At 65.8% G+C, this 93238-nt stretch carries 84 protein-coding genes and 5 tRNA genes (1 of these 89 running past the window's edge); 59 read left to right on the top strand and 30 right to left on the bottom strand.

Translation table 11 applies throughout. The features are described from left to right. Nucleotides 1–741, bottom strand: partial view of a Bug family tripartite tricarboxylate transporter substrate binding protein gene (locus tag CEY09_RS24530; protein ID WP_006224969.1) — the 5' portion only. It extends 249 nt beyond the left edge of the window; 741 of the gene's 990 nt are visible here — the first part of the coding sequence; its start codon is at nucleotides 739–741; its stop codon lies off the left edge, out of view. A 258-nt stretch (nucleotides 742–999) separates the two neighbouring features. Between CEY09_RS24530 and CEY09_RS24535 the strand changes: the two genes are divergently transcribed. From CEY09_RS24535 to CEY09_RS24545, 3 genes are all read left to right on the top strand, one after another. Next, on the top strand, nucleotides 1000–1926 hold the full coding sequence (locus CEY09_RS24535) for a LysR substrate-binding domain-containing protein (protein ID WP_035213183.1): 927 nt from the start codon (nucleotides 1000–1002) through the stop codon (nucleotides 1924–1926). 7 nt (nucleotides 1927–1933) lie between these two features. Then, nucleotides 1934–3052 carry a tRNA 2-thiouridine(34) synthase MnmA gene (gene mnmA, locus CEY09_RS24540; protein WP_088590606.1) on the top strand — a complete coding sequence of 373 codons (1119 nt, stop codon included), beginning with the start codon at nucleotides 1934–1936 and terminating at the stop codon, nucleotides 3050–3052. A gap of 110 nt (nucleotides 3053–3162) precedes the next feature. Further along, on the top strand, nucleotides 3163–3984 hold the full coding sequence (locus CEY09_RS24545) for a sulfite exporter TauE/SafE family protein (RefSeq protein ID WP_088590607.1): 822 nt from the start codon (nucleotides 3163–3165) through the stop codon (nucleotides 3982–3984). A 118-nt stretch (nucleotides 3985–4102) separates the two neighbouring features. On the opposite strand, the gene CEY09_RS24550 is transcribed toward CEY09_RS24545, so the two are convergent. Continuing rightward, entirely contained in the window at nucleotides 4103–4714 is a 612-nt protein-coding gene (locus tag CEY09_RS24550; RefSeq protein WP_006224965.1) for a glutathione S-transferase, read from the bottom strand. A 161-nt stretch (nucleotides 4715–4875) separates the two neighbouring features. Between CEY09_RS24550 and purB the strand changes: the two genes are divergently transcribed. Both purB and CEY09_RS24560 read left to right on the top strand, forming a co-directional pair. Beyond that, on the top strand, nucleotides 4876–6252 hold the full coding sequence (purB, locus tag CEY09_RS24555) for an adenylosuccinate lyase (RefSeq protein WP_088590608.1): 1377 nt from the start codon (nucleotides 4876–4878) through the stop codon (nucleotides 6250–6252). A 58-nt stretch (nucleotides 6253–6310) separates the two neighbouring features. After that, nucleotides 6311–6769 carry a c-type cytochrome gene (locus CEY09_RS24560; protein WP_006224963.1) on the top strand — a complete coding sequence of 153 codons (459 nt, stop codon included), beginning with the start codon at nucleotides 6311–6313 and terminating at the stop codon, nucleotides 6767–6769. A 96-nt stretch (nucleotides 6770–6865) separates the two neighbouring features. Here CEY09_RS24560 and CEY09_RS24565 read toward each other — a convergent pair whose 3' ends face one another. From CEY09_RS24565 to CEY09_RS24575, 3 genes are all read right to left on the bottom strand, one after another. Continuing rightward, on the bottom strand, nucleotides 6866–7558 hold the full coding sequence (locus CEY09_RS24565; protein ID WP_088590609.1) for a cytochrome b/b6 domain-containing protein: 693 nt from the start codon (nucleotides 7556–7558) through the stop codon (nucleotides 6866–6868). An 87-nt stretch (nucleotides 7559–7645) separates the two neighbouring features. Next, nucleotides 7646–7927 (bottom strand): hypothetical protein, encoded by a 282-nt coding sequence (locus CEY09_RS24570; protein ID WP_006224961.1) that lies wholly within the window; start codon nucleotides 7925–7927, stop codon nucleotides 7646–7648. Between the two features lie 816 nt (nucleotides 7928–8743). Further along, nucleotides 8744–9103: a hypothetical protein gene (locus CEY09_RS24575; RefSeq protein WP_006224960.1), complete on the bottom strand. Its 360-nt coding sequence runs from the start codon at nucleotides 9101–9103 to the stop codon at nucleotides 8744–8746. A 115-nt stretch (nucleotides 9104–9218) separates the two neighbouring features. On the opposite strand from CEY09_RS24575, the gene CEY09_RS24580 reads away from it, so the two are divergent. The 4 genes from CEY09_RS24580 to CEY09_RS24595 all read left to right on the top strand — a co-directional run bounded on the left by CEY09_RS24580 (nucleotide 9219) and on the right by CEY09_RS24595 (nucleotide 12135). Then, nucleotides 9219–9725: a GNAT family N-acetyltransferase gene (locus CEY09_RS24580; RefSeq protein WP_088590610.1), complete on the top strand. Its 507-nt coding sequence runs from the start codon at nucleotides 9219–9221 to the stop codon at nucleotides 9723–9725. A gap of 194 nt (nucleotides 9726–9919) precedes the next feature. Further along, nucleotides 9920–10624 (top strand): DUF3053 family protein, encoded by a 705-nt coding sequence (locus CEY09_RS24585; RefSeq protein WP_088590611.1) that lies wholly within the window; start codon nucleotides 9920–9922, stop codon nucleotides 10622–10624. Nucleotides 10625–10691: 67 nt separating this feature from the next. Next, on the top strand, nucleotides 10692–11783 hold the full coding sequence (locus CEY09_RS24590; RefSeq protein ID WP_088590612.1) for an AI-2E family transporter: 1092 nt from the start codon (nucleotides 10692–10694) through the stop codon (nucleotides 11781–11783). Between the two features lie 130 nt (nucleotides 11784–11913). Further along, complete coding sequence (locus CEY09_RS24595; RefSeq protein WP_006224956.1) at nucleotides 11914–12135, top strand: hypothetical protein; 222 nt, start codon at nucleotides 11914–11916, stop codon at nucleotides 12133–12135. 1 nt (nucleotide 12136) lies between these two features. Here the strand turns inward: CEY09_RS24595 and CEY09_RS24600 are convergent, their stop codons facing one another. Beyond that, nucleotides 12137–13981: a DUF4153 domain-containing protein gene (locus CEY09_RS24600; RefSeq protein ID WP_234818391.1), complete on the bottom strand. Its 1845-nt coding sequence runs from the start codon at nucleotides 13979–13981 to the stop codon at nucleotides 12137–12139. Nucleotides 13982–14168: 187 nt separating this feature from the next. Here CEY09_RS24600 and CEY09_RS24605 point away from each other — a divergent pair, with 187 nt between their 5' ends. Next, a complete protein-coding gene (locus CEY09_RS24605; protein WP_088590614.1) occupies nucleotides 14169–15743 on the top strand; it encodes a sensor domain-containing diguanylate cyclase in 1575 nt (524 codons plus the stop codon). Between the two features lie 17 nt (nucleotides 15744–15760). Here the strand turns inward: CEY09_RS24605 and CEY09_RS24610 are convergent, their stop codons facing one another. Next, the gene (locus CEY09_RS24610) at nucleotides 15761–16009 is read right to left on the bottom strand and encodes a 6-phosphofructokinase (protein ID WP_088590615.1); all 249 of its coding nucleotides are present in this window, start codon (nucleotides 16007–16009) and stop codon (nucleotides 15761–15763) included. A 174-nt stretch (nucleotides 16010–16183) separates the two neighbouring features. On the opposite strand from CEY09_RS24610, the gene yddG reads away from it, so the two are divergent. Continuing rightward, the gene (gene yddG, locus CEY09_RS24615) at nucleotides 16184–17092 is read left to right on the top strand and encodes an aromatic amino acid DMT transporter YddG (RefSeq protein WP_088590616.1); all 909 of its coding nucleotides are present in this window, start codon (nucleotides 16184–16186) and stop codon (nucleotides 17090–17092) included. A 30-nt stretch (nucleotides 17093–17122) separates the two neighbouring features. Here yddG and CEY09_RS24620 read toward each other — a convergent pair whose 3' ends face one another. Beyond that, a complete protein-coding gene (locus tag CEY09_RS24620; protein WP_006224951.1) occupies nucleotides 17123–17314 on the bottom strand; it encodes a hypothetical protein in 192 nt (63 codons plus the stop codon). Nucleotides 17315–17628: 314 nt separating this feature from the next. Between CEY09_RS24620 and CEY09_RS24625 the strand changes: the two genes are divergently transcribed. The 3 genes from CEY09_RS24625 (at nucleotide 17629) to CEY09_RS24635 (ending at nucleotide 19261) form a co-directional block, all read left to right on the top strand. Continuing rightward, the gene (locus tag CEY09_RS24625; RefSeq protein ID WP_234818392.1) at nucleotides 17629–17826 is read left to right on the top strand and encodes a hypothetical protein; all 198 of its coding nucleotides are present in this window, start codon (nucleotides 17629–17631) and stop codon (nucleotides 17824–17826) included. 133 nt (nucleotides 17827–17959) lie between these two features. Beyond that, nucleotides 17960–18151, top strand: coding sequence for a hypothetical protein (locus tag CEY09_RS24630; RefSeq protein WP_081534216.1), 192 nt, complete (start codon nucleotides 17960–17962; stop codon nucleotides 18149–18151). A gap of 198 nt (nucleotides 18152–18349) precedes the next feature. Beyond that, entirely contained in the window at nucleotides 18350–19261 is a 912-nt protein-coding gene (locus CEY09_RS24635; protein ID WP_088590618.1) for a hypothetical protein, read from the top strand. Between the two features lie 159 nt (nucleotides 19262–19420). On the opposite strand, the gene CEY09_RS24640 is transcribed toward CEY09_RS24635, so the two are convergent. From CEY09_RS24640 to egtD, 3 genes are all read right to left on the bottom strand, one after another. Next, nucleotides 19421–19497 (bottom strand) — tRNA-Met (locus CEY09_RS24640). Between the two features lie 150 nt (nucleotides 19498–19647). Beyond that, on the bottom strand, nucleotides 19648–20964 hold the full coding sequence (gene egtB, locus CEY09_RS24645) for an ergothioneine biosynthesis protein EgtB (RefSeq protein WP_088590619.1): 1317 nt from the start codon (nucleotides 20962–20964) through the stop codon (nucleotides 19648–19650). A gap of 36 nt (nucleotides 20965–21000) precedes the next feature. Continuing rightward, nucleotides 21001–21978: an L-histidine N(alpha)-methyltransferase gene (gene egtD, locus CEY09_RS24650; protein WP_088590620.1), complete on the bottom strand. Its 978-nt coding sequence runs from the start codon at nucleotides 21976–21978 to the stop codon at nucleotides 21001–21003. Between the two features lie 336 nt (nucleotides 21979–22314). Here egtD and CEY09_RS24655 point away from each other — a divergent pair, with 336 nt between their 5' ends. Next, entirely contained in the window at nucleotides 22315–22647 is a 333-nt protein-coding gene (locus CEY09_RS24655) for an ElaB/YgaM/YqjD family protein (RefSeq protein ID WP_088590621.1), read from the top strand. A gap of 12 nt (nucleotides 22648–22659) precedes the next feature. Next, on the top strand, nucleotides 22660–24162 hold the full coding sequence (locus tag CEY09_RS24660) for a phospholipase D-like domain-containing protein (protein ID WP_377785520.1): 1503 nt from the start codon (nucleotides 22660–22662) through the stop codon (nucleotides 24160–24162). Nucleotides 24163–24189: 27 nt separating this feature from the next. Here the strand turns inward: CEY09_RS24660 and CEY09_RS24665 are convergent, their stop codons facing one another. From CEY09_RS24665 to CEY09_RS24680, 4 genes are all read right to left on the bottom strand, one after another. Next, nucleotides 24190–25830 carry an FMN-binding glutamate synthase family protein gene (locus CEY09_RS24665; protein ID WP_088590623.1) on the bottom strand — a complete coding sequence of 547 codons (1641 nt, stop codon included), beginning with the start codon at nucleotides 25828–25830 and terminating at the stop codon, nucleotides 24190–24192. A gap of 115 nt (nucleotides 25831–25945) precedes the next feature. Next, a complete protein-coding gene (locus CEY09_RS24670) occupies nucleotides 25946–27169 on the bottom strand; it encodes a YeeE/YedE family protein (RefSeq protein ID WP_167390153.1) in 1224 nt (407 codons plus the stop codon). 175 nt (nucleotides 27170–27344) lie between these two features. Continuing rightward, entirely contained in the window at nucleotides 27345–28289 is a 945-nt protein-coding gene (locus CEY09_RS24675) for an AEC family transporter (protein WP_088590624.1), read from the bottom strand. Between the two features lie 38 nt (nucleotides 28290–28327). Continuing rightward, a complete protein-coding gene (locus tag CEY09_RS24680; protein ID WP_088590625.1) occupies nucleotides 28328–29224 on the bottom strand; it encodes a DMT family transporter in 897 nt (298 codons plus the stop codon). A gap of 112 nt (nucleotides 29225–29336) precedes the next feature. On the opposite strand from CEY09_RS24680, the gene CEY09_RS24685 reads away from it, so the two are divergent. Next, on the top strand, nucleotides 29337–29786 hold the full coding sequence (locus CEY09_RS24685) for a GNAT family N-acetyltransferase (protein WP_006224940.1): 450 nt from the start codon (nucleotides 29337–29339) through the stop codon (nucleotides 29784–29786). 126 nt (nucleotides 29787–29912) lie between these two features. On the opposite strand, the gene CEY09_RS24690 is transcribed toward CEY09_RS24685, so the two are convergent. Next, a tRNA-Leu gene (locus tag CEY09_RS24690) sits at nucleotides 29913–29997 on the bottom strand. A gap of 161 nt (nucleotides 29998–30158) precedes the next feature. Here CEY09_RS24690 and CEY09_RS24695 point away from each other — a divergent pair. Beyond that, on the top strand, nucleotides 30159–30770 hold the full coding sequence (locus CEY09_RS24695; protein WP_006224939.1) for a tRNA-uridine aminocarboxypropyltransferase: 612 nt from the start codon (nucleotides 30159–30161) through the stop codon (nucleotides 30768–30770). A gap of 208 nt (nucleotides 30771–30978) precedes the next feature. Here CEY09_RS24695 and CEY09_RS24700 read toward each other — a convergent pair. Beyond that, nucleotides 30979–31063, bottom strand: a tRNA-Leu gene (locus tag CEY09_RS24700). Nucleotides 31064–31166: 103 nt separating this feature from the next. Continuing rightward, a tRNA-Leu gene (locus tag CEY09_RS24705) sits at nucleotides 31167–31251 on the bottom strand. Between the two features lie 222 nt (nucleotides 31252–31473). Between CEY09_RS24705 and rnr the strand changes: the two genes are divergently transcribed. From rnr to CEY09_RS24765, 12 genes are all read left to right on the top strand, one after another. Next, complete coding sequence (rnr, locus tag CEY09_RS24710; RefSeq protein WP_035213170.1) at nucleotides 31474–33939, top strand: ribonuclease R; 2466 nt, start codon at nucleotides 31474–31476, stop codon at nucleotides 33937–33939. Between the two features lie 142 nt (nucleotides 33940–34081). After that, nucleotides 34082–34819: a 23S rRNA (guanosine(2251)-2'-O)-methyltransferase RlmB gene (rlmB, locus tag CEY09_RS24715; RefSeq protein WP_006224937.1), complete on the top strand. Its 738-nt coding sequence runs from the start codon at nucleotides 34082–34084 to the stop codon at nucleotides 34817–34819. Nucleotides 34820–34870: 51 nt separating this feature from the next. Next, entirely contained in the window at nucleotides 34871–36115 is a 1245-nt protein-coding gene (locus CEY09_RS24720; protein ID WP_088590626.1) for a cystathionine gamma-synthase family protein, read from the top strand. Between the two features lie 58 nt (nucleotides 36116–36173). Continuing rightward, a complete protein-coding gene (locus CEY09_RS24725) occupies nucleotides 36174–36854 on the top strand; it encodes a Fe2+-dependent dioxygenase (RefSeq protein WP_088590627.1) in 681 nt (226 codons plus the stop codon). A 359-nt stretch (nucleotides 36855–37213) separates the two neighbouring features. Then, on the top strand, nucleotides 37214–37486 hold the full coding sequence (locus tag CEY09_RS24730) for an HU family DNA-binding protein (RefSeq protein ID WP_003812968.1): 273 nt from the start codon (nucleotides 37214–37216) through the stop codon (nucleotides 37484–37486). Nucleotides 37487–37655: 169 nt separating this feature from the next. After that, a tRNA-Val gene (locus CEY09_RS24735) sits at nucleotides 37656–37731 on the top strand. 347 nt (nucleotides 37732–38078) lie between these two features. Then, on the top strand, nucleotides 38079–38888 hold the full coding sequence (locus CEY09_RS24740) for an energy transducer TonB (RefSeq protein ID WP_088590628.1): 810 nt from the start codon (nucleotides 38079–38081) through the stop codon (nucleotides 38886–38888). A gap of 1 nt (nucleotide 38889) precedes the next feature. Next, nucleotides 38890–39834, top strand: a complete 945-nt coding sequence (locus tag CEY09_RS24745) for a MotA/TolQ/ExbB proton channel family protein (protein ID WP_088590629.1) — start codon at nucleotides 38890–38892, stop codon at nucleotides 39832–39834. Continuing rightward, complete coding sequence (locus CEY09_RS24750; RefSeq protein WP_088590630.1) at nucleotides 39834–40340, top strand: ExbD/TolR family protein; 507 nt, start codon at nucleotides 39834–39836, stop codon at nucleotides 40338–40340. Before CEY09_RS24745 ends, CEY09_RS24750 begins: the two co-directional genes overlap by 1 nt. A 66-nt stretch (nucleotides 40341–40406) precedes the next feature. Then, nucleotides 40407–41078 (top strand): response regulator transcription factor, encoded by a 672-nt coding sequence (locus CEY09_RS24755; RefSeq protein ID WP_006218435.1) that lies wholly within the window; start codon nucleotides 40407–40409, stop codon nucleotides 41076–41078. A 111-nt stretch (nucleotides 41079–41189) separates the two neighbouring features. Then, nucleotides 41190–42260 (top strand): sensor histidine kinase, encoded by a 1071-nt coding sequence (locus tag CEY09_RS24760; RefSeq protein ID WP_377785521.1) that lies wholly within the window; start codon nucleotides 41190–41192, stop codon nucleotides 42258–42260. Continuing rightward, the gene (locus tag CEY09_RS24765; RefSeq protein ID WP_088590631.1) at nucleotides 42257–44185 is read left to right on the top strand and encodes a potassium transporter Kup; all 1929 of its coding nucleotides are present in this window, start codon (nucleotides 42257–42259) and stop codon (nucleotides 44183–44185) included. Before CEY09_RS24760 ends, CEY09_RS24765 begins: the two co-directional genes overlap by 4 nt. Before the next feature lie 568 nt (nucleotides 44186–44753). On the opposite strand, the gene argG is transcribed toward CEY09_RS24765, so the two are convergent. Next, the gene (argG, locus tag CEY09_RS24770) at nucleotides 44754–46094 is read right to left on the bottom strand and encodes an argininosuccinate synthase (RefSeq protein ID WP_006224929.1); all 1341 of its coding nucleotides are present in this window, start codon (nucleotides 46092–46094) and stop codon (nucleotides 44754–44756) included. A gap of 101 nt (nucleotides 46095–46195) precedes the next feature. Further along, nucleotides 46196–47104 (bottom strand): LysR family transcriptional regulator, encoded by a 909-nt coding sequence (locus CEY09_RS24775; protein ID WP_088590632.1) that lies wholly within the window; start codon nucleotides 47102–47104, stop codon nucleotides 46196–46198. Nucleotides 47105–47200: 96 nt separating this feature from the next. Between CEY09_RS24775 and CEY09_RS24780 the strand changes: the two genes are divergently transcribed. The 5 genes from CEY09_RS24780 to CEY09_RS24800 are packed head-to-tail and all read left to right on the top strand — an operon-like array spanning nucleotide 47201 to nucleotide 51069. Then, nucleotides 47201–48067, top strand: a complete 867-nt coding sequence (locus CEY09_RS24780; RefSeq protein WP_175216786.1) for an amidohydrolase family protein — start codon at nucleotides 47201–47203, stop codon at nucleotides 48065–48067. Nucleotides 48068–48121: 54 nt separating this feature from the next. Next, on the top strand, nucleotides 48122–49075 hold the full coding sequence (locus tag CEY09_RS24785) for a Bug family tripartite tricarboxylate transporter substrate binding protein (protein WP_088590634.1): 954 nt from the start codon (nucleotides 48122–48124) through the stop codon (nucleotides 49073–49075). Between the two features lie 2 nt (nucleotides 49076–49077). Next, the gene (locus CEY09_RS24790) at nucleotides 49078–49608 is read left to right on the top strand and encodes a carboxymuconolactone decarboxylase family protein (protein ID WP_006224920.1); all 531 of its coding nucleotides are present in this window, start codon (nucleotides 49078–49080) and stop codon (nucleotides 49606–49608) included. A gap of 12 nt (nucleotides 49609–49620) precedes the next feature. Beyond that, nucleotides 49621–50184: a DUF4286 family protein gene (locus tag CEY09_RS24795; RefSeq protein ID WP_088590635.1), complete on the top strand. Its 564-nt coding sequence runs from the start codon at nucleotides 49621–49623 to the stop codon at nucleotides 50182–50184. Nucleotides 50185–50217: 33 nt separating this feature from the next. Further along, nucleotides 50218–51069, top strand: coding sequence for an alpha/beta fold hydrolase (locus CEY09_RS24800; RefSeq protein WP_088590636.1), 852 nt, complete (start codon nucleotides 50218–50220; stop codon nucleotides 51067–51069). 73 nt (nucleotides 51070–51142) lie between these two features. On the opposite strand, the gene argF is transcribed toward CEY09_RS24800, so the two are convergent. Then, entirely contained in the window at nucleotides 51143–52084 is a 942-nt protein-coding gene (argF, locus tag CEY09_RS24805; protein ID WP_006224917.1) for an ornithine carbamoyltransferase, read from the bottom strand. 14 nt (nucleotides 52085–52098) lie between these two features. Further along, the gene (locus tag CEY09_RS24810) at nucleotides 52099–53322 is read right to left on the bottom strand and encodes an aspartate aminotransferase family protein (RefSeq protein ID WP_088590637.1); all 1224 of its coding nucleotides are present in this window, start codon (nucleotides 53320–53322) and stop codon (nucleotides 52099–52101) included. Between the two features lie 260 nt (nucleotides 53323–53582). On the opposite strand from CEY09_RS24810, the gene CEY09_RS24815 reads away from it, so the two are divergent. Further along, nucleotides 53583–53873 (top strand): DUF3579 domain-containing protein, encoded by a 291-nt coding sequence (locus tag CEY09_RS24815; RefSeq protein WP_006224915.1) that lies wholly within the window; start codon nucleotides 53583–53585, stop codon nucleotides 53871–53873. Nucleotides 53874–53993: 120 nt separating this feature from the next. Here the strand turns inward: CEY09_RS24815 and CEY09_RS24820 are convergent, their stop codons facing one another. After that, nucleotides 53994–54713, bottom strand: coding sequence for a GntR family transcriptional regulator (locus CEY09_RS24820; RefSeq protein ID WP_088590638.1), 720 nt, complete (start codon nucleotides 54711–54713; stop codon nucleotides 53994–53996). Nucleotides 54714–54961: 248 nt separating this feature from the next. On the opposite strand from CEY09_RS24820, the gene CEY09_RS24825 reads away from it, so the two are divergent. The 8 genes from CEY09_RS24825 to CEY09_RS24860 all read left to right on the top strand — a co-directional run bounded on the left by CEY09_RS24825 (nucleotide 54962) and on the right by CEY09_RS24860 (nucleotide 64106). Beyond that, a complete protein-coding gene (locus CEY09_RS24825; RefSeq protein WP_088590639.1) occupies nucleotides 54962–55699 on the top strand; it encodes an aspartate/glutamate racemase family protein in 738 nt (245 codons plus the stop codon). Nucleotides 55700–55801: 102 nt separating this feature from the next. Then, nucleotides 55802–57379: an ABC transporter substrate-binding protein gene (locus CEY09_RS24830; protein WP_006224912.1), complete on the top strand. Its 1578-nt coding sequence runs from the start codon at nucleotides 55802–55804 to the stop codon at nucleotides 57377–57379. An 81-nt stretch (nucleotides 57380–57460) separates the two neighbouring features. Next, entirely contained in the window at nucleotides 57461–58453 is a 993-nt protein-coding gene (locus CEY09_RS24835) for an ABC transporter permease (RefSeq protein WP_006224911.1), read from the top strand. After that, on the top strand, nucleotides 58443–59384 hold the full coding sequence (locus CEY09_RS24840; RefSeq protein WP_088590640.1) for an ABC transporter permease: 942 nt from the start codon (nucleotides 58443–58445) through the stop codon (nucleotides 59382–59384). Before CEY09_RS24835 ends, CEY09_RS24840 begins: the two co-directional genes overlap by 11 nt. Nucleotides 59385–59412: 28 nt before the next feature. Continuing rightward, entirely contained in the window at nucleotides 59413–60606 is a 1194-nt protein-coding gene (locus tag CEY09_RS24845) for an amidohydrolase family protein (RefSeq protein ID WP_088590641.1), read from the top strand. After that, nucleotides 60606–62093, top strand: a complete 1488-nt coding sequence (locus CEY09_RS24850; protein WP_088590642.1) for an amidohydrolase family protein — start codon at nucleotides 60606–60608, stop codon at nucleotides 62091–62093. Before CEY09_RS24845 ends, CEY09_RS24850 begins: the two co-directional genes overlap by 1 nt. Then, the gene (locus CEY09_RS24855) at nucleotides 62090–63130 is read left to right on the top strand and encodes an ABC transporter ATP-binding protein (RefSeq protein WP_088590643.1); all 1041 of its coding nucleotides are present in this window, start codon (nucleotides 62090–62092) and stop codon (nucleotides 63128–63130) included. Before CEY09_RS24850 ends, CEY09_RS24855 begins: the two co-directional genes overlap by 4 nt. Continuing rightward, on the top strand, nucleotides 63120–64106 hold the full coding sequence (locus CEY09_RS24860) for an ABC transporter ATP-binding protein (RefSeq protein WP_088590644.1): 987 nt from the start codon (nucleotides 63120–63122) through the stop codon (nucleotides 64104–64106). The genes CEY09_RS24855 and CEY09_RS24860 overlap by 11 nt, the downstream gene beginning before the upstream one ends. A gap of 1093 nt (nucleotides 64107–65199) precedes the next feature. On the opposite strand, the gene CEY09_RS24870 is transcribed toward CEY09_RS24860, so the two are convergent. From CEY09_RS24870 to CEY09_RS24880, 3 genes are all read right to left on the bottom strand, one after another. Further along, the gene (locus CEY09_RS24870) at nucleotides 65200–66477 is read right to left on the bottom strand and encodes a TRAP transporter large permease (RefSeq protein ID WP_088590646.1); all 1278 of its coding nucleotides are present in this window, start codon (nucleotides 66475–66477) and stop codon (nucleotides 65200–65202) included. Between the two features lie 36 nt (nucleotides 66478–66513). Further along, nucleotides 66514–67014 (bottom strand): TRAP transporter small permease, encoded by a 501-nt coding sequence (locus CEY09_RS24875; protein WP_088590647.1) that lies wholly within the window; start codon nucleotides 67012–67014, stop codon nucleotides 66514–66516. Nucleotides 67015–67111: 97 nt separating this feature from the next. After that, complete coding sequence (locus tag CEY09_RS24880) at nucleotides 67112–68086, bottom strand: TRAP transporter substrate-binding protein (protein ID WP_006224903.1); 975 nt, start codon at nucleotides 68084–68086, stop codon at nucleotides 67112–67114. Nucleotides 68087–68188: 102 nt separating this feature from the next. Here CEY09_RS24880 and CEY09_RS24885 point away from each other — a divergent pair, with 102 nt between their 5' ends. The 9 genes from CEY09_RS24885 (at nucleotide 68189) to CEY09_RS24925 (ending at nucleotide 77081) form a co-directional block, all read left to right on the top strand. After that, nucleotides 68189–70720, top strand: coding sequence for an ABC transporter permease (locus CEY09_RS24885; RefSeq protein WP_088590648.1), 2532 nt, complete (start codon nucleotides 68189–68191; stop codon nucleotides 70718–70720). Then, complete coding sequence (locus CEY09_RS24890; protein ID WP_167390155.1) at nucleotides 70720–71142, top strand: group II truncated hemoglobin; 423 nt, start codon at nucleotides 70720–70722, stop codon at nucleotides 71140–71142. Before CEY09_RS24885 ends, CEY09_RS24890 begins: the two co-directional genes overlap by 1 nt. Beyond that, the gene (locus tag CEY09_RS24895) at nucleotides 71132–71866 is read left to right on the top strand and encodes a 3-deoxy-D-manno-octulosonic acid kinase (RefSeq protein WP_006224900.1); all 735 of its coding nucleotides are present in this window, start codon (nucleotides 71132–71134) and stop codon (nucleotides 71864–71866) included. Before CEY09_RS24890 ends, CEY09_RS24895 begins: the two co-directional genes overlap by 11 nt. A 144-nt stretch (nucleotides 71867–72010) precedes the next feature. Further along, nucleotides 72011–73114, top strand: coding sequence for a polyamine ABC transporter substrate-binding protein (locus CEY09_RS24900; RefSeq protein WP_088590650.1), 1104 nt, complete (start codon nucleotides 72011–72013; stop codon nucleotides 73112–73114). A gap of 6 nt (nucleotides 73115–73120) precedes the next feature. After that, nucleotides 73121–74248: an ABC transporter ATP-binding protein gene (locus CEY09_RS24905; protein ID WP_006224898.1), complete on the top strand. Its 1128-nt coding sequence runs from the start codon at nucleotides 73121–73123 to the stop codon at nucleotides 74246–74248. Then, nucleotides 74245–75165, top strand: coding sequence for an ABC transporter permease subunit (locus tag CEY09_RS24910; RefSeq protein ID WP_035213161.1), 921 nt, complete (start codon nucleotides 74245–74247; stop codon nucleotides 75163–75165). The genes CEY09_RS24905 and CEY09_RS24910 overlap by 4 nt, the downstream gene beginning before the upstream one ends. Further along, the gene (locus CEY09_RS24915; RefSeq protein WP_006224896.1) at nucleotides 75162–75971 is read left to right on the top strand and encodes an ABC transporter permease subunit; all 810 of its coding nucleotides are present in this window, start codon (nucleotides 75162–75164) and stop codon (nucleotides 75969–75971) included. The genes CEY09_RS24910 and CEY09_RS24915 overlap by 4 nt, the downstream gene beginning before the upstream one ends. Then, nucleotides 75968–76327 (top strand): Spx/MgsR family RNA polymerase-binding regulatory protein, encoded by a 360-nt coding sequence (locus CEY09_RS24920; RefSeq protein WP_088590651.1) that lies wholly within the window; start codon nucleotides 75968–75970, stop codon nucleotides 76325–76327. Before CEY09_RS24915 ends, CEY09_RS24920 begins: the two co-directional genes overlap by 4 nt. 16 nt (nucleotides 76328–76343) lie before the next feature. Then, nucleotides 76344–77081, top strand: coding sequence for a DNA-3-methyladenine glycosylase (locus tag CEY09_RS24925; RefSeq protein ID WP_088590652.1), 738 nt, complete (start codon nucleotides 76344–76346; stop codon nucleotides 77079–77081). Here CEY09_RS24925 and CEY09_RS24930 read toward each other — a convergent pair. Next, nucleotides 77078–77779, bottom strand: a complete 702-nt coding sequence (locus CEY09_RS24930) for a PhoP regulatory network YrbL family protein (protein ID WP_167390156.1) — start codon at nucleotides 77777–77779, stop codon at nucleotides 77078–77080. The two genes, CEY09_RS24925 and CEY09_RS24930, sit on opposite strands and share 4 nt — an antisense overlap. A 106-nt stretch (nucleotides 77780–77885) precedes the next feature. Here CEY09_RS24930 and CEY09_RS24935 point away from each other — a divergent pair, with 106 nt between their 5' ends. The 5 genes from CEY09_RS24935 to phoU all read left to right on the top strand — a co-directional run bounded on the left by CEY09_RS24935 (nucleotide 77886) and on the right by phoU (nucleotide 84304). Beyond that, a complete protein-coding gene (locus CEY09_RS24935; RefSeq protein ID WP_377785522.1) occupies nucleotides 77886–79322 on the top strand; it encodes a DNA recombination protein RmuC in 1437 nt (478 codons plus the stop codon). A gap of 129 nt (nucleotides 79323–79451) precedes the next feature. Beyond that, complete coding sequence (locus tag CEY09_RS24940) at nucleotides 79452–80981, top strand: amidase (protein ID WP_088590655.1); 1530 nt, start codon at nucleotides 79452–79454, stop codon at nucleotides 80979–80981. A gap of 21 nt (nucleotides 80982–81002) precedes the next feature. Beyond that, entirely contained in the window at nucleotides 81003–82664 is a 1662-nt protein-coding gene (locus CEY09_RS24945) for an isovaleryl-CoA dehydrogenase (protein WP_088590656.1), read from the top strand. A gap of 40 nt (nucleotides 82665–82704) precedes the next feature. Then, nucleotides 82705–83385 (top strand): ribose-5-phosphate isomerase RpiA, encoded by a 681-nt coding sequence (gene rpiA / locus CEY09_RS24950; RefSeq protein WP_088590657.1) that lies wholly within the window; start codon nucleotides 82705–82707, stop codon nucleotides 83383–83385. A gap of 184 nt (nucleotides 83386–83569) precedes the next feature. After that, nucleotides 83570–84304: a phosphate signaling complex protein PhoU gene (gene phoU, locus CEY09_RS24955; RefSeq protein ID WP_088590658.1), complete on the top strand. Its 735-nt coding sequence runs from the start codon at nucleotides 83570–83572 to the stop codon at nucleotides 84302–84304. A gap of 94 nt (nucleotides 84305–84398) precedes the next feature. Here the strand turns inward: phoU and CEY09_RS24960 are convergent, their stop codons facing one another. The 3 genes from CEY09_RS24960 to argA all read right to left on the bottom strand — a co-directional run bounded on the left by CEY09_RS24960 (nucleotide 84399) and on the right by argA (nucleotide 88242). After that, nucleotides 84399–86351 (bottom strand): phosphocholine-specific phospholipase C, encoded by a 1953-nt coding sequence (locus CEY09_RS24960; RefSeq protein WP_088590659.1) that lies wholly within the window; start codon nucleotides 86349–86351, stop codon nucleotides 84399–84401. Between the two features lie 158 nt (nucleotides 86352–86509). Then, entirely contained in the window at nucleotides 86510–86782 is a 273-nt protein-coding gene (locus tag CEY09_RS24965; RefSeq protein WP_006218476.1) for an oxidative damage protection protein, read from the bottom strand. 101 nt (nucleotides 86783–86883) lie between these two features. Further along, nucleotides 86884–88242, bottom strand: a complete 1359-nt coding sequence (gene argA / locus CEY09_RS24970; RefSeq protein ID WP_006224886.1) for an amino-acid N-acetyltransferase — start codon at nucleotides 88240–88242, stop codon at nucleotides 86884–86886. 217 nt (nucleotides 88243–88459) lie between these two features. Between argA and hrpA the strand changes: the two genes are divergently transcribed. Beyond that, nucleotides 88460–92404, top strand: coding sequence for an ATP-dependent RNA helicase HrpA (hrpA, locus tag CEY09_RS24975; RefSeq protein WP_088590660.1), 3945 nt, complete (start codon nucleotides 88460–88462; stop codon nucleotides 92402–92404). Nucleotides 92405–93238 lie beyond the last annotated feature (834 nt).

Raw genomic sequence — 93238 nt, forward strand, 5'->3', positions numbered from 1 at the left:
GACTTCGGCGAACGTGGGCACGTCGGGCAGGCTGGCGACCCGCTTGGGCGCGGCAACCGCCATGGCGATCAGGCGGCCGGATTGCACGTGCGGCAGGGTCGAGGGCAGGTTGTCATACATGACGTCGACCTGGCCGGCCAGCGCGTCGTTCAGCGCCGGGCCCACGCCACGGTAAGGCACGTGCATCAGGTCGGTGCCCGAGGCCATCTTGAACAGTTCGCCCATCATGTGCGAGACCGAACCGTTGCCGGCGGACGCGTACGTCAGCTTGCCCGGCTGGCTCTTGGCCAGCTTGATGAAGTCGGCCATGTTCTTGGCCTGGACCTTCGGGTTGATCGTCATGATGTTCGGCACGGCGGCCAGGTTCGAGATGGGGGTGAAGTCCTTCTCGCCATCGAACGGCAGGTTCGGGTAGATGGCCGGGTTGATGCCGTGCGTGCTGACGGTGGCGATGCCCAGGACATAGCCGTCCGGCGCGCTGCTGGCGACGAAGGCGCTGCCGATCGAGCCGCCGGCGCCGCCGCGGTTTTCCACCACGACGGTCTGGCCCAGTTCCTTGCCCAGCTTGTCCGCGAACAGGCGGCCGACGATGTCGGTGGTGCCGCCGGGCGGGAAGGGGACGATCAGGCGGATGGGCTTGCTCGGATACGCGTCTTCCGCGTGTGCGATACCCGAGGTCAGCGGCATGGCCAGGGTCGCGGCGGCGACACACAGGCCCAGTACTACGTTACGGCGTTGCATGAATTCCCCTAATAAATGGAAAGCGGATGCGCAAAGGCAGACGCAAACGCAACGATTCTTTCCTGGCGAGGCGGTTTGCGCAAACGAAAGTTTCTCCGTAAGCTATGACTTTTTTTCATGCCTCTCTTGGGCCAGCATCGTTGGGACGTTACTTTTGTGTAACTTTCTTGTTGCTTTTCAATGGGCCGGAGGCAGCGGGGATCATCCCCCGATCAAGCCCCGCTGGGGCAGGAGCCCCACGCTTAGTGGGGGCTACACATGCGACGTTTCTGTCCCTCATTAACGGATCTTCAGGCATTCGAGGTCGCGGCGCGCCACAGCAGCTTCACGCGCGCGGCGCAGGAATTGTGCGTGACGCAGGGCGCCGTCAGTAAACAGGTGAAACATCTGGAAGAGTTCGTCGGCGTCGAACTATTCCTGCGGATCAGGCAAGGCCTGGTCCTGACCGAGGCCGGCCGCAGTTATCTGACCAAGATCCAGGCGGGCCTGGGCCAGATCGAGGCCGCCACCGTGGAGCTGATCGCGCACCAGGGGCAGGGCGGCACGCTCAACCTGACCTGTATGCCGACCTTCGGCGCGCGCTGGCTGATCCCGCGCCTGACGGCGTTCATGCGCCTGCGCCCGGACATCCACGTGGAGTTCCTGCCGCACCGCCAGGGCTACGACTTTTCAACGCCCGAACTGGATGCCGCCGTGCGCTTCGGCGAAGGCTTGTGGCCCGGCAGCGGCTCGGACTACATCGTCGGCCGCGAAATCGTGCCCGTCTGCAGCCCGCGCCTGATCCCGGGTGGCTGTCCGTCGCCCGAGGCCTTGCTGGCATATCCGCTGCTGCACCACACGTCGGCGCTGGAGGGTTGGCGCGACTGGTTCGAGCAGGCCGGCTGCGACACGCGGCGCAGCCTGGAAGGGGCGCGTTTCGATCAATACGCGCTGCTGTCCCAGGCGGCGGCCGCCGGCTTCGGCGTGGCGCTGATCCCGCGTTGCCTGATCGAAGATGAATTGCGCGACGGCAAGCTGGCCGTCGCCATCCAACTGCCCATCCGCGCGCGCATGGGCTATTACCTGTGCTATCCCGAGCAAAAGGCCAACCTGCCCACCTTGCAGGCTTTCCGGGCCTGGCTGATGGAAGTGTCGCGGGCGGCGGAGCCGCAGCCGCGGGAAGACGCGCTGTCCGAACTAAAATGATCGCATCATGAGTCAAATATCTAGCAAGAAAGGCCGCGTTGTCGTCGGCATGTCGGGCGGGGTCGATTCGTCAGTCACGGCCTGGCTGTTGAAGCAGCAAGGCTATGACGTCGTCGGCCTGTTCATGAAGAACTGGGAAGACGACGACGATTCCGAATACTGTTCGACCCGCCAGGATCTGCTGGACGCGGCCAGCGTGGCTGATCTGGTCGGCGTCGACTTCGAGTTCGTCAACTTCGCCGCCGAATACAAGGACCGCGTGTTCGCGGAGTTCCTGCGCGAGTATTCCGCCGGCCGCACGCCCAACCCCGACGTCCTGTGCAATGCCGAGATCAAGTTCAAGGCCTTCCTGGACCACGCAATGGCGCTCGGCGCCGAACATATCGCCACCGGCCACTACGCGCGGGTGCGCGAGGTGCCGGCCGAGGGCGGCGGCACGCAGTTCCAGTTGCTCAAGGCGCTGGATGCGTCCAAGGACCAGAGCTACTTCCTGCACCGGCTGAACCAGGCGCAACTGTCGCGCACCCTGTTCCCGCTGGGCGAGATCCACAAGACCGAGGTGCGGCGTATCGCGCACGAGATCGGCCTGCACAACGCCGCCAAGAAGGATTCCACGGGGATCTGCTTCATCGGCGAACGGCCGTTCCGCGAATTCCTGAACCGCTACCTGCCGACCGAACCGGGGCCTATCCTGACGCCCGAAGGGCAGAAGGTCGGGCGCCACGAAGGCTTGTCCTTCTACACGCTGGGCCAGCGCAAGGGCCTGGGCGTGGGTGGCGTGAAGGGACGCCAGCGCGAAGACGGCACGGCCGAAGCCTGGTACGTGGCGCGCAAGGACCTCGAACGCAACATCCTGTACGTGGTGCAGGGGCACGACCATCCCTGGCTGCTGTCTGGCCAGTTGCAGGCGCAGGACGCCAGCTGGGTGGCGGGGCATCCGCCGGCCATCGCCGGTTACGGCGCCAAGACGCGCTATCGCCAGGCCGATGCGGCCTGCCGTTTGGACCAGGCCGAAGGCGCCACCTTCGCGCTGGATTTCGCCGAGCCGCAATGGGCTGTCACGCCCGGCCAGTCGGCCGTGCTTTACGATGGCGAGGTTTGCCTGGGCGGCGGGATCATCCTGTAATGCACGCGGGTCCGTCCTGATCGGACCCTGACAAGGCCCCGCAGGCGCGATGCCGGCGGGGCCTTCGCTCATGACAAGCAAGAAACCGAACAATAAAAGAGGAGACGGTTGTGGATGTGACGATGTTGATTTGCCTGCTGGTGCTGGGGGCGGTGGTGGGTTTTGCGGCGGGTCTGCTGGGCATTGGCGGCGGGATGGTGCTGGTGCCTTTCCTGACGATGCTGTTCGCGTGGCAAGGCATGCCGCCTGAACTGGTCGTGCACGCGGCGATCGCGACGTCCATGACGTCCATCCTCTTCACCTCCGTGTCCAGCGTCAGGGCGCATCAACAGAAGGGCACGATCAAGTGGCCGATCGTGTGGGCGATGGCGCCAGGCATCATCGTGGGCGGGCTGCTGTCGGGCGGGGCGGTCTTCGCCGCGCTCAGCACGCTGTGGCTGTCGCTGTTCTTCTCGCTGTTCGTGGGCTATTCCGGCTGGAGCATGCTGCGCAACAAGAAGCCCAAGCCGGCGCGACAGATGCCTGGCGTGGTCGGCACCAGCGCGGCGGGCGCCGGTATCGGCTTCCTGTCGGGGCTGGTCGGCGCGGGCGGCGGGTTCCTGTCCGTGCCTTTCATGGTCTGGTGCAACGTGGCCTTGCACAACGCCGTGTCCACGTCAGCCGCGCTGGGCTTTCCCATCGCGCTGGCCAACAGCGTGGGTTATGTGGTGTCGGGCCTGAACGAAGGGACTTCGCGTCCGGGCATGCTGGGCTACATCTATTGGCCGGCGCTGGTGGCGCTGGTGTGCACCAGCGTGCTGACGGCGCCGCTGGGTGCGCGCATGGCGCACCGCCTGCCGGTGCAGACCTTGAAGCGGGTATTCGCCTGCCTGCTGTTCGCGCTGGCCGCCTACATGCTGTTCAAGGCCTGGCAGACCTTCGCGGCGCAATAGGACGGAATTTCGGGGCGCAGAAATGCAAACCGGCCGCATTGCGCGGCCGGTATTCAGGTGCCCTGCGGGGCTGCCTGCGTGGAGCGGCCCGTGCGGAACGGGCTGTCCGGGACCGCCCTCAGGCGGTCTTGGGGATGGTGTCGATGAACGATTGCCGCTGCGACAGCTTGTCGTACAGGCGGGCAAGGTTCGAATGGTTGACGCGCCAGTCGAGCGAGGCGAAGCGCAGGTCCAGGTAGCCCAGCGCGCAGCCCACGGCGATGTCCGCCAGGCTGTAGTTGATGCCCATACAGTGGGCGTTGTCGCCCAGGCTCTTGTTCATGGCATCCAGGCTGGCGTGGATCTTGCTGTACTGGCGCTCGATCCATTCGGGGCTGCGTTGCGCCTCGGGACGCTGGTTTTCCTTCACGATGGCCACGCAAGCGTCCAGGAGGCCATCGGCGATGGCTTCCCAGCATTTCACGGCGGCACGGTCGCGGCCCGGCTGCGGAATCAGGCGGGCGACGGGGGACAGGGTGTCCACGTATTCGACGATGACGCGCGAATCGAACAGCGCGCCGCCGTCTTCCATGACGAGGCAGGGCACTTTGCCCAAGGGGTTGTACGTTTGGATCTGCGTGTCGGCGGACCAGACGTTTTCGAGTTCAAGCCGGTAGTCCAGCTTTTTCTCGGCCATGACGATACGCACCTTGCGTACGTATGGACTGGTAAGCGAGCCGATCAGTTTCATGGAGTCACAAGCGGAGTCGAAAAGCGGCCGAAGTATAGCAGGCCGGCTGAACGTCGAACCGTCCGCTGGCCGGAATCTTCGCCAGTTTGCCACAATGTTGCATTCCCCCGGATGATAAAATCGTCGGGTTTTCCCATCCGTAGCCATTTCTTCTTCAGACCATGCAAATCGCCGATCAATTGAGCCAACTTAATGCCCTTTCGCCATTGGATGGCCGTTACGCTTCCCGGGGCGACGCGCTGCGCGGTCTGCTGTCCGAGGCCGGCTTCATGGCGCACCGCGTCGAAGTCGAGGTGGCGTGGCTGGTCGCCCTGTCCGACGCCGGCCTGCCCGAGCTGCCCGCTTTCTCCGCGGCCGCCCGTCAGCGCCTGCAGCAGCTGGTGCAGGATTTCTCGGAATCCGACGCCGCCCGCATCAAGGACATCGAGCGCGTCACCAACCATGACGTGAAGGCTGTCGAGTACTGGCTGAAGGAAAAAGTGGCCGATGACGTCGAGCTGGCCCGCGCCGCCGAATTCATCCACTTCGCCTGCACCTCCGAAGACATCAACAACACCTCGCACGCGCTGATGCTGTCGCGTGCGCGTGACCAGGTCGTGGTGCCGCGCCTGCGCGAGCTGGCCGCCAAGCTGAACGACATGGCCGTGGCCCAGGCCGACCAGCCAATGCTGTCGCGCACCCACGGCCAGCCGGCCAGCCCGACGACGCTTGGCAAGGAATTCGCCAACGTGGCGGCGCGCCTGAATCGCGCCATCGCCGCCGTCGAAGCAGTCGAGCCCCTGGCCAAGCTCAACGGCGCCACCGGCAACTACAACGCCCACCTGTCGGCCTATCCGGAAATCGACTGGCCCGCGTTCAGCCAGCGCGTCCTGGCCGGCCTGGGCCTGACCCAGAACCGCCACACCATCCAGATCGAACCGCATGACTGGATGTCGGCCCTGTTCGACGCCATCACGCGCGCCAACATCATCGTGCTGGACCTGGACCGCGACGTCTGGGGCTACGTGGCGCTGGGCTACTTCAAGCAGCGCCTGAAAGACGGCGAGGTCGGTTCGTCGACCATGCCGCACAAGGTCAACCCGATCGACTTCGAAAACTCCGAAGGCAACCTGGGCCTGGCCAACGCCGTGCTGCGCCATCTGGCCGACAAGCTGCCGATCTCCCGTTGGCAGCGCGACCTGACCGACTCCACCGTCCTGCGCAACCTGGGCGTGGGCCTGGGCTATTGCCTGGTGGCGTGGGATGCGTGCATGCGCGGCCTGGGCAAGCTGGAAGTCAACACGGCCGCCATTGATGCCGACATCGACGCGTGCTGGGAAGTGCTGGCCGAGCCGGTGCAGACCGTCATGCGCCGCTACGGCCTGCCGCAGCCGTACGAACAGCTCAAGGCCTTGACGCGGGGCAAGGGCATTACCGAGGAAGCTCTGCGAGAATTCATCCAGGGCCTGGCGCTGCCGGACGAGCCGAAGGCCCGTTTGCTGGCGATGACCCCGCGTTCGTACATCGGACTGGCTGCAGAGCTGGCCCGGGCGGTATAGTCGCCATGCCGCGCGCGCAAGGCGCGCGGCATTGTTGTTGTCCTTACGGGAGATTGCAATGAAGAAGTTGTCCACGCTTGTCGCGTTGGCCTGTATGACGGTGGGGCCGTTGTTGGCGACCAGCGCCTCGGCGCAGTTCGCCAAGCCGGAAGACGCGGTCAAGTACCGCCAGTCGGCATTGACGCTGATGGCTTCGCACTTCGGTCGCATGACGCCGGTGGTCAAGGGTCAGGCGCCCTATGACGCCGCGCAGATCAAAGCCAACGTTGAAGTGCTGAAGACGTTGGCCGCATTGCCGTGGGCAGCTTTCGGTCCGGGTACGGAAGGCGGCGACGCCCGCCCCGAGATCTGGAGTGACGCGGCCGGCTTCAAGCAGAAGCAGCAAGCGTTCCAGGACAATATCGTGAAGCTGTCGGCCGCGGCCGACGCGGGCGATCTGGACAAGCTGCGCGCGGCCTTCGGCGACGTGGGTGCAAGCTGCAAGGCCTGCCACGACGCCTACCGCAAGAAGAAGTAAGCCACGCGCGGGCAGCCTTAGGGCGGCCTGTCAGCGCTGAACGAAAAAAGCCCCTCGTTTTTTCGAGGGGCTTTTTGTTGCGAGTTCGCGGGCGGTTCAGGAAAAAGACATGTCCGCGACCACTTCCAGGGACCGTATCCACAGCACCAGGCCCGTCACGCAGGCGCCCAGCAGCAGCGCGCGCACCCAGACTGCGATGCCGTCCTGGGCGGGCGGCGTGCCGGCCGGCAAGTCCTTGGCATCGACGTCGCCGGTGATGATGGCGCGCACCAGGCGCTTGCGGCGCACCACGGCATACCAGACGACGGCCAGCAGATGCAGCGCGATCAGGCCGATGATGACCCATTCGTTGAGCTTGTGCCAGGACGTCAGCAGCCCCGAGGTGGCTTCGCTGACGTGTCCGAACAGCGGCCCTTGCGTCATGATGTCGTCGGTGGTGAACAGGCCGCTTGCGGCCTGGAAGCCGATGACCAGCAGCAGGGCCAGCACCGATAGTGCGCCCAGCGGGTTATGGCCGGCCGGCGCGGCGGCGCCCTTCAGGTACCGGGCCACCGCGGCGGGGCCGCGCACGAACTGGCTGAAACGGGCGTAGCGCGGGCCGACAATGCCCCAAAGCAAGCGGAAGATGATCAGGCCCAGCGCCGTACAGCCGAAGCGCACGTGCCAGTCCATGTACAGGCCGCCCAGTTTCACGCTGACGAACGCGCCGACGATGCAGACGACAAGCGCCCAGTGAAAGAGACGGGTGGGAAGGTCCCAGATGCGGATCGCGAGTCGGTTGTTCTGCATGGTTGAGCTGCGTGGACGGATTGCCTGCGAATTTATCACGGGCAAAAAGCAATCGCCGCGCATGAAGCGCGGCGATTTTGGCATGGATCAATGCGTGGTGCGGCGCACGGGTTCGATGCGGTGCACGTGCTCGTGGCGGAAGCGGATGCGCTGGCCAGGCACCTTCTGCGTGGACGAGCCGCAAGGCACGACTTCAGTGGTGTAGGTCGTCGTGCCGTCGATCGGCGCGTTGAAAATGACCGTCGCACGGATGGCGGGGCCGTTGGTCGGCTGCAGGTAGACGATGTCGCCGATATGGATCGGGGTGTTGTCCAGCGTCGTATGGGCCGGGCGTCGGATCAGGTCCGAGGTAGTGAAACGAGTATTCATGGTGTTTGTTCTCTTAGGTTCTAGTTATTAGAAAGCTGCGTGGTGTGCATGCCGCGCAAGATGTGGGCGTAACAAAAGCGCCTCGCATCTGGTCGTTCGCCATGTCCGGCCGGGTTGATTCGGACAGGCATGCATGACACTAACGCATAAGTATTGCCGTCCCTTTGCGCATTCTCATATTTTTGCGTGCGCGGGTAACGGTTTAATGCCGCTGTTTGATGCCGACCGTCAGTCCAAGACGGCATCGGTTCGGGCCAGGTGGCGGGCATGTTCGGTGCATGCGCTCTTTAGGCCTGAGGGGCCGCGCAGAGTGGGTTGGCTCTGGCGGTTGCTGTGCGGCTGTCGTCGTTGGGTCGACTTGGGCCGCAGCGTAATCCTGTTGCTTCTGGCCAAGCCGGACTGGCGGTTTGGCGAAGGTGCTGTGGGCGGCTTCGAGGCTGCTTGCGTCGGATTCCGCCATTCAGGTTCAGTGCCTGGGCGTTGATCGATTCAGCACGCTGGCCATCATGGCCGTCGCTGCATTCGGAGCTGCTTTGATTGTGGAAGTTGCGCGGGTAGTGCGCGACTTTCGTGTCGGAGCCGGGATTTGCGTTTTGGCGTTGTGGGTTTTCGCAAATCGGATCGGAATCCGAGTGGCTCATCGGCAGTCAATAACGTTCAGTCATTGGCGGTGAATCAAGCCGGGTAGTTCTTGTGTGTTGTGTTTCTTGAGTGTTTCTACAGATTCGTGTAGAAAGACCTCAACCATCGATATTATCGCAGGTCGATGGGTTTTGCAAGTCTTTTTTGAAAGGGGGCGCATAGCCCCCTTGGTCGTCAGTGCGCGGCAGGGCGGGCCTGGCGCTGGGCCTCGATGATCAGGCCTTCCAGGCGCGGCGACATCCTCAGCGCCACCTGCGCGCCCATCGTGCCGTCCGGCTGGCGCTCGGTTTCCAGCGCCAGGCCGATGCGTTCGTCGTTGAACGCGTCGGGGGCCGCCTCGATCTCGACGTAGCGGGCAAGCAGCGCGTCGACGGCCTTCTGGGCATCCGCCAGGGCTTCGTCCGACAATTGGCCATGCCCCAGGTACTGGTTCACGACGCGCGCCAGATCGTCCATGAAGAACAGCAGGGCGGCTGCGCCGCGGCAATCAGGCTGGGTGAACCCCCAGGAGGCGGAAGTAGCGTTTTGGGTCATCGTTGAAGCAAAGCCAGTGTTGCGGGCGGCCGATAGCACGGCCGGATCGGGCATTTTAAGGGATCAGGCAAGGGGAGGCGGCCGTGCGCCTGCATGGTGCATACTTCCACCCCTCATGATCCGATCCGCCCGACTCTCCGACCTGGCCTGCCTGGCCGATATCGAGCGCTCCGCCGCCGAGCGCTTCCGCGGTACCGCCCTGGCCTGGGCTGCCGATGGCGACACGCTGCCGTCACAAGAATTGGCCGCGGCCCAGGCTGCCGGCCTGCTGTGGGTCGCGCAGCCCGATGGCGAGGTGCGCGGATTCGCGTTGGCGCGGCCGATGGGTGGCGACTTGTTCCTGGCCGAAATGTCGGTGGCCTTGCCTTGGCAAGGGCGTGGTCTGGGCCGGGCGCTGTTGCAGGCGGTATTGGCGCATGCGCGGGCCGCGGGCGTTTACGGGGCGGTGGTGCTGACCACGGACTGGGAGCTGCCCTGGAATGCGCCGTTCTACCGGCGGCAGGGGTTTGCCGAGCTTTCGGCGCCGCTTGCGCCGCTGTTGCAGGCCCGGCTGCAAGCGGAGTCGGACGCGGGCTTCGATGCTGCGCGGCGATGCGCGATGGCCTACCCGTTGAACGCATGAGGGCCCGGACGGATCCCGGCCCGGCGCGTCCTGTGTCAACTCGCTTCGATCGCAACAAAATCCGCCCACCGATGGCTGCCGAAGGACGCTTCGGGATAATCTGCCCACGGGTGTCAGCCGTCGCCGCGGGGGTGGCTGCGGCCCTCGGGGCGTCAATCCCGCCACCTCAACCCCCTCATGCAAGGAGGACACGCATGTCACCATGGCGAGCCTGCCTGACGGGCCTGGCAATGGCTTCGATGCTGTTCATGACGGCCTGCGTCAATAAAGAGCCCCAGGAGCGGGTCGCGTTCATCCAGTTGCTGCAAGCGCGGGTAAGCAGCGACGCGTTGTTGCCCATCGGTGCGCTGACCAACGCCGAGAAGGACGCGATAGGCGACTACGCCGACGCGTATGAGGTCATTACCGATTTCCAGAAGGCGATGGCCGAGGCCGCTGCCCCGTTGCGCGAGGTGTTGGCGGTCGAGACGATCCGGTCGGTGGGCGACATTGTCGAGCGCAAGGCTGGCTTCGAGGCCGCCCGCAAGACTCTGGCAGATAGCGCGGGCAAGCTGCAGGATGCCCGCGCCAAGGCCGATCGCGCGCGCGCCGCGATGACGCTGCCGCCCGACCTGGCGCCCGTCTATGGCGGCGCGTATGACGAAGCCGTGACCGCGCCCGCCGCGGATCTGATGCAAGCCGCCACCCGGATGGACTCCGTGGCGCGCGACGCCGTGGGCGTGGCGGATTTCGTGGCCGCCCATGCCGCGGACATCCAGTTGGTGGACGGCCAGGCCCGCGTAGCCACGCTGACGCTCCAGCAGGAACTGAACCTGCGCCTGCAGGGGCTGAACGCGCAGTCCGACGGTTTGGCGCAAGCGCGTGAAACCGTCTTGCTCGCCGTGGCGCTGGGGGCCTGAACCCGCCGCAAGGCGGACGCTTTGTACAATGCGGGTCTCGCGGCGTTCGCCGTGCCTGGAACGGAATATGAGCCAATCAACCAGCTTGCACTACAGAACCTTTCTGCTCCTGCTCGTGGTGGTCACCATCGCGTTCGGCTGGCTCCTGTGGCCTTTCTACGGCGCCGTTTTCTGGGGCGCCATCCTTGCCATCATCTTTGCGCCCCTGCAGCGCAGGCTGGTCGCGCGTATCGGCGGACGCCGCAATCTTGGCGCATTCATCACCTTGCTGCTGGTCCTGCTGCTGGTCATCCTGCCGCTGGTCGCCATCAGCGGTTCGCTGGTGAGCGAAGGCGCAAACCTGTACCAGAGCATCAAGTCGGGCGAGTTGAACTTCGGCGCCTATTTCCAGCAAGCGATGGCTGCGTTGCCGCCGTCGGTGCATGACCTGCTGGCGCGCTTCGATCTGGCCGACATTCCCAGCCTGCAGGAAAAACTCAGCGCAGGCGCGATGCAGGCCAGCCAGTTCCTGGCGACCCAGGCCCTGAACATCGGACAGGACACGTTCCAGTTCGTGATCAGCTTCGGCATCATGCTGTATCTGCTGTTCTTCCTGTTGCGCGACGGTCCGCAACTGACGGCGCGCCTGAAGCGCGCCATGCCGCTGAGCGACGCGCACAAGCAGCACCTGTTCCGCAAGTTCACCACCGTCGTGCGCGCCACTGTCAAAGGCAACATCGCAGTGGCCGCGGCGCAGGGCGCGCTGGGCGGGATCATCTTCTGGATCCTGTCTATCCAGGGCGCGCTGCTGTGGGGCGTGATCATGGGCTTCCTGTCCCTCTTGCCCGCAATCGGCGCGGGCCTGATCTGGGCGCCTGTCGCGATTTACTTCCTGTTGACGGGCGCCATGGTCAAGGGCGCGGTGCTGATCGCGTTCGGCGTGCTGGTCATCGGCATGGTGGACAACGTGCTGCGTCCGATCCTGGTGGGCAAGGACACCAAGATGCCGGACTACGTGGTGTTGATCTCCACGCTGGGCGGCATGGCTTTGTTCGGCCTGAACGGCTTTGTGATCGGCCCGTTGATCGCCGCCTTGTTCATGGCTTGCTGGGACCTGTTCTCGCCCGCTTCGGAAGAGTTGCTGGGCAAGGCGGAAACGGCGCCGCCTCCCGCAGAGTAAGACACGTGGCGTGGCGCCTGCGGTGGCGGCGAGTCATCCGCAGGCACCGCGCCGGGTGTATGGTGTAGCAGCGTCGGCCTTTTCCGGCCGGCCTTTCGTGTCGACGTCGCCACTCAGGAGCGTGTTGCATATGGAATGGAAACTGCATCGATCGGGCTGGATCGAAGAGCGCAATTTTGATATCGAATTCGCCGAAACCCCCGAAGGCTTTCACACCCGCGTCCGCATCTTCGGATTCCCGGTGCTTGAAGACACCAAGCACGTCTACCCCAACGAGGCATTGGCGGAGAAGGGGGCGCTGACCTTGCTGAAAAGCCAGTTCACAGGCACCCCCGATCTGGAGGAGCAATAGCTCAGCGCAGCCGCAGCAGGTTGTCGCCGATCATCAGGTCGCGGTCCGGCCGCGGCTGGGTGCGCACCAGCCCTTGTTCCAGCGCCTGGCCGATGTCTTGTACGCCGGTCGCGTCATCCATGGCTTGCTCAAAGCTCTCTGCCCGCAGCCAGCCCAATTGGTGCCAGGATTGCGGCGCCTCCCAAACGTAGGCGATGAACTGTTCGCCGGTGCCGGGCTCGGCGTCGCGTGGCGGGATGTACAGGATGATCTCGTCCACGCCGTCGCCCGTCAGGTCGGCGAAGATCAGCCGGCAAGGCTGCGTTGCCGCCGTGTTCTGCGTGGCCGGGGGCGAGCACAGTTTCGCCCGGCCGGGTGAGTCGTCGCGCAGTGCGTTCCACCATGCGTCGGGTATCGCGCGGCCTGCCGGCGTGGTGGCGAACGCCGGTACGTCTGCCGGCGCGGGATCGGCCGCCGGCTGGCCGTTAGCCCGTTTCACGTCGTCCCAGCTGTAGTAGCTGCCTTTCAGGGCCTGCGCGGCCGCCAGCGCAATCTGCGGGTCCCGTGCATTGGCTGCGCCGTCGGCCAACTGTTGCAAGGCATCGCGGCCCCAATGGCCGTAGTCTTTGCCCATCGCGTGAAAACTGAACCGCTCCGGATCCAGGCGTCCGTCGACGATCCGCCGCAACTGGCTTTCCGCGGTCAGGCGCAGGGGATTGGCGAGCGGCGTGTTGATGGCCAGCAGCAGCCCCAGCGTGGCGAAGGCCGCGATCAGGTTGGTGGCGCCCAGGACGGCGTAGTAGCGCGTGGGCCGCAGCGCTGCCCAGGCGTAGCCCGCGCCGTACAGGACCAGCATCGTGCCGCCGGCGAGTCCCCACACACGTAGGACGGTCCAACCGTATTGCTCCACGCGGACGATGGCGCCGTAGAGGGCGACCGCGGCCAGCGGCAGCAGGCACACCATCGCCGCACGTAGCAGCCCCCGCAGGCGCGGCCCAAAGGGGGCGGCCTCGGGGCTGTCCTGCCAGGCGGCGTTGATGAGCTTGATCCAGGCCAGCGAGAATGCGATCAGCGCGCCGGCGGAAAGCTGGACGGCCTCCAGGCCCAGCGCCATGCGGGCAGCCAGCGCCAGCGTGAACGCCAGCCCCACGACGGTGACCAGCGGCAGCAGCCACGCATTCAACGTCAGCCAGGAACGTTGCAGCGTCTCGGTCAACGACGGGCGGCGGCGCACGCCCACCAGGCAGGCGGCCAGGATCATCGGCCAGGCGGCGAGCCGGAAGTGCGCGTCGTCGACGATGGCGCGGACGGCCTGGATGCCGATCATGGTGAACATGGCGCCCGCCGCGGTCAGCAGCAGGCATACCGCCATGGCTAGGCAAGCGGCCAGCGTCAGATGGACCGCCATGCGCCAGGTGGCGCGAAAGACGGCGGGGTAGTTCCAGTGCGGCTTGCCGGCGTCCAGGGCCTGGATCAACGGCAGCAGGATAAAGCCCGCGACGCCGGTCAGCAGCAGCGCCAGCGCCAGGTCATTGCCCTGCGGCCACCCGCCCAGTTCCTGCGGCAAAGAACCGCTCGCGGACGTCAGGCCGTAGGCCGTCAGGGCGGGCAGGATCAGCCCGTACGCCGCCAGCGCTGCCAGCCAGCGTCGACCGCTGCGCATCCCCGCGAGCAAGGCGCCCGCCAGCGGCGCCAGCGCGATCCACTGCAGCAGGAAGGCCAGGGCAAACGGGTGGTTCCAGGGCCATGCGCGCAGCGTCATGAGTTGGTGGAGGACGAGGCCGGACAGGGCGGCGAGGGCGCCGTAGATCAGCACGGTCTTGTCGGACGCGTCCAGCTTTTCGGAGGCGGATGATTCAGGGGACATATTGGTCATGGCGGCGATAGTAGCAACCTGTCGCCAACGAAGATGACCAAGCGTATCCGTCTGTCAGGAAGTCGTCGCATCGCCGAAAATTTCGGAGTAAATTGGGGACGCGGAGCGGGACGCCATCAGGCGGAACATCGCTTCGGAATACATAGCGGGAGGCGCATGCGACCAAGGGGGATAGGCGATGGCTGACGGCGAAAGCCTGGCTGGCGCGAAAGCTCGTCCGATGCATCGGTATTCCATGCGGACCGGTCTGCTGGCACTCGTTTTCACCTGTATTTCCCCCGCGCTGGTGGTGGCGTCGGTGGCTGTGTACGAAAGCTATGTCATCCAGAAAGAGCGCATCTTTCGCGACACCATCTTCCTGGCCCGCAACCTCACCGCCATTCTCGACCGCGAGTTGACCGGCGTCGAAGCCGGCGTGCAGATGCTGGCGACCTCGCCCGACCTGATCGGCGGGGACCTCGCAAGCTTCCATCAGCGTGCACGGGAATCGGTACGGTTCCAGATCGTGGACAGCTACGTCCTGACCGACCGCGACGGCAGGCAGATCCTCAACACGCTGGTGCCCTATGGCGCGCCCTTGCCCATGAGCGGCGCGCCGCAGGATTTGAGCCGGGTGTTCGAGACGCGCGCGCCGGTACTCAGCCGCTTGTTCACGGGCGGAGTGAGCCAACAGCCGACGATCGCACTGGGCGTACCGGTGGTGCGCGGCGATGCGGTCGTCTACAGCCTGAATGTGGGCCTGTCGCCCAGCCGTATCGGCAACGCATTGGGCCGCCGGGCGCTTCCGGACGGGTGGGTGGCGGCGGTGCTGGACAGCTCCGGGACGATCGTCGCCCGCACTCGAGACGCCGCGCGGTTCGTCGGGCAGAAGGCGGTTCCCACCTTGGCTCAGGCCGTGCAGCAGGAAAGTGAGGGGGCGCTTGAGACCACCACCAAGGAAGGCACCCCGGTCTACACCGCGTTCAGCCGGTCGGCGCTCTCGGGGTGGACTGTCGCGGCCGGCGCGCCCATGACCCTGTTGACGACGGATCTATACCGCTCGATTGCGTGGCTGGCCCTGGGCACGTTGTTCGCGTTCGGCTTGGGGCTGTGGTTGGCCTTGCGCCTGGCAAACCGTCTGACTTCTGCGGTGCAGGGGCTGGTCGGCCCGGCGCTTGCGTTGGGCGAAGGCCGCACCGTCGAGTTGCCGACCACCCCGGTGAAAGAGGCTCAGGAGGTCGGCACGGCGCTATTGCAGGCCTCGCGCATGTTGGCGCATGCTCAGCATCTGGCGCACTACGATCCGCTGACGGGGTTGTGCAACCGAGTGCTGTTCGGTGAATTGATCCTGCGTGAATTGGCGGTGGCGCAGCGCAGCGGCGAATCCTTCGCGATCCTTGCGATCGACCTGGACGGCTTCAAGGCCGTCAACGACCTGCACGGCCACGCCGCTGGCGATACGGTGTTGAAGGAAGCCGCGGACCGCATGGCGCGCGCGATTCGGGTGTCCGACGTGGCGGCCCGTCTGGGGGGCGACGAATTCGCCGTCTTGCTGATGGGCGTTGGCCAGGAAAACGCCCAGATCGTCGCTGAGGCGCTGGTCGAGGGCCTGTCGCTGCCTTATCCGGGTATCCGCGTGGCGGTGTCGGCCAGCGTGGGCATCGCCGTCTATCCGCATTCCGGCATCACGATGCTGCAACTGCTGGAGCGTGCCGACGTGGCGCTGTACAAGGCCAAGGGGCAGGGCAAGCGGCGGGTCGCGTCGGATCTGTGATGCCGGACACCGCCCCATCAACTGGGGGGAGGCGCTTGCTGCGGCGCCAGGGCGGTCAGCACTTCACCGGATTTCAGGCGATAGCGCTTGTCGCCCAGGGCGATGACGCGTTCGCCTTCCGATGTCCTGAGGATATAGCGCGTGGCCGCCGGCGGCGAGTCCACGGTCCCCGGATCATCCGCCTGCAAGAAAACCTCTATCCGATAAAGCCTGCCCGACTCCGTGCTGGCGAGCACATCGCTCAATCTGCGTATGGAAATGGCCATGCGGATGCTTCTCCCTCTTCATCGTTGTTTCAGTGGGTATAGCGCTTATCGGCATGGGTTTCCCCATGCCGGCAGGTCACGACTTCAACGCCTGGTATTCGTTACACTGCCCGCCTGACGCCGTGCCTGGTCTGCAGGCAATGCGGCGTGCAGCAACGAGCATGCGGAACGGTAATGCAAATTTCCCCTGGCCGGAATACGGCCACCTTCCTAGGTTTGCTGGCGATCGTGCTGTGGGGCACGGTCGTCGGGCTTATTCGTAGCGTCAGCGAAAGCTTCGGCGCCATCGGGGGCGCCGCGCTCATCTACACGGTGGGGTCGGTTTTTCTGGTGTGCTTGTTGGGCTTTCCGACGTTGCGCAGTTTTCCCCGGCGCTATCTCATCGTCGGCAGCCTGCTGTTCGTCGCCTACGAGATCTGCCTGTCTTTGTCGCTGGGTTTCGCACTTGATCGCGGGCAGGCCATCGAGCTTGGCATCGTCAACTATCTCTGGCCCTGCATGACGGTGGTGCTGGCGATGGTCATCAACGGCCAGCGCGCCAACGCATGGGTGGTGCCCGGGATTGTGCTGTCGGTCTGCGGCATCGTCTGGGTTGTGGGCGGATCGGGCGGACTGTCGTGGGAACGCACCTTGGCCAACGTATCGAGCAACCCCCTCAGTTATGGATTGGCATTCAGTGGCGCCATTATCTGGGCCGTTTACTGCAACGTGACCACGCGCTTTGCCGACGGCAAGAATGGCGTCGCGCTGTTCTTCATGCTGACTGCGGCGGCATTGTGGATCAAGTATGGCTTCAGCGCCGAGCCGGCGCTGGCGTTTACCGGACCCGCCACGCTCGAACTGTGCGTGACCGGCGGCGCGATGGCGGCCGGTTATGCGCTGTGGAACGTGGGAATACTCAAAGGCAACCTGACCTTGCTGGCCACGGCGTCCTACTTCACACCCGTGCTTTCCACCTTCTTCGCAGCCGTATGGCTGTCGACCCGCCTTGCTCCGCCGTTCTGGCAGGGCGTGGCGATGGTTACCGCCGGTTCGTTGTTGTGTTGGGCGGCGACGCGCGGCAAGCCCGCCCGGGGCGGATAGCCCTGGCGGGTTGCCCCGTGGAAGGAGGCGTCAGTCGATCAGCATGGTCTGGGCAACCGCGTAGCCCAGCGGGATCAACAACAGCGAAGCAAAGGTTGAACTGACAATCGCCGCCGAAATCTTCAGCCAGGGCTCGGGCCCCGCGCTTTGAATCGTTTGAATCACCAACGCGACGATACCCATAACCATAAAACAGCTGATAACCACTGCTACGTAAGTCATGTTGTCTCCGTCCTCGCCTGATTAAAGGGATGCGGCGCCGCTTGTGCGGTCTCTATGTTTGTACTGATTGTGCGCCTGTATTCGCGGCGTGGACCCTAGGGTTTTCCTGGCGGAAACCGTGGGGTGTGGCGTTTTTGCCTCGGGGTGTGCAGCATGGATTCATGTGCTTGCGCAGCATTTCGAACGGCGTTCGGCGCAGTGCTGTGGCTGGGCGGCTTTGCGCTACGATGGGGGCATCCCATTACTGAAAAGGCTGCCAGATGCCGCACAGATTGCGCCCCGGCACGCGTGCCACGCTACAGGTCAGGCAATTAATGCCCGGCGAGTTCGCGTGGATCATCACCTTGCTCGATCCCGAATCCGGTAATGTGCACAGCACCAATTATTCGGAAAGGCGCTATGCAAGCCAGGACGAAGCCTCTGCCGCCGGCAAGGCGGCCGTGATGGCATTTCTGGGCAGCGATGGCATAAATGGCCTGGATCTGCAAAAGGACGACAAGGCCAAGCCTTGATGCCGTCTTGCTCGACACCACGGGAAAGCCCTCGAAAGAGGGCTTTTTTGCGTCTGGCGCAATGATCACGCGGGTCCGGGAACGCTAATTGCTGTAAGGCGGGCGGCGCGTTTGACGCCGGAGGAGCTACACCATGACCCCATCCCCGCATCGAGAGCCCGGCCTGCCCGACGACCTGCCGCCGGACGATCCCTCGCTACCCGGCAACCTGCCGCCCGACGATCCGCTGCCGGATCCGAATCAGCCGCCTGATGATCCGCCGGCTCACGATCCCACACCCCCCGCCCCAGACCCGCGCCTGCCGGGCGCAATTGACCTGGCCTGAGCGCCAGCGTCGCAATGCAATGACAACCATGAGGAGTCCGTTATGCGTTCCATCTTGCTGTGGCTGATAGGCGTGCCTATTCCCATCATCATCCTGCTGGCGCTTTTCTGGCACTGACGTGCCGTCCGTTTCCCGCGCCGGAGCCGGCCCGACCAGGGCCCGCCAGCGGCGCGACAAAACAATCAACAAGGAATCACCATGGAAAACGCATCTTCATTGAGCCAGCCCTACGGCGGCGGCGTGCCTCCGCACGAATCGGCCGTCTCGGCGGTGTCCTGGGCCGCAGTGATCGCGGGCGCGGTGATCGCCGCCGCGCTGTCACTGGCGCTGTTCGCCGGCGGCACCGGCCTGGGCTTCCTGTCCGTGTCGCCGTGGGCGGATGAGGGCATGTCGGCCCCCGCGGTCGGCATCAGCATCATTGCGTGGATGCTGTTCACGCAGATCGTGGCCTACGGCATCGGTGGTTATGTGGCCGGCCGCCTGCGCACGAAGTGGGTGGATGTGCATTCGGACGAGGTCTATTTCCGCGATACGGCGCATGGCTTCCTGGTATGGGCGCTGAGTGCAGTGGTCAGCGCCGCGCTGCTGGGTTCGGCGATCGCTACCGTAGCCTCCGGTGCCGCCAAGACGGGTGCGACCGTGGCGGCAGGGGCGGGCGCAGCAGTCACGGCGACGGCCGCGGCCGGCGCAAGCGGTGGCGGCATGGACCGTGCGACCGACTACTTCACGGACACGCTGCTGCGTTCTGATCGCCCCGATGCGGGCGGCGATCGCAATACCGCGAGGGCCGAAGTGGGCCGCATCGTGGCAATGAGCCTGGCGCGTGGCGATATCGCGCCGGAAGACCGTGACTATGTGGTGAAGGTGGTGGCTGCACAAACCGGCGTCGAACCCGCCGTGGCGCAGCGCCGTGTCGAGCAGGCGGTCGCCAGTGCCAAGAAGGCGGCGGAAGACGCCAAGCAAAAGGCCAAGGAAGCCGCCGACAAGGCGCGCAAGGCCGCAGCCGCATTTGCGCTGTGGGGCTTTGCCTCCATGTTGATCGGCGCCTTTGTGGCGAGCCTCGCGGCAACCTGGGGCGGCAAGCGCCGCGACGCGTTGCGTCGCATTTGATGCTCGCCCTGCGTTACGTGTGATGGCGCGTGTGATGTCTGCTGTCATCGGCCACTGTGGTTTGCAGTGGTCGATGATGATTGGCCGGAGTTTGAACTGATCAAAGTCGTCGCCGCAAAGCAAAAGGCCCTCACCGAAGTGAGGGCCTTTTTGAATTCTTGGTGGCGCATCCCTGATTCGAACAGGGGACCTGCGGATTATGATTCCGTCGCTCTAACCGGCTGAGCTAATGCGCCATCTGGGTCTTGCTTTTCTCTTGCTTTTACTTTGCTTCTTTCTCGCCAATCAGTGCTTGTTTTGTAGCGCTGAGCAACGAAGAACGAAATTCTAGCACGAAACTTTTTTGCCATGCAAGCGGGGGAAAGGCAAAAATTTAAAGGCGTGTTTCAGGCGTCCCGGGCAAGCCGGATGCCCGAGAATTGCCAGCGCGCTTCCGGCGGGAAAAAATTGCGGTAGCTGGCGCGGATGTGATCGCGCGGCGTGGCGCAGGAGCCGCCCCGCAACACGTACTGGTTGCACATGAATTTGCCGTTGTATTCGCCGACTGCACCCGCGTCGGGTTTGTAGCCGGGGTAGCCGTCATAGGCGCTGGCCGTCCATTCCCAGGCGTCGCCGAACAACTGCACGGGGCCACCCGAGCCGTTGCGGGCCGGCGCGGGGCGCGGGTCCAGATGGCCGTTTTCCAGCATGTTCGCGCGGCCGGGAAACGCGGGGTCGGCCAGTTGCCGGGCGGCGTGTTCCCATTCCGCCTCGCGCGGCAGGCGCACGCGGGCCCAGCGCGCATACGCGTCAGCCTCGTAGTAGCTGACGTGGGTGACGGGCGCCTGCAATTCCAGGTCCTGCATGCCGCGCAGCGTGAACACGCGCCACTCGTCGCGCTGGCCCTCCCAGTACAGCGGGGCGCGCCAGCCTTCCGCACAGACGCGGTCCCAGCCGGCCGACAGCCACAGTTCGGGGCGCTTGTAGCCGCCGTCGCGGATGAAGGCCAGAAATTCGTGCTGCGTGACGAGGCGGTCGGCCAGATGGAAGGGGGCCAGCAGCACCTCGTGAGCGGGGCCCTCGTTGTCGAAGCCGAAGCCGCGGCCATCGTGGCCGATACGGCTGATGCCGCCGCCGTAGCGCGTCCAGCCCGCCGGGGTACCGGGGGGAAGGGCGGGCGATCCGGTGGCCACATACGCCGGTTTCAGCGGGTTGGCCGACAGCATATGCTTCACGTCGGTCAGGATCAGTTCCTGATGCTGTTGCTCGTGGTTCAGGCCCAATTCCAGCAGCGCGTCGAAGTCCGGGTCATTGCCGCCCAGGCGCGAGATCAAATCGTGCATGGCGCGGTCGACGTGTTGGCGGTACTGCAGCACGTCGGCCAGCGAGGGCCGCGAGAGCAGGCCGCGTTGCGGACGCGGATGCTTGGCGCCGATCGCGTTGTAGTAGGAGTTGAACAGCATCCGATACTGCGGGTGGAACATCGTGTACGGCGGATGGAATTGCGTCAGCAGGAAGGTCTCGAAGAACCAGGTGGTGTGCGCAAGATGCCACTTGACGGGGCTGCAATCGGGCATCGATTGCACCTGGCAGTCTTCGGGGCTGAGCGGCGCGGCAAGCGCCGTGCTGGTGGTTCGCACCGCGTCGAAGCGGTCGTGCTGGCCGGCCTGTCCGCTGGCATACGGTCCGGTGGCGGGGTGAGTCAGCAGGCAGGCAGGTTCCATGGCGATCCTCCAGTGGGCGTTGATGGGGTGTCCGCGTCAGGCGCGGGCGCTGAAAACTGAAAACCAGCCGCGCGAATCCGACCAGTGGGCAACGTCGCGATACCCGGCGCTTTGCAGCAGGTCGGAAAAGGCCTGTGGGGTGAACTTGTAGGAATTCTCGGTGTGGATGCGTTCGCCGGCGCTGAAGTCCCGTGTGCCGCCGGGCCAGGCCACGCGCAGCGCGCGTTGGGCTTCCAGATGCATTTCGATGCGCGAGCGCGCGGCGTTGAACAACGCGACGTGGCGCCAGTCGTCCACGTTGAAGTCGGCGTCCAGCACCTGGTTCACATGACGCAGCAGGTTCAGGTTGAAGGCGGCAGTCAGGTGCAGCGCGTCGTCGTAAGCGGGTTCCAGCACCTGCCTGGGCTTGACGCGGTCCACGCCCACCAGCAGGCCGCCGCCATCGCATTGCGCGCGTATGCGCTGCAGCATGGCGTGCGCGTCGTCGGGGCTGAGGTTGCCGATGCTGGATCCCGGGTAGAAGAACAGCCGCTGTTCCGCGGGAATTTCGGCGGGCAAGGCCAGCGCTTGCGAGAAGTCTTGCCCGATGGCGGTCACGCGCAAGTCGGGATAAGAGAGCCGCAGGCGCCGCACGGCGGTCTCTAGATAGTCGGCGGAGATATCGATGGGCACGTAGTGGCGCGGACGCAGGCTGGCGAACAGCCGCTCCGCCTTGACGCAATCGCCTGCGCCCAGATCGATCATGGACTGCACCGGGCCGATATGGCGCGCGATGTCCTGGCCGTGTCGCTCGAAGATTTCGGCTTCGCAGCGGGTGGGGTAGTACTCGGGCAACTGGGTGATGGCGGTGAACAGCGATGAACCCAGCGCGTCGTACAGGAATTTGGGATCGATGTGGGCGGGGTGATCCAGCAAGCCGTCGCGCAGTTCGACCTGCTCGGCGCTCAAGGCCAGGGATGGGCGCGCCTGATATTCCTGCGCGGTGTGGGCCAGCACTGCTGAAGGGGAAACCATGCGTTCACTTCCTTTTTTGAGGTGGGGTAAGCGCATTGCAAAGGGCTATTGTCGCGGCGGGTGGGGTTCCGCTGTCAAGCGCTAAGCTGCTGAATGCAATGGACTTTTACGAAATCGGGTCCGTCGGGGCGCAAGGGCCGCGCGGCGGTCCCAGGCAATCGCCCAGCAAGTTTCGCTCCGCTGAAATATCGGATTACGGCTGGTTGCCAAAGCTCGGGCGGCGGTGCCGAATGATCGGCACAATGGGGACATGGTCAACCGGATGGCCCCGCGGACGCACAATCGCGTCGGAACGGCGGCACAACGGCAGGCCCAATACCTTCACAAGGAGCGACTATGAATCGAAAGCACCAACGCGCCGAGATGGCTTTGCATCGCGACCGGGTCAACGACAGCTTCCATGAGCTGCTTGCCGGCACGGAAGACCTCTTGCGTTCGACGGCTTCCTATACCGGCTCCGAAATCGAATCGGCCCGCGCTCGCCTGAAGCAGCAGTTGGCCGACGCCCGCGACCAGGCGGGTGACTGGGAAGGCGCCGCGCGCGAACGCGCCCGCCGCGCCACGGCGTACGCCGACGAGTACGTGCATGAACATGCCTGGAAGTCCGTCGGCGTGGCCGCTCTGGTCGGCGCGCTGCTGGGCTGCCTGGTGGCAAGCGGCAGGCGCTAAGCCGGTCTCGCCATGAGGCCGCCAGTGCTGCCTCCGCCGCCGGCCGCGCGCCGGCGCGGAGGGCGCTCGAGGATAGCCTCATGGCTGCCCGGCGCGCGCCGCTGGGTAGAAGCGCTGTTCGTGGCATGCGCTGTCGCCATGCTGGCCGCTTGCGCCAGTGTGCCCAGCGCGCAGGAGCGAGATGCGCGCAAGGCGCAAGCAGGCTTGTCCGCCGAGGCGGCCCGCGACAGCTACCGCCGCGGGCAAGGCATTGCGGCGGATCTAAAAACTCCCAAAGACGATTTCCTGGCGCGCCATCTGGCCGTCGAGCAGGCCGTCAGCGGCACGCCGCTGTCGGCAGGCAACCGTGTCCGGCTCCTGGCCGACGGCCCCAGCACCTACCAGGCCATGCTGCAGTCCATCGGGCAGGCACGCCGGTACGTGCACATGGAAACCTATATCTTCGACGACGACGCGGAAGGCGCGCGCTTTGCCGAGGCCTTGATCGCGGCGCGCAACCGCGGGGCGGATGTGGCCTTGATGGTGGACGCGGTGGGCACGCTCAAGACCCCGGATGCGCTGTTCCAGCGCCTGCGGGACGCGGGCGTGCAGGTGGCGGTGTTCAATCCCGTCAATCCGGCCAGTGCGCGGGCAGGCTGGTCGCCGAACCAGCGCAACCACCGCAAGGTGCTGGTGGTGGACGGCAAGGTCGGCTATCTGGGCGGCATCAACGTCAGCAGCGTGTACGAGTCTTCGCCCGGGGGCGGGTCGGGATCGGGCGCGGGATCCAGTCCGGGGCGCGGCGCGGGCAAGGGCGACGGCAAGGGCGGAGGCGATGCGAAAACGGCGCCGTGGCGCGATACCCACCTGCGTATCGAAGGGCCCGCGGTCGCGCAACTTGAGCAGGTCATCCAGGCCGGCTGGGCATCGCAGTCCGACGAGCCGCTTGCCGCGGGCGGCGCACCGATCGCGCCGGCCGTGGGCGACACCCGCGTGCGCATCCTGGCCAATCAGCCCGATCGCAGCGATGGCTATACGGTCTACCTGACGCTGATGTCCGCGTTTGAAAGCGCGCAGAAGTCCATCCACATCACCATGGCGTACTTCGTGCCCGATCCGGCGTTCATCGACGTACTGTCTGGCGCTGCGCGCCGCGGTGTGGATGTGGTGCTGGTGTTGCCGGGCTTTTCCGATTCGTCGCTGGTGTTCAACGCGGGGCGTTCGCACTATACGGAATTGCTGAAAGCTGGCGTGAAGCTCTACGAGCGGCGCGATGCCCTGCTGCACGCCAAGACGGCGGTCGTGGACGGCGTGTGGTCCACCGTGGGCTCCAGCAATATGGACTGGCGCAGTTTTGCGCTGAACTACGAAATCAATGCGGTGGTGCTGGGCCCCGAGTTCGCCAGCGAAATGGAGGCCCTGTTCCAGCGCGATGTGGCCGACTCGGTGCAGATCACGCCCGAAGATTGGCGCAACCGTGGCGCCGACGATCGCTTCATGGAGTTCTTTTCGCGGATGTTCGAACGCTGGCTGTAGCGTCCGGACATCCGCTTTCGCTTGTGGCTAGACGTGCTGTTCGGCCAGCGCCGTGGTGATGTCGCGCGTCGGCTGGAACGACTGCGCCTGCGCCATCGCCCAGCCCACGCGGAACACCTGGTGGCGGAATTCGCCGCGCAGCAGTTCGCCGGGCGCCAATTCCGGAAACAGCGCCGACAGCAGCCGGATTTCACTGGAAGAGATGCGGCGCGCGATGTGGTGCGGACGCAGCTGATTGGGGTGTGTCAGGCCCGCGGCGGCCAGCAGTTCCGCCAGGGCGTGCAGCGTGTTGCTGTGGAAGTAAGCCACGCGCTGCGCCTTGTCGGGCACGACGAGTGCGCGTTGGCGCATGGGGTCCTGGGTGGTGACGCCCGTGGGGCATTTGCCGGTATGGCACGCCTGCGCCTGGATGCAGCCGATGGCGAACATGAAGCCGCGCGCGGCGTTGCACCAGTCGGCGCCCATGGCCATGACGCGCGCCATGTCGAACGCGGTGATGATCTTGCCTGACGCGCCCAGCTTGATGCGGTCGCGCAGGTTCACGCCGATCAGCGTGTTGTGCACCAGGCGCAGCGCTTCGCGCAGCGGCGTGCCGACGTGGTCAACGAACTCCACGGGCGCGGCACCAGTGCCGCCTTCCGCGCCATCCACCACGATGAAGTCCGGCGTGATGCCGGTCTCCAGCATGGCCTTGACGATGGCGAACCATTCCCACGGGTGGCCTACGCAGAACTTGAAGCCCACCGGCTTGCCGCCGGACAACTCGCGCAAGCGTGCCACGAATTTCATCAGCCCGATGGGCGTGTCGAAGGCCGAATGGCTGGCTGGCGAATTGCAATCCTGCCAGGCGACCACGCCGCGCGCTTCCGCGATTTCGGGCGTGACCTTGCCCGCGGGCAGGATGCCGCCGTGCCCCGGCTTGGCGCCTTGGGACAGCTTGATTTCGATCATCTTCACCTGCGGCGTACAGGCGTTCTTGACGAAGGCTTCTTCCGAGAACGCGCCGTGCTCGTCGCGGCAACCGAAGTAGCCCGAACCGATGTTCCATACCAGGCTGCCGCCGGGCTGGCGGTGGTAGCGGCTGATGCCGCCTTCGCCCGTGTCGTGCGCGAAATTGCCCTGGCGCGCGCCTTCGTTCAGCGCCAGGATGGCGTTGGCCGACAGCGCGCCGAAGCTCATGGCCGACACATTGAACGCCGACATGGAGTAGGGCTGCTTGCAGTCGGGCCCCCCCACGGTGACGCGGAAGTCCGTGTCGTTGATGTGCGAGGGCGACATGGAATGGTTGATCCATTCGTAGCGGTCGCCGTAGACGTCTTCTTGCGTGCCGAAGGGGCGTTTGTCGATCTCGCGCTTGGCGCGCTGGTACACGATGGAGCGCTGCGCGCGCGAGAACGGCGCGGCCTGCGTGTCGTCTTCCAGGAAGTACTGGCGGATTTCGGGGCGGATGAATTCGAACAGGAAGCGCAGGTTGCCCAGGACCGGGTAGTTGCGCCGGATGGCATGGCGGGTCTGGATCAGGTCATAGACGCCAAGCGCGCCCAGCATCGCCAGCGGAACGGCGGCCCACAGCCACCAGAGCGAACTCGTGAACGCCAGCACGGCGGTGACGGCTGCGCCCGCCAGGGTCAAGATAAAGGCCGTGTAGCGGCCGACGATCCAGCTCATAGTCCTCTCCGTATTGCGGAATGCAGCAACCATACACCAGCTGAACCACCGAAAAAAAAGAAAGCCCCCTGAAATAGGGGGCTGTTCTGGAACACTGTTTTCCGGCAGAGGGATGTCAGCAGCTGGAGGGCGGCGGTGTCTTTTCCACCGCCAGTCCGAAGGCGGGGCGCAGGCGCACACCCAACGCGCTGCCCGCGAATGCGGCCGGCAGCCACAGCCAGGCGTGCAGGCTGCCCGACAGGATGCCGCTGAAGTAGGCGCCGATGTTGCAGCCGAAGGCCAGTCGGGCGCCGTAGCCCAGCAGCAGGCCGCCGATGACGGCGCCGGCCAGCGAACGGGCCGGCACCTTCCAGACGGGGGCGAACTTGCCGGCGGCGCTGGCGGCGGCAAGCGCACCCAGCATCAGGCCGATGTCCATGACGGTCGTGACGTCCTGGCGCAGGGGCGCCGCCAACGCGGGCTGCTTGCTCCAGTAGGTCCAGGTCGCCACGTCGCCGGCAACGGCGTTCCAGGCCTTCGCGCCCCACAGCGCAAACGCCGAGGTGATGCCCCAGGGGCGGCCAGCCAGCGCCAGCGTCGCGAAGTTCAACACCACCAGCGCCACGCCGCCCCAGATCAGCGGCCAGGGGCCCTGCAGCAGCGAGACGGGCCGCGCGGTGCGCGACGCGAACGAGATCACATGGCCGTGGCGGCGCTTCTCAAGCGCGGTGGCGCCCCAGGCGATCAGCGCGAACACCGCCAGGTTGGCGATGAGCGCGGGCGCCAGGCCCCAGGTCTTGATGAGCGAGGTGGGCGCCAGCGCCGGCAGCGTGGACCACCAGCCGAAATTGGCGGTGGCGATCACCGAACCCACGATGAAGAACAGCAGCGTGACCAGCATGCGAGTGTTGCCGCCGCCGACTGCGAACAGCGTGCCCGACGCGCAGCCGCCGCCCAGTTGCATGCCGATGCCGAACAGGAACGCGCCCAGTACGACCGACACCCCCGGCGGCGAAACCAGCCCCGTGACGGGCTGGCCGAAGAGCGAACCCGAAGCGAGGAAGGGGAAGAACAGCAGCACCCCGACGCCCAGCATGAACATCTGTGCGCGCAGGCCGGCGCCGCGGCGGTCGGACACGAAGACGCGCCAGGCTTGCGTGAAGCCGAACGAGGCGTGATAGAGCGTGACGCCCAGCAGCGCGCCAACCACCCACAGCGCGCCTTGGCGCCAACTGACGGTCTGGTTCAAATACAGCGCGCCGGCCAGCACCAGCAGCAGCGCAATCCAGAGCGGCGCGCGGTTGATCTGGATGGGCGGCAGGGCCGAGGGCAAGGGCAGGGTAGAGGCGTTGGAGCTCATGGGGCGTCCCGGTGGGATCTGGATCGTCAATGCAAACGGGCGCGTAAAGGGCGCCCGTCGGAATATCGAAAGTGTAAGGCCGGGCCTTAACGCCTTCAAACTATTGATTACTGCTTCAATAATAACCAATAGTTATATAGGACATGCCGCCCTGCGGGGTCCCGATGAAGAGCGATCAGGAAATGGGGTGCGTGTTGATCCAGGCGACCAGCAGGCTGACGGTCAGCACTGACGCCACGGTCGAGACGAGGATGGCGCGCGACGTTACCCGCGCGTCGCGGCCATACATCTTGGCCAGCATGAAGGGACCCGTGCCGATCGGCAGCGCGCTCATCAGCACGGCGGTCCAGGCCCAGAGCGGGGGCATGGAAAAAACGTAGAAGGCCAGCACCGCCGTGACGGCGGGTTGCAGCAGCAGCTTGCCCGTCACCAGACGCAGGACGCCGGGGCCCGCCGTAGCGGTTTCCGTCTGCGCCAGGAACAGGCCGATCGTGACCAGCGCGCACGGGCTGGCCGATGCGCCCAGCAGCGACACGTAGCGGTCGACGCCTTCCGGCAGCGCCACGCCGGTCGATGCCCAAGCCAGGCCCAGCACCGGCGCGGCCAGCAGCGGGTTGCGCATCAGCGCGCGCCCGACCTTGATGAGCGTGGCGGCCACGTTGGGCGTCTGCTGGCGGTCGAACTCGATCATCGCGATGGCGAAGCCGAACAGGACGCTGGCGGTCAGAAGCGTGGTGAAGGCGGCGGGCGCCAGGCTTTCGGCGCCAAACAGCGCCAGGCACAAGGGGATCCCCATGTAGCCGGCATTGGCGTAGGACGCGGCCAGGCCTTCAATGCTGCGGTCGGTCAGCGCGCGCCGGCCGCCGCGTCCCGGCAGGAACGACACCAGGAACGTGACCGCGATGCCGCCTGCGAATGCGCCGACAAAACCCCAGTGTGCCATGTGCGCAAGATCCACCTGCGTCATCGCGCGAAACAGCAGCGCGGGCAAGGACAGGTAGACCACGTAGCGGTTCAGCGCGTCGGTGGCGCCGGGCCCCAGCAGTTGGAGCCGGGCGGCCAGCCAGCCAGTCAGGATCAGCGCAAAGACGGGCAGGGCGGCGGTAACGACGGCATTCATGGTCGACGGTGTGGCGGGCCAGGGGCGCGGGAAGGCGCCTATTCTACTTGCGGCGCCCGCGCGCTGCGGGTGACTAGCAGGATGCCGACGGCTGCCAGCGCCATGCCGGGCCAAGCCAGCAGCGGAATGGGCTCGCCCAGCGCCATCAGGGCGAAGACCGCCGTGCAGGGCGGCACCAGGAAGAACAGCGCCGACACGCGCGAGGCCTCGCCGTGCCGGATCATCGTCAGCAGCAAGGTGATGGCAACCAGCGAATTGCCCACGACCAGATAGGCCAGCGACGCGAGCAACGGGCCGGTCCATTCGATGCGCATCGGTTCCAGCCAGAAGGCCAGCGGTGCCGATACGGCCAGCCCGACGGCGTACTGCACCAGGTTGGACGTGACGGGGTGCGTCTGCGCGCCATAGCGCTTTTCATAGAGGGTGCCGCCCGTGATGCAAAGCAGCGCGCCCACGGCGAACAGCAGTCCCAGCGGCGCCAGCACGTCGATGGACGCCTTGGCGACGATGACGAGCGCGGCGCCCGCCACCCCTAGGCCCAGGCCGGCCCAACGCCGGGCATCCACGCGTTCATGCGCGATCAGGGGCGCCAACAGCCCGATCAGGATCGGCTGCAGCGAGGCGATCAGCGCCATGCCGCCCGCGGACATGCCCAGCTTCAGCGAGAGATAGGTGCAACAGAAGTAGCCGGCCTGCAATAGCAGCCCGACCATCGCCAGATGGCCCCAGGCGCGGGCGCCCGGCGGCAGCGGCGGACGCAGGACCACCATGAAAGGCAGCAGGATGAGGACGACGCAGGCGTATCGCACGGCCAGGAACGTCATCGGGTCTGCATAGGCCAGCCCGATCTTGAGCACGACGAAACCGCTGGACCACAACACCAGGAAAAGCGCGGGGGCGGCTTTCAGCCAAGCCGGTGGGGCGGAGGGCGTCATGTCGTGCCTAGGCAACGTGGGCAAGCCGCGATCGTACCCCTTTTCGCCTGGATGTCATCCCTGCGAGAATGCGGCGTAGGATATTTATTATTGACAAGCTGCACGCGAGGGAATGGAGATGTCGACCAACAAGCAATCATCGGTGCGTATCGCGTTGGGTACGTGGGACCGGCTGCGCGAAGATGCCTACTCGGTTCGCTACGAGGTGTTCGTCGTCGAACAGCGAGTGCCTCCTGAGGTCGAGCTGGATGACGACGATGCCGTGTCAGTGCATGCCGTGGCGTACGGGCCTGACGGCACGCCGATGGGCACGGGACGATTGCTGCCCGACGGCCATATCGGCCGCATGGCTGTGCATAAGAAGGCGCGCGGCATGGGGGTGGGCGGCCAATTGCTGGATGCGTTGATCGGGCAAGGCCACGGCGACGGCCACCGCATGCTGGTGCTGCACGCGCAGACCCATGCCGCCGGGTTCTACGAAGCGCACGGCTTTACCGTGGAAGGCGAGGAATTCGTCGAAGCCGGGATTCCGCACGTGGTGATGACCCGCGTGCTGAAGTAAGGCGGCCAGGAGCCCCGGCGCTGCCGGGGCTGAAAAGACCGGGACGGAAAAGAAAAAAACCCCGGTCGTTTTCACGAACGGGGTTCTTCTTGGCGCATCACGACAGGTACCTCGTGATGTAATAATTGGTGCCCAGGAGAGGACTCGAACCTCCACACCTTGCGGCACACGGACCTGAACCGTGCGCGTCTACCAATTCCGCCACCTGGGCGCTGGTGCTTCACTTGTTGCGTCGCTTTCGCTTCGTTTCTTGGTCAGCAGCAGTGGAACGAGATTATGCATACTTTTTTTAAGGTGTGCAAGTAATGGCGACTATTTTTCCTCTTTTTTGCATTTTTTTCGAGCGGCCAGCTTTCGATATAGTGTCGCCCCATGTCCCGTACCCTTTGCACGCGTTGCCTGCGTCCTGAATCGCACTGCCTGTGCGCGCTAATTCCTTCCTTGTCATGCCGCACGCGCGTCGTGGTCTTGCAGCATCCCAGCGAGGCGCGCCATGCGCTGAACACGGCCAGGTTGGCCGTCCTGGGGTTGGCGGGCGCGCGGCGCGTCGTAGGCGAATATTTCTCGCCGGCCGATTGGGCGGAGCCCGGTTACGCGCCCCGTCTGCTGTTTCCCGGTCCGGCGGCCGACATTTTGCATCCCGGATATGGGCAGGATCAGGACCTGCCGATCCAATTGATCGTGCCGGACGGCACCTGGGGGCACGCGCGCAAGCTGCTGCACATTAATCCTGAGTTGGCGGCGCTGCCGCGCGTGATGTTGCCGGCGGGGCTGACGACGCGGTATCGCGTGCGCCATGCGGACATTCCGGGCGCCTTATCCACGATCGAAGCCGTGACGCATGCCTTGAATGCGCTGGAGGCGCCGATGAACGCCGATGCGTTGTTGCGGCCTTTCGAAGCCTTGATCGATGGCCAGATCGAAGGCATGGGCGAAGACCTGTATGCGCGCCATCATCTGCAGCGCAAGGTGCCGTGGCGCTGATGCCAGCGGTGGGGCGCCCCTGGCCTGGAAAATAACGGCAGGGCGCTCAACGATCAACGCGGGAAGAAGATGCGTTTAAAGGGCGGGGGATAAGGATCGGGACAAGGATAAGCGCGGAAAAAGCAAAAGCCCCGAACATCTTTCGATTTTCGGGGCTTTCAGCCTTGCTATCAAAACCAGCATGCTGCTGATTCGACCTATATGCGGGTGGTGCCCAGGAGAGGACTCGAACCTCCACACCTTGCGGCACACGGACCTGAACCGTGCGCGTCTACCAATTCCGCCACCTGGGCACTGGGAAATACTTGCGTACTTCGCGTCTTGCTATTTTTACTGCTCTTTAATTTACTGCTTTCTTATCAAGCCAGCCCGAAAGCTGATTCGATTTAAATTCCGTGGTGCCCAGGAGAGGACTCGAACCTCCACACCTTGCGGCACACGGACCTGAACCGTGCGCGTCTACCAATTCCGCCACCTGGGCACTGAAAGATACTGTCAGAACTATGTGATACGCTGCCGCTCTAGTTGCTTTGTTTTTATTAAGGCCTGTACGTTGTTTCCAGCGTACTTACTTAACTAAAACATGCGTCCCGAGCGCAGTTGGTTTTACAATGGGTCTTTCGACCCCTCTGACCATTTCTGCTTCAGTGTTCAGCCTTGGGCGAACCACAGAAGCTGCGCATTATATACGGAAATTTCAGCTTTGGCAAAACGATCGAATAACGAATCGAAAAACAACAGATCAACACCCTTGCCCGAAGCGCCGCCGGACTTCGATCCTGATGTCCCGTCCCGTGAAGCCATTCTGACCGCGCTGCGTGCCGCGGGTTCGCCGTTGTCTCCGGTGGAATTGGCCGAGCGCATGGGCGTAGAGCGTGCCGCGACGATGGTCGGGTTCGAGCGCCGGCTTGGCGCCATGGAACGCGACGGGCAACTGATGCCCAACCGCAAGGGCGTGTTGCTGCTCGCGACCAAATTGGATTTTGTCGCCGGCAAGGTGCTGGGCCACCGCGACGGTTTCGGCTTCCTGCTGCGTGATGACGGCGGCCCGGACCTGTTCCTGTCGCCGCGCGAAATGCTCAAGGTGCTGCATGGCGACCGCGTGCTGGTCAAGCCGTCGGGCGAATACCGCGGCAAGCCGGAAGGCACCATCGTCGAAGTCATCGAACGCCGCACCAACAAGCTGGTGGGCCGTTTCCTGCACGAGCATGGCCTGTCCATCGTCGTGCCCGAAGACCAGCGCATCAAGCACGACATCCTGATTCCGCCCAGCGACACCAACGGCGCCCAGCACGGGCAAGTGGTCGCGGTCGAGATCATGGAACAGCCCACGCGCCACACGCAGCCGCTGGGCCGCGTGGCCGAGGTGCTGGGCGAAATCGATGACCCCGGCATGGAAATCGAGATCGCGGTGCGCAAGTTCGACGTTCCCGTCGAATTCTCGGAAGCCGCCCGCAAGCAGGCCGCGCGCTTGCCGGACGTGGTGCGCAAGAGCGACCTGAAAGACCGCGTGGACTTGCGCGATGTGCCGCTGATCACCATCGATGGCGAAGACGCGCGCGACTTCGACGATGCCGTCTATTGCGAACCCGTCGAACTGGGCACGGGCCAGCGCAAGCGCCCGGGTTGGCGTTTGCTGGTGGCCATTGCCGACGTCAGCCACTATGTGCGTCCGGGCGACGCCTTGGACGATGACGCGATCGAACGCGGCACCAGCGTCTACTTCCCGCGCCGCGTCATTCCGATGCTGCCCGAGACGCTGTCCAATGGCTTGTGTTCGCTGAACCCCGACGTGGACCGCCTGGTGCTGGTCTGCGACATGGTGATTCCGGCTACCGGCGCCAAGGCCGGCACGGTAACGGCCTACCAGTTCTACAACGCGGTGATGCACTCGCATGCCCGCACCACCTACACGAACATCTGGGCGGCCTTGCAGCAGCCCGGCGGCCCGGCTGCCGCGGCGATGCGCGCCGTCATGCCGCAGGTCCAGCACCTGTACGAGCTGTTCCAGTTACTGGTGCAGGGCCGCAAGAAGCGCGGCGCCATTGATTTCGACACGGTCGAGACCAAGATCGTCTGCAACGAACTGGGCCGGATCGAACAGATCGTCCCGTCGGTGCGCAACGACGCCCACAAGCTGATCGAAGAATGCATGTTGGCCGCCAACACTTGCGCGGCCGACTTCATGACGCGCAGCAAGCATCCTGGCCTGTACCGCATCCACGAAGGTCCCACCCCGGAACGCCTGCAGTCGCTGCGCGAATTCCTGCGTACGATGGGCCTGTCGATGGGCGGCGGCGAAACGCCTACCGCCAAGGATTACGGCGATTTCCTGGATACCGTGCGCGGCCGTCCCGATTACCAGCTGCTGCAGACCATGTGCCTGCGTTCCATGCAGCAGGCCGTCTACAGCCCGGACAACATGGGTCACTTCGGCCTGTCTTACCCGGGCTACAGCCACTTCACGTCGCCCATCCGCCGCTATCCCGACCTGCTGACGCATCGGGTGATCAAGGCCTTGCTGGCCGGGCAGCGCTATGTGCCGAGCCTGGACGACCAGGCGGTCGTCATCGGCCGCACGCAGAAGGAACACGAGCACGCCATCTGGGAAAAAATGGGCCTGGTGCTGTCGGCCAGCGAACGCCGCGCCGATGAGGCATCGCGCGACGTCGAGGCCTGGCTCAAGTGCTGGTTCGTCAAGGAGCGCGTGGGCGAAGACTTCAGCGGCACCGTCACTGGCGTGGCCAGCTTCGGCATCTTTGTCACGCTGGATACGCTGCACGTCGAAGGGCTGGTGCACGTCTCCGAATTGGGCGGCGAGTACTTCCAGTTCAACGACGCCCTGCACGAACTGCGCGGTGAGCGCACCGGCATGCGGTATCGCCTGACCGACAAGGTGCAGGTGCAAGTGGCGCGCGTGGATCTGGAAGCGCGCCGCATCGAATTCCGTCTGGTGCAAGGCACGAGTTTCGACGCGCTGCGCAAGGCGGCGGCCCGCGGGCCGGAAGAGCCGATGCGCCGCGTGAAGAAGGCGGCGGCTCCCAAGCCGGCGGCCCTGAAGGGACAGACCGCCAAGGAGCGGCGCGCGGACGCCAAGAAGGCGGGCAAGCCGCCCAGGGCAGCCAAACGCGCCGCGCCGGCCAAGAAGGCGACGCACAAGCGGCACTGATCTGCCCTGAATGCGCCCCGTTATGGCCAGTCCGTCTTAGGGCGGCGCGGCCATAAGGGGTAACATTGCGCTGATGGCCGGCTTGGTCCGGTGGCCCGCCCCCTTTGGGGCGGGTATTCGTTTATCTAAAGGTATTGCATTTATGGCGTCGACCCAAGTTCTGGCCGGGTTTCACGCGGTTGTCGCGCGGCTGCGCCACGCGCCCGAGTCGATCAAGGAAATCTATGTAGAGGCGTCGCGCCGCGACAAGCGGATGCAGACGTTCATCGAGCAAGCCGAAAAGGCGGGCTGCCGCCTGCATCCGGTGCCGATGGAGCGCCTGGACGGCCTGTCGCGCGGCACCCGGCATCAAGGCGTGGTGGCCCTGGCCGACGAACGCCAGCTGGCGGTGGACGTGGATGAGGTGCTCGACGTGATCGAGGGCCCGCCGCTGCTGCTGATCCTGGACGGCGTGACCGATCCCCACAATCTGGGCGCCTGCCTGCGCACCGCGGACGCCGCCGGCGTGCACGCCGTGATCGCGCCGCGCGACCGTGCCGTGGGCTTGAACGCCACGGTGCAGCGCGTGGCCTGCGGCGCCGCCGACACCGTGCCGTACGTGATGGTCACCAATCTGGCGCGCACGATGCGCAGCCTGAAGGACCGCGGCGTCTGGCTGGTCGGCACCGACGATCAGGCGACCGACAGCATGCACAAGATCGATGCGCGCCAGCCGATGGCGTGGGTCATGGGGGCGGAGGGCGAGGGCATGCGCCGCCTGACGCGGGAAACCTGCGACCAACTGGTGAACATCCCCATGCTTGGTTCGGTGGAAAGCCTGAACGTCAGCGTGGCCAGCGCCGTCTGCCTGTACGAGACCGTGCGCCAGCGCCAATCCTGATTTTGCCCGACCCGACTTATTCGTAGCTCTTCCTTTACGCGTCAGCCCATCATGCACCAGAACGGCTTTACCACCACGATCCTCCATTCCGACCGCCAACAATCCGTCGAGCACGGAGCGGTGCACAAGCCCATGCACCCGTCGTCGGAGTTCGCCTATGACGACGCGCGCGAGCTGGCTGCGGTGTTCCAGGGCAAGGCGGGCTTCACTTACGCGCGCCAGGGTACGCCCACCACCACGGCGCTGGAAGCCAAGATCAACCACATGGAAGGCGGCAAGGGCACGGTCAGCTTCGCCACGGGGATGGCCGCGCTGTCGGCCATCTTCACGACGCTGCTGCGCCGGGGCGACCACCTGGTGTCCAGCCAGTTCGTGTTCGGCAACACCAACAGCCTGCTGGGCACGTTGCTTGAACTGGGCGTGGAGATCACCTTCGTGGACGCGACGGACTCGGCCCAGGTGCGCGCCGCAATCCAGCCCAACACGCGCATGGTCTTTACCGAGACGATCGCCAACCCGGGCACGCAGATTGCCGACCTGGCCGTCATCGGCGAGATCTGCCGTGAGAAGAACCTGGTCTACGTCGTGGACAACACGTTGACCTCGCCGTGGATGTTCCGCCCTTCGACGGTGGGTGCGTCGCTGGTCATGAATTCCTTGTCGAAGTACATCGGCGGCCATGGCAACGCGCTGGGCGGCTCGGTGACCGACACCGGTCTGTACGACTGGTCCGACTACTCCAACATCTATGACGCGTACCGCAAGGGCCCGTCCACTGGTTGGGGGCTGACGCAGATCAAGAAGAAGGGCTTGCGCGACATGGGCGGTACGCTGGCCGCCGAGCCCGCGCACCGGATCGCGGTGGGCGCCGAGACGCTGGCGCTGCGCATGGCCAAACACTGCGCCAACGCGCTGGCGCTGGCGCGTTTCCTGGAAGAGCACCCTGGCGTGGCCAAGGTGCACTATCCGGGCCTGGCAGGCCATCCGCAGCATGCGCGGGCGACGGCGCTGTTCGGCGCGCGCTTCGGCGGGCTGCTGGGTGTGGAACTGGCCGACGGCGTGGATTGCTTCGATTTCCTGAATCGCCTGCGCATCGTGCTGATGGCCACGCACCTGGGCGACACGCGCAGCCTAGCGCTGCCTGCGGCGCACACCATCTATTACGAGATGGGCGCCGAACGCCGCAAGCAGATGGGCATTGCCGACAGCCTCATCCGGGTATCGGTGGGCATCGAGGACGAGGCCGATTTGCTGGTTGATTTCGATCAGGCGCTGACCGGCTGCCTGAAGGGATAATGCGGCAAGCGCAAGCCGGGCGCGAGGGCGCGCCGGCATTGCAATCGGGACGGTTCTCATGCTTATACAGATCGCAGAAGTCTTCACGCCGCAAGAAGCGGCGGATATCCGGGCCAGGCTGGACGCCGCCGACTGGGTGGACGGCAAGGTCACGGCGGGCTACCAGTCGGCCGAGGTCAAGCGCAACCGCCAGCTGCCCGAGCAGCACCCGCTTGCACAAGAACTGGGCAACCTGATCCTGCAGCGATTGGCGGCGAACAACCTGTTCATGTCGGCCGCGTTGCCGCGCAAGATATTCCCCCCGCTATTCAACCGCTATGAGGGCGGCGAAGCCTTCGGCTATCACGTGGACAACGCGGTGCGCGGCATTACCGGCACGGCCGAGCGCGTGCGCACCGACCTGTCCGCCACGCTGTTCTTCTCCGAGCCCGATTCCTACGACGGCGGCGAACTCGTCATCGACGACACCTACGGGCCGCGGGCGGTAAAGCTGCCTGCAGGGCACATGGTGCTGTACCCGGGCACGAGCCTGCACAAGGTGAATCCCGTCACGCGCGGGGCGCGCGTGAGTTCGTTTTTCTGGATGCAGAGCCTGGTGCGCGAAGACAGCCAGCGCGCCTTGTTGCTGGACATGGATGTGGCCATCCAGCGTCTGAACCAGGATGCCGCAGGGCATCCTTCCATCGTGCAGCTGACCGGCATTTATCACAATTTGCTGCGTCGTTGGGTTGATGTTTGATTCAGGCTTGAAACGATATCCGGACGGTGTCGCGCAAACACCGAAATGCGCGTTTTTGTATATTGCGAAATCAGCTAAAAGCTAGTATTGGCGCGGGTTGTGGTGAGGTTTTCGCTTGACAGCCGCGCCCCGCCAAGGCCTAATACATGTCTGCGTCGCTGACGGTTTGACGGCATCAAAGCCATCAAAACCTAAGCGGCGCAGCAGTTTAAAAGTTGTGCTTTGCAGCGCAAGAAAAAAGTTTATCCACTGTCTGTTCGTCGTTTGTCGGGCCATGCGTTGGTTTGTGGCGTCCCATCTTGACAGTCATGAACCGCACGGCCTCGCCAGACTCAATACCTTGTGAGGGGTACACCTGAATGAACAAAACCGAACTCATCGATCACATCGCCAGCAAGGCCGATATCTCCAAGGCTGCCGCCGGTCGTTCGCTCGACGCCTTGATCGGTGCCGTCAAGACCACCCTGAAGAAGGGCGGTACGGTCACGCTGGTTGGCTTTGGCACGTTTGCCGTGTCGGCTCGCGCTGCTCGCACCGGCCGTAATCCGCGTACCGGCGAAACCATCAAGATCAAGAAGGCCAAGGTGCCGAAGTTCCGTCCGGGCAAGGCCCTGAAGGACGCCGTCAACTAAGGACGGCATGGCGGTCGCCGGGCATTGGTCCCAAGCGATTTGCCCACAACTACGCGGTCCGGTATACTCCGGCCCGCGTATTGCTTTTGAGTACCCCGAGTTGGCAGTTTGCCTGGCACGAATCATCACATTGATGAGGAGTGGCAAGCAGCGATAAGCAGTCAGGATCGGGTGCTTAGCTCAGTTGGTAGAGCGGCGCCCTTACAAGGCGTAGGTCACAGGTTCGACCCCTGTAGCACCCACCAAAAGCCCACGCAGGCGGTTTGGATCCCCAAGGGTTCCCTTCCTGCCGCACACAAGACCCGCACACGTCACCGTGGCGGGTTTTTTGTTTTCGGGCCCCCGTTTTCGCGTGCGGGCCGGCCCCGGTTGTCCCCGCCATTTCCGGGGCGTCAGATTTTTTCGTAAACGTTTTATGCATTCGGGATGGATGCGCGCCCAGGGGTGCTACGCTAGCCCAGACGAAATAGGACGTGCGAATCATTCGCATTTAAGATATTATGTTCGGCTTGTACCGGCCAACCGGCGTCACTTTTTCGTGTGCGTCTTCTCCCTGGCTGGCCGGATAAGTCAATGCACCCCTGGCTGATTCATGCCTAGTTTTCAACGCGGTTGGAATTCATCTTCGCCGTCTTCATTTGGTATACGTGCAGGCGCTGGCCTGGCGGTTGTCGCGCTTCATGCGGCAGTGATCGGTGCCATTTTCATGGCTCCTGCGAATCGTCCTGAACTGGAGGAGCCCGAGGCCGTCATGGTCAGTCTGGTGGATGCGCCCATCCCGCAGATCGCGAAGGCTGAACCCACCCCGGAAGTGCCGCAGCCGGTAGTCGAACCGCCGCCGGAGCCGCAACCCGAGATCGAGCCGGAACCCGAGCCCGAACCCGAGTTGAAGCCCGAGCCCGAACCGGAACCCGAGCCGGTGGTCGAGAAGCCGCCGATGCCGGCCCCCAAGCCCAAACCGAAGCCCAAACCCAAGCCCCAGCCCAAGCCCCAGCCCAAGCAGGAAGTCAAACCCGAGCCCAAGCCCGAGACGCCGCCTCCGCAGACGCCGCCCGCTGGCGCGACGGATGGCGCGCAGGCCTCGCAGAGCCCGCAGCAAGGGCCCCCGCCTGACCAGCCGATCCTGGTGTCGAGCATCGAATTCCAGGGGGCGCGCCCCATGCCCGTCTACCCGCAGGCCTCGCGCCGCATGCGGGAGGAGGGGCGGGTGTTGGTGTTGGTGGAAATCAATACGCAGGGCCTGGTGGACCGCGCCGCGATCGACACGTCATCGGGTTTCCCGAGGCTGGACGAATCGGCACTGACCGCCGCCCGCAAGGCCAAGTTCAAGCCCTATACCCGTAACGGCGTGGCCTATCCCGCCAAAGCCAAAATTCCGTTCGATTTCGTAATGAGGAACTGAGATGTCCAACGCACTGCATAGCGCCACCCTGGTGGCGCAGGCGACCACCAGCCCGGCAGCGCCGGCTGCTGCCGGCGCCGCTGCGCCCGCAGCCCAACAAGCTGCTACCGCCGCTGGCGGTGTCGCCCAGCAATCGGCAGACGCGCTGCACGGCGCCGCCGCCGCGCTGCCGTCGCTGCCGCCGGCCCCGGCCGTGCCCGACATGGGCTTCCTGCACTTTGTCGCGCAGAGCGACTTCGTGGGCAAGAGCCTGTTCATCATCCTGATCCTGATGTCGCTGGTGACCTGGTACCTGATCCTGGTCAAGGCCGCCAGCAACGTCAGCATGCGCAAGCGTTCGGCCGACTTCCTGAACAAGTTCTGGAACGCCAGCTCGCTGGAGCAGGTCGAGCACGAAATCAGCACGCACGGCGCGCGCGATCCGTTCTCGCACCTGGCCAGCCACGCCATGCACGCGCAGGCGCACCACAACAAGTTCGGCGCGACCAAGCTGGAAGAGTCGGGCAGCAATTCCGATTTCGTCACGCGCACCATGCGCAAGGTCATTGACGAAGAGACCGCCAAGCTGGAAAACGGCCTGACGGTGCTGGCGTCGGTGGGTTCGACCGCCCCGTTCGTCGGCCTGTTCGGCACGGTGTGGGGCGTGTACCACGCCCTGGTGGGCATCGGCCTGTCCGACGGCGTGACCATCAACCGCATCGCCGGTCCGGTGGGCGAAGCCCTGATCATGACGGGCCTGGGCCTGGCCGTGGCCATTCCCGCGGTGCTGGCTTACAACACCTTCGTGCGCAACAACCGCGTGTTCCTGTCGCGGCTGGATGCGTTTGCCCATGACCTGTTCGCGTTCCTGACCACCGGCCAGCAAGTGTCGCTGTCCGACGGCAAGGTGCGCGCGCTGCGCCGCCAGAGCAGCAATGGCGCCGCGGCTCAACGCGGGAGTGAATGATGGCCTTTGGCAGCTTCGAGGGTAAAGGGTCCGGAAGCCATACGGTTTCCGAGATCAACATGGTGCCCCTGATCGACGTCATGCTGGTGCTGCTGGTGATCTTCATCATCACGGCGCCGCTCTTGGCGCACTCGATCAAGATCAACATGCCCCAGGTGGCCGCCGAGCAGATCGAGGAAGAGCCCAAGACCGTGGACCTGGCGATTGATGCCAGCGGCGCGCTGTTCTGGGACGAAAAGCCGGTCAATATCGATGACCTGCCGAACCGCTTCAAGTCGATCGCCGGCACCAAGCCGCAACCGGAAATCCGCATTCGCGCCGACCAGAACACCCGCTACGAAACGCTGGCCAAGGTCATGGCCTCGGCTCGCCGCTCGGGGATGTCGCGCATCGGATTCGTCACGACGCCGCCTTCGGGCGGGGCCGCTGCGGCCGAAGCGCCGCCCTCGGGCGCTGCGCCGGGCGGGGCCACCCCGGCGCCTGCCGGGGCACCGTCCGGCCGGTGAACGGATCCTGAGGGAAAGGGGCGCATTTCGCGCCCCTTTTTTTTCGGATCGCGCTAGAATCGCGGCATGCGAGTACTGGTAATCGAAGACGACACCACCCTGGGCCACGCGCTCCAGGAATTCCTGGCCGACCAGGGTTATGCGGTCGACTGGCTGACTGAAGGCGACCGTGTCCTGGGCGCTTTGGCAGGCCAGCCGTATGACCTGATGCTGCTCGACCTCAATCTGCCCGGCATGAGCGGGCTTGACGTGTTGCGGCAACTGCGCCAGGACGGCAATCAGGTTCCGGTGCTGATCCTCACGGCGCGCGACGGCATCGAAGACCGCGTCGCAGGCCTGGATGCCGGCGCCGACGACTACGTCACCAAACCTTTCGAATTGCCCGAGCTGGCCGCGCGCGTGCGCGCCTTCGGCCGCCGCCGCGCCGGTCAGGCGCAGCCGCTGATCGAAGTCGGCCCCCTGGTGTTCGACACGGTCGGCCGCGAAGTTCGCGCCAATGGTCAGCGCCTGTCGCTGTCCGTGCGTGAGCTCTCCGTGCTGGAGATGCTGATGGCCCGCGTGGGCCGCGTCGTGACCAAGCGCCAGATCGTCAATTCGTTGTCCGCCTGGGACGCCGATTTCAGCGAAAACGCCGTCGAAGTGTATGTGTACCGCCTGCGCAAGCGCCTGGAAGGCACGGGCGCCAGCATCCAGACGGTGCGTGGCTTCGGCTACATGCTGGATGTGGAAACGGCCTGACGGGCCGGTCGCGGCCGGCATGCTCCGGCTGCGCGCTGCCATCCGCTCAAGCGAGGGTATCGCGTCATGACGCAGGAACGCACTCCTTCCGCTCTTCCGGCAGCACGTCCCATGCTCCCTTCACGCTCGCTGGCGCGGCATCTGGTGATACGCCTGATGCCGCCGATCCTGCTGCTGGTCCTGCTGGACCTGGCTGCAACCTGGGTCATCACCCACAAGATCGACATGTCGCTCTGGATGCTGGAGGATTTCTTCTGGCTGATGGTGGTGGGACAGGTGGCGCTGATCGCCTTGTTCACCTGGGTAGTGGTGCAGGGCGTGCGGTCCGGACTGCGGTCCGTGAACCACTTGTCCGAAGAGATCCGCCAGCGTTCAATTGACGACATGCAGCCGCTGGAAGTGGCGGGCGTGCCGGTGGAGATCGAACCGCTGGTGACCCACACCAATGACCTTCTGCTGCGGCTGGACGCCTCGCTGGCGGCGCAGCGCCGCTTCATCGGGCATGCCGCCCACCAGTTGCGCACCCCCTTATCGGGCCTGAGGCTTGAATCCGAGCTGATGCTGGCCCGACCCTTGCCTGACGACGTGCGGGCCCGTGCCGAGCGCATCAAGGCCGTCAGCGACCGCATGATTCGGCTGGGCCAGCAGCTGCTGGTGCTGGCGCGCGCCGACCCCAATGCCCGTCCCCAGGACAGCTTTGTGCGCATCGACCTGTGCGAATGGGTGCGGGTGCACGGCGCCGAGTGGTTTCCCCGGGTGCGCGAGGCGCGGTACGAGCTGGACCTGGTGGCGCCCGACGCGCCCATCTGGATCGATGCCGACCCCTTGCTGCTGGCCGAACTGCTGAGCAACCTGATCGACAACGCCCTGCGCTACGGCAACGAGACCGGCCGCATTACGCTGATCGTGGGCGCCAATCCCCCGTCCCTGACGGTCGAGGACGACGGGCCGGGCATTCCCCCCGACGAGCGTGACCGCGTGTTCGAGGCTTTCTACCGGTCGCCGACCGCGACGGCCGGCGGCTCGGGCCTGGGTCTGGCGATCGTGCGCGAGATCGCGCACGCGCACGGCGCCTGGTGGAAGCTGACCAGCCGTCCCGATTTTTCCGGCACACGGCTGTCCGTCGTGTTCCCCGGCCCCCGCAAAGGGGCCCAACTTACTCGTCAAGAACCCACATCATGAGCCAAGCCACGGCTGGTGTTCCTTCATCGCCCGGGGCGCATGCGGGAGGCGCGCACGCGCCCTCGTCGCGCGCGGCGCTCATCATGGGCGCGCTGGGCGTGGTGTATGGCGACATCGGCACCAGCCCGCTGTACACCCTGCGCGCCTGCTTGACGGGCCTGAGCGTGCATACCGACCTGGAGCCGGCGCATCTGCTGGGCGTGCTGTCCATCCTGTTCTGGATGCTGATGGTGGTGGTGTCCCTGAAGTACGTGACGCTGGTGCTGCGCGCCGACAACCGCGGCGAAGGCGGTACGCTGGCGCTGCTGGAATTGGCGGTGCGCAATCGTGAAGGCAAGATGCGCTGGGTGCTGATCGTGCTGGGCATTTTTGGCGCGGCGCTGTTCTATGGCGACAGCATGATCACGCCCGCGATCTCCGTGCTGTCGGCACTGGAAGGCATCGGGATCGTGTCGCACACGCTGGACCGGTGGGTGGTGCCGATCGCGCTGGTGGTGCTGGTGGCGCTGTTTGCGATCCAGTCGCATGGCACGGGCGTGATGGGCAAGCTGTTCGGTCCGGTGATGCTGGTGTGGTTCGGCACGCTGGCCGCACTGGGCGCCTGGCAGATCTGGCAGACGCCGGAAGTGCTGTCGGCCTTGAATCCGATGTGGGGCCTGCGCTTCATCGTGGAATTCCCGCTGATCAGTTTCGTGCTGCTGGGGGCGGTGGTGCTGGCGCTGACCGGCGCCGAGGCGCTCTACGCCGACATGGGCCACTTCGGCCGCCCGGCGATCCGCAGCGCCTGGTTCAGCATGGTGCTGCCGGCGCTGACGCTGTGCTATTTCGGCCAGGGCGCGCTGCTGCTGCGCGACCCCACGGCGATCCGCAACCCGTTCTTCATGATGGCGCCTGAGTGGGGCCTGGCGCCGCTGGTGGCGCTGGCCACCATCGCGACGATCGTGGCATCGCAGGCGGTGATCTCCGGCGCCTATTCGGTGACGCGCCAGGCGGTGCAATTGGGCTTCTGGCCGCGCATGCAGATCCTGCATACGTCGGCGGTGGAAAAAGGGCAGATCTACTTGCCGCAGGTCAATGCGCTGCTGCTGTGCGCGGTGCTGGTGCTGGTGCTGCTGTTCCGCAATTCGGACAACCTGGCCGCCGCCTACGGCTTTGCGGTGACGGGCACGATGCTGACGACGTCGGTGTTGGCCTTCGCAGTGCTGCCGCGCGGCTCCACGGGCGTCAAGCGCATGCTGTGGTTTACGGTGCTGGGCTTTTTGCTGCTGTTCGACGTGCTGCTGTTTTCGGCCAACGTGTTCAAGATTCATGAGGGCGGCTGGCTGCCGCTGCTGGTGGCGATCGTGGTGTTCACGCTGATGATGACGTGGCGCCGCGGCCGGCATCTGCTGTCGGACATGCAGCATCGCGACCGGCAGCCGCTCAAGGAATTCATGGAACAGCTGGAAGCGTATCCGCCGTCGCGGGTGCCGGGCACGGCGATCTTCATGACGATGAATTCGGGCAACGTGCCGCCGGCACTGCTGCATAACCTGAAGCACAACAAGGTGCTGCACGACCATGTGCTGTTCCTGACGATTCTGGTGGCGGATGTGCCGTATATCTCGCCGGAAGAGCGTTTCGTGGTGAAGAAGCTGAGCGCGTCCAGTTGGACGGCGACGATCAACTACGGGTTCAAGGAAGATCCGGACGTGCCGGAGGCGTTGCGGCTGGTGGCCGAGGCGTATCCCGAGCTGGATCTGGAACCGATGCGCACGTCTTACTTCCTGTCGCGGCAGACGGTAGTGGCAGCCAGGAAGCCGGCGTTGTGGCGATGGAGAAGGGCGGTGTTTTCGTTCATGGCCCGGAATTCGACGCGGAGTACCAAGTTTTTCAAGATTCCGGCGAATCGGGTGGTGGAGATGGGGATGCAGGTGGAGTTGTAGTCTTTTTTTTCTGCTGGGCGTTGTTGGTTCTTAAGACGCCCGGCCTGACGGCGGCGCGGCAAGCGCGGGTCAACGATTGCGGTCCGGAGCCTTCGCTCCGGACTCCCCCGTCGTCATCTTCGTCACTGCCGCTGGCAGTTCCTTCAGATTCCCTCGGGCTTATCGACTCCCCGTGCTTGCCGCGCCGCCGCCTGGCCGGGCTTTGGTGGTTGGAACCTGACGTCGGCCGGGGCGGGTGGGGTGCTTGGGGTTCTGGGCTACAAGTGGGTGGTGGTGGAGGGTCTTGCGGGGCCCGCGCCAGGCCGGCCGCGCGGGCGGCCTTTTGGCGCTTACGCGGTGTCTTGCGTCTAGGTGGGGGCGCTTCGCGAATGCGTGGGACCGTAGGATGGGTGGAGCGCGGGGAAACTCTCCGCCATTGGTCAGGTGCCCAACGCGCGCAACCCATCAAGCTGCCGTCACCCCACGACGATTCCCCAACGAATCATCAGATTGCGCCGGCGCCGCCACGACGCCCACACAATAAAAAAGCCCCTCGGGTTCGCCGAGGGGCTTTTTTCGGGCGGAAGAATTATTTCTTCTTGCCGTCGTCCTTCAACTGCGGCAGCGAGGTGCCGCTGGAGGCCAGGAGGCCGGTCTTGACGTAGGTGAACAGCTTTTCGCGGGTGTCGACGATGTCGAGGTTGCGCATGGTCAGCTGGCCGATGCGGTCTGCCGGAGTGAAGGGGGCGTTTTCCACCTTTTCCATGGACAGGCGCTCGGGGGCGTACGTCAGGTTGGCCGATTCGGTGTTCAGCAGCGAATAGTCGTTGCCGCGGCGCAGTTCGATGGTGACTTCGCCGGTGATGGCGCGGGCGACCCAGCGTTGGGCGGTTTCGCGCAGCATGATGGCTTGCGGATCGAACCAGCGGCCTTGGTACAGCAGGCGGCCCAGCTTGCGGCCGTTTTCGCGGTACTGCTCGATGGTGTCTTCGTTGTGGATGCCGGTGACCAGGCGTTCGTAGGCGATGAACAGCAGGGCCAGGCCCGGGGCTTCGTAGATGCCGCGGCTCTTGGCTTCGATGATGCGGTTTTCGATCTGGTCGCTCATGCCCAGGCCGTGGCGGCCGCCGATGCGGTTGGCTTCCAGCAGCAGTTCGACCGGGTCGCTGAATTCCACGCCGTTCAGGGCGACCGGCTGGCCTTCCTCGAAGCGGACGGTGACTTCTTCAGCCTTGACGGCCACGTCGTCGCGCCAGAACGCCACGCCCATGATGGGCTTGACGATGCGGATGCCGGAGTTCAGTTGCTCCAGGTCCTTGGCTTCGTGGGTGGCGCCCAGCAGGTTGGAGTCGGTGGAGTAGGCTTTTTCGGCCGACATCTTGTAGTCGAAGCCGGCTTGGCGCATGTATTCGGACATTTCCGAACGGCCGCCGAGTTCGTCGATGAAGCGCTGGTCGAGCCAGGGCTTGTAGATCTTCAGGTCCGGGTTGGTCAGGAGACCGTAGCGGTAGAAGCGCTCGATGTCGTTGCCCTTGAAGGTGCTGCCGTCGCCCCAGATGTTGACGTTGTCTTCCTTCATGGCGGCCACCAGCATCGTGCCGGTGACTGCGCGGCCGATCGGGGTCGTGTTGAAGTAGGTGATGCCGGCGGTCGAGATGTGGAACGCGCCCGCTTGCAGGGCAGCGATGCCTTCGGCCACCAACTGCGCGCGGCAGTCGATCAGGCGGGCGTTTTCGGCGCCGTAGGCCAGGGCCTTGCGCGGGATCTCGTCGTAATCGGACTCGTCGGGCTGGCCCAGGTTCGCGGTGTAGGCGTACGGGATGGCGCCATTGTTGCGCATCCACAGGAGCGCTGCGCTGGTGTCGAGGCCGCCGGAAAAGGCGATGCCGACCTTCTGGCCGGTGGGAAGGTTCGGGAGGATAGTGGTCATTGTTTGAGGTGAGACGCCAACAGGACTTTGACAGCAACGAGCCGCCAAACAAGAAAGGTGACGGCATTTTAACTCTTTTGCCCGGGCGGGGCGGCGCACCGCTAGGCGGCGGGTGCGAACAGGCGGGCCAGTTCCAGTTTCTGGATCAAGAGGCCCGTCGCCGTGGCCAGGCGCGTGGCCGGCCGGTGGCGGGCGCTGGCCAGCACCAGGTTGTTGGTGATCCGGGGCGACCCGATGTCGCAGAGCGACAGCGCGTGCTCGGCGGCCGGGCCGCGGGCAGCCGAGCGCGGCAGGATGGCATAGGCGTCGCCTTGCGCCGCGAGTTCCACGATGGTCTGCACGGCGTCGACTTCGGCGGCTACCTTCAGGCGCACGCCTTGGGCGCGGCAGACGCTTTCCACCAGCGTGCGGATGGCGTTGGGCAGGCTGGGCAGTACCAGCGGATAGTCGCCCAACTGCGCCACCGCGACCCGAGCAGGCAGCGGCGGCTGGTGCCCCATGGCAGCCGCCAGCACCAGGTCTTCGCGAAACAGCGATTCATAAGCCAGCTGGGGCGAGGGCGGGGGGTCGTACAGCAACGCCAGGTCTACCCGGCCTGCCAGCAGCCATTCGCGGACCTGCGCGCTCAGGCCTTCAGCCACCGCGATGGAGGCGTCGGGAAAGCTGCGGCGAAACGCCTGCACCAGGGGCGGGGTCAGCACGCGGGCAATGCGTGGCGGCAGCCCCACTACAACCTTGCCGGTCGGCGTTTCGCGCAGGGTCTGCAGGTCTTCTTTGGCGCGCTCGGCCAGGGTCAGCAGGGCGCGGGCGTGCTCCAGAAACCGCAGGCCGGCTTCGGTGGGTTCGGCGCCACGACCGTTGCGGTACAGCAGGTGCTGCCCCAGCTCCAGTTCCAGCAGGCGAACCTGCCGGCTGAGCGTGGGTTGCGCCACGTCCAGCATTTCGGCGGCGCGCGAGAAACTGCGCCGCTCGGCGACTCTGACGAAGTACTCGATCTGCTTGAGGTCCATCGGATATTTGGTTTATCTATATCTGAAATCAAAGATATAGCATTGTTTGGCAGCCCGCAATCCGGGACGATGTCGTTTTCCCCGCAGGAACCGCCCGTGCCTGATTGCCGTCCCCCGCTTGCGTCACCCTCCCGCCCTCGCCACGCCTTGCCGCCTGGCGCTTGCGACACGCATTGCCACGTCTTCGGACCGGGCGACGTGTTTCCGTACGCCGAGGGCCGGTCCTATACGCCGCCCGATGCGCCGTACGCGAAGATGGCAGCGTTGCACGCCCATCTGGGCGTGGAGCGGGCCGTGGTGGTGCAGGCCAACTGCCATGGGGCCGACCACAGCGCCTTGCTGGATGCGCTGGCCCGAAGCGGCGGCCGCTACCGCGGCGTGGGGTTGCTGGGCGCGGATGTCACGGCGGCCAGCGTGAAGCAATTGCATGACGGCGGCGTGCGCGCCGCACGGTTCAATTTCGTGCCGCATCTGGGCGGTGCACCTGAACCGGCGGTGTTCGACCACGTCGTGTCCCTGATCGCGCCGCTGGGCTGGCACCTGTGCCTGCATGTGGACGGGGCGATGCTGCCGGACCTGTTGCCGCGGCTGCTGGCGCTGCCGGTGCCGTTCGTCGTGGACCACATGGGCCGGCTGAAGGCGGCCGACGGATTGGATTCGCCCGCGATGCGCGCGTTGCTGAGCCTGGCCGACGTGCCGCAGGCCTGGGTCAAGGTGTCGGGCATCGACCGCATCGCTTCCGGCCAGCGTCCGTTCGCCGAAGGCATCCCGTTCGTGCGCGCGCTGGTTGAGGCCATGCCGGACCGCACCTTGTGGGGCACCGATTGGCCGCACCCGAACGTCGCGGGCGACATGCCCGACGATGGCGAACTGGTGGACACGTTCTTTGACGCGTGTCCCGATGCCGCGCTGCGCCAGCGCGTGCTGGTGGACAACCCGGCGCGGCTGTACGGATTCAAGTAGACGGCGCGGCCGTCACGGCAAGCAAAAAAACATTCCATTCAACGAGGAGACACCATGTTCAAGAAAATTCTCTCGGCCACCGTGCTGGGCCTGGCCGCGTTCGGCGCGGCGCACGCCGACGGCCCCGTCCGCCTGATCATCGCATTCCCGCCCGGCGGTCCGGTGGACCTGGTGGGGCGCGTGCTGGCCGAGCAGCTGGGCAAAGAGCTCAAGCAGCAGGTCATCGTCGAAAACAAGGCGGGCGCCAACGGCAACATCGCCGCGGCCTATGTGGCCAAGGCGCCAGGCGATGGCTCGGTGCTGTTCTTGACCAGCGTGGGCGCGGTCGCGATCAGCCCGGCGCTGTACAAGGACCTGCCGTACGATCCGGTGCGCGACTTTGCACCGGTCTCCAAAGTGGTGAACAACGCCACCGTGTTCGTGGTGAACCCGTCCAATCCGGCCACCGATGCCGCCGACTTCGTGGCGAAGTCGCAGGCGGCCAAGCAGTCGGTCGCGATCGGCTCGTCGGGCATCGGCAGCATTCCGCACCTGACCATGGAAATGTTTGCCGACGCCAGCAAGGCCAACGTGCTGCACGTGCCGTACAAGGGCGCCGCGCCCGTCATCAACGACGTGATGGGCAATCAGGTGGCCGGCTTCTTCGGTGACGTGCCGGGCCTGATCGGCCACATCCAGGGCGGCAAGCTCAAGCCGCTGGGCATTGCCGCGCCCACCCGCCATCCGTTGCTGCCGGACGTGAAGACGCTGGCCGAGCAGGGCATCCCCGGCGTGGAATCGAACAACTGGTACGGCATCGTGGCGCCGTCGTCCACGCCGGCGGCCACCGTCGACAAGCTGAACCAGGCGGTGCGTGCCGCCTTGGGCAACGAGGCCGTGCGCGCCAAGCTGGAGAAGTTCGGCGCCCAGGCCGCGGCCAGCTCGCCGCAGGAACTGGCCGCCTTGATCGCGTCGGACCGCGATAAGTGGACGGCGCTGATTCAGCGCAAGAACATCCGCCCGGAGTAAGCATGAGCGCAAGCCGAGTCTCGCCCGTCGTACCGGGCACCCGCCCGGCGCTGGCCACGCTGGAGGCGCGCATCAGCGCCGCGCGCGGCCGGATATCGCCGCTGTACCAGGTGTTGCTGAACAGCCCCGCCGTGGTGGAAGGCTGGGAAGCCATGCTGACCGCCATCCGCCAGAAGACGTCGCTGGCGCCGCGCCTGCGCGAGCTGATCATCCTGCGAGTGGCGACGTTGAACAACGCGCCCTACGAGTTCGAGGCGCACGTGCCGCACGCGCTGGCCGGCGGCATGCCGCAGGCGGTGATCGATGCGCTGCGCAGCAACCCGGCGCCGGAGACGGTGCAGGGGTTGGCGCCGGGAGAGGCCGAGGTGCTGGCGCTGACCGACGCGATGACGCGCGATATCGAGGTGCCCGACGCGGTGTTCGCGCCTTTGCGCGCCCGCTACGACGACACGCAACTGGTGGAATTGACGGCGACGGTCGGGGCGTACAACATGGTGTCGCGCTTCCTGGTGGCGTTGCGCGTCGGCCATTGAAAGGAGAAGACAGTGCAGGAAACGGTATTGCTGGTGTCGCTGGGTGAACGCTTCGACGAAGCGCGCGCGGCGGACATGGCCCAACGCTTGACCGACGGGCTGGCCGGTGTCGCGGTCAGCGCGTTCGCGGCGGTGGAAGAAGAGGACACCTACGTGTACCTGCGTGGTGCGCGCGACGCGTTGCCTGAAATCCAGGCACGCCTGGCGGAAAGCTTTCCCGGCGCGCGGGCACGCGTGCTGCACAAGACGCTGGACCTGCCGGGCGCGTCAGCCGGGCAGGATGCGCCCTGGCACTACATCGTGGAAACCGACGTGGTGCCCGAGGCCGAGGCGGACCTGAACGCCTGGTACGACCAGGAGCATCTGCCCGGTTTGGCCTCGGTGCCGGGCACGGTGCGTGCGTTGCGCTACGAATGCCGCGACGAAGCGCCGCGCTATCTGGCCTGCTACGACCTGCACACCCGCGAGACCTTCGGCAGCCCGCCGTGGCTGGCCGTGCGCGCAACCGACTGGAGCAGCCGCGTGCGGCCGTCGTTCCGCAATACGCGCCGGACGATGTTCAAGAAGATCCTGTAAACCCAGCGGGCGGCAGACCCGACCGGAGAAGACATGATGATGAAGCAATTGCTGGCCGGCCTGGCGTTGTCGTGCGCCGTCGTGGCGGCGTCGCCCGCCTTGGCCGATGCGCCCCGGCGCGTCAATGTGCTGGTGGGTAACGGCGCCAGTATCGAGGTGCTGGACCAGGGGCAGGGGCCCGCGCTGGTGCTGCTGCCGTCGCGGGGCCGTGGCGCCGAGGATTTCGATGAATTGGCCGCGCGCTTTGTGCAGGCCGGCTACCGCGTGCTGCGTCCGCAGCCGCGCGGCATCGGCGGCAGCACGGGGCCGATGTCGGGCATTACGCTGCACGACCTGGCCGACGATCAAGCCGCAGTGATCCGCAACGTGGCGCGCCAGCCGGTGGTGATGGTGGGCCATGCCTTCGGTAACTGGGTGGCCCGCACGACCGGCGTGGACCATCCCGAATTGGTGCGCGGGGTGGTCATCGTCGCCGCCGCGGCCAAGCAGTACCCCAAGGGCTTGAGCGAACATGTGGACCGCAGCGCCGAGCTGTCGCTGCCCGACGCCGAGCGCCTGAAGTCCATCCAGTACGCGTTCTTCGCGCCCGGCAACGACGCCCGCGTGTGGTTGAACGGCTGGTACCCCGAGGTCAGCGAAAGCCAGCGCCTGGCGGGCAAGGCCACGCGCCAGTCCGACTGGTGGTCGGGCGGGGCCAAGCCCTTGTTGGACCTGCAGGCGGGGCTCGACTTGTTCAAGCCGCCCGCCACCCGCAACGAGATCAAAGACGAATTCGGCAGCCGGGTGTCGGTCGTGGTGATCGACGGGGCAGGGCACGCCCTGGTGCCCGAGAAGCCGCAGGAAGTAGCCGACGCCATTGCGGCCTGGGAACGCACGCTGCGCTGATTGCCGACTGCATCAAAAGCCAAGGGCCTGGATACCGCAAGATATCCAGGCCCTTTTTCCGTGCCGTACCGGGTTATTTGATCTGGCCCAGCAGCAGGAATTCCATCAGCGCCTTTTGCACGTGCAGGCGGTTTTCGGCTTCGTCCCAGACCACGCTTTGCGGGCCGTCGATGACTTCGCCGGTGACTTCCTCGCCGCGGTGGGCGGGCAGGCAGTGCATGAAGACGGCTTCGGCGTCGGCCGCGGCCATCATTTCGGCATCCACGCACCAGTCGGCGAACGCGGCGCGGCGTTCTTCGTTTTCGGCTTCGTAGCCCATGCTGGTCCAGACGTCGGTCGTGACCAGATGCGCGCCCTGGCATGCTTCCATGGGGTCCTTGAACTGGCGCAGCACCTTGGGCGACGGCGTGCCGATGCGCGAGGCCTCAAGCTCGTAGCCGGCGGGCGTGGACACATGCAGCGTGAAGCCCAGCATTTCGGCGGCGTGCAGCCACGTGTAGGCCATGTTGTTGGCATCGCCCACCCAGGCGACCGTCTTGCCGGCGATGGGGCCGCGGTGCTCGATGTAGGTGAAGATGTCCGCCAGGATCTGGCAGGGGTGGAATTCGTTGGTCAGGCCGTTGATGACGGGCACGCGCGAGTGCGATGCGAAGCGCTCGATGCGGGTCTGCTCGAACGTGCGGATCATGACGATGTCGACCATGCGCGAAATGACGCGCGCCGTGTCTTCGATGGGCTCGGAGCGGCCCAGTTGGGAATCGTTCGAGGTCAGGTTGATGACCGAACCGCCCATCTGGTACATGCCGGCTTCGAAGGACACGCGGGTGCGGGTGCTGGCCTTTTCGAACACCATCGCCAGCGTGCGGTCGTGCAGCGGCATATGGGGTTCGTATCGCTTGAACTTTTCTTTGATCAGGCGTGCGCGGTCCAGCACGTAAGCGATTTCCGCGGACGAGAAGTCCTTGAACTGGAGAAAATGCCGCAACGGGCCGTTTTGAGTCGTGGGAGGAGTCATGGTGATGTCGCAGGTCATTGGACCCGGCCAGGCTCGTGGCCCGGGCGGGACGTGGAATTGGAGGTTTCGGCCAGTAACTGTTGGATGAGCGGAACCAGCGTGCTGACGATCTGGTCCGCCTCTTGCTGGTTCAGGATCAGGGGCGGCAGCATGCGGATGACGCGGTCACGCGTGACGTTGATGAGCAGGCCGGCTTCCAGCGCGCGCAGGGCCAGCACACCGCAGGGACGCGCCAGTTCGATGCCCAGCATCAGGCCGCGGCCGCGGACTTCGGTGACGCCGTCCGTGCCTGCCAAGGCACGACCGAGCGCTGCTTTGAGGTAGGCGCCCACGGTGTGGGCGTTGTCCAGCAGGTGCTCGGATTCCAGGGCGTCCAGCACGGCCAGCCCGGCCGCGCACACCAGCGGGCCGCCGCCGAAGGTGGTGCCGTGGCTGCCCGGGGTGAAGACGCCCGCGGCGGGGCCGGCGGCCAGCATGGCGCCGATGGGCACGCCGCCGGCCAGGCCCTTGGCCAGCGTCATGACGTCCGGCGTGATGTCCGCCCATTGATGGGCGAACCATTTGCCGGTGCGGCCGATGCCGGACTGCACTTCGTCAATCATCAGCAGCCAGCCGCGTTCGGTGCACAGCTGGCGTACTTCCTGCAGGTAGGCGATGTCCGACGGGCGGATGCCACCTTCGCCTTGCAGCACTTCCAGCAGCACCGCCGCGGTGCGCGGCTCGGCGTCGCCGGCGGCGCGCACGGCGTCGATGTTGTTGTAAGCCACCTGGATGAAGCCCGTCGGCAGAGGTTCGAAGCCCTTGCGGGCCTTGTCGCTGCCTGTGGCCGCCAGCGTGGCCAGCGTGCGGCCATGCCAGGACGAATCCATGGTGATGATGTGGGCGTGCTTGTTGCCGCGTTGGTAGGCGTAGTAGCGCGCCAGCTTGATCGCGGCCTCGTTGGCTTCCGAGCCGCTGTTGTTGAACGCGACTTCCTGCATGCCGGACAAGGCCGTCAGGCGGGCGGCAAGCGCCGCCTGCTGCGGCACTTCATAGATGTTCGACGTGTGGATGACGCGCGCGGCCTGCTCGCTGATGGCGGCGACGAGTTTCGGGTGGGCATGGCCCAGGCACGACACGCCGATGCCTGCCAGCGCATCCAGATACTTGCGGCCTTCGGCATCCCACAACCAGACCCCCTGGCCGTGCGTGAACGCAACCGGCAGACGGGCATAGATATTGGCCAGAGACGAGGTCATTGCGGATCCTCCTGGGGGATTACCAAAAAGCGCCCCTCGTGGGGCAGCAAGCCGAAGGTGCAGCGTGGTGGCCCTTTGCCCCCGCGGGGGGCAGCAAGCCGAAGGCGCAGCGTGGGGCCCTTTTTTGTGACGTTTTCTGTAAGAAACGTCATTTGGAAGAGGGCAAAGGATCAATCATATACAATTCGCGGCGCAGGGCGCATGTTTGATCACGCCGAAGATCCGGCTTTCGTGAAAGGCGCGCTGTAGTGAAAGAACTCATGGCAACTCGCGTCAGACAATTCGTAATTCATGGCGTTACCGAAAGCGGTAGCCGATTCCGCCCCAGCGATTGGGCGGAGCGGCTCGCCGGCGTAATGGCACAGTTCCGGCCCGCCGGCTGTGCTGGTAACCACCTCACCTATTCGCCCTACGTGCTGCCCGTCGTCATCGACGGCGTGCGCGGAGTCGTGGTCGACCTGCGTTTGCGCGACCTGGAACCGCTGGCGTACAAGTTCGTGGTGGATTTCGCTCGCGACAACAACCTCAAGACGGAAGAACGCGAAATCTAGGCCCCAGAACCGAAAAGCGCCCCGACCGGGCGCTTTTCTCATTCTTGGGGACACCTGCGCGCCCATCGGGCGGGTCCGCGCCTACGCGGTCCGTTCGTGCACGGCATCGCCGCGCCGCGTTCAGGTTCCGTAGCGGTCCAGGATCTTGCGGATGTCGCGCACGCCTGAGCTGTCCGTGCTCAGCAGCGCCCGCGCGGTAACCGACTCCAGGTGATGCTCCAGCAGATGCAGCACGTGCTTTTCATCGCGCGCGCGCAGGCCTTCCACGATCTCCATGTGCTCGCTGACCGCGCATTCGCTTGAGTGCGGGCGGCCGTAAAGCGCCAGGATCAACGAGCAGCGGGACACGATCTCGTTCACATAGCGGGCATACACCGCATTGCCCGACAGCTCGGCCATCAGAATGTGAAATTCGCCCGACAGCCGGATGGATTCGTTCGTGCTGTTGCGCTTGCGGGCTTCTTCCTCTTGCGCCACGTGCTGCGCCAGGCGCGTCAGCCCCGCTTCGGTGATGTGCTGCAGCAGCCGACGGGCGACGTCGCGTTCCAGGCAGCGGCGCGCCTCGAAGATGTCGTGCGCCTCTTCCAGACTGGGGCGCGCCACCGCGGCCCCCCGGTTCGGCCGCAGATCCACCAGCCCTTCGCTGAACAGGCGCGTCAACACCCCCCGCACAATCGTCCGGCTGACGCCGAAGCGGTCGCCAATGACGTCTTCAGGCAGCTTGTCGCCCGGCAGCAGGGCCTGCTCGATGATGGCACGGCGCAAATTTATGTATACGATTTCGCTGCGGTTTATGTCTTTCTTGGCGGGCTCGTTAGCCGGCGGCGCGAGAGGTTTCATCTTCTTCTTAGGCTCCTGTGCATGCGCGTTTTCACTGTGTAGGAAAGGCTCGGCATCCGCTGCCGGCGCGCACGGCGGGGTGTAGGCAAGCATACTACACCGGGCGGTAAGGGTTAGCGATAGCTTGAAGGCAGCAACCAAGCGCGTACATTGTCGGCATAAATCGTATACAAACATTTATACAAAAACGGTCTGTGTGAGCCGAATGTTGTGACTAGTTTGTATACAAACCGATAGAGGTTTGTTCCATGTCTGCCATGCCCGACGCCGTCGCCATCGATCGGCCCGCTTTCACGCCGTACCGCCTGCTGGTGGTCAACGGCAACACCACCGCCGACCTGACCGTCAGCCTGGCCGCGCAGGCGCGCGCTTTCTTTGGCGGCGCCGCCGACGTGCATGCCGTCACCGCCACGTTCGGGCCCGCCTATATCGCCAGCCGCGTCGAGGCAGCTGTCGCGGCCCATGCGGTGCTGGAGACCGTTGAGCGCGAGGCGGCCGGAGCCGAGACGCCGTTCGACGCCTGCCTGCTGGCCTGTTTCGGAGAGCCGGGCATCGGCGCCGTGCGCGAATGCCTGCCCGTGCCCGTCGTGGGCATGGCCGAGGCCTCCATCATGGCCGCCATGCAGCGCGGCGACCGCTACGCCATCGTGACCGTGGGCCAGCGTTGGCCCGGCATGCTGCGCGAACAGATCCGCCAACTGGGGCTGGAGTCCCGCTGCGCCGCCATCATCGCCTTGCCCGGCAACGCGCTGGACTACGTGTCGCGGTCGCCCGAGTCGGCGGCTGAGGTCAGCCGTGCGCTGGACGCCGCCGTGGCGCAGGGCGCCGACGTGGTGATTGTGGCGGGCGCCGCCTTGGCCGGCTACCTGCCAGCCCTGCCGCGCCGGCCCGCCGTGCCCATCATCGATTCCTACCGCGCCGCCCTGGCGCAGGTGCTGGCGCTGGCTTCGCTGGACCGGGCCCAGCGCCTTTGCGCGGCGGCCTGATCCGGCCGGGCCCGACCCGATTGCTTCACGCATTGCGCCGGGCCCGGTCCCGGCGACTTCAAACCGGTATTTCAGAACGATAGACAAGGGAGAGTTGCAGCCATGAAGACGTTGCTCAAATGGACCGCCGGGGCAGTGATCGCGCTGTCCGCCATCACCGGGGCCTCCGCCGCCAACACGCTGAAGTGGGGCGCCGCGCGCGACCTGGATTCGCTGGATCCGTATTCCTACGGCAGCACCTTCAACCTGGCGTTCCTGAACCACGTGTACGAAGCGCTGATTCGCTACGACGACAAGTTCAACATCACGCCCGCGCTGGCCGAGTCCTGGGAGGCCACGTCGCCCACCGTGCTGCGCTTCAAGCTGCGCCAGGGCGTGAAGTTCCACAACGGCGCGCCGTTCACCGCCGACGACGTGGTGGCCTCGATGACCCGCGTGTCGGACGACGCCTCGCCGCTAAAGGGCAACCTGCCCGCCTTCAAGGCGGTGCGCAAGGTCGATGACTTCACCGTCGATATCGAGATGACGCATCCGTACCCGCTGATGCTCAACGACCTGACCAACATCTTCATCTTCAACCGCCAGTGGCTGGTGGACAACAACAGCACCAAGCCGACGGATGCCGCGAAGAAGATCGAAGGCTACGCCACGCACAACGCCAACGGCACCGGTCCGTTCAAGGTGGAGTCGTACCGCCCGGATACGCGGACCGTGCTGGTCGTGAACAAAGACTGGTGGGACAAGCCACGCCACAATCTGGATCGTATCGAGTTCACGCCTATCGCGTCGGCGCCGACGCGGGTGGCGGCCCTGCTTTCGGGCGACATCAACTTCACCGAAAACGCTCCGCTGCAGGACCTGGACCGCCTGCGCGCGGCGCAGAACGTGAAGGTGCTGGCGGCGACCGAATTGCGCACGCTGTACTTCGGCTTCAACCTGGGCGACAAGCTCGTCGGTTCGAACATCACCGACAAGAATCCCCTCAAGGATCTGCGCGTGCGCCAGGCGCTGTACATGGCGCTTTCGCCCGACCTGCTGCAAAAGCGCGTGATGCGCGGCTTGTCGCGCACCACGGGCGCGCTGGTGGCCCCGTCCATTCCGGGATACGAGGCCAAGCAGGAAGAGCGGCTGCCGTTCGATGCGGCCCGCGCCAAGAAGCTGCTGGCCGATGCCGGCTACCCCGACGGTTTCACGCTGTCTTTGCTGTGCTCCAACGACATGTTCGTGAACGAGGAAGAACTGTGCCAGGCCGCCGCCTCGATGTGGGCGCGGATCGGCGTGAAGGCCACGCTGGCCAGCGGCCCGCGTTCGCTGCAGAACCCCAAGCGCTCGCGCGGCGAGTTCGACATCACCATCCACGGCTGGGCCAACGAGCCGCAGATCGACGCCTTGTCGATCCTGCTGCAGGTGATGCACAGCCGCACGGGCCCGGCGGGCGTCTTCAACTGGGGCCAGTGGGGCGACGCCGCGCTGGACGCGAAGATCGATGCCGCCGCCGCCGAGATGGACCGCCCGAAGCGTATCCAGATGATGGCCGAGGTGCTGCAGACGCTGCATGACGACGTGCGCTTCCTGCCGCTGCACCAGCAGCCCATGGCCTGGGCGGTGGGCGCCAACGTGGGCGAAGTGCTGCAGATGCCGGACAACAAGGCGCGGCTGTGGAACGTGCGCATGCAGTGATGCGTGCCTGAGCGGGCCGCCACGCGCCAGCGTCGGGCGCGGCGGCCCTGAGTCTGAGATCGGGTCTGAAGGGAGCCGCACATGCTGGCATTCATTGTTAGACGGGTTTTCAACGCGGTTGGCGTGATGCTGGCGGTGGCGTTGTTGGCCTTCGTGATTTTCCGTTTTGTCGGCGACCCCGTCGACATGATGTTGAACGAGCAGGCCTCGCAGACGCAGCGCGACGAACTGCGCGAGCGGCTGGGCTTGAACGCGTCGGTGGGCATGCAGTTCGTGCACTTCGTGACCAATGCGGCGCAAGGCGAGTTCGGCATTTCCTACCGCAACCAGCAGGACGTGTTCGCGCTGGTGGCCGAACGGTTTCCCGCCACCTTCGAACTGGTGATGATGGCCACGCTGCTGTCGCTGGTCATCGGCGTGCCGCTGGGCGTGCTGACGGCCATCTACCGCAAGTCGCGGGTGGCGCAGGCCCTGCAGTTCGTGTCCATCCTGGGCATTTCACTGCCCAGTTTCGTGGTGGGCATCATGCTCATTCTTATATTTTCGGTGCAACTGGGCTGGCTGCCCGGTTTCGGCCGCGGCGATACGGTGAAGATCGGGTGGTGGTCCACGGGCCTGTTGACGCCTTCGGGCCGCGCCGCGCTGGTGCTGCCGTCGATCACGCTGGCGCTGTTCCAGATCACGCTGATCATGCGGCTGGTGCGGGCCGAGATGCTGGAGACGCTGCGCACCGAGTTCATCAAGTTTGCCCGGGCCCGCGGCCTGCCGGACCGCGTGGTGCATTTCCGGCTGGCACTGCGCAACTGTCTGATGCCCGTCATTACCGTGACGGGCATGCAGATCGGCAACCTGATCGCGTTCGCGCTGATCACGGAAACTGTGTTTCAGTGGCCGGGCATGGGGCTGCTGTTCATCCAATCGGTCATGTTCGTGGACATCCCCGTCATGGCCGCCTATCTGGTGATTGTGTCCTTCATCTTCGTGGCACTGAACACGCTGGTGGACATGATGTATGGCGTGGTCGATCCGCGCCTGCGCAGCCAGCACGTCAAAGGAGGCGCCAATGCTCACTAAACCTTTTTCGGGCGGCGCGCAGAGCCGGCTGTCGCGTTTCCTGCAAAGCGACTTGTGGTGGAGCCTGCGGCACGACTACGTGGCGATGGGCGCGGGCATCGTGCTGCTGGTGGTGGTGCTGCTGGCCCTGTTCGCGCCGTGGATCGCGCCGCAGAATCCCTATGACCTGGCGCAGCTGGACTTGCTGAATGCCGAACTGCCGCCCTTCTGGGTGGAGGGCGCCGACCCGCAGTTCCTGCTGGGCACGGACACGCAGGGCCGCGACGTGTGGTCGGCCATCCTGTATGGCTCGCGCATGTCGCTGGTAATCGGCCTGGCGACGGTGGTGCTGTCGCTGGCGATCGGCCTGCTGGTGGGGTTGGCGGCCGGCTATTTCGGCGGCTGGATCGACAACGCGCTGATGCGGGTGGGCGATACGCTGTTGAGCATCCCCACGATTCTTGTCGCCATCCTGGTCACGGCGGTGTTCCGGCAACTGCTGCCGCCGGGCCTGCGCGAAACGCTGTCGTCCGTGATCCTGATCCTGGCCATCTCGATGACCAACTGGGTGCAGTACGCCCGCACGGTCCGGGCGTCGGCACTGGTCGAGCGCGGCAAGGAATACGTGCAGGCGGCGCGCCTGATCCGCGTCAGCCCATTGCGCATCATGCTGACGCACATCCTGCCCAACACGCTGACGCCCGTCATGGTCACCGCCACGCTGAACCTGGGGCTGGCCATCCTGATCGAGGCCACGCTGAGCTTTCTGGGCGTGGGCATGCCGCCCACCGAGCCGTCGCTGGGCACGCTCATCCGCCTGGGCAACCAGTTCCTGTTTTCGGGGCAGTGGTGGGTGGTGGTCTTCCCAGCGCTGTATCTGAGCCTGATCGTGCTGGTGGTGAACCTGCTGGGCGACTGGCTGCGCGACGCCCTGAATCCCCGTTTGCGCTGAAGGCGCACCGTTTGAATAGAGGTCAAGCATGGAAAACGCAACGCTGTATACCCAAGTGCGCCCGGCCGGCGGCGAGCTGACGTCGGTGCTGGTGCGCGATGGGCGCATCCAGGCGCTGGGCGGCGCCGCCCCCGCCGGCGTGCCGGTGGTGGATGGCGGGGGCGCCCTGATCCTGCCGGGGCTGATCGACGCCCACGCGCATCTGGACAAGACGATGTATGGCATGCCCTGGTATCGCAACGAGGTGGGGCCGCGGCTGATCGACAAGATCGAGAACGAGCGCGCCGAGAAAAAGCGCCTGGGCATCGACCCGTATCGGCAGTCGGCGCGGCAGATCGTGATGTCGATCGCCGACGGCACCAGCCATATCCGCAGTCACGTGGACGTGGATACGGACATCGGGCTTGCGGCCATCGAAGGCGTGATGCGCGCCCGCGAGCAGTACCGCGACCAGATCGACGTGGAACTCGTGGCCTTCCCGCAAAGCGGGCTGCTGATCCGCCCGGGCACGCTGGAACTGATGGACGAGGCCCTGCGCATGGGGGCGGAAGTCGTGGGTGGGCTGGACCCGGCCGGCATGGACCGCGACCCCAAGGGGCATCTGGACGCCATCTTCGGCCTGGCCGACAAGCACGGCAAGCCGATCGACATCCACCTGCATGAGGCCGGCGAACTGGGCGCGTTTTCGATGCAGATGACGATCGACCGCGTGCTGGCGCTGGGCATGCAGGGCAAGGTCACCCTGTCGCATTCGTTCTGCCTGGGCATGACGGACACGCAGGCCGTGCAGGCGCTGACGGATGGCCTGCTGGAGGCGGGCGTGCACATCATGACGACGGGGTCCGCATCGCGTCCCGTGCCCAATGTGGCGCGCCTGCGCCAGGCCGGCGTCACGGTCTGTACCGGCAACGACGGCATGCGCGACACCTGGGGTCCCTACGGCAAGCCCGACATGCTGGAACGCACGATGCTGGTGGGCTTGCGCAACAACTTCCGGCGCGACGACGAATTGGCGCTGGCGATGGACGTGGCCACCTACGGCAACGCGCGCGTCATGAATCTGGCCGACTACGGCCTGGCGCCCGGTTGCCATGCGGACTTCGTGCTGGTGGACGCCGAAACGGTGGCCGAAGCGATCGTGTCGCGGCCCGTGCGCAAATTGGTCGTCAAGCGGGGCCGCGTGGTGGCCCGCGACGGTCGCGCGCTGGTGGAGGCACCCTGATGCGCGCCGCCGAAGGCCCGATCCTGCTGACTGCCCGCTGGGTGGTCGGCCATGAAAACGGGCGGCACTGCCTGTACGAGAACGGCGAAGTCGTCTTCGAAGGCAACCGCATCGTCTATGTCGGCCATCGCTATCCGGGGCAAGTCGCGCGCCGTCATGACTACGGCCGCGCAATGATCGGCCCGGGCTTCGTGGACCTGGACGCGCTGTCGGACCTGGACACGACCATCCTGGGTTTCGACAATTCTCCCGCGTGGCGCAAAGGCCGCATCTGGCCGGAAACCTACATGAAGCAGGGGCCGTACGAGATGTACACCCCCGCCGAACTGGCCTTCCAGAAGCGCTACGCCTTCGCGCAGTTGATCCGCAACGGCATCACCACCGCGTTGCCCATCGCGTCGCTGTTCTATCGCGTCTGGGGCGAGACTCGCGACGAATTCTTGTCGGCCGCCAACGCGGCTGGCGAACTGGGGCTGCGCGTGTATCTGGGGCCGGCGTACCGCAGCGGCCATACCTATGTGGATGGCGACGGCAAGATCCGTTGCCATTACGACGAGGCGCGCGGCATGGCTGGCTTGGCCGAGGCCGTGGCGTTCTGCGACGAAATCGAAGGCCGCCACGATGGCCGCGTGCGCGCCATGCTGTCACCCGACCGCATCGAGACCTGTACGCCAGGCCTGTTGCGTGCATCGGCCGCTGCCGCGCGCGAGCGCGACATCCCGATCCGGCTGCATTGCTGCCAGTCGCGCCTGGAATACGACCTGGTGCTGGAGCAGCACGGCATGAGCCCGCCCGAGTGGCTGCAAAGCCTGGATTTCCTGTCCGAACGCGCCTTGCTGCCGCACGGCACCTACGTGTCCGGTTCGCGCCACATTGAGCGGCCGGGGCGAGACATCGAAATCATTCGCGACGCGGGCGCCAGCATCGTGCATTGCCCGCTGGTGTCGGGACGCCACGGCGCAACGCTGGAGTCGTTCGCACGCTACCGCAAGATGGGGGTGAACATCGGCATGGGCACCGACACCTGGCCCCCCGACATGGTGTTGAACATGCAGGTGGGAATGATGCTGTGCCGGGTGGTCGAAGGCTCCACCGAAGCCGTGCGCTCGGAGGACTATTACGACGCCGCCACGGTCGGCGGCGCCGATGCCCTGGGCCGGCCCGACCTGGGCAGGCTGGCGGTGGGCGCCAAGGCCGACATCGTCGTATTCGACTTCTCGCACGACCGCAACGGCCAGATGATCGACCCGATCCAGACGCTGATGGTCAGCGGCAGCGGGCGGGACGTGTCGCAGGTGATCATCGACGGCCGTTTCGTCATGGTGGACGGCCATATCGCGGGCTTCGACGCGCGCCTGGCGCAAGAGCAGGCGCAATCGCAGTTCGACGGCGTGATCGCGCGCTACCCCGACCGCACCTGGGGGCATCCCCCGGTCGACCAGATTTTCTCTTCCAGCTATCCGCGTCCCGCAAGGAGCCCGTCATGATGGCAATCCTACCGCGCCCGGCTGCGCCCGCGGCCAACGCCGCACCCGCCACGACCCCGACCTTGTCCGTGCGCGGGCTGTCGGTGGAATTCCCGACCCGCCACGGCATCCTGGTGGCCACGCGCGACATCAGTTTCGACATCCAGCCCGGCGAAATCCTGGGCATGGTGGGCGAGTCCGGCGCGGGCAAGTCCTTGACCGGCATGGCGGTGATTGGCCTGCTGGAGCCGCCCGGACGCCTGGGCGGCGGCGAGATCCACCTGGCGGGCAAGCGCATCGACAACCTGCCGCCCAAGGCGCGCCAGCGACTGCGCGGCAAGGAGATCGGCGCGATCTTCCAGGATCCGCTGACTAGCCTGCACCCCTTGTTCACGGTGGGCGACCAACTGGTCGAAACCATCCGCCACCACGACAAGTGCTCCGCCGCCGCGGCGCGCGCCCGGGCGCTGGAATTGCTGTTGGCCGTGGGGATCCCGGCGGCCGACAAGCGCATCGACCACTATCCGCACCAGTTCTCGGGCGGCATGCGCCAGCGCGTGGTGATCGCGCTAGCCCTGGCGGCTCGGCCTGCGCTGATCATCGCGGACGAACCGACGACCGCGCTGGACGTGTCCGTGCAGGCGCAGATCACGGCGCTGTTGCGCCGGCTGTGCCGGGAACAAGGCACGTCGGTGCTGCTGGTGACCCACGACATGGGGGTGATCGCCGAGACCGCCGATCGCGTAGCCGTGATGTACGCCGGCCGCATCGTCGAAATCGGCCCGGTGCTGGACGTGCTGCGTCGTCCTGGCCACCCCTATACCCAGGGCCTGATGAACGCCATCCCGGGCCTGCGCCAGCGCGCCGCCCGGCTGAATCAGATCGACGGCGCCATGCCGCGCCTGCATGCCATGCCCGACGGCTGTGCGTTCCATCCCCGCTGCGCCCAGGCCGGGCCACGCTGCGCGCAGACGCGCCCGCCGTTGGCCGCCTCGCCAGCAGGCGCCACCGTCAGCGCCTGCTGGCTGCATCAAGGAGGAGTCGCTCATGCCGCGTAACGATGACCTGCTGCTGCGGGCCGAAGACCTGGCCTGCTGGTTCGACGTATCGCCGCCCTGGCTGGAACGCACGCTGTCGCGCCAGCCCGAGCAAACGCTGAAGGCGGTTGACGGCGTGTCCCTGGCGGTGCCCCGAGGCACCACGCTGAGCATCGTGGGCGAATCCGGCTGCGGCAAGTCCACACTGGCCAAACTGCTGGTGGGCCTGGTGGCGCCCACACGCGGCACGCTGGAATACGGCCGCAACCGTGCCGGCGGCGTGCTGCACCCGCAGATGATCTTCCAGGACCCCTACGCCAGCCTGAACCCGCGCTGGCGCGTGGGCAACATCGTGGCCGAACCGATCATCACGCTAGGCCTGCGTAGCACGCCCGCCGACACGCGCCGGCGGGTCGATGACCTGCTGGAACTGGTCGGCCTGTCCGCCAGCGACGCCGGCCGCTTCCCCCACGAGTTCTCGGGCGGCCAGCGCCAACGCATTTCGATCGCGCGCGCCTTGGCAACCGAAGCCGAGTTCCTGGTCTGCGACGAACCCACTTCCGCGCTGGACGTGTCGGTGCAGGCGCAGATCCTGAACCTGATGGGCGACCTGCAAAAGGAATTTGGCCTGACGTACGTGTTCATCAGCCACAACCTGTCAGTCGTGCGCCACGTGTCCGACAGCGTGGCGGTGATGTACTTGGGCAGGATCGTCGAGCAGGCGGCCGCCGACCAGTTGTTCGATTCGCCGCAGCATCCGTATACGCGGATGTTGCTGGATACGATTCCAGACCTGGAGGATCCCCGGCGCGACCGGGAACCCATGGGCGGCGAAGTGCCGAACCCGATCCAGCCGCCGGCGGGGTGCACGTTTCATCCCCGCTGCCCGGATGCCCGGGAAGAGTGCCGCGTGGAAGTGCCGGAGGTTAGCAGCGTGGGTGGGCGGCAGTTACGGTGTCATGCGGTGAGGTGGGAGAGGGGGGCGGTGGCGGCTTAGTGGGGTGTGGGGTTTGGGGGCGGTTGTGGTGTTCTTTTGACGTCTGGCGTGTGGGTGGCCTGGGGCGCGCGGGTCAACGATTGCGGTCCGGAGCCTTCGCTCCGGACTGCCCCGTCGTCATCCTCGTGGCGGCCTGCGGCCGCTGCCTTCGGATTCCCTCGGGCTTATCGACTCCCCGCGCGCCCCAGGCCACCCAAGCGCCAGACTCCAGCAGCTGTGCCCTGACGTCAGCCGGGGAGGGCGGCGTGCTTGGGGTTCCCACCAACAGCGGGTGGTGGTGGAAGATCTTGCGGGGCCGCTCCATGCCGGCCGCGCGGGCGGCCTCGTGGAGCTTACGCAGTGTCTTGCGTCGTGGCTTTTTGCGCTGCGCGGTGCTGATCGCTTTCGTAGGATGGGTGGAGTGCGTTCGGGTAGGCCCATGAACGCCGGTGCGCGCCGCACGAAACCCATCATCGGCGCAGGTGCGTGCCAATGGGGTTCCCATGACAGTTATGTCGATCATGACCGCATGATGGGTTTCGCGCGTTGGACACTCTCATCCTGATGCGCGGACTTGCCGCGCTACACCCATCCTACCGATGATGATGGGGCCGTAAGATGAGCGACAGTCTCCCCATTAGACGGGTGGCGCGCGTACAGGCCGGGCCAAGCACGCGGCTGCCTGCCGCGCGCCACCCGTCGCTCCACCCCCTCAATGACTGCGGGAACCCAAAGAAACCGACTCGCCACCCACGCGCAAGCGACCACCGTGCGACGCACCACCAACGCGTATGCCGATTACGCCCGCCCGCGCGGGCGCAATCGGCGGGCCTCGCAGCACTCGTCAGTCATCCCACCCCTAGCAGCGGACCAATCCAAGACGCCGGCAGCTCGTCGGCGGGGGCGCCATGGCTGCGAGCAACCTCGATGCGCCCGAGGGAATCTGAAGGGAAGGCCGTAGGCCTGGACGAAGATGACAACGGGGCAGTCCGGCGCCCGCGCGCCGGACCGCAATCGTGGGCGCGAGTGGCCATGGCGCCCCCGCCGATGGGCGACCGACGAAGCGCTCATCGGCCGCGGCCTAAAACCAATCGCGACCTACGAATCCCCCCCATCACTTCCCGTAAACCAAATCCCTCAACCCTAACGACAGTCCCGGCCAATAAGTAATCACCATCAAGCAAACGATCACGACACCCACAAACGGAATCAACGGCTTGATCAATCGCTCAAGCGGCAACTTAGCCACCGCGCACGCCGCGAAAAGATTCACCCCGAACGGCGGCGTGATCATCCCCAGTGCCAGGTTCACCACCATGATGATCCCGAAGTGCACCGGTTCCACTCCAAATTTGAGCGCCACCGGCAGCAGCAACGGGGCCAGCACCACGATCGATGCCGACGTTTCGATGAACATCCCGATCACGAACAGCGCCGCGTTCACGCCCATCAGGAACGAGAACTGCGTATCGAACAGCTGCGACAGCCAGACGCCCAGCGCATCCGGGATGCCTGCGCGGTTCAAGAGGAAGCTGAACACGCCCGCGTTGGCGATCACGAACATGATCACGGCCGTGGACACCACCGACTTGTGTAGCGTCGCGGACAGTTGCTTGAATGTCAGGCGGCGGTAGATGAACTTGCCCACCACCACCGCATACATCACTGCCACCACCGACGCTTCGGTCGGCGTGAAGACGCCCCCGTAGATGCCACCCAGGATGATCACGGGCATCAAGAGCGCCAGCCAGGCGTTCTTGAACGCCGGCCACAGCGGTAGGCGGCCTTCGCCGTCGCGCTTGCCCAGGTTGTTGCGCTTGGCGTAGAACCACACGTAGAACATCAGCGCCACGCCGATCAGGATGCCGGGCATGACGCCGGCGATGAACAGCTCGCCGGTGGACGTATCGGTGGACACGGCATACAGGATCATCGGAATCGACGGCGGGATGATCACGCCGAGTTCCGCCGCACTGGCTTGCAATGACGCCGCGAACGGCGCCGGGTAGCCGTGCCGGATCATGGCCGGGATCAGGATCGCGCCTACGGCGAAGGTGGTGGCCACGCTGGAGCCGGCGACCGCCGCGAAGATCATGCATGTCAGCACGCAGGTGCAGGCCAGGCCGCCCTGGATGCCGCCGACCACGCTCTTGGCGAATTCGACCATGCGTTCGGAGATGCCGCCGGCTTCCATCAGGTTGCCGGCCAGGATGAAGAAGGGGATGGCGACCAGGGGGTACTTGTCCAGCGCGGCGAACAGCTGCTGGGCGACGACCACCCAGGGCAGGCCGGCGGTGCCGACGCCTGCCAGGCTGGCCAGGCCAATCGACACGGCGACCGGCACGGACAGCCCGAAGAAGATCAGCATCGAGACAATCATTATTTGGGACATGGCGATATCTGCTGCTCAGGTTCGATAAGGGGCGGCTTAGCCTTGCGCGTCGTTGCGCACGGGCACGTCTTCTTCTTCGCCGGCGCACCAGCGGGCCAACACGGCGATGGCGGCCAGCGTCGCGCCAACCGGGATCGCCAGATAGATCCACGAAATCGAAATATCCAGGCTGGGAACGGTCTGGAATCGCACGCGGTAGGTCATGTTGCCGCCGATCCAGGCCAAAAAGCCCAGGAAGCTGGCGCAGATCAATCCGATGATGGCCTCAAGCACACGGCGTTTCGTGCCGCCCAGCAGGTTGCGCAGCAGTTCCACGCTGATCATGGCGCCGTGGCGAAAGGCCAGGGCCACGCCCAGTAGCACGGTCCAGATCAGGAGGGCGCGGGTCAGCACCTCGCTCCAGTCGGCGGGCGAATGCAGCACGAAGCGGGCAACCACCTGATAGAACGCGGCGGCGGCGGCGGCCACCAGCAAAAGTTGGGCAAAGATCGAGACCAGTTTGAACAGGCCGCGGTCGAAAGCGCATAGCAAACGCATGATGAATCCCGGTAGCAAGGGGCGCAATGGACTGAGGGGACGGCAAGCGGCGGGATATCGATCCCGCCGCAGGGCCGAACCGGGGTGGTGGCCCGGCTTACTTGGTGTCGCGGATCGAGTCGATCAGCTTCTTGTCGAACTTCTTGTAGTACTCGGGGTAGGCGGGCTCGACGGCGGCGGCGAACGCGGCGCGATCCACCTCGGACACCTGCATGCCTTCCTTCTTCAACTGCTCGACGCCCGTCTTCTCGATGTTGTCCACGTAGCCGCGCATGGCCAGGGCGGAATCCTTGCCAGCCTTGTCGAAGTTGGCCTTGTCGGCGGCCGACAAGCCGTCATAGACGTTGGCCGACATCAGCACCAGGGCGGGTCCGTACACGTGGCCCGTCAAGGACAGGTACTTCTGCATTTGCGACAGCTTGGCCGACGTGATCACCGACAGCGGGTTTTCCTGGCCGTCGATGGTGCCTTGTTGCAGGGCGGTGGCCACTTCAGGCCAGGCCATGGGCGTGGGCAGGATGCCGATCTGGCGGAAAGCCGTGATGTGGATAGGGTTTTCCGTGGTGCGGATCTTCAGGCCCTTGGCGTCGGCCGGCGTCTTGACCGGGCGCACGTTGTTGGTCAGGTGGCGAAAGCCCTGCTCGCCCCAGGCGAGCGCGACGATGCCCCGGCTGGGGAACTTGGCCAGCATGTCCTGGCCGATCTTGCTGTCGAGCACCGTGCGGGCGTGCTGCAGGTCGCGCAGCAGGAAGGGGATATCGAAAACCCCAGTCTCGGGAACAAAATTGAGGGTCGCGCCTGTCGAAACGATGGCCAGGTCGATGGTGCCGATCTGCAGGCCTTCGATCACCTCGCGTTCACCGCCCAAGGCGCTGTTGGCGAATTGCTGTACCTTGTACTTGCCGCCGGAAGACGCCTCGATGGACTTGGCCATGGCGTCGGCGCCGGCACCGTAGTGCGACGAGGTCGACAGGGCGTAGGCCATCTTCAGGGTGGTCTGGGCTGCCGAGGGCAGCGAGGTGGCGGCCGCGCAGGCGGCCAGGATCGTGGCCGCAAGCCAGGATTTACGCATTGTCTTCTCCGGTTTTGGGTATCTTTATGGGCGGCTTTGCCTCCCGCCCCGGGATGATATCGGGATTCAGTTCCGTTTCAGACGGTTAGTTAACATAGATGAATGATGGATTTCCCTGATATGTCACAGGCCAAGCGCCCCGGTTTCTGGTCCACCCTGCGCCTGGGCGCCAGGATGATGATGCGCGATGCCCGGGCGGGCGAACTGCGCCTGTTGGTGCTGGCGCTGGTGGTGGCGGTGGCTGCGGTCACCAGCGTCGGCTTCCTGGCCGACCGCGTCGGACGGGCGCTGGAACGCGATGCCGGCCAGATGCTGGGCGCCGACCTGGTGCTGGACGCCGATGAACCCGTGCCTGCTGCATTCCTGGATCAGGCGCGCGAGCGGGGCCTGAACTTGTCCAGCACCTGGCAGTTCCCGTCCATGGTCGGGGCGGGCGACGGCGCGCAACTGGCGGCCTTGAAGGCCGTGGAGCCGGGCTATCCCCTGCGCGGCGCCCTGCGCGTGGCCGAGGCCCCGTTTGCCGCGGATGCGCCCACCCGCGACATTCCGCCCGAGGGCGCGGTCTGGGTGGACGCCCAATTGCTGTCGCTGCTGAACCTGAAAGTGGGCGACACCCTGAACGTCGGCGACGCGCATCTGCGCATCGACCGCGTGATCACCTATGAGCCCGATCGCGGCATGCAGTTCGTCAATGTGGCGCCGCGCGTGCTGCTGCGCGCAAGCGACCTGCCGGCCACCGGCCTGATCGCGCCGGGCAGCCGCATCGGCTATGCCATGCTGGTTGCCGGCCAGCCCGACGCGGTGGCGGGCTATTCGGTCTGGCTCAACCAGAATCTGAAGCGCGGCCAAAAGGTCGCCACGCTGGAGTCCGGCCGGCCGGAGGTGCGCCGCACGCTGGACCGCGCGCAGCGCTTCCTGTCGCTGGTGGCACTGCTGGCCGTGCTGATTTCCGCGGTAGCGGTGGCGCTGGCCGCCGGCCGTTACATGACCCGGCACCGCGACGGGATCGCCGTCATGCGCTGCCTGGGTGCCGTGCAGTCGCAGGTCTCGCGCATGCTGACGCTCGAGTTCACGCTGGTCGGCCTGTTTTCGTCCGCGGCGGGTTGCCTCCTGGGCTATGCCGTGCACCAGGTGCTGGTGATGCTGCTGGGGTCGTTGATCGACACCCAGTTGCCCGCCCCGTCCGCCATTCCCGCTTTGCAGGGCCTCTTGACCGGGCTGTTGCTGCTGCTGGGGTTCGCCTTGCCCGCCCTGGCGCAGTTGCGCCATGTGCCGCCAGCGCGGGTGCTGCGGCGCGACGCCGACACGATCAGCGCCCGCAGCGCCTTCGGCTACGCGCTGGGCGCCACGGGCTTTGCCCTGTTGATCTGGTGGTTCGCCGGCGACGCCAAGCTGGGCGGCGTGGTGGCGGGCGGCTTTTTGGGCGCATTCGCCGTTTTCGCGCTGGTGGCGTGGCTGTGCATCCTGGGCCTGGCGCGCGTGCGCGGCCTGGCCTCGGGGCTGCCCGCGTTGCGCTTTGCGCTGGCCGGGGTGGTGCGCCGGCGGGCGGCCACCATCACGCAGGTCTGCGCGCTTGCGGTCGGCCTCATGGCGCTGTTGCTGCTGACGATGACGCGCACCGACCTGATCCAGGGCTGGCAGCGCACCATGCCGCCGGACGCGCCCAACCGCTTCCTGATCAACGTGCAGCCGGACCAGCGCCAGGCCGTGACCGACGCGCTGACCCGCGAAGGCCTGGGCCGCATCACCTTGTCGCCGATGGTGCGCGGGCGGCTGATCGCCATCAACGGCAAGCCTGTCGGACCGGACGACTACGAAGAACCCCGCGCCAAGCGGCTGGTGGACCGCGAGTTCAACCTGTCCTATGGCGACGAGATGCCCTCGTCCAATAAGATCGAGCAGGGCCGCTGGCTGGCGCCCGGGTCGTCCGAGGTATCGCTGGAATCGGGTCTGGCCAAGACGCTGGGCCTGAAACTGGGCGACAAGATGACCTTCGACGTGGCCGGCCAGCAGGTCGAGGCGGCCGTCTCCAGCACCCGGCGCGTGGATTGGGATACGATGCGCGTGAATTTTTTCGCCATCCTGACCCCGGCGGCGCTCGCCGACATGCCCCAAAGCTGGATCACTTCCTTCTACCTGCCGCCTGAAAAGGCGGCGGTGCTGCCCGCGCTGGTGCGCGAGTTCCCAAACCTGACCGTGTTCGACGTGGGCGCCATCCTGCAGCAATTGCAGTCCGTGCTGAATGAAGTGGGCAAGGCGGTCCAGCTGCTGTTCCTGTTCACCCTGGCGGCCGGCGTGCTGGTGCTGTCGGCGGCGCTGACGGCCACCCGCGACGAGCGCATGCGCGAAGCCGCGGTGCTGCGGGCGCTGGGCGCCACGCGCAGCCAGCTGGCGCGCTCGCAGCGCATCGAACTGTGGGCCGTGGGCGGCCTGGCCGGCCTGCTGGCAGCCGCCGGGGCCACCGCCATCGCTTGGGTTTTATCAACCCAGGTGTTCGACTTCACCATTACCCTCAGCCTCTGGCCGTGGCTGGCGGGTATCGGCGCGGGTATGCTGGGCGCCTGGGCGGGCGGCGCCCTGGCCCTGCGCGGCGTGTTGCGTACGCCGCCGCTCGTCACCCTTCGAGAAACTTGATGACGTCCCGCGTCCAAACCATTACTGAACCCGTGGAAAATACCCGCAGCGTTTTTGACCTTCTTGGCGGCGAGCCCGGCGTGCGTGCGCTGGTCGACCGTTTTTACGACCTGATGGACATGGAGCCCGACCTGAAGGAGCTCCGCGCCGCCCACGGTCCCAGCCTGGACCAGGCGCGCGACAAGCTGTTCTGGTTCCTGTGCGGCTACTTCGGCGGCCCTGACCACTATATTGAACGCTTCGGCCACCCCCGCCTGCGCGCCCGCCACCTGCCGTTCTCGATCGGCCAGATCGAGCGCGATCAATGGGTGACCTGCATCGGGCGCGCCATGGAAGACCAGGGCATCGCCCCGCCGCTGGTGGAGCGGTTGCTGGAATCCTTCTACGGCGTGGCGGATTGGATGCGCAACCGTGAAGGCTGACGATACCCGGGGAGGCGCCCAGCGCCAGGCCTGGCCCGCGCCGCTTGCCGGCGCCATGCTCAGCGACGCGTCGCGCCTGGCCGGATCGGGCCCCGAGATCTTCAACCCGGCGCATTACGGTGACCGGGCCCGCCCCGTGGACGCCGGCGGCCGCCAGGCGGCCTGGTTCGTGCAGGGGCAGGGCTGGCAGGGCGTGCTGCGGCGCTACCGCCGCGGCGGCATGATCGCCCGCGTCAGCCGTGACGCCTATCTCTGGAACGGCGAAGACCGCACCCGCAGTTTCCGCGAATACCGGCTGCTGGCCGCCATGCGCGCGCAGGGCCTGGCCGTGCCCGCGCCGCTGGCCGCCGCCTACTGGCGCCAGGGCCCCATCTACCGGGCGGCCATCGTGGTGGAACGGATCCCCGGCGTGCGGCCCTTGGCCCATGCGCTGGCCGAGCCGCTCTGGGGCGCGGTGGCAGAGGCCATCGTCCGCATGCACCGCGCGGGCGTCTGGCACGCTGACCTGAACGCCTTCAACATCCTGATCGGGGGCGACGGCCAGGTCTGGCTGATCGATTTCGACCGCGGCACCCTGGGTTCCCTGTCGGAGCGGCAGCGCCAAGGCAACCTGGACCGCCTGCGCCGGTCGCTCGTCAAAGTGGCGGGCGAAGAGGGCGACCGCTTCTGGATGAAGCTGCGCGACAGTTACTGGACCGCCTGGGGCATCGGCGTCCAGCCCTGATCCGGGCAAGGCGCCTATTTGCCGCCATCGGCCCCTAATTGCGTCGACACGGCCCCAAAGTTGGCCGGGCGACCGCTAAAAGGCTTTATGATTTCGCCTTTTGGTAGTCCTGTCATACACGGCATATAGCAAAGGGGGCTCGTAATGGAACTAAGGGCGGGAATGCGCTGGGCGCTAGGCGCGGTGTTGGTCGCGGCATCGGCATCGTCGGCGGTCGCGCAGAACAAGGTCGTCAACGTCTACAACTGGGCCGAGTACACGGCTCCGGACACCATTCCGGGTTTCGAAAAGGAAACCGGCATCAAGGTCCGCTATGACGTCTACGACAGCAACGACACGTTGCAGGCCAAACTGCTGGCCGGCAAGTCGGGTTATGACGTCGTTGTCCCGTCCACCCATTACGCCTCGCGCCAGATCGAGGCTGGCCTGTTCCAGAAGCTGGACAAGTCCAAGATCCCGAACTGGAAGTACCTGGACCCGGAAGTGATGGCGCTGGTGGCGACCGTCGACCCCGGCAACGAGTACGCGATTCCCTGGGGCTATGGCACGAACGGCTTGGGCTACAACGTCACCAAGGTCAAGCAGATCATGGGCGACAACGTCGACCTGGCCAATTGGGACATGATCTTCAAGCCCGAAAACGCCGCCAAGCTGAAAGAGTGCGGCATTTCGATGCTGGACGAAGCCGCGCAGGTGTTCCCCGCGGTGCTGAAGTACCTGGGCAAGGATCCCAACAGCACCAACCCGGACGACTACAAGGCCGCGCTGGATGTCCTGAAGCAGATCCGCCCGTATATCCGCCAGTTCAGCTCGTCGGGCTATATCGACGAACTGGCCGTGGGCGACCTGTGCATGGTCTACGGTTTTTCGGGCGACGTGATGATCGCCCGCAAGCGCGCGCAAGAGGCCAAGAAGACGTATGAAGTGAACTACTTCATCCCGAAGGGCGGCGCGCCGGCGTGGTTCGACCTGATGGTCATCCCGAAGGATGCCCCGCATCCCGAAGAGGCCCTGGCGTTCATCAACTACATCGAGACGCCGAAGGTGCATGCGGCCATCACCAACACCATGTTCTATCCCAACGCCAACAAAGAGGCGCGGCAGTACGTGGTGAAGGACGTGGCCGACAACCCCATGATCTACCCCCCGGCGGAAGTCTCCAAGACCCTGTACGTGATCAAGGCGCTGCCCTTGAACGTGCAACGCCTGCAAAACCGGATGTGGTCCGAGCTGAAGTCTGGAAGATAAGTCATCATGAGCGATAGCCGTTACTCGGCGCCGCATACGGTAGATCCGGACGAATTCGTCCGGGTCTCCGATGTGGTCAAGATTTTTGGCGATGTGGTCGCCGTGCGTTCCGTCAACCTGTCCGTCAAGCGCAACGAGATCTTCGCGCTGCTGGGGAGCTCCGGCAGCGGCAAGTCCACCTTGCTGCGCATGCTGGCCGGTTTCGAGGAAGCGACCTCCGGGCAGATACTCCTGGACGGCGAAGACATCACCAGCGTGCCGCCGTACCGGCGCCCCGTGAACATGATGTTCCAGTCCTATGCGCTGTTCCCGCACATGACGGTCGAAGCCAACGTGGCGTTCGGCCTGAAGCAGGAAGGCGTGGACCGCGCCGAAATCCACGACCGCGTGTTCGAAGCCCTGGACCTGGTCCAGATGGCGGGCTATTCGCGCCGCAAGCCCAACCAGTTGTCGGGCGGCCAGCAACAGCGCGTGGCGCTGGCGCGCAGCCTGGTCAAGCGGCCCAAGCTGCTGCTGCTGGACGAGCCCATGTCGGCGCTAGACAAGCAGATCCGCCAGAAGACGCAGATCGAGCTCGTGAAGATCCTGGAGCAGGTCGGCGTGACCTGCATCATGGTCACCCACGACCAGGAAGAGGCCATGACCATGGCGCACCGCCTGGCCGTCATGACCGAAGGGCAGATCGTCCAGTGCGGCACGCCGCAGGACGTCTACGCGTTCCCGAATTCCCGCTTCGTGGCCAGCTTCATCGGGTCGACCAACATGTTCACCGGCACCATCGTCGTCGATGAACCCGATCACGTGGCGATCGAATGTGCGGAGCTCACGCGTCCGCTGTTCGTGAACCATGGCGTCTCCGAACCGCTGGGCATGGAAGTGCACGTGTCCATCCGGCCCGAACGCCTGGTGGTGTCGCGCGAGCAGCCCGAAGGCGAATACAACTGGGCCCACGGCATGGTCAGCCACATGGCCTGGATGGGCAGCTACGCGCTTTATCAGATCCGCCTGGATTCCGGCAAGACGGTCGAGGCCAGCGTGCCCAGCCTGCTGCTGGCGCAGATGGACGCCCCGGGCATTGACGAAGAGATCTTCGTCAGTTGGGACGCCGACAGCGCGACGGTGCTGGCGTCATGATGCGGTTTTCGCCCCGCGACTGGTTGCCCTCGGGCCGGGCGCTGGCGGTGGTGCCGCCGTTCGCCTGGCTGGTGCTGTTCCTGCTGCTGCCCTTCCTGCTGGTGCTGAAGATCAGCTTTGCCGAGGTGACTTTCGGCATCCCGCCCTATACGGCGCTGGCGGAGTTCAAGGACGAGGCGGTACAGTTCAGCCTGCACCTGCGCGGCTATATCCTGCTGTTCACCGACAGCCTGTATTTCAAGACCTACCTGAGCTCGGTGAAGATTGCCGGGATCACCACGCTGATCTGCGTGCTGATCGGCTACCCCATTGCGTACTACATCGCCCGGTCCTCGCCCCGCGTGCGCAACCTGTTGCTGCTGGGCGTGATCCTGCCGTTCTGGACGTCGTTGCTGTTGCGCGTGTACGCCTGGGTCGGCATCCTGCGCAACGATGGCCTGCTGAACAATCTGCTGCAAAGCCTGGGGCTGATTTCCAGTCCGCTGGAAATCTACCGCACTGATGTCGCGGTCTACATCGGCATGGTCTATGCGTACCTGCCGTTCTTCATCCTGCCGCTGTACGCGACGCTGGTGAAGATGGACCTGCGCCTGCTGGAAGCCGCCTACGACCTGGGCGCCAAGCCCTGGCAGGCGTTCTGGCAGATCACCGTGCCGCTGTCGCGCCAGGGCGTGATCGCCGGTGCCATGCTGGTGTTCATTCCGGCCGTGGGCGAATACGTGATCCCCGAAATGCTGGGGGGCGCCAATACGTTGATGATGGGCCGCGTCATGTGGAACGAATTCTTCAATAATGCCGACTGGCCGATGGCTTCGGCGGTGACCTGCGTGATGGTCCTGCTGCTGCTCGTGCCGCTGGTCTACTTCCAGTACAACCAGGTCAAGCAGCAGGAACAGGCAGGCGGAGGCCGCAAATGAAGGGCCCCAACAAGACATTGCGCGCCGTGGTGCTGGGGCTGGGGTACTTCTTCCTGTATGTGCCCATCGTCAGTCTGATGGTGTTTTCGTTCAACGAATCGCCCACCGTCACGTCGTGGGCGGGCTTTTCCTTCCGCTGGTACCACGCGCTGTTCAATGACGACGCGCTGCTGCGGTCGGCCTGGCTGTCGTTTCGCATCGCGGCGATGACGGCGACAGCGGCCGTCATCATCGGTACCTGGGCCGGGTATGTGCTGGGCCGCATGGGGCGCTTTCGCGGGTTCTCGCTGTACGTGGGCATGTTGAGCGCGCCGCTGGTCATTCCCGAAGTCGTGCTGGGCATTTCGTTGCTGCTGATGTTCGTCGAACTGCGCGGCAGCCTGGGCTGGCCGGCGGAAAACGGCATCTTCACGATCTGGGTGGGGCACGTGACGCTGTGCATGGCGTTCGTGGCGGTCGTCATCCAGACCCGCATCCGCGACCTGGACCGGTCGCTGGAAGAGGCGGCGCTGGACCTGGGTGCCACGCCCATCACCGTGTTCTTCAAGATCACGCTGCCGCTGATCGCGCCGGCGCTGGCCTCGGCCTGGCTGCTGTCCTTCACGCTGTCGCTCGATGACGTCGTCTTGGCGTCGTTCCTGTCCGGGCCCAGTTCCAGCACGCTGCCGATGGAAGTGTTCTCGCGCGTGCGCCTGGGCCTGAAACCCGAGATCAACGCGCTGGCCACTTTGTTCATCCTGGCGGTGGGCACCTGCGTGATCTTGGCCAACCGCCTGCAATGGCGCAAGGAGTCCGAATCCAAATGAAGCAACAAACCACCCTGTATGGCCTGACCAAGTGCAGCACGTGCATCAAGGCGCGCGACTGGTTGTCGGAGCACGGCGTCGAGCACGCCTTCGTCGACTACCGTGACGATCCCGTGCCAGCTGCCACGCTGAAGGCGTGGTCGGAAAAAGTCGGCGGCTGGGAAAAGCTGGTCAACCGCGCGTCGATGACGTGGCGCAACCTGCCCGAAGACCGCAAGACCGCGCACACCGATGCCCAGTGGAGCAAGCTGATCGCGGAATATCCCGCGCTGGTGCGCCGCCCCGTCACGGTGACGCCGGACGGCGAGGTCACCGTGGGTTTCAGCGAAAAGCGCTACGGCGAACGGTTCGCCTGACGCGACGTTCGCAGCGATGGCATCCCCCATCCAGGCATCGGGCAGCGCCGGTTCGGCGTTGCCCGATGCCTTTTTTGACCGCGACGCGTCCGAGCTCGCACGCGATCTGCTGGGCAAGGTCATCCGCCATCGTGTGGACGGCTTGTGGCTGGCGGTGCGCATCATCGAGACCGAAGCCTATTACCTGGAAGAAAAGGGCAGCCACGCCTCGCTGGGCTACACCCACAAGCGCCGCGCCCTGTTCATGGATGGCGGCGTCATCTACATGTATTACGCGCGCGGCGGCGATTCGCTGAACTTTAGCGCCGCCGGCCCCGGCAACGCCGTGCTGATCAAATCGGGCCATCCCTGGACGGACGCGCGCTCCGGCCCCGAGGCCCTGGCGCGGATGCAGCAGCTCAATCCCGACGCGCAAGGCCAGCCACGCCCGCCGTCGCGCCTGTGCGCCGGGCAGACGCTGCTGTGCCGCTCGTTAGGGTTGAAAGTGCCGGAGTGGGACGCGCGCCGTTTCGATCCGGACGCGCTCTATGTCGAGGATGTGGGCGATTCGCCCCAGGCCTTGATCTGCACCACCCGGCTGGGGATCCCGCCCGGGCGGGATGAGCATCTGCATTACCGCTATGTGGATCCTGCCTACGCCGCGGTCTGCACGCGCAACCCGTTGCGGCGGGGGCAACGCGCCGGACACGACTACGTATGGGTGGACCGCCAGGGCATCGTGCTGCCCGAAGACCCGCGGCCAAACGCGCGCTAGGCGTCGCCCGCGTCCTGGATGCGCTCGAGCAGGGCGTCCCGCATTTCCTTGTACTTGCGCGCGACGCGCTTGCGGTTCAGCGACTTGCTCCACGCGTAAAGCGGGATCAGCGGCAGCACGCCGAACCCGTCGATCAGGTACAGGCCCTGCTTGCCGTCGGCGTTCAGGCCGCAGGCGATATTGCTGGCCGACACGTCATGCAGCACGACGTGGGCGTCGGCCAGATCCGCGAAGAACTCGTCCAGCTGTCCGAAAAAAACGTCGTCGACCAGCCCTTGCCGGGCCAGGTCAGCCACCGTGGGGGCGATATTGCCCGCCGCGTCGGTGATCTTCTCGACCAGCAGGCCCAGTCCCAGCGTGGTCTGCGCCACGCCCAGGATGCGCGCCATGGGCACCTGCCACACGCCGGAGGGGCGGGTGGTCGTGGTGACATATTCCGACAGTTCGTTCAGATAGACGCGGTAGGCGCTTTCACGCTGGTACTGCTTGTACCAACGCTTGAACGGCCTGGCCTCGAGGTAGACGGCACGGGCGCGCATGTCCATGACTTTGACGAGCAAAGACGGCGCGTGGGGGTGCTGGAATATGTGGCGGTCGCCGCCTGTCGCAAGCGGATGCTCGGCGCTCAGATCCAGCGGGCCGAAAACCGACTGGAACGACACCGAAGGTCGACAGGAGGGGAGATCAGCGGGATTCAAATGGGATCGGGCGGTTGTTCAGAGTGGGAGAAGTTTAATCCCGTTGCGCGCCCGCAGCGCCGAAGCAGGGGGCAAACTAATGTCGTTTGGTTACAACGTGGCGCTGATGCGTCCTACAATTCCGGCTTTGGAGATCCCTCTTTTGAACGACATTCTGCTTTGGATTGCCGCCGGTGGCGCGGTATTGGCTTGCCTGGCGGCCGTGCTGGCGTGGCTGCGGCCGCCGGCCCGCGACGCCCGGCTGGACGCGCTGCTGGAAGGACTGGAACGCACCGAGCGCGCGCTGCGCGCCGACATCACCGAAGGCCAGCGCGGATTGCGCAGCGAATTCGCGGAATCCACCCGCGCGTTGCGGCTGGAGTTGTCGCAATCGCATGGCGACCTGCGCGCCGGATTGTCGCGCGACGCCCAGGCCTCGCGCGCGGAATCCGCAGAGTCCCTGGCGCGTTTCGCCGCCGGATTCGGCGAGCAGCTGCAGGGGCTGATCCAGATCAATGAGCGCCGCCTCATGGAGGTACGCGCCACGGTCGACCAGCGCCTGCAATCGTTGCAGACGGACAACAGCGCGAAGCTCGATGAGATGCGCCGCACCGTGGATGAAAAGCTCCATGCCACGCTGGAGCAGCGCCTGGGCGAGTCCTTCAAACTGGTGTCGGACCGGCTGGAGGCCGTGCACAAAGGCCTGGGCGAGATGCAGGCCCTGGCGGCCGGCGTGGGCGATCTGAAGCGGGTGCTGACCAACGTGAAGTCGCGCGGCACCTGGGGCGAAGTGCAACTGGCCCGGCTGATCGAAGACAACATGACGCCCGACCAGTACGCCAGCAATATCAAGCCGGTGCCCGGCAGCGACGCCGTCGTCGAGTTCGCCATCCGCCTGCCGGGCCGGGGTGACGGCGGCGAGCCGGTCTGGCTGCCGATCGACGCGAAATTCCCCAAGGAAGAGTACGAGCGCCTGATGGATGCCCAAGAAGTCGCAGACGTCGAAGGCGTGAAGGCGGCCGGTGCCGCCCTGGGCCGGGCGGTCGAAGTGCAGGCAAGGCTGATCGCCAGCAAGTACGTCGCGCCGCCCCACACGACCGACTTCGCCATCATGTTCCTGCCGACGGAAAGCCTGTATGCCGAGGTGCTGCGGCGGCCGGGCCTGCTGGACAAGCTGCATGACCTGCGCATCAACGTGGCCGGGCCCAGCAACCTGGCCGCCTTGCTCAACAGCTTGCAGATGGGTTTTCGCACGTTGGCCATCGAGCAGCGCTCGTCCGAAGTCTGGCAGGTGCTGCGTGCGGTCAAGACCGAATTCGGCAAGTTCGGCGAAGCGCTGGCCAGCGTCAAGAAGACGCTCGACACGGCCAGCAACAAGATCGGCCAGACCGAAGTGCGCACCCGCGCGATGCTTCGGAACCTGAAAAGCGTCGAAGCCCTGCCCGAGGCGGAAGCCATCCGGTTATTGGGGGCAGGGACGGATGCCGAAGCGGAAGGGGATGCCGATAACGACGTGAACGAAGACGCGGACGCCCCGCGCACGCCCGCCAGCGGCGCAATCTGATCCGTCTGCCCGGCCAGGGCAGTTGTGGTTGAAGCGGGGAAGGTCGCCCTGCGAGCTTGTTGCCTGCGCGGACTGTCGATATCCTGACATGTGCGGCATCCTGCCGTCGAACCCTGGAGCATCGCAAGCATGAGCACCGCTGAACGCCATGATTCCTCTTCCCTCGACGCGACGGCGCTGGGCGCCGATATCGCCCAAGGGGTTACGACCGCGCTTGCTGCGATGCAGCAGGCAGTGGACCGGGTGGCGGCGCGCAATCCCTCGATCAACGCGGCCTGCGGCATGCAGCCCGAAACCGGACTGCGCCTGGCCCAGGCGCTGGACGACGAACTGGCGGCGCTGACGCCCGAACAGCGCGTGGCGCAATTGCAAAGCCGGCCGTTTTTGGGCGTACCGACCTTGCTGAAGGACCTGGGCACGGCGGCGTTGGGCTTGCCCAGCGCGATGGGCTCGGTGCTGTACGGCCAAGTCGACTGGAATGTCGACGCCGAAATCGTCAAACGCTACCGCCGCGCAGGGCTGATCCCGTTCGGCCGCACCACCAGCGCTGAACTGGGCTTAAGCCCCACCACCGAATCGCCAGCCTACGGCCGCCCCACGCAGAACCCCTGGAAGGCCGGGCACAGCGCTGGGGGATCCAGCGGCGGCGCGGGCGCGGCGCTGGCCAGTGGCATGGTGCGGATCGCGCACGGCAGCGATGGCGGCGGTTCCATTCGCATCCCGGCCTCGTGCTGCGGCGTGCTGGGCCTGAAGCCGTCTCGGGGGATGATGCCGTTGGGACCGCTCAAGGGCGAAGGGTGGGGCGGCCTGGCGACCGAACACATGATGACCCTGTCTGTGCGCGATTGCGCTGCGTCGCTGGATATCAGCGCGGGGGCCGACGTCGGCGCGCCCTATGCGGCGCCGGCGATACCGGCAGAGTCCTACCGCGCCGTGGTAGCGCGGGTCTCGGCCGATCCCCACGCGGCCACGCGCCGCCGCATCGCATTCATCAACACCACGTACGAAGGCGGCGCGATCCATCCCGAAGTGGCTGCCGCCGTGGACGAGGCCGCACGGCTCTTTGCCGGGCTGGGCCACGAGCTGGTGCCGGCCGCACCGCCGGTAGGCTCCGAAGAAGTGCTGTCCCCGATGCTGCCGCTGATCGCCAGCGCTGCGGCCAACGCCATCGACACCTTTGTGGCGGCGCGCGGGCGCCGGCTGGCGGCCGACGAATTGCAGCCCACCACCCTGGGCGCGCGCGAGTACGCCCGCGCCATCTCCGGCGCGCAGTACGTGGCCTGCGTGGATACCTGCCACGAAATCACGCGCCACATCGGACGCTTCCTGCATCGGGACGGCACGCAGGGCTACGACCTGTTCCTCAGCCCCGTTTTGGCGCAACCGCCGGCGCCCATTGGCCGCTATGCCATGGACAACGCCGACTACCTGGCCTACCGTCTGGGCAAGAAGGGCGTGATCGGCTATTCGCCGTTCGCGCCTCTTGCCAACCTGACCGGCATGCCCGCGATCTCCATTCCGTTTGCCGTGTCGTCCGACGGATTGCCGATCGGCATCCAGGTCATGGGCCCGCTGGGCAGCGAAGCCTTGCTGCTGGAACTGGCGGCGCAGGTCGAGGCCTTGCGGCCCTGGGCGCTGGTGGCACCCATGGCCAGATAGCGGAGTTTCCACGGAGCAGCCATGTCATCGTTCGCGACGCATACCGTACAGAACCAGGTTCCGCCCCTGGAAGACTATTCCCTGTACGACACCGACCCCGCGTTACGCGAGGCGGTGCGGCGCGAGGGGGCTGACAACTGGGCGGGCGACCTGGCCGCGCATGGCGCCTGGCTGGGGCGCGCACAGACGCTGGCCGCCGGCGCCGAGGCCAATCGCTGTCCTCCCAGGCTGGTCAGCTACGACCCGGGCGGCCACCGGATCGATCACGTGGAGTTCCATCCCGCCTGGAACCTGCTGATGAGCGGCATCCTGGCCCGCGGCCTGCACAGCCGCGCTTGGGCTCAGCCGGTGCCCGGCGCGCAGGTGGCGCGGGCCGCCGCCTATCTGATGCAGGGGCAGGTGGAAGCCGGCACGTTGTGCCCCACCACCATGACGTTTGCCGCTGTGCCGCTACTGCAGCGCGAACCGGCGGGCGCCATCGACTTTGCCGGCCAATGGCTGCCCGCCCTGTATTCGCGTGAGTTCGACGCGGCCGACGCACCGCTGGCCGCCAAGCGCAGCGCATTGATCGGGATGGGGCTGACCGAAAAGCAGGGCGGTTCGGATTTGCGCGCGGTCAGCACCCGCGCCGTGCCCCTGGGCGCGCCGGGCCGCGGCAACGCCTACGAGCTGGTGGGCCACAAATGGTTTTTCTCCGTGCCGCAGGCAGACGCGCACCTGGTGCTGGCGCAAACTGATGAAGGGCTGAGCTGCTTCTTCGTGCCGCGCTGGATTCCGGATGGTCCGCGCAACGCCATCCGCGTGCGCCGTCTGAAAGATAAGCTGGGCAACCGCAGCAACGCCAGCGGCGAAGTGGAATTCGAAGGCGCATGGGGCGTCATGGTGGGCGAATCCGGGAGGGGCCTGGCGGTGCTGCTGGAAATGGCCGCGACGACCCGGCTGGACTGCGTGCTGGGCAGCGCCGCGCTGCTCAGGCAGGCACTGGTGCAGTCCCTGCATCACGCGCAGCATCGCCAGGCCTTCGGCAAACCGTTGATCGAGCAGCCGCTGATGCGCAACGTGCTGGCCGACCTGGCGCTGGAAAGCGAAGCGGCCATGGTGTTGGCGCTGCGGCTGGCGCGGGCGGTGGACGCGCGCGCCGATGCCCCGGCGCGTGCCCTGGTGCGCGTGGGCACGCCCGCGGCCAAATTGTGGATCTGCAAGCGCGCCATCCATGCAGTGGCGGAATGCATGGAGGTCTGGGGCGGCAACGGCTACGTGGAAGAGGGGCCGATGCCCCGGATCTATCGCGAAACGCCGGTCAATTCCATCTGGGAAGGGTCTGGCAACGTCATGGCGCTGGACGTGCTGCGCGCCTTGCAGCGCGAGCCCGAGGCCCTGCCCGCGCTGGAGCAGGAATTCGCGCTGGCAGCCGGGCGGCATCGCGCCTTCGACGAGGCCTTGGCGCGCTGGCGAGCCTTGCTGGCCGATCAGGCGCAAGCGGAATTCCAGGCACGCCGTGTCGCGGGCGGGCTGGCGCGGCTGTGGCAGGCCGCCTTGCTGATCCAGCACGCGCCCGAACCCGTCGCGCAGGCGTTTGTCGCCAGCCGCCTGCACGCGGACGGCGGCATTTTCGGGGAACTGGCGGCCGGCGCCGACACTCAGGCGATCCTGTCGCGGGCCTGGCCTGCGGTCGCATGCTAAATTTCCTGGCTTGACCAACCTTCCCGTAGTCTTCTCCGCCATGCTCTCCCAACAAGAACTCAAGCAACAAGCCGCCGACGCCGCCCTGGAATTCGTAGAACAGGTCGCCGGCCCGGACGCCATCATTGGCGTGGGCACCGGCTCCACGGCCGATCTGTTCATCGATGGCCTGGCGCGTTTCAAGGGTCGCATCGCCGGCACGGTCGCCAGCTCGGAGCGCAGCGCGGCCCGCCTGGCCGGCCACGGCCTGAAGGTGCTGGACCTGAACGACGTGAAGACCATGCCGATCTACGTGGACGGCGCCGATGAAATCGATGCCAATCTGCACATGATCAAGGGCGGAGGCGGCGCGCAGACGCGCGAAAAGATCGTGGCGTCGGTCGCCGAGCGCTTCATCTGCATCGTCGACGAATCCAAGCTGGTCCAGACCCTGGGCAAGTTCCCGCTGCCGCTGGAAGTCATTCCGATGGCGCGCGAGTCGGTGGCCCGCGCCCTGGCGGCCCTGGGCGGCCAGCCGCGCTTGCGCGAAGGCTTCGTCACCGACAATGGCAATATCATCCTGGACGTGGCGGGCCTGGCCATCACCGACGCCCGCGATTTCGAAGCCCGTGTGAACAATCTGCCGGGCGTTGTCACCTGCGGCCTGTTTGCACTGGCCGGCGCCGATGTGGCGCTGTTGGCTACCCAGAACGGCATTCGCCGCCTGGACCGCGCCGCGTAAGCGTCCCTGTCCCCGCGCGGTCTGCGTGTTGCCCCGCTTGCCCGCTTGCCCGCCTTGCGGGCGGCGGGGGCTCGATTCATAATCTTGTCACACTTGGGTCATAACCTTGCCGGTTGTGCAGGCCCATCTCGTAATTCTCTTATTTCGGGGCAATGCAATGAGATCAACCACGCAGGGAGCCCGGATGACGGAGCATACAAACAAGCAGTTCGACGCCGATCTGGAAAGCGTCCGTTCGCAGTTCTTGCAAATGGGCGGCTTGGTGGAAGCCATGATCCAGGAAGCGATCGACGCGCTGGCCACCGGCGACCTGTCGCTGGTGGAGAAGGTCCGTGAGCGGGAAAAGGAAGTCAACCGCCACGAAGTCGAAATCGACGAAAGCATCAGCCGCATCCTGGCCCGGCATCAGCCTACCGCCATCGACCTGCGCATGCTGATGGCCGTGTCCAAGATGCTGACCGACATGGAGCGTTCCGGCGACGAGGCCGAAAAGGTCGCGACTGTTGCCCGCCGCATCCACGAAGCCGAACTGCGCCACATCCCGGTGATCGAACTGCGCCACATGGCCGCCAATGTGCGGACCATGCTGCACCAGGCATTGGACGCGTTCGCCCGCCTTGACCCGATCCAGGCCGCCGCCGTCGTGCGCAGCGACAAGGAAGTGGACAAGGAATGGAAGGGGGCCTTGCGCCACCTGATCACCTACATGATCGAAGACCCGCGCACCATCTCGCGCGCCATCGACATGATCTTCATTGCGCGCGCGCTGGAACGCATCGGTGACCACGCCAAGAACATGTCCGAACGTGTGATCTATATGGTCAAGGGCGCTGACGTGCGTCACACCGGCGTGAAGAACACCGAGCGCCTGGCGCGCGGTGAAGACGGTTCGGAAGACGACGAACAGCCCGGCCAGTAAGCCCCAGGCCGCCATCAGCGACCGTGTAAAAAAACCCCAGCGCAGCATGCCCTGGGGTTTTTTCTTGCCTGATCGGGGTTGCCGCCTGCGCGGACTACAGCGGCAGCACGGCGCCCTGGCACAGGCGCGGGTCCGGCACGCCGGGCTTGCCGGCGTCGACACGGCCGGCCAGGCGACGTCCGAACGCCGGCAGCGCGGGGGCGCTGATTTCCAGGTCGTACCAGCCTTCACAGCCGGCGTATTTGAGTTCCAGCGCCCCGCCTGCCTGCACGTGCGCCATGGCGCGCCAGCCGTCACCCATGTATGACTCCACCTTCACGGGTTGCGGCGTGTCGCTGTGATTGATCAGGCGCAGGCGCAAGCCCGAGGTGACGGGAACGAACTGCGCCTCCAGCATGCCGGCATCCCGCGCATCGCCCCGGAATTGACGATGGAAGCCGTCCGGCCCCAAGAGCCACAGGTCATAAGCGCCATGCTCGCCCAGGCGCCAGCCGTCATCCAGCCGCGCGCCGTGGCCTACGGTGTAGCGACGGGGCGCATGCGCCAGGTCCAGGCGGTCGTACACATGCAGCACGGCGCCCGCGCTGCCGGAATTGCGCAAGGTCAGGCGGTAGTGCTCGCCGTCGGCCGTCATGCGGCCCACTGCCTCAAGCGCGTAGGGCAGCGGGCAGGCGTGGCGGTTGCTGTCGGGATGAAGCGAACCCCGGTCGCCGGCAAAGTCGAACGCGGAGGTCAGGTCGCCGGCGACGGCGCGGCGCCACGGGCTGATATTGGGTTCGGCGACGCCGAAGCGGGCCTCCAGGAAGCGGATCACCGAGGTGTGGTCGAACACCTGCGAATTGACCCAGCCGCCGCGGCTCCAGGGTGACACCACCAGCATCGGCACGCGCGGGCCCAGGCCGAAACCGCGGCCGTGCAGGCTGGCGGGATCCTCGCTGGACGCGGCGCTGGGGCCGTGGCGGGTGTCGTGGTATTCGCCATCCAGCTCCACCGTGGACAGTCCGCCCGAGCGGCCGTCGGCATGGCGGGCGGGCGGCGCGGGCGGCGGCATGTGATCGAAGAAGCAGTCGTTCTCGTCGTAGGTGACGAGGAACACGCAGCGGCTCCAGGTCTCCGGGTTGCGGGTCAGGATGTCCAGCACGCGCTCGGTATATGCGCCGCCTTGGCGAGGCGACGACACTTCCGGATGTTCGGAATCAGCAGTGGGCGCGATGATCCAGGACACCTGGGGCAGCGTGCCCGCGTCGACGTCGCGGGCCAGGTCGTCCAGCGTATAGGTGGACAGGCCGCGGTCGCGCAAGGGGGCATCGGCCGCGCCGCTGGCGTGCTGGCGGCGGTACTGCCTGAAGCCGGCCAGCGGGTTGTCGTGGAAGTTGTCCGCCATGTCCTGGTACACGCGCCAGTCCACGCCGGCGGCTTGCAGGCGTTCAGGGTACGTGGTCCAGGCGTAGCCTTCATCGGGCGGGCCCAGGCGGTCGAAAGTGTTGACCAGCGCGGGGCCGCCGGCCTGGCCCTGCGGATCGTTGGTGCCCGTCCACAGGAACAGCCGGTTGGGATTGGTGCCGGCGTGCAATGAGCAATGGTAGGCGTCGCACACGGTGAAGGCGTTGGCCAGCGCCGTCTGGAAGGGTACGTCGTCGCCGGTGTAGGCGCCCAGTCCCAGGCGGCTCTTGGCGGACAGCCATTGGTCCATGCGGCCGTCATTCCATGCGCGCTGCGCATCGTCCCAGGTGTGCGGCGTGATGTAGCCCACCGGCGTGTTGCTGGCATATTGCGTGCGCAACGCATAGGGTCGGCAGCTCGCCTCGCCATCCGACTGCGTCAGCACGTTGCCGGCCGCGGTGGGCGCCGGGTGCGGGTCCGCGAAACCGCGCACGCCGGGCAGCGTGCCGAAATAGTGGTCGAACGACCGGTTCTCCTGCATCAGGACGACGACGTGCTGCACGTCGTGGAGCGTACCGGTCTTGCGGTCTGGGGCAATCGCCAGCGCGCGCGCGATGGACGGCGGCGGATCCGCGGGATGGGGCAAGCGCGATTCTTCTCTCATGACAGCATTAATACGGCCAACAATGTTCGAATCTTAAGCGCAGCAGGCACTGCCGTCTTGATGATGTGCGGGCAGTCCCTGAAAACGCGAAGCCCCTCGCTGGCGAGGGGCTTCGGAGAGGCGCGCCGGATGCCGTCTGGCATGGTCGGCGAAGCGGATCAGGCCGAGGGCGGGACGTAGCCGTGGGCTTCTACCGTACCGTCTTCGAACAGGAAGCGTTCCATCTGTTCTTTCAGGTACTTGCGCGCGCGGGCATCGGCCAGGTTCAGGCGGTTTTCGTTGACCAGGCGGGTCTGGATGGCTTTCCATTCTTCCCAAGCTTCCTTGGAAATGCTCTGCCAGATCTTCGTGCCGAGCTCGCCGGGGTAGGGAGGAAAGTCCAGCCCCTCGGCTTCACGCTTCAATTTCACACAGTTGACGATACGGGACATGGTTCGCTGCCGAAAAGATGGATAACGGCGTATTTTAGCGGGCTTGGCGTCCGGAGGGCGCCAAGCCCCTTCGAGCCCTGCGGTCAGGGCCGTGGCGGCGGTTACAGCTTCTTGATGAAGACCATGCTGTTGCGCGAACGGTTGTAGTTGTTCTGCTTTTCGCGGGGCAGGTCCGTGACGCCGCCCTGCACGAATCCGCGCTTGATGAACCAGTGCGACGTCCGGGTGGTCAGCACGAACAGGCGCTTGGCGCCGGTGGCCCGGGCGCGGGACTCCATATGGCGCAGCAGGATTTCACCTTCGCCGGAGCCCTGCCATTCGGGGTGCACGATCAGGCAGGCCATTTCGGCCATATGCTCGTCGGCGAACGTATGCAGGGCGGCGCAGCCGTAGATCACGCCGTCGTGCTCCAGCACCGTGAAATTCTCCACGTCGCGTTCGATCACGCTGCGCGGGCGCGGCACCAGGGTGCCGTCGGCTTCCAGCGGTTCGATCAGGCTCAGGATGGCGCCCACGTCGTCGATTGTGGCGGCGCGCAGATCGTCCAGCGTGTCTTCCACCACCATGGTGCCCACGCCGTCGTGGGTGAAGATCTCGAGCAGCACGCTGCCGTCCAGCGCGAACGGCAGCAGGTGGGCGCGGGCCACGCCGCGTTTGACCGCCAGCGACGCGTATTGCAGGAAGGCGTGGGTTTCTTCGTCCAGTTCGCCCCCGGCCAGCAGCGCGTCGGCGTCCACACGGGCCAGTTCGGTGTCCAGCGTACCGTCGTCGTTCAGCACGCCTTGCGAGGTGGACAGGAAGATCAGCTTTTCGGCGCGCAGCGCCACGGCGACGCTAGTGGCCAGGTCTTCCATGGCCAGGTTGAACGCGTCGCCCGTGGGCGAGAAGCCCAGCGGCGACAGCAGCACCACCGACGAGCCTTTCTCGATGGCAAACTTCAATGCCTCGGTGTCGATCTTGCGCACCTGGCCGGTGTGCTTGTAGTCCACCCCGTCCAGCACGCCGGTGGGACGTGCCGTCACGAAATTGCCCGAAATGACGCGGATGTGCGCGTGCGACATCGGCGTGTTGGGCAGACCCTGGCTGAAGGCGGCTTCGATGTCCAGGCGGATCTCGCCCGCGGCTTCCTTGGCGCATTCCAGCGCGGCGGCGTCGGTGGGGGACAGGCCGCGGTCGAACTGCTGCGTGAAACCCTTCAGGCGCAGCTGCTCATTGACCTGCGGGCGCGAGCCATGCACCAGCACCAGCCGGATCCCCAGCGACGACAGCAAGGACAGGTCCTGCACCAGCGTATTCAGCGCGCCGGCCTGTACCAGTTCGCCACCGAACGCCACCACGAATGTCTTGCCTCGGAATGCATGCACATAGGGCGCCACGTCTCGAAACCATCGGACGAACTGGGCGGGTGCGAATTCTGGGGCTTCGAGGGCGGAGACGGTGTCTGGTTCCAGGTCGGGCATGATGGGCGGAGGGATTCCTGAGAGTCGGTAAAAACGCGGCGCTTTGCCGCGCCATAGCGCCGTCCGGTGACGGCGTGGCGAAATTATATGGCCGTCGGGGGCGGGCGCAGGCGGAAAATCAGCGCTTATTTCGTACCCGATTTCTACCGCGTCCGGCGGGCAGGCGGGCAGGGAAGCCATAGAAATTTATAATGCCCGGCTAACCGGACTATCGTACATGCCTGAATCCTCCCGCCCGCGGGCGCCCAAGACGGCTTCCCCGGGGGCTCCGGCCGCCGCGGCCGACGCCGCCCGTGCGGCCAAACGGGCGCCGCGCCCCGAGCGTCCCGAGCGCCCCATCCCTGCCGTGACCTACCCCGAAGACCTGCCCGTCAGCGCGCGGCGGCAGGAGATCGCACGTGCGATCGCTGGCCACCAGGTCGTGATCGTCAGCGGGGAAACCGGCTCGGGCAAGACCACCCAGTTGCCCAAGATCTGCCTGGAACTGGGCCGCGGCCGCCAGAAGATGATCGGCCATACCCAGCCGCGCCGTCTGGCCGCGACCTCGGTGGCCAAGCGCATCGCCGAAGAACTCAATACGCCGATGGGCGAAGTGGTGGGCTACCAGGTGCGGTTCAACGACCGCACGGGCCCCAACGCGTCTATCAAGCTGATGACCGACGGCATCCTGCTGGCCGAGTCGCAGCGCGATCCGCTTTTGCGCCGCTACGACACGATCATCATCGACGAGGCGCATGAACGCAGCCTGAACATCGATTTCCTGCTGGGCTACCTGAAGCAGCTGCTGCCGCGGCGCCCGGACCTGAAGCTGATCATCACGTCGGCCACCATCGACGCCGAGCGCTTTGCCCGCCATTTCGCCGCATCCGAGGACAAGCCCGCGCCGGTGATCGAGGTATCGGGCCGCCTGTACCCGGTCGAAGTCCGCTACCGCCCCGTGCGCGAGGAACTGGCCGAGGACGACGCGGCACCCGCCGCCAAGCCCGGCCGCGACCGCGAGCGCATGTCGGGCGACGAAGAACGCGACCTGATCGACGCCATCGTGGACGCCGTGGACGAATGCGCCCGGCACGGCCCGGGCGACGTGCTGGTGTTCCTGCCCGGCGAACGCGAAATCCGCGAATCCGCCGAAGCCCTGCGCAAGCGGCACCCCGCCGGCACCGAGGTGCTGCCGCTGTACGCACGCCTGTCGCAGGCCGAGCAGGAACAGATCTTCCATCCGCGCACCAACGCGCGGCGCATCGTGCTGGCCACCAACGTGGCCGAAACGTCGCTGACGGTGCCGGGCATCCGCTTCGTGGTCGACAGCGGGTTGGCACGCATCAAGCGCTATTCCTGGCGCAACAAGGTCGAGCAACTGCGGATCGAACCGATCAGCCGCGCCTCGGCCAACCAGCGCGCCGGCCGTTGCGGCCGGGTGGGGCCGGGCCTGTGCATCCGTCTGTACGACGAGCTGGACTTCAACAACCGCGCCGCCTTCACCGATCCGGAAGTGCTGCGCTCGTCGCTGGCCTCCGTCATCCTGCGGATGAAGTCGCTGAAGCTGGACGATATCGAGCAGTTCCCGTTCGTGGAGGCGCCGCCTGGGCGCGCGGTGGCCGACGGCTATCACCTGCTGCAGGAGCTGGGCGCAATCGAACTGGCGTCCGCATCGGACGATGAGGGCGAGGCCTCGCGGACCGGCGCGTCGTTCGTACTGACCGAGACGGGGCACGAGCTGGCCAAGCTGCCGGTGGATCCGCGTATCGGCCGCATGATCCTGGCCGCGCGCGAACACCAGTGCCTGTCCGAAATGCTGATCATCGCATCGGCCCTGTCGGTGCAGGACGCGCGCGATCGCCCCATGCAGGAACGCGAGGCTGCGGAAGCGGCGCACGCCAAGTTCGCCGACGACAAGTCGGAATTCATTTCCTTCCTGAAACTGTGGCGCTGGTATGGCGAACAGGTGCAGCACAAGGCGTCCCAGCGCAAGCTCGTGAACCTGCTGCGGCAGAATTTCCTGTCGCCGATCCGGCTGCGCGAATGGCACGACGTGCACACCCAGTTGTCCGCGCTGGTGGGCGAGCAGGGCTGGCGCGTCAATCAGGCGGAAGCCACCTACGAACAGCTGCATCTGGCGCTGTTGTCCGGCCTGTTGGGCAATATCGGCTTCAAGAGCGACGAGGGCGGCCATTACCAGGGCGCCCGCGAAATCCGCTTCCATATCCACCCGGGTTCGCGCCTGGTGAAGAAGGCGGGACGCTGGATCATGGCGGCCGAACTGGTCGAAACCACGCGGCTGTACGCGCGCTGCGTCGCCCGGATCGATCCGGTGTGGCTGGAAAAAGTGGGCGCCCACCTGATCCGCAAGAACTGGTCGGACCCGCGCTGGGAAAAGAAGGCCGGGCAGGTCGTGGCCAACGAGCGCGCCACGCTGTACGGGCTGACCATCTACACGGGCCGCCGCATCCACTACGGCCGCGTGAACCCGACCCATGCGCGCGAACTGTTCATCCGCCAGGCGCTGGTGCCCGGCGAGATCGACACGCGACTGCCCTTCGTGGCGCACAACCGCAAGCTGATTGCCGGCATCGAAAAGCTGGAGCATCAGACGCGCCGCCCGGACATCCTGGTGGACGACGAACTGATCTTCGCCTTCTATGACCGCCAGTTGCCCGCAGACATTTCCCAGACGGCGTCACTGGAAAAGTGGGTGTCCAGCCTGGACAAGGCGGCCGCCGCCAAGCTGATGCTGACCCGCGACGAGCTGATGCGGCACGAAGCCGCCGGCGTCACGACCGATGTCTTCCCCAAGAAGGTGGAATGGCAAGGCGTGTCGATGGCGCTGGACTACCACTTCGAACCCGGTTCGCCGCGTGACGGCGTGACGCTGTCGGTGCCGTTGTTCGCGCTGAACCAGATCGACCCTGACCGCTGCGAGTGGCTGGTGCCCGGCATGCTGAAGGAAAAGGTCCATCTGCTGCTGAAATCGCTGCCGCAAAAGCTGCGCCGCCATTGCGTGCCGCTGCCCGACTATGCCGCCGGCTTCTACGAGCGCTGGTTCGAACGGCAGGCCGATCCGCAGCAAGGCCTGGTGGATGCCATCATCGCCGATATGTGGGACCAGGTGCAGGTGCGTCCGGCCGTGGGCGATTTCAAGCTTGAAACCTTGCCCGCCCACCTGTTCATGAATTTCCGCGTGGTGGACGAACATGGCCGCATGCTGGCCGCCGGGCGCAACCTGGCGCAGTTGCGGGCCGAATTCGGCAAGCAGGCGCAGGCCACTTTCCAGCAACTGGCGGCCAGCGATACACAGGTTGCCCAGGCGCTGGCGCACGAGAACCTGACGACGTGGTCGTTCGGCCCCTTGCCGGAGATCATGGAGATCAAGCGGCGCGGCCAGTCCGTCATCGGCTATCCGGCCCTGGTGGACCGGGGCACGCATTGCGACCTGGACGTGTTCGACGATCCGGACGAGGCGCGCAAGCACCACCGCGCGGGCCTGTTGAAGCTCTTCCGGCTGGGGCTGCGCGAGCAGGTCAAGTTCCTGGAAAAGAACCTGGCGGACCTGACCAAGATCAGCATGCTGTACATGACGCTGGGCACGCAGGAAGAACTGCGCGACCAGATCATCGATTGCGCGCTGGGGCAGGCGTGCCTGGCCGAGCCGTGGCCGGTGAACGAGCAGCAATTCGACGCGCGCCGCACGGAAGGCAAGGGCCGTCTGGGCCTGCTGGCGCAGGAAGTGGCCAGGCTGGCCGGCGCGGTGCTGACGGAATACGCGGCGCTGCAACGCAAGCTGCCGCAGGCCAAGCCGCATGCGGCCGCCTACGCGGACCTGCAGCAGCAGATCGGCGCGCTGATGCCGAAGATGTTCATCCGCGATACGCCTTATTCGCAACTTTCACACTATCCGCGCTACCTGAAGGCGGCAGTGGCCCGCATCGACAAGTTGCGGGCGGACCCGGGACGCGACGCAAAACTGGTCACGGAAATGGCGCCGCTGGTGACGCAATATCAGCGGGCGAGGGCGGCATTGAAAGGCGCGCCGGATCCGCGGCTGGACGAGTTCCGGTGGTTGCTGGAGGAACTGCGGGTAGCGTTGTTTGCGCAGGAACTTCGGACGCCGATGCCGGTGTCGGTCAAGCGGTTGATGAAGAGTTGGGAGTCCTTGAAGCGGTGATCGCGAGGCTTCGGATCTTCTTGCTTCGTGGCCCATGCGTTGTGCTTCGTAGGCCGCTGGTCGGCGGGGCGGCCTGACTGCGCGCGCCCACGATTGCGGTCCGGAGCCTTCGCTCCGGACTCTCCCGTCGTCATCTTCGTCCTCGCCTTCGGCGACTCCTTCAGATTCCCTCGGGCGCATCAAGGTTGCGCGCAGTCAGGCCGCCCCGCCGACCACCTGCCGCCGTCTTGGCGTGGTGCGTCGCCAGGTCCAGGATCCTTGACGAGTCTTACGGTGCCCGCCGATTGCGGCCGCGCGGGCGGCCATAATCGGCATACGCGTCTTCAGGTTCTGTGGGCCCTGTCGTTTCTCTGGCAGATCCGTCGATATCGTCAATCGTAGGATGGGTGAAGCGCGGCAATTCGGGCAGAAGAGCCGGGCTGCCCATCGCGCGCAACCCATCGCTCCATCCCCCGGCGCAAGACACCGCGCAACCCATCGCCCCACCCCCCGACGCAAGACACCGCGTAAGCCCCCAAAGGCCGCCCGCGCGGCCGGCCGGGGGCGGGCCCCGCAAGATATTCCTCACCCTCTCCATCCGGGGCAAGAACCCTAAGCACCCGGTCCTCCCCCACTGACGTGAGATTGCACCTGACCGAGCCTGGTGTGGCGGGGGCCTGGGGGGCGCGGGGCGTCGATAAGCCCAAGGGAATCCGAAGGCAGTTGCCGCAGGCAACAACGAGATTCTATGGTTTGGGTCAACCTACACCCGGACGCAGTTTCCCGGGATCGAAGGGCTGGCCAGTACGCCAGACTCCGTAAGCGATGCGTAGCAGCTTTCGAGCGATCACAACC

Source organism: Achromobacter marplatensis (assembly GCF_002209535.1).
In the GTDB taxonomy this organism is placed as follows: Bacteria; Pseudomonadota; Gammaproteobacteria; order Burkholderiales; family Burkholderiaceae_B; genus Achromobacter; species Achromobacter marplatensis.

Bases quoted from the DNA above. Each gene is read 5' to 3' on its own strand.
- CEY09_RS24940 (WP_088590655.1), top strand. From the start codon at position 79,452: ATGAGCACCGCTGAACGCCATGATTCCTCTTCCCTCGACGCGACGGCG.
- CEY09_RS24625 (WP_234818392.1), top strand. From the start codon at position 17,629: ATGCCCGGCGAGTTCGCGTGGATCATCACCTTGCTCGATCCCGAATCC.
- CEY09_RS24840 (WP_088590640.1), top strand. From the start codon at position 58,443: ATGCTCACTAAACCTTTTTCGGGCGGCGCGCAGAGCCGGCTGTCGCGT.
- CEY09_RS24860 (WP_088590644.1), top strand. From the start codon at position 63,120: ATGCCGCGTAACGATGACCTGCTGCTGCGGGCCGAAGACCTGGCCTGC.
- CEY09_RS24845 (WP_088590641.1), top strand. From the start codon at position 59,413: ATGGAAAACGCAACGCTGTATACCCAAGTGCGCCCGGCCGGCGGCGAG.
- CEY09_RS24720 (WP_088590626.1), top strand. From the start codon at position 34,871: ATGCACCAGAACGGCTTTACCACCACGATCCTCCATTCCGACCGCCAA.
- CEY09_RS24575 (WP_006224960.1), bottom strand. From the start codon at position 9,103: ATGACCCAAAACGCTACTTCCGCCTCCTGGGGGTTCACCCAGCCTGAT.
- CEY09_RS24785 (WP_088590634.1), top strand. From the start codon at position 48,122: ATGTTCAAGAAAATTCTCTCGGCCACCGTGCTGGGCCTGGCCGCGTTC.
- CEY09_RS24580 (WP_088590610.1), top strand. From the start codon at position 9,219: ATGATCCGATCCGCCCGACTCTCCGACCTGGCCTGCCTGGCCGATATC.
- CEY09_RS24600 (WP_234818391.1), bottom strand. From the start codon at position 13,981: ATGTCCCCTGAATCATCCGCCTCCGAAAAGCTGGACGCGTCCGACAAG.
- CEY09_RS24910 (WP_035213161.1), top strand. From the start codon at position 74,245: ATGATGCGGTTTTCGCCCCGCGACTGGTTGCCCTCGGGCCGGGCGCTG.
- argA (WP_006224886.1), bottom strand. From the start codon at position 88,242: ATGCCCGACCTGGAACCAGACACCGTCTCCGCCCTCGAAGCCCCAGAA.
- phoU (WP_088590658.1), top strand. From the start codon at position 83,570: ATGACGGAGCATACAAACAAGCAGTTCGACGCCGATCTGGAAAGCGTC.
- CEY09_RS24570 (WP_006224961.1), bottom strand. From the start codon at position 7,927: ATGAATACTCGTTTCACTACCTCGGACCTGATCCGACGCCCGGCCCAT.
- CEY09_RS24810 (WP_088590637.1), bottom strand. From the start codon at position 53,322: ATGACCTCGTCTCTGGCCAATATCTATGCCCGTCTGCCGGTTGCGTTC.
- CEY09_RS24680 (WP_088590625.1), bottom strand. From the start codon at position 29,224: ATGACGCCCTCCGCCCCACCGGCTTGGCTGAAAGCCGCCCCCGCGCTT.
- CEY09_RS24830 (WP_006224912.1), top strand. From the start codon at position 55,802: ATGAAGACGTTGCTCAAATGGACCGCCGGGGCAGTGATCGCGCTGTCC.
- CEY09_RS24855 (WP_088590643.1), top strand. From the start codon at position 62,090: ATGATGGCAATCCTACCGCGCCCGGCTGCGCCCGCGGCCAACGCCGCA.
- CEY09_RS24565 (WP_088590609.1), bottom strand. From the start codon at position 7,558: ATGCAGAACAACCGACTCGCGATCCGCATCTGGGACCTTCCCACCCGT.
- CEY09_RS24755 (WP_006218435.1), top strand. From the start codon at position 40,407: ATGCGAGTACTGGTAATCGAAGACGACACCACCCTGGGCCACGCGCTC.
- egtB (WP_088590619.1), bottom strand. From the start codon at position 20,964: ATGGAACCTGCCTGCCTGCTGACTCACCCCGCCACCGGACCGTATGCC.
- rlmB (WP_006224937.1), top strand. From the start codon at position 34,082: ATGGCGTCGACCCAAGTTCTGGCCGGGTTTCACGCGGTTGTCGCGCGG.
- CEY09_RS24560 (WP_006224963.1), top strand. From the start codon at position 6,311: ATGAAGAAGTTGTCCACGCTTGTCGCGTTGGCCTGTATGACGGTGGGG.
- CEY09_RS24740 (WP_088590628.1), top strand. From the start codon at position 38,079: ATGCCTAGTTTTCAACGCGGTTGGAATTCATCTTCGCCGTCTTCATTT.
- CEY09_RS24875 (WP_088590647.1), bottom strand. From the start codon at position 67,014: ATGCGTTTGCTATGCGCTTTCGACCGCGGCCTGTTCAAACTGGTCTCG.
- CEY09_RS24760 (WP_377785521.1), top strand. From the start codon at position 41,190: ATGCTCCCTTCACGCTCGCTGGCGCGGCATCTGGTGATACGCCTGATG.
- CEY09_RS24620 (WP_006224951.1), bottom strand. From the start codon at position 17,314: ATGACTTACGTAGCAGTGGTTATCAGCTGTTTTATGGTTATGGGTATC.
- CEY09_RS24900 (WP_088590650.1), top strand. From the start codon at position 72,011: ATGGAACTAAGGGCGGGAATGCGCTGGGCGCTAGGCGCGGTGTTGGTC.
- CEY09_RS24790 (WP_006224920.1), top strand. From the start codon at position 49,078: ATGAGCGCAAGCCGAGTCTCGCCCGTCGTACCGGGCACCCGCCCGGCG.
- CEY09_RS24960 (WP_088590659.1), bottom strand. From the start codon at position 86,351: ATGAGAGAAGAATCGCGCTTGCCCCATCCCGCGGATCCGCCGCCGTCC.
- CEY09_RS24725 (WP_088590627.1), top strand. From the start codon at position 36,174: ATGCTTATACAGATCGCAGAAGTCTTCACGCCGCAAGAAGCGGCGGAT.
- CEY09_RS24915 (WP_006224896.1), top strand. From the start codon at position 75,162: ATGAAGGGCCCCAACAAGACATTGCGCGCCGTGGTGCTGGGGCTGGGG.
- purB (WP_088590608.1), top strand. From the start codon at position 4,876: ATGCAAATCGCCGATCAATTGAGCCAACTTAATGCCCTTTCGCCATTG.
- hrpA (WP_088590660.1), top strand. From the start codon at position 88,460: ATGCCTGAATCCTCCCGCCCGCGGGCGCCCAAGACGGCTTCCCCGGGG.
- CEY09_RS24590 (WP_088590612.1), top strand. From the start codon at position 10,692: ATGAGCCAATCAACCAGCTTGCACTACAGAACCTTTCTGCTCCTGCTC.
- CEY09_RS24800 (WP_088590636.1), top strand. From the start codon at position 50,218: ATGATGATGAAGCAATTGCTGGCCGGCCTGGCGTTGTCGTGCGCCGTC.
- CEY09_RS24880 (WP_006224903.1), bottom strand. From the start codon at position 68,086: ATGCGTAAATCCTGGCTTGCGGCCACGATCCTGGCCGCCTGCGCGGCC.
- CEY09_RS24695 (WP_006224939.1), top strand. From the start codon at position 30,159: ATGTCCCGTACCCTTTGCACGCGTTGCCTGCGTCCTGAATCGCACTGC.
- CEY09_RS24535 (WP_035213183.1), top strand. From the start codon at position 1,000: ATGCGACGTTTCTGTCCCTCATTAACGGATCTTCAGGCATTCGAGGTC.
- CEY09_RS24685 (WP_006224940.1), top strand. From the start codon at position 29,337: ATGGAGATGTCGACCAACAAGCAATCATCGGTGCGTATCGCGTTGGGT.
- CEY09_RS24730 (WP_003812968.1), top strand. From the start codon at position 37,214: ATGAACAAAACCGAACTCATCGATCACATCGCCAGCAAGGCCGATATC.
- CEY09_RS24815 (WP_006224915.1), top strand. From the start codon at position 53,583: ATGGCAACTCGCGTCAGACAATTCGTAATTCATGGCGTTACCGAAAGC.
- rpiA (WP_088590657.1), top strand. From the start codon at position 82,705: ATGCTCTCCCAACAAGAACTCAAGCAACAAGCCGCCGACGCCGCCCTG.
- CEY09_RS24630 (WP_081534216.1), top strand. From the start codon at position 17,960: ATGACCCCATCCCCGCATCGAGAGCCCGGCCTGCCCGACGACCTGCCG.
- CEY09_RS24585 (WP_088590611.1), top strand. From the start codon at position 9,920: ATGTCACCATGGCGAGCCTGCCTGACGGGCCTGGCAATGGCTTCGATG.
- CEY09_RS24635 (WP_088590618.1), top strand. From the start codon at position 18,350: ATGGAAAACGCATCTTCATTGAGCCAGCCCTACGGCGGCGGCGTGCCT.
- egtD (WP_088590620.1), bottom strand. From the start codon at position 21,978: ATGGTTTCCCCTTCAGCAGTGCTGGCCCACACCGCGCAGGAATATCAG.
- CEY09_RS24595 (WP_006224956.1), top strand. From the start codon at position 11,914: ATGGAATGGAAACTGCATCGATCGGGCTGGATCGAAGAGCGCAATTTT.
- argG (WP_006224929.1), bottom strand. From the start codon at position 46,094: ATGACCACTATCCTCCCGAACCTTCCCACCGGCCAGAAGGTCGGCATC.
- CEY09_RS24870 (WP_088590646.1), bottom strand. From the start codon at position 66,477: ATGTCCCAAATAATGATTGTCTCGATGCTGATCTTCTTCGGGCTGTCC.
- CEY09_RS24610 (WP_088590615.1), bottom strand. From the start codon at position 16,009: ATGGCCATTTCCATACGCAGATTGAGCGATGTGCTCGCCAGCACGGAG.
- CEY09_RS24965 (WP_006218476.1), bottom strand. From the start codon at position 86,782: ATGTCCCGTATCGTCAACTGTGTGAAATTGAAGCGTGAAGCCGAGGGG.
- CEY09_RS24935 (WP_377785522.1), top strand. From the start codon at position 77,886: ATGCGTCCTACAATTCCGGCTTTGGAGATCCCTCTTTTGAACGACATT.
- CEY09_RS24920 (WP_088590651.1), top strand. From the start codon at position 75,968: ATGAAGCAACAAACCACCCTGTATGGCCTGACCAAGTGCAGCACGTGC.
- CEY09_RS24945 (WP_088590656.1), top strand. From the start codon at position 81,003: ATGTCATCGTTCGCGACGCATACCGTACAGAACCAGGTTCCGCCCCTG.
- CEY09_RS24745 (WP_088590629.1), top strand. From the start codon at position 38,890: ATGTCCAACGCACTGCATAGCGCCACCCTGGTGGCGCAGGCGACCACC.
- CEY09_RS24850 (WP_088590642.1), top strand. From the start codon at position 60,606: ATGCGCGCCGCCGAAGGCCCGATCCTGCTGACTGCCCGCTGGGTGGTC.
- CEY09_RS24550 (WP_006224965.1), bottom strand. From the start codon at position 4,714: ATGAAACTGATCGGCTCGCTTACCAGTCCATACGTACGCAAGGTGCGT.
- argF (WP_006224917.1), bottom strand. From the start codon at position 52,084: ATGACTCCTCCCACGACTCAAAACGGCCCGTTGCGGCATTTTCTCCAG.
- CEY09_RS24885 (WP_088590648.1), top strand. From the start codon at position 68,189: ATGATGGATTTCCCTGATATGTCACAGGCCAAGCGCCCCGGTTTCTGG.
- CEY09_RS24765 (WP_088590631.1), top strand. From the start codon at position 42,257: ATGAGCCAAGCCACGGCTGGTGTTCCTTCATCGCCCGGGGCGCATGCG.
- CEY09_RS24835 (WP_006224911.1), top strand. From the start codon at position 57,461: ATGCTGGCATTCATTGTTAGACGGGTTTTCAACGCGGTTGGCGTGATG.
- CEY09_RS24660 (WP_377785520.1), top strand. From the start codon at position 22,660: ATGAGGCCGCCAGTGCTGCCTCCGCCGCCGGCCGCGCGCCGGCGCGGA.
- CEY09_RS24675 (WP_088590624.1), bottom strand. From the start codon at position 28,289: ATGAATGCCGTCGTTACCGCCGCCCTGCCCGTCTTTGCGCTGATCCTG.
- mnmA (WP_088590606.1), top strand. From the start codon at position 1,934: ATGAGTCAAATATCTAGCAAGAAAGGCCGCGTTGTCGTCGGCATGTCG.
- CEY09_RS24905 (WP_006224898.1), top strand. From the start codon at position 73,121: ATGAGCGATAGCCGTTACTCGGCGCCGCATACGGTAGATCCGGACGAA.
- CEY09_RS24890 (WP_167390155.1), top strand. From the start codon at position 70,720: ATGACGTCCCGCGTCCAAACCATTACTGAACCCGTGGAAAATACCCGC.
- CEY09_RS24670 (WP_167390153.1), bottom strand. From the start codon at position 27,169: ATGAGCTCCAACGCCTCTACCCTGCCCTTGCCCTCGGCCCTGCCGCCC.
- CEY09_RS24925 (WP_088590652.1), top strand. From the start codon at position 76,344: ATGGCATCCCCCATCCAGGCATCGGGCAGCGCCGGTTCGGCGTTGCCC.
- CEY09_RS24775 (WP_088590632.1), bottom strand. From the start codon at position 47,104: ATGGACCTCAAGCAGATCGAGTACTTCGTCAGAGTCGCCGAGCGGCGC.
- CEY09_RS24825 (WP_088590639.1), top strand. From the start codon at position 54,962: ATGTCTGCCATGCCCGACGCCGTCGCCATCGATCGGCCCGCTTTCACG.
- CEY09_RS24750 (WP_088590630.1), top strand. From the start codon at position 39,834: ATGGCCTTTGGCAGCTTCGAGGGTAAAGGGTCCGGAAGCCATACGGTT.
- CEY09_RS24605 (WP_088590614.1), top strand. From the start codon at position 14,169: ATGGCTGACGGCGAAAGCCTGGCTGGCGCGAAAGCTCGTCCGATGCAT.
- CEY09_RS24820 (WP_088590638.1), bottom strand. From the start codon at position 54,713: ATGAAACCTCTCGCGCCGCCGGCTAACGAGCCCGCCAAGAAAGACATA.
- CEY09_RS24665 (WP_088590623.1), bottom strand. From the start codon at position 25,830: ATGAGCTGGATCGTCGGCCGCTACACGGCCTTTATCTTGACCCTGGCG.
- CEY09_RS24655 (WP_088590621.1), top strand. From the start codon at position 22,315: ATGAATCGAAAGCACCAACGCGCCGAGATGGCTTTGCATCGCGACCGG.
- yddG (WP_088590616.1), top strand. From the start codon at position 16,184: ATGCAAATTTCCCCTGGCCGGAATACGGCCACCTTCCTAGGTTTGCTG.